Source organism: Clostridium beijerinckii, from assembly GCF_008705175.1.
GTDB lineage: Bacteria > Bacillota > Clostridia > Clostridiales > Clostridiaceae > Clostridium > Clostridium beijerinckii.
Genome location: NZ_CP043998.1, coordinates 3,543,187 through 3,658,529, shown reverse-complemented (window position 1 = coordinate 3,658,529; position 115,343 = coordinate 3,543,187). Strand labels below are relative to the sequence as shown.

The window sequence follows — 115,343 nt, the reverse complement described above, 5'->3', positions numbered from 1 at the left end:
GTGTAAGAGTTTAAAAAGCATAATTATTCCAAATAGTGTGGAGTCTATTGGGCCTCAGTCATTTGCTGGATGTAGTGGTTTAACGACTTTAACCATTCCAAATAGTGTAACAAATATGGGGGATGCTATATTTAGGAATTGTATTAATTTAACAAACATAACAATTCCGGATAGTGTAAAAAGCATAGGCTATAGTGCATTTAGTGGTTGTAGCAGTTTAAGTAGCATAACAATACCAAATGGTATAACAATCATAAACGAGAATGAATTTCAAGGTTGTAGTAGTTTAACAAGCATAGTAATACCAAATGGTGTAACAAGTATACAAAGAAGTGCATTTGAAGGCTGCACAAATTTAACCAGCATAACTATTCCAGATAGTGTAACAAGCATAGCAACTCACCAAAAAATGCCTAATGGTATAGGAATTAATCCATTCTATGATTGTACAAATGCTACATTTTATGTAAAGAGTCAAACATTAAAACAGATTTTAATTAATTCTGGTGTAAGTGCAAGCAAAATCATAGTAAGTGCTTAGCCATAAATAATAAATCAAAAAAATAAATAGTTTTGTAGGGTAGTGCAAAAGCTACTCTATTTTTATAAGTAAAATTTATATCTTACCTTATTTTTTTTATGTTTTTTCACAGTAAAGCTGACGCCACTAGATCTCCTTAGTATTTATTCAACAGTCTAATGATAATACAATTAATCCAGAAAAAATTAAACAAATATATTGCAAAAATAATTCTTCATAATAATTCTAAAAATATTAAAGGAATTTTAGCTGTAATTTTGAATTTAGAAAAATATTTTTACATATGAATACATTAAAAAAACGCCACTATAAATGTGACGTTTTGTAAATTGTTTATCTTTACTATATTTATAATACCATAAAACAATAAAAATGTCAATACTTGTAATTTGGTTGGTGAATTGGTATTAATTATTAGAGGTGATAATTTTATGGAACAAAAAAGTATGACTGCATTGATTAGTGCGTTTTCAAGAGCGTATCATTCTGTTAAAAACAAAGAGAAAGTTTTTGATGATTACTTAGCAAAGGATATTCTAACTCAAAATGAATATGAACAAATTTCAAGTAATATGTCAAAAGGAATTAAATTTTTCAACCCATCATTTGATGGTACACAAGATGAAGCGTTACGCTTTATCGTTGACAATCAGTTATCTCCAACTCCAATTGGTAGAGCAGCATTTACAGAAAAATCACTTGAAAATGCCGTAAAAATTGGTGCAAAACAATATTTGATTTTTGCCGCTGGGTATGACACCTTTGCATATCGTCAGCCTGACTGGGCAAGAAATATTCAGATATTTGAACTTGACCATCCTTTAACTGGTGAAGATAAGCAAAAGCGTATTCAAAAAGTAATGAAAGAAATACCTCCGAATTTACACTATATATCTATTGACTTTACAGAAAAGAATTGGGAAAGAAACATAATTAAATGCTCTCAATTTGAGCAAAGTAAAATAAGTTTTTGTAGTTTACTTGGCTTGAATTACTATTTAACTAAGAAAGATTTTGCATATGCAATTAATACTATTTCAACCATTGTGCCGAAAGGTAGTAGCATTGTTTTTGATTATCAAGATGAAAACACATATACTTCTAAGGCAGGCGAAAGAGTTAAAAAGCAAATTGCACTAGCTAATGCAACAAATGAAAAAATGCTTGCAAGTTATTCTTATTTAGAGTTGGAAAAACTATTGTCTGATAGTGATTTCTTAATTTATGAACATTTAACACCAGATGAAATAACGGAGCAGTATTTTAAAAAATATAATCAAGCGAATCCAGAACATCCTATAAGAGCATTTGATAATGTTAATTATTGCTTAGCAGTAAAAAAATAAAAGTGAAATTCAAGAAATAATTAATACGTTATTTTATTGAATTATGCATCAAATCTAAAACACATTATTCTAAACGGATGATGTGTTTTTTTTCAAAAAATAAAAAAGGAGAGAAGCTCATTAGTTGCACCCAAGATGCTAGCCTCAAAGGCAAGTGCTCATATTTTACAAAAGCATAAGTCTTATTTTTAGTTTGGATATGTTTGATAGTTTTTGTAATCAAAATATTTATGATTTTGATAAGTTACTACATAAATTTAGATTTAAAGTGGGCATCTATATAGGGTTCCATATTGATAATAATACATGTCAACTGTTTCAATTTCCTGAATAACAGCGATATTGAAATTTCATAAGTTTGAATATCATTGAGGAACCATATATATAAACAGCTTAAGGATTAAACTCGTTAGATAAATATACTTGCAAATTTGCTGGAACTTTAAGGTCTTATCTTTACCAGAAATTATAAATATATTTGTGGAGAAAACATTTGAAAATGAGCTGTTAAAGGTTCTTAGCGGTAGGTTGTTCCAGTTTAGCTTGTCAAACTGAAAGTTGGAGCATGCTAAACTGGATGCAACCTGCTGCCTAGAACCTTCAGCGATATTTTCATAGCTTTTCGGAATCAAAATATTTATAATTTCGGCTTGTATATAACTGAGTTTATGGAAGCAAGAAAATTTTTGTGGTAAAAACTATTTACAAGATACTACAAAAGTGCTAGTATTTATTATTAATAAGAGCAAAGTGCACGTAACTCTTAAAAATTAAATATTTTCAGGCAATGAAAGGGAAAAGTATTATAGAGTACAGTTTTCAGAGAGGAAATGTCACCGACTGTAAGCATTTCTAAATATGACTATGAGAAAAACTACCCTGGAGCTATGGTTTATTAGCAGATTTTGTGAAATGCCATCGGTGAAAATCGTTAAAAATTTTAGAGAAGAATTGAGTTTATTTAATTCAATTTGGGTGGAACCACGGATATTATGCATTCGTCCCAAGGCTTGGGACGGGTGCTTTTTTTGTACAAAAATATATGAATTTAAAAAAGTATGAGACGCAATTTGGAATAAGTTGTGTTATCGATTATTAACCTATAGATATATCTAATGTTATAAAATCTTAAAGAAGGAGGTAACAAGTTTATGATAAATATAAAACTTAAAGATGGATCAATAAAAGAAATTGCAGATGAATCTAGTATTTATGATTTAGCAAATTCAATTAGTAAAAACTTAGCTAAAGTCGCAGTAGTGGGGGAAGTAAATGGGACATTAGTAGATTTAACTTACAAATTAAAAAATAATGATGAGGTAAATATTTTAACTTACGATGATGAAAAAGCAGTTGAAGTTATAAGACATTCTACTTCTCACGTTATGGCTCAAGCAGTTAAAAGAATTTATAAGGATTCAAAGCTTGCTATAGGACCTGCAATAAATAATGGTTTTTATTATGATTTTGATATTGAAAACTCATTATCCAATGAAGATTTAGATAAAATTGAAGCAGAAATGAATAAAATAATAGATGAAAATCTTAGCTTTGAAAGAATTGATATTTCTAGAGACGAAGCAATAAAATTAATGGAGGAAAAGGGAGAGACATATAAAGTAGAACTTATTAAGGATCTTCCTGAAGCTGAAAAGATATCTTTATATAAACAGGGCGATTATATAGATCTTTGCAGAGGTCCTCATATTCCATCAACAAAGTATATTAAAGCATTTAAACTATTAAGCGTTGCTGGAGCATATTGGAGAGGAAACGAAAAGAATAAGATGCTTCAAAGAGTTTATGGAGTGGCATTTTCTAGTAAGAAAGAATTAGAAGTGCATTTGCATAATTTAGAAGAAGCAAAGAAAAGAGATCATAGGAAATTAGGAAAAGAATTAAAGCTATTTACTTTTGCAGAAGAAGGTCCAGGATTTCCATTTATGCTTCCTAAAGGAGTAATATTAAAAAATACCCTAATAGATTTTTGGAGAAAATTACATTACGAAGATGGTTATGTTGAAATTGAAACTCCAATAATGCTTAATAAGAAACTATGGGAGACTTCAGGGCATTGGTATCATTATAGAGAAAATATGTATACTTCAACAATTGATGAAGAGGAATTTGCATTAAAGCCAATGAATTGTCCAGGTGGAATGTTAGTTTATAAATCAGAATCACATTCATATAGAGATTTTCCAATGAGAGTTGGAGAATTAGGACGAGTTCATAGACATGAGCTTTCTGGAGCACTCCATGGTCTTATGAGAGTAAGAGCATTCACGCAAGACGATGCACATATATTTATGTTACCAGATCAAATAAAGTCAGAAATAAAAGGCGTTATTAATTTAATTGACAAGGTATATTCAAAATTTGGGTTTAAGTATAATTTAGAACTTTCTACAAGGCCAGAAGATTCAATGGGAAGTGATGAAGAATGGGAATTAGCAGAAAGCTCATTGAAAGGTGCCTTAGATGAATTAAATCTTGAATATAAAATAAATGAGGGTGATGGAGCTTTTTACGGGCCTAAAATAGATTTTCATCTTGAAGATAGCATAGGTAGAACTTGGCAATGCGGAACAATTCAGTTAGATTTTCAATTGCCTCAAAGGTTTGAGTTAGAGTATGTAGGTAGTGATGGAGAAAAGCATAGACCAATAGTAATCCATAGAGTAGTATTTGGAAGTATAGAAAGATTTATAGGAATACTAATAGAACATTTTGCTGGAAAGTTTCCAACATGGCTTTCTCCAGTTCAAGTAAAAATACTTCCTATATCAAATAAATTTAATAGCTATTCAGAGAAGATTAAGGATAAATTAAGCTCAGAATGTATAAGAGTTGAAATTGATCAGAAAGATGAAAAGATAGGCTATAAAATAAGAGAAGCTAGAAATGAAAGAGTTCCCTACATTATTATTATTGGAGAAAAAGAAGAAGCAGAAAATAATATATCATTACGCAGCAGAAGTAATGGAGATGAGGGAACATTAAATTTAGAAGATTTAATAGAAAGAATAAATAATGAAGTTAAAAATAAAGCTCTATAATTAAGTAGAGATAATACTGAAATATTAAGATATTAAATTTAAGGAATAATTAAAGTAAACAGCACTTTAGTTATTCCTTTTAATATTTCTAATATAAAGCAACCTTCCATTTAGAAATTTCTAGAGAAATCTTCTTAACATGTCGGAACAAATATGCATTTAATTTCGGATAATATACACATAAATATAGTCTTAATTGTGTTTAAGAAAACAAGATACTTTTAAATTCGGCTATTTTTTATAATGTTGAAATATACTGAAAAATGATAGGGGAATTATCTACCTACTATTTTTCAAGGCACTTAATCATATACCCACCTCGAGCCATAGTGATTTCAGCAGAAAATAATCTATTCTCCAAATAGAATGTAACTGGCTTTTCGGTACTGACAAACTGACACTTTTCTTTCGAACTTACACAATATTTTTCAATAGTATTGCAAATTGTCTGTGCAGATGGATAAGTTAAAGAATCATCCAAATCAACTAAAAAACTTTTTTTAGAGAGATTAAACATAGTGCTACATCCTTTCTTTTTATTGTTAATTATATGTTAGTTACCCATTCAACTAATTATAACATAATTAGCATAATATTACATTGGGTATGTCCTACATATATTGGTCTTCTTTAAAGAATATTTCATCTGATTCAACCATGCTATCAACGCCTATTTTCCCTAAAAATGTGCTAGTTCAAGGCTTGTTCTTTGAGGAATACGCATATGTTCAGGTTTTAGTCTGGTTATCTATGGATATCCAATTTGAGAATTATACTTATAGCTTGAAAAATCTGCTATATCAGAAAGGAAAGGTACTCTTTTGTGCAGTGTTACATTAGAGAATATGTTGCAGGCATTTCTTCATCATAAGTTGTTCTATTTTTGCTTGTCACGAGATTGTCTCGGGAGCATGCTGAAATGGTGCAACTTATGATGTTAGAAAGCCTCAACTTATTCTCAGTAACCGAAACAACAGAGTGCCTGTCCTTTCGATGAGTTATATGCATAATTTCAGGTCTAAGTTGTTTATCTATAGATACCTACATAAGAATTTAAAATATTATTTTAAATTTCTACAGTTTTTAATTTATTAAACAAGCAGTTATATATTATAATGTTATATATCACTTGATGAAGGAGAAGGAAAATATGTTTTTATTTGGCGGGAATAAATTAAAGGTAAGAAGCGAAGAAGATGAGGATGGAGTTAAAACTTTCGTGGAATACTATGGAATGAAGAAAAGCGATGAATTTAAAGTAAAGGTTTTAAATAAAATGATTGGAGAAAACCTTTGTTTAATAGTTTTGGACTCTAGAATGTTGTATTTTGGAAATCAAGTGGAGCATGAGGTTCCAGTTGAAGAAATAGTAGAGCATTTAGGAATTTCAAGAATAGCATATAAGAAGTTTGAAATAAAGAAGGTACCAGAAGTATCTATGTTTGGTATTAGCATAAAAAAGGGAACTAAAAAAACTGATAAAGATTATGTAATAGGATTTGTTGTAAATAAGTATAATTTTAAAAGAATTGAAGAATATGTAAATAGAATGAATCTATATTATTTCATAGATAACGCTGGACTTGGTGAAGAGGATTTATTACAGAAGTTAAGTGAAAATTATGAAGAAATTGATGAAATGAGTAAGGAATTTTACTGTGAGATATTTAATAATAATTACATAAGTCAGTTAGTTATTTCATCAGAAAATGAGAACGCTATGGCAATAAAGGAAACGGTTGGCAGGTGCCATTCTGAGTTAAAATAAATAGTTTCACTCTAAGAAGAATGTATGCAAATTTTATTATTTATTAATTTACTAGTGAATTCAACGTCTAATAGAATTAGCAAACATTCTTTTGCCTTGACAACATTATTAGATTATGGAATGATAATTAGATGTCGGAAAACTACTAATTGATTAATTATTGTACAAATGAAAAATTAGTTGAGATTGAAAATAATATAAATATTATCTAGATTAAATATGAGGGAGGTATAGGAATACTTTTTTGATAGAATTATTTCTATGCGTTTTTTTGAAGCTTAACAAATTGCAAGTTTAATCTATATAATAGTAGCATACTGAAAATTTTTTAGAAAAGGTTAATGAGTAGTATGAAGAGAATAAATGAAGCTTTTAGTGATTATGAATCCGCTGGCAGCATAAATACTGCTGTTATACAATCCGTAGTCTTGCGTAAGAAAACTAAAGTGCTGGAAATGGAGATTAGTTCAGATAATTATATTGAACTAGGGGAAATTGAAAGTTTCAATAGTTTCATAAAAGATAAATTCGGATTAAATGATTCTAAAATTATTGTAAAGTATAGTGACGAGGTTGAAATAAGACCTATAGAAAAAGAATTGAAAAATATCGTATATTCCTTATCTACAAAGTATCCTGCATTAAAGGCAGCGGTTAATAATAGTGACTATGAAATAGAAGGAAATACTATAAATTTTAATTTTAAAATTCCTGTAGCAGGTTTTCTAAAAACCATGGAATATGATAAGCAAATTAATAAAGCTATAAAGCATATGTACGGGAAACATTATAATATCAACTTTATTGACCAAATAGATAGCGAAGAATTAGTGAAAATTGCAGAAGATAAACGTGCTAATGAGATGAAAGTTATTAAAGAAATAAAAATTAACCAAAGCAATAATCCTCCTGAAGTACCTAAAGCTGAAGAAGGTAAGCCAGAGGTAAAAGCTGAGGGTGATGGCAAAAAGGCAAGTAATCCATTCTTGATTTTAGGAAGAAATGCTAATATTAAGGAAAACATAATCAAAATTAATGATATAACACCTGATGAAGGAAGAGTAGCTTTAGAGGGTGAAATATCTAATTTAGAAGCAAAAGAATTAAGAAGTGGAAAGATGTTAATTTCCTTTGATTTATATGATGGATCAAATTCAATGACTTGCAAGATTTTTGCAAAGCCTACTGAGTATGATGAAGTATTTTCTAGAATAAAAAAGGCCAAGGGGCTTAGACTTGCTGGAAATGCAGGATATAGTAATTTCTCTCATGAAGTTGAACTTATTGCTAACACTGTTATTGAAACAAATGGAATAAAGAAGTATAAGAGACAGGATAATTCTGAGGTCAAGAGAGTAGAGCTTCACATGCATACTCAAATGAGCCAGATGGATGCCATGTCTAGTGCTAGTGATTTAATTAAGAGAGCTATGAGCTGGGGAATGAAGTCTATTGCTATAACTGATCACGGAGTAGTTCAGTCATTTCCAGAAGCGCACAAATTGCTTGGAAGAGATAATCCAGATATGAAAGTCATATATGGAGTTGAAGCTTACCTAGCACCTGATAAAAAGCCATCTGTAACAAATGTTAGGGAAGAAAGTATTGATACAGTATACTGTGTTCTTGATTTAGAAACTACAGGTTTTTCTCCTCAGACAGAAAAGATTACTGAAATAGGAGTAATGAAAATTAAGGATGGCAAGGTTATAGATAAGTTCAGTACTTTTGTAAATCCTCAAAAGTCAATTCCTATGAGAGTTGTAGAGGTTACAAAAATAACTGATGATATGGTAAAAAATGCAGAAACTATTGATAAAGTTTTCCCTAAATTGCTTGAATTTATTGAAGGAAGTGTTTTAGTTGCCCATAATGCTGACTTTGATATTGGATTCTTAAAGCATAATGCGAAAGTTTTAGGTTATGAGTTTGATTTTACCTATATAGATACTTTAGGATTAGCGCAAGATGTATTTCCTGATTATAAATCTTATAAGCTAGGAAGAATTGCTAAGAATCTTGGAATAAAGGTTGAAGTTGCCCATAGAGCTTTAGATGATGTTGATACAACTGTTAAGGTGTTTAACATAATGATTGAAAAGCTAAAAGAAAGAGGCGCACAAACTCTATCAGATATAGATTTATATGCAGCTGATGAAGAAGCTAAGAAAGTAGCATATAAAAAGGTTAAAACTCACCATGCAATAATACTAGCAAAAAATTACGTGGGGTTAAAGAACTTATATAAATTGGTATCATATTCTCATTTAGATTATTTTTATAAAAAACCACGTATATTAAAGAGCATGTTTAAGAAATATTCTGAAGGTTTAATTATTGGAAGTGCTTGTAGTGAAGGGGAATTATATCAAGCGATACTTCTTGGAAAACCAGAAGAACAAATTGAGGAAATTGCTAATTTCTATGATTACTTAGAAATTCAGCCTTTAGGTAATAATGATTACTTAGTAAGACAGGAGCAAGTTCCAAATAAAGAATATTTAAAAGAAATTAATAAAAAAATCGTGGAACTTGCAGAGAGATTAGGTAAGCCTGTAGTAGCAACTGGAGATGTTCACTTCCTAGATCCTGAAGATGAAATATACAGACGTATATTAGAAGCAGGACAGGGATTCAAGGATGCAGATAATCAAGCACCATTATATTTAAGAACTACTGAAGAAATGCTTGATGAATTCTCTTATTTAGGAAGAACAAAAGCTTATGAAGTTGTAGTTACAAATACTAATATAGTAGCAGATATGTGTGAGCAAATAAGCCCTATTTCTCCTGAAAAATGTCCACCACATATAGAAGGCTGTGAGCAGACAATAAAAGATATCGCTTATGAAAAAGCTCATGAACTTTATGGAGATCCACTTCCAGAAATAGTTCAGGCGAGACTTGATAAAGAGCTGGATTCTATTATAAAAAATGGATTCTCAGTAATGTATATTATTGCTCAGAAGCTGGTATGGAAATCAAATGAAGATGGATACTTAGTAGGTTCCAGAGGATCTGTTGGTTCATCCTTCGTTGCAAATATGACTGGTATAACAGAAGTTAATGCGCTTCCGCCTCATTATAGATGTCCTAAGTGTAAGTATTCTGATTTTGAGGATTATGGCGTTTTAAACGGCTTTGACTTACCAGATAAAGTATGTCCTGTTTGTGGAGAAAAGCTTCATAAAGACGGAATAGATATACCATTTGAAACATTCCTAGGCTTTAATGGAGATAAAGAACCAGATATAGATTTAAACTTCTCAGGGGAATATCAAGCAAAAGCCCATAGATATACAGAAGTTATCTTTGGAAAGGGAACAACATTTAAAGCAGGAACTATTGGTACTATAGCAGAAAAAACAGCATTTGGTTATGTTAAAAAATATTATGAAGAAAAGAATCTTCCAATAAACAAGGCTGAAACAATGAGAATTTCAGTAGGGTGTACTGGTATAAAGAGAACTACAGGTCAGCATCCAGGTGGAATTATAGTTGTACCAAAGGGAAGAGAAATATTTGAATTTTGCCCTGTGCAGCATCCAGCTGATGACGCTAATTCTGATATTATAACAACACATTTTGATTATCACTCTATTGACCAAAATCTATTGAAGCTTGATATACTAGGGCACGATGACCCGACAGTTATAAGAATGCTTCAAGATATAACAGGGGTCGATCCACATGAGATTCCTATGGATGACAAGGATACTATGTCCTTATTCTTCTCAACAAAGGCTCTTGGGGTAACTCCAAATCAGATAAATTCAGAGGTAGGAACATTTGGAATTCCTGAGTTTGGTACTAAGTTCGTAAGAGGAATGCTTGTGGATACAAAACCAAAGACTTTCTCAGACTTATTATGTATATCAGGACTTTCACATGGTACAGATGTATGGCTTGGAAATGCTAAGGACTTAATTGATAATGGAGTAATTACCAGCATAAGTGATGCGGTATGTACAAGAGATGATATCATGGTTTACTTAATTAGAAAAGGACTTCCACCTAATACCGCATTTAAAATAATGGAAACTGTTCGTAAAGGTAAAGCCTTAAAAGAACCTAAATTTCCAGAATATGAAGCTATGATGAGAGAACATGATGTGCCAGAATGGTATATAGAGTCTTGTAAAAAGATAAAATACATGTTCCCTAAAGCCCATGCAGCAGCTTATGTAATGATGGCATTTAGAATAGCATGGTTTAAAGTTCATATACCTCAGGCTTATTATGCAACATACTTTACTATAAGAGCAAAAGCCTTTGATGCAGAATTTATGATCTTTGGAAAAGAAAAGGTTAAAGCAAAGATGCAGGAAATTCAGGCTCTTGGAAATGAGGCTGGTCCTAAGGATAAGGATATGTATGATGACCTTGAAATAGTTTTGGAAATGTATGAAAGAGGATTTAAATTCCTTCCAATTGATTTATATAAATCTAGTGCTACAAAATTCCAGCTAGAAGAAGAAGGAATAAGACCACCAATAAACAGTATAGCAGGTATGGGAAATGTAGCGGCAGAAGGTATAGCAAGTGCAGCAAAGGAAAAGGAATTTAATTCAGTAGATGATGTAAAGAAACGTTCAAAGATTGGTAATGCTGCCATAGAGCTTCTTAGAAAATTTGATTGTTTAAATGGCCTTCCAGAAAGTGATCAAATGAGCTTCTTTGATGCAGTATAGATTATAATTCATACTCAACCGAAAGAGAGAATACTCTGTTTTTCGATTGCTAGAGAATAAAAGCTGATGATTTCTAACATTAGAAGTTGTACCAATTACTGTTTGTTCCCAATATAAAATTGTGACAAACAATAATTGAACAACTTCTAATGAAGAAATCTTACATCTTTATTCTCAATGCAATGCTACAAAAAAGAGTAATCTCTCTTTCTAGTATGGTCTAAATTATAAGTAGAATTTAGGTTTTCTAGTGAATTTGTACTTTTATTTTATTAATATTTTAAAATTTGAACTTAAAAATTTATATAAAAAATAATATGAAAAAACACAGCCTACTGAGCATTGATGTAGGCTGTGTTTTTTTATTATATATTTGCTGTTAACTTAGTTATTATATATTTAAGTAACATAGATTATTTTCCATTATCTGTTGAGCCAACTTGATTGTTGCCTTTATCACGATTATTCTTGCCTTTCATCTTATCAACATTGCTCTTGTCATTCTTATTTCTGTTGTATTGAGAAGATCCCATTTTATATCACCACCTTACTTTTTATTTATTATTCGCGGAAAGAGTTTGTGATATTCATATTGAGATCAGTTTTTGTAATTATATTCACTTCCAGAGCTGGTAAACTCAATAAAGTCATCTGATAGTATGTCGCTTATCAGCCATGTGCTCCCAAGAAATATTTTACTTGAAGACGATACTATTAAACTCACTTCTTTTATAAATTGAGTTTGCAAAACAATTTGACACTAGAAATGGCGGTTTTTATTATTTCTAAAGTGCTTATAAATTTAAATTGATATTTAAGTGAATTGGATTTTTATTACAAGCTATATAGTGCCTAAATATTTTAGGATTGGGAGTTGAGTATATGGATTAAAAAGGTTTTACTATAAATTAAAATAAATAGCAGAATGAAAAGGACACAATAAAAATAGATGTGTGGGAAGTATTTGAAATCTAAGCAAGAATAAATTGGAAAGGGAAACATGATATGGTAGATTTTATTCAAAAAAGTATAGAAAATTGGATATGATGAATAAAAGCATGCAATTAATGTTTGCAGTTCCATTATGTGGGGTGCTATAATTACTTAGTATCGATATTATAAATATAGTAAATGGCATAGTTTGTTTTTAGTGCATAACTAATTATGTATTAGCAGATATGCAAACGGAGGGGTAATAATGTTTTGTAAAAATTGTGGAAGTGAAATTTTAGATGGAGATAGGTTTTGTGGATCTTGTGGATGCCAACAATTTGAAAATGATATGCGAAAAGAAACATTCACAACAGTAAAACCAATTGATAGTGGAATAATAAAAGTATTTAAAAATTACTTTATTAAACCAGTATCTTTTTTTAGTGAGTTAAAAGATGAAGAGTTATTAAAATCATCAATTGCTTTACTTTTAGGACTACCTATTATTCAGGGATTATTAAATATTTTATATGTTTCAGCTATTATTAATTCAATATTCAGTATGGTAAAAAAGTTACCTACGATTTTAGCAAGTGCAAAAATAATATCAGAGCAAGAAGCTTTGAAAGCATCACAACAACTTATGATGTCTAATGAAATATTGGATGCCAAAAATAAAATTAATGCATTTATTGACAATAAGGATATATTTATAAATGGCTTTATTCAAGTATTTGTAATAATTATTTTGACAGCTATAATATTAGCAATATTAAATGCAATAGTATTGAAGAGTAAGATAAAACCAACAGATATACTATTTATATCAACTTCATCATATATACCATTAGTAATTTCAATGGCATTAGCAAGTATAGTTACGTTAGTTAGCATTATTTTTGGATTACTTATAATTGGATCAGGGTATATATTATCATTTATTACTTTGTATAGCGGAATAAAACAAATTAGCGAAGAAAAAAATGATAAGGTATTTATAATAATGATAATATTATTCATTTCATGTTCTGCTATATTAGCATTATTTATTACAAGTCAAATAGAATCATCGTTGATATCAACAATTAATATATTTAATTCTTTTAAAAATATCATTTAAGAATTAAGTATATAAATAATTCAAGGAGTTAGTTTATGAAATATTGTAAAAAATGTGGAAATGAAGTAAGCGATAATATAAAATTTTGTCCAAAGTGTGGAGAGCTCATTAATTCAAATAATACACCTAATAATATAGTCAATAAAAAAAGGAAGATTGGCTTAAAAATTGCATTAATTAGCGTAATATTGATATTAATATTTTCAGTATCAGCAGGGGTAGCATATATTAAACAAAATGCATCTCATAAAGATGATGCAACTAAAAATATGGAAATATTAAACGTAGATATTGATAAGTACCCTGAAGTAACAGTCTCAATAAAAATTAATAATTATGCAAATAAGATTAATGTTAAAAATATTACAATAAAAGAAAATGATGCGTTTCAGAAAGATTTAAAATTATCTGATGGAGTAAATGATAATGAATATGCAATATCATACAAGACTTCAGACGAATCTACTAGCAGTGAAAAAAATATTAAAATAGCTTGTACATTAGATAATGATGAAGTTACAGCAGAGTATAGTTATACACCACCAGAAAAAAAGCAAACAGTGGATAAAAAATCTAACTCTTCTAATTCAGTTAACACATACGATAATAATGAGATAAAGGTCAAAAACTCAATAGAAGATTATGAAAGTGCATATATAAGAATGATTAACTCAAAGAATATTGACTATATTAAAGGATCAATAGATTTAAGTGGAGGTTTAATAAGTGAGTTTACTTCACTTATTAAAAATTATTCAGAACAGCAAATAGAAGAGGAACTAGTAAGTCATAAGATAGAAGATATAAAAAAAATAAGCAATTCTGAATATCAAGTAACTGTATATGAAAAATATTATATATCATATGGGAAAAATAAAACCTCATCATATACTGATTTTAGAGATACTTATGTGGTTAGATCAACTGCTTCAGATTTTAAAGTATATTCTATAAAAGATGTAGTGCAAATTAGTAGCAAAACAAATCCTTAATATACTTTAAACAATAATTAACACGTAACAATAGAGAGGTGAGAAAATGAAATTTTGTACTAAATGTGGAAATCCAATTGAACCAAACGTTAAGTTTTGCAAAAAATGTGGAAACCCAATTAAAAACTTAGATATAGATAATGAAGATATAAATAAAAGTAAACTTGATTTATCAAAAAAAATAAATAATAATGTAAATAATACTATAGATTTTTCTAAGGAAAATATAAATGAATCTATAACTGAACCTATTATTATACCTGCTAATGAATCATTGCAGAAAAATGAAAATGTTGAGAAAGAAAGAACTATGCATATTAATACTAGAGCAACTGAATACGAAAAATTTGAGCATAACAATGATACAGGTAACAATTCATCAAAAAATGGACATAAGAGAAGTAGAAAACCATTTTTTTCTGGAATGGCACCTAAAATCGCAGCAGCGGTTATATTAATAGTAGCAATTTGCATAGCTGTATTCTTCAATAGAATAGAAGGGGAATACTACATAATTAAAGCTAATGATACATCAATAAGTGCTAATGAAAAATTTCAATATGCTGTTAAGGCTGCAAAGGTATTAAAATCTAATACTACTAAAGACTTATTAAAAGCTAGTATTGTAGAAATTGCTAAGAATGATGTTGAATTAGCAGAAGAAGATTTAAATCAAGTATCAAGCATGATATCACAAGGAGACTATCAAAGTATTGCAATAGGTATAAAGGATAAAAAAATAGACAAGCTTTACAAAGATGGAAAATACCAAGATGCAGTAGCCGAGTTTAGTGAAATAGATAAACTTGGGGGAAACTTTAAAGATAATAAAAATTATGAAGATATTATGTTAAATGTAATTTCAAAAATAACTAATACTCCTCTTGCAAATACAAAAGCCTTACTTATGGAAGATAGGCAAATATGTTTTGATAACTTTGATGATGATCCTTTTGATGAAATAATAGAATTAAAAGGAAATGGAAAATACTCATATAATTCAGGATATAAATTAAATTTATATAAAATGAAAAATGGGCAATATAAATTAGTTGACAGCTTTACAATGGATCATGCATGGAATCAAACAATGCAGGGAGCATATAATTATGCTGATAATAAAAAAGGAGTATTTATCGGCTATTCAAATAATTCAAGCAATTCAGGTACAAGTGTTTTTGGAGTTGATAATGAAAAACTGCAATTAAAGGGAACTGTATTGGGGAACAAAGATACAAAGCCTGATGATGTAGATAATGACGGAATATATGAAATTGTATCAAATAGTACAAGCTTGGTGACATCAAATAACAAGGATAATACGAAATGGTATAAAGTATATGAAGATGGAAGAACTCCGACAGAAGTAAATGCAGGTGGGGGAGAAAAAGCTACCCAGAGTTCAAAATCTTCAAATGACTATATTTTAAAAGATAGCGATAAGACATATTTAATGGAAGATGATCTGAAGAATTTAACGAAGGATCAACTTGGGCTTGCAAGAAATGAAATATTTGCACGTCATGGATATGTATTTACTAATGATGAATATAAAAAATATTTTTCATCAAAAAGCTGGTATGTTCCAAATCCAAATTACGATGGAAGTGATTCTACTTTAAATGAATATGAAATAGCTAATTATAAAGTATTACAAGCATGGGAGCAAAAGAAATAGATGAATAAAATTTTATCAGGAGTTTTATCAATTTTAATATTTATAACTTTGTCTGGATGTAATTCAAATATAGAGAAAAAGGAAGTTAATAATACCCAAGAAGTTGAAAAAAGTGATGCTATAGAAACTGAAAATAAAACAGTGGATAATAGTGATGCACCAAAAGAAGATAATGATTCCTCAAATAATGTGGAAGAGCAAACGGTTGTAAATAAAAAAATAGTAGTCATTGATCCAGGACATTCTTCTAATGGAAATAAGGGAATGGAGAAACAGTCTCCAGATTCTGATGTAATGAAAATAAAAGATCCAGGTGGAGCGGAAGGAATTTCTACAAAAACGCCAGAATATATTGTTGCTATGAGTGTATCTAAAAAATTAAAAACTTTGTTAGAACAACACAATGTTACAGTTATAATGACAAAAACACAAGATTCTGAAAGCCCAGGCAATATTGAAAGGGCAGAGGTTGGAAATAATAACAATGCTGATTTAGCTATAAGAATACACTGTGATTCTGCGGATTCTCAAAGTGCTAGGGGAACATCTATGTTAATTCCAGCTCCAATAGGATATGCAAAAGATATTAGTGCAATAAGTAAAGTATATGGTAAAACAATACTGCAAGATTTAGTTTCTACCGTAGGAATGCCTGATAGAGGTGTAGTTGAGAGATCAGATTTAACTGGATTTAATTGGTCAAAAGTTCCTGTGGTACTAGTTGAAATGGGGTTTATGTCTAATGAAAAAGAGGATCAGCTTTTGAATGAAGACAGTTACCAAGAAAAACTGGCAGAAGGACTTAGCAAGGGTATATTAGAATCATTGCATTCAAATTAAATTTAGAAACTTAATTGAAAATATATAAATGTTTTTGAGGATTAAGAAAATTCCACGAAACATTTATATATTTTCTTTTTATATAAAATAAATTTATACATGCAATATACTGAGAAGGTAATCCACATTTATTTGTTTAATTTTATCATTATAAACATTTAGATCATTATTTAGTTGTTCCAATTCGATTTTAAGTTCTTTTATTTTAGTAATAATGATATCTCCGAGATCTGGATCTAAAGGGGCTTTATTAAGGAGATTATCTATTTGATCTACCGTTCCATTTGAATTTTCACATCTGCTTCCATTGGAATTCTTAAATAGCTACTTTCATTTTATTACCTCATTTTTATCGTAGATGTCTTGAAGTTATACTGGTTAGGGAAAAGCTTAAATTAGTATTTATAGTGACCTATTTCCATGGCTGTATAATATATTTTGCCATAATAGTCACTAGGCAATTCATTATTCATGTATAAAGAATATGCTTCTCTACACAGAGTACTAACGCCATCTTTGTTTCCAGTATCTTCATAAGATTTAATCATTTCTTGAATAATTCGGTTGCAATATTCTTCTGCATTTTCCATGTCAATCTCCTTGTAAATAATATTATTAATGATGAGTATTTAAATAATCTGCTATTTCTTCGATAAGTTCATTTCCACCTAAATCTAAAGCCATGATTGAGCAGCCAGCCATGTGATCCCAAGAAATATTTATTCTTGTATTGTTTATAATAATATCTTGAAATTCTTCAAAGATGGGATTTCCATAAAAATCTGATAATTTAATTTCATACTTTTCTTTAAGGAGTTGTATGATTTTATTTATATATAACTCATCATCAAATAAGTCAAAAATATTGAGTTCAGAAGAAGATTTACGAATTCTTCCTATCATTAACTAAACACCTACCTTATATAATATGAGCATAATAAAGAAAATTACATGCATTTAAATTACTAATCAAAATTACAGATGCCTATTCTAAGATCTAATAAATACCTTGAAACGTTTAACTCACGAGCAACTTCGTCTAATGTTTTTCCTATTAATATATCTTTAGATATAAATGGAATTTCAAATAAAGATGAAAATATATCAGCTTCTTTTTCAAATTTATTAACATTGAAGAAGGTCTTTGTTTTTAGATAAGTGCAGTTATATTTTTTATGAAGGATAGCATGTCCTAATTCGTGCTCACATGTTATTCTCTTACACTCAGGACTAAGATTTTGGTTTATTGTTATAATTCTATTTCTCATAACATATTGATAAATTCCATTGATTTCAGGATGGAGATCTAGTTCCCTATATGTTATTTTTTCTAATTTACATAATTCATAAACATCTGTAGTGTTATATTTTTTAACTAATTTTGAAAATAATCCCTCGATAAAATGCAAAAAAGCCACCCCCGTAATAGTTACCATAGTAAAGTAGTACAAATACAGAAGGCCTAAAATGCATTCTGTACCTGCTTTGTAATAATTATAAAGTTATATATGCATAGGAATATCTATAATTTAACCAATATCTTAGATGAAAAGTTCTCATTCTTATCTATGTTTTATGAAAGTTCCTATTTCTTATATTTATTAGGTGAAATGAATTTATTTGCAGCATAGCTGCGTTTTTTTAAAGGTGTATATTTTTTATTTGCAATCTTTGCTTGACGTATTCCAGAAGATAAGGCTTCTATTAAACTTTCAATAGCTTCAGGTGACATAGGATTTCCTGAAAGCATAAGCCCTTCACCATTTAGTAAATCTTCTTTTAATGCTTCAATTCTTTTTGCAATGTCTCTTTCATCTTTTTTAGATAAAACAGTATTAGTTGCATCTGGAATTTCTACAGGTGTTTCGCCATCATTTATATAACCAGCAGCGGCCATAAGGTCAGCATAAGTGACACCATTGTGTGCAACAGAAGCAATTTTTTGTAATGTGCTAGGCGCTGGTGGGCAAGAATTTTTATTGTTTATAATTCTTGATAACGTGCTAGAGCTTATTTTGCATTGACTAGCAAAGTTGTTTAAAGAAATATCACCTTGTGCTTCTTTTATTAAACTACTAAGTAATTCGGCATTAAACATATAATCAACTCCTTTAAGTGATAAGTGAGAGTCTAAATTTATTATTAATATCCAACGAACGGATGTGCGTACATATATTATATTAATTTTAAATAATTTATTGCGTAAATGCAATGATAAGTAAAAAAATAGTAAAAAAAGTGTTGCGTTTAAGAAACAGTGGGATTATAATATTGCGTGTAAGGAATGTTGCATAAGGAGAATAGGAGGTTAATATATGAATACAACAAAAGAATCAGTTAAAAAATTTGTTGATGAGCAGTTTGATGGTAACTTTAATAAATGTGCTCGGAATCTTGATTTAGCACCAAGTACCATATGGAGAATAGCAAATGGCAACGGTAAAGCAGGAATAAAGGTTATCACAAATATAATTAAATATTGCGATGACAAAAAAATTAATTACAGAAAGTATATATTTTTAAGTTAACAGCTTATAACTATTAATTATTAAAGATAAAATGACATTAATTTTGATGAAAAGTTTATAATTATGTTTCATGCTCGTTTTATATAGGAGTACCTTTTGTAAGATGAAAAGTTGTTATTATGCTATGCATCTTTTCATAGGTGAATTGATCTTAGTTACAGTATAGCTGCTTCTTCACAAGGTGTTTAATTTTTTAAGCTAAGTGTTGCGTGGAACGAACAGTCAACTAATTATAGTTATGTACAGTTTTTAAATTTTTAAACATGTAGATGAAAATAAAATCATTAGACTTGATGATTTTAGTGGAAATTAATTTTAATTTAGAATGTTTCATTGAGAGGTGAAGGGAATGGATAAATTACAATGGCTTAAGGAAAGGCAAAAGGGAATTGGAGGTTCTGATGTTGGAGCTATTATGGGAGTTAACAGGTGGAAAAGTCCTTTTGAAGTTTATGTGGACAAGACAGAAGAAATTAGAGAAGTGAAGGAGTCTGGTGAATCATCTTACTTTGGGAATACCTTAGAGGAAGTTGTAGCTAGAGAATTTTCAATAAGGAGTGGCAAGAAGGTAAGGAAGGATAAAAGGCAGTTAGTTCATAAGACTCATGAATTCATGATGGGTAATATTGATAGAAGAATTGTTGGTGAAAACTCACTCCTGGAATGCACAACGGTGAATGCCTTTAGAGCAAAGGAATGGGCTGGTGAAGAAATTCCACCTAGTCACATACTTCAATGTCAGCATTATATGGAGGTCTTGGGTGCTGATACTTGTTATATAGCGGCATTAATAGGTGGACAAAGGTTTGTGTATAAAGAGATTAAACGTGATGAAGAATTAATTTCTATGATAGTTGAAGCTGAAAAAGATTTTTGGTTTAATCATGTTCAAAAAAGAATTCCACCAAAGCTTGATGGAAGTGAAGCCGCTAGTAAATATTTAAGTAAGACTTTTAAAAGTATAGATAAGACGTTGGAAGTTAACTTGAAGGAAGAGTATAAGGACAAGATAAATGAATATTTAAACATAAAAAATCAAATGAAGATTCTAGATGAATCTCTTAAAGTTATAGAAAACAATCTAAAAAATCAGCTTGGAAATGCTGAAAAAGGAATTGTGGAAAAGTTCCAAGTAATTTGGAAGGGAGTAACTTCAAATAGGATAGATAGTAAGGTTTTAAAAGAAAAATATCCTGAGATTTATAAAGAAGTTTGCAGACAGTCTATGAGCAGAAGATTTGAAATTAAGGAGATTTCAAGTTAGTTAATGATAAAACATATTAAACTAATTATTCATCTAAATAAAGAGAGGGTGTTGTGTTTATGGCAACTAATAGCAGTTTAAAAAATCAATTGATTGAAAAAGAGCAAAGCACAGTAAATGTTCAAGAAACTATATTCAAAAATTTAATAAATAGTGATGAGATAAAGTCAAAGTTTACAGAAGTTTTAAAAGATAAAGCTTTTGAGTATATAAATTCAATAATAAATTTAGTTAAGGAAATTCCTGTACCTAACGCCTTAGGAGCAAGCGATTCACACCAAAGCGCAGATTTGGGTTCTCTGCTTATTGAATGTGAGCCTAGATCAATAATTGATGCATGTATGATTGCAGCTTCCTTAGATTTATCTATCGATAAAAATTTGGAGTATGTCTGGATTATTCCTTATAAAAAGAAATCAAATTTTCAGCTTGGATATAAGGGATATATTCAATTATTACTTAGAACAGGGGAGTATAAAGCTATAAATGTAATTGAAGTTTATGAAGGGCAGCTAAAATCATGGAATCCATTAACTGAAGAATTTGATATAGATGTTTCAGCCAAAAAGTCAGATGCAGTTATAGGATATGCAGGATATTTTGAGATGGTAAATGGCTTTAGAAAATATGTTTATTGGAGCAAAGATAATATGGATGCATTTAGGAATAATTCCTTTAAGGGAGATCCAAGATGGAATAATGATTATAAAGCTATGGCTAAAAGAACAGTAATGAGAAATATGCTTTCAAAATGGGGAAGGTTAAGTGCTGAAATGCAAAGGGCTTATTTAGAAGACATTAATACAGATAAATTTATTAATGGAAATTAAATTATTGAGAGGTTTACAGTTTGGATTTAAAAATACTTAGAGTATATATAAAGTAAAAATTTTCATGTTAAATTTTATATTTAAGATGAATTTAGTTGAACTTATCTGGGGTCGTGCCGTTCGTAGCTCCAATCAGAATATATGGGAGTATTAGAACGGCTAGACATCAGATAGATGTGTGTATTTCCATGGAATCAATACCCTTAAGGATGGAATTAAAAAATTTAGACTATTTCTTTTAGAGGAGAGTGAGAAACATGTCAGATATTAAATGGATTAAGTTATCTACTAACATGCATGATGATGAAAAGATGAAATTAGTGGATGCAATGCCAGAGAGAGATACTATTCATTATTTATGGATAAGATTACTTATACAAGCTGGCAAAACTAATGCTAATGGACTTATATATCTAAATGAGAATATCCCATATACTGATGAAATGTTATCTACAATATTCTCAAGGCCTCTAGCTTCTATAAGACTTGCACTTAAAGTGTTATCAGATTTTCAAATGATTGAGATAGCTGAAAATAACGTAATTAGAATAGTGAATTGGGAAAGACACCAAAATGTTGAGGGAATGGACAGAGTTAGAGATCAAAATAGAAAAAGAGTTCAAAACTATAGAGAAAAGAAAAAACAACTTGAAGCTGTAGTTAATGAAAGTGAAGAAACTAGTGTTGAAATTGAAGAACATAGCTGTGCTGAAAGTAAAGAATATAGCATTGAAGTTACAAATGATATGTGTGACATTACAAAAAAATCTTGTAACGTTACAGATGATAAAAGTAACGTTACTGTAACGGTGCAGAATAAGAGAGAGAATAAGAACAAGATTAAGAATGAGAATAATAAAGATAGAGAGATAAAGAAAGAAGATGATATAAATTCTAAATCTATTGAACTTGCTAAGTATTGTGAACTAATAGCTGGAATACCTAATGTTCTTAATTTAGGCGCACTTAAGTTAGCTATAGGGGTGCATGGTCAAGAATATGTAAAGATGGCTATAGATATAGCATTAAAAGCTAATAAACCTAACATGACTTACATTGATGGCATACTGAAAAATTGGAGAAGAGAAGGGTATCCAGATGACAAGGAGGTAAAGAAAAATGTCAATAGAAGCTATGGAAAGAATAGTAACCCAGATAAAAACAAATTTGCAGGATTCAAACCAAAGGAACCACGAAGCCTTACTGGTGAGCAGCGAAAAAAAGCTGAAGAAAGCCTCATATAAGTGTGATAAATGCTGTGATACTGGGTGGGTACTTATTCCACAAGAAAATAGGCAGCCCCTTGCAGTTAGCTGTGAGTGTAGAGAAATTGAGAAGGTAAAAAATGAATGGAAGCATTCAGGAATTAATGTTGAAATGACAAAGCATACTTTTGCTAATTTTAAGGTGTGGAATAGAGCTTCTCAAAGAGCAAAGGATACATCAGCAGCTTATTGCACTGATTTTGATGAAATTAGAAATAGCAGAAGAAATAGCATTCTACTTTGTGGTCAGGTAGGCAGTGGCAAAACTCATCTCAGTGTTGCAATTGGATTAAATTTGTTAAAGCAGAAGATTAAAGTTGTGTACATGCCTTATAGAGATGTAATTACTAAGATAAAACAAAACATCCTTGACCAAGAATATTATGTTAAGACTATCTCAAAGTATAAGCTATGTGAGGTTTTACTCATTGATGATCTCTTTAAGGGCAAGATCAATGAAAGTGATATAAATATAGTCTTTGAAATCATTAATTATAGATATTTGAATTTTCTGCCAATCATAGTCAGCAGTGAATTTAGCATTGAAAGATTACTAAATTTTGATGAAGCTGTTGGCTCAAGAATTTATGAGATGAGTAAAGATTATGTGGTGGAAATTGAGAAAGATATACACAATAACTATAGATTAAAATAAGTTCAGCACAAAATATAGATATCCCACTTTAAAACTAAACTTAAGTGGAAACTTACCGAAATCATAAATATTTTAATTCCGAAAAGCTATGAAAATATCGCTGAAGGTTCTAAGCAGCAGGTTGTATCCACTTTAGCATGCTCCAACTTTCAGTTTGACAAGCTAAAATAGAACAACCTACAGCTAAGAACCTTTAACAGCTCATTTTCAAATGTTTTCTCCACAAATATATTTATGATTTCTAGTGAAGATACGAACTTAAAGTTTTAGCAACTTTGTAAATATGCTTATCTATAATTATAGATTGAGATAAATTCAATACACAACAATTATTGGGTTAAAAAGGTCAAAATTTTGACTAGAAATTAAGAAAATTTAAGGAGGGTTTAGGATATGGATAAAAAAGCCATTGAGGAAATTATCAATGAAAATATAAAGCTTACTGGAGAGAACATTAAGCTCGGTTATAAGGCACATTCAAAAAAATAATCAGTCCATCTGCCAAGCCTATTTCCCATCATGCTACATCAGTAGATTGCCTGATGAAAAATAATCATGGCATTTTGGATTTATTATTTTCTCTCATGTGCCTGGAAATCTAATTTTAGAAAAGAAAATAAAGATATTAGAAGAAAAGACAAGAGTAATTCAAGGCAAGAAATCATCTCAATATATTGTGGTTGTGATGGCTTAGTAAGTATATAAAATTTGAGATATGCAAGAAATAATTTAATCATATAAAGGAAAATAATTTTGTAGAGGAGAATGTAAAAATGAAATCATCAGGAATAGTGAGAAAGCTTGATCCACTTGGAAGGATTGTAATACCAAAAGAAATAAGAAAGGTACTTGGAATTAATGATGGCGATTCTATGGAAATAATTAAGGTTGATAATGAGGTAGTTGTTAGGAAATACAGTAAAGGCTGCATCTTTTGTGGAAATGATAAAGGTATTTCAAAATTTAGAGATGCACTTGTCTGTAGTGAGTGCAAAAAGGCGTTAGGTCAAGATTAAATCTATAAAAAGGGGATAAACAAAAATGGAGAGTTTACGAATTTTTAAAGATGAAAGATTTGGAGAAATAAGATGGTTAAAAATTAATAATAAGGATTATGCAGTTGGGATTGATATAGCAAAAGCTTTGGGATATAAAAACCCAAGAGATGCAATTTTAAGGCATTGCAAGGGTGTCGTGAAACACGACATAGGGGTAGTTACTGGAAAGAGGAGAGATGGAACAGAGGTTATTCAAAATATAGAAATGAGTGTAATTCCTGAAGGAGATATTTACAGGTTAGCAGCCAAATCAGAATTACCTGGAGCAGAGAAATTTGAAGCATGGATTTTTGATGAGGTATTGCCTAGCATACGGAAAACAGGAATGTATGCTACAGATGAATTATTAGATAATCCTGACTTACTTATTGCTGCAGCGACCAAGTTAAAAGAAGAGAGAAAAGCAAGGCTTGAAGCTGAAAATAAGGTAAAGCTATTAGAGCCTAAAGGACAATTTTATGATGATGTTACAGGGTCTAAAGATAGCATTGAAGTGGGACATGTTGCAAAGGTTCTTGCTATAAGAGGAATGGGAAGAAATAATTTATTCTCACTCTTAAGAGAAAAGAAAGTTTTGGATAAAAACAATATTCCCTACCAACAGTTTGTAGACTTGGGTTATTTTAGAGTATTGGAGCAAAAATACACAGTACCAAGTGGTGAGACAAAGATAAACATTAAGACAATGGTATTTCAAAAGGGAATAGAGTTTATAAGAAGAAAAATTGGGGAGTAATAAAATATTGATTGAAATTAAGTGAATATTAAAAATTAGTAATCTGGTATTGTTAAGATTGGAGTTGAAATGGAACTTCTAATTTCTAATTTTTATTATTGCAAGAAATTTGCTTTATGTACTGTTAATCACTTTGAACTAATAGTATAAAAAATGCTGTTGCATGGTTTGTATTAGACCTACAATAGCATTTTTTATGAGTTTCAGTTTAATTAGCACTTAAGTTATTTTATTCAAATGTCTATATTCTTTTGGAGTAACTCCTGTGAACCTTTTAAAAATGGTTGAAAAGTAGCTTTGAGCTCCAAAATTCAGAAGTGTACATATTTCAGATAAGGAATTATCAGTTAAAATCAATAATTTCTTTGCCTCTTCAATCCGTTCTTTTTGAATATAGTTACTTATTGTCATTCCTACTTCTTTCTTAAACAATCCTGATAGATAATTAGGATTCAAATTAACGGCTTTTGACAATTGTGAAAGTGTAATATCTTCATATATATGGCTGAAAATAAAGTTTTGACATTTAGTTATATATTTTGAATATCGTGGTTTATTTTTAGCAATATAAGACATGTTTGTAAAATCTAAAAACATTTTCAATCTTAAATCTTGAACATCTTGAACGTTTTTTAACTCTTCCATATGTTGTGTATATTGAACACTAAGAGCATAAGCAACTTCAGAATTAACGCCACCATCAATAGCAGCACGATAGGCTATTGTACAAGCATATATAAATTCGTTTTTAAAATGGCGTAAAGGGCTTCGTTTTGATAAAGTTCCCTTTTCTCCACTTGGCGGACTGTACAGGAAATCTAATAGCTTATTTTGGTCACCTTCTTTAATAAGAAGAAACAATAATTGCTCATACTTATAAGGAATATGGAACGTATTATTCTTACGAGTTTCAGACAAAGTTAAGTTCAAAAGATTGTGCATTTGAGGGATGTTATGTTCTAATGTAGAATTTTTTTCCTTTATGGTATCTATATCAAGCTTGGTTTTATATATGGAGTAATATAACACCAAGCTGAAGTTTAATAATGTACTAGTGTTTACCACAGGAAGTTGATTATAGTAATTGAAAAATTTCTTTTTATATGTAATTGGAAGGTTAAAATCAGAAATTAATTCGTCAATAGTTTCTAATGTAAGATTAGATGATAAAGATGGACCTACTATGAAGGTACCTATAAAGCTTTTATAGTCTTTTATTGAGATATAAAAAAAAGTTTCATAGAAGCTATTAATTTTTAAAATAGGAAAATTATAAATCTCATTATTCTCAATTAAACTATTGAATACATCGGTCTTACATGGAAATACAGGATTATGTACAAATCTTTCCGCGGATTCAAATAAAACATCTCCATTTTTGTCTAAGAAATGAATAGGTAACATGAAAGTTTTAGACATTATGTCACATACAAATTGTATATCTTCTTTTTCTAGAATATTTTCTAATTTATTAGTCATAATTAACTCCTTAGCATCATTAACAAACCTAAATAAAGTTGTTTTTCATAATAGATTAAAGATTATTGGCATGTTAAGTGAGAAAAATTTTAAATTAAGCTTGAATACCTTTAATTAACAATAGCTACAAAGGGAAGCTAAATATAATAATTATATAATATAAATAATAAAAAGTATGAAAAAAACTAAAAAAATATGAAAAAAATATAAAAGAAATTTGTTGAAAAATTATAAAATAGAAACGCTGAAATTAGCTTATATCCATATAAGAAATAAATTTAAATGAGAATTATTATAAGCATAGTAGATTATTGAACAAGTAATATTCTTGTATTTACAATTAAATCTTGCAAGGTTTAATTTTTATAGATTCATTTCAAAGCTATTGTGATATTAGAGTCACTCACAGACTTAAGTAATGCAATAAGTTATTAGCTATAGATATGCTATACTATAGTATTACTGGAAAAAAACATTAGATATAAGTTTAAAAGAAAAAGACATCTTGTAAATTTGGAAGGAGACCATATATGGGTTTATTTAGAATATCGAAAGATATAGGAATAGATTTAGGAACGGCAAATACTTTAGTTTATTTAAAAGGAAAAGGTATAGTTTTAAGAGAGCCTTCAGTTGTAGCAATTAACAGTGGTACAAAGAAGGTTATAGCAGTTGGGGAAGAAGCAAAAAAAATGATAGGTAGAACTCCTGGAAATATAGTTGTTATTAGACCTTTAAAAGATGGTGTGATTTCAGATTTTGATGTAACTCAAACCATGATAAAAATGTTTATTCAAAAAATAATAAATAAAAGTGCCTTTGTATCTCCAAGGATAATTGCATGTTACCCATCTGGAGTTACAGAAGTAGAAAAAATGGCAATAGACGATGCTACTAAGCAGGCTGGAGCAAGAGAAGTTGTTTTGATGGAAGAAGCCATGGCTGCTGCAATTGGAGCGGGACTTCCAGTAGATGAGCCAAAGGGAAGTATGATAGTTGATATAGGCGGTGGCACTACTGAGGTTGCGGTAATATCTATAGATGGAATAGTTACAAGTAATTCTCTAAGAATAGCAGGTGATGAAATGGACCAAGCAATTATTAGCTATATCAAAAAAGAATGCGATCTATTTATTGGAGAAAGGACTGCTGAGGCTATTAAGATGACCTTAGGTTCAGCGTTCAAAACTGCTGATCGAGAAAAGAGTATGGAGATAAAGGGTAGAGATTTGATATCAGGTCTTCCTAAAACTATTTCTGTAACAGAGACACAAATTATAGAGGCTTTGGCAGAACCAGTGGCAGCTATTATAAGTACTATCAAAAGAACAGTGGAGAAGACCCCGCCTGAATTATTATCAGATATAATGGAAAACGGAATAATGCTTGCTGGTGGTGGAGCATTATTAGATGGGCTGGACATTCTAATTAGCAATGTTACTCATATGCCAGTACACATAAATGAATCCCCATTAGATTGTGTTGTACTAGGTATTGGTAAGTCGTTGGAATTCTTCGAAAAGATTAGTGAAAGAAGAATGGATAAGTAAAATACTTTAAGAATAAATTGAGTTTAACTATTTTATAAATGGAAATTCGTCATGAGAGGAATTATATTAGGTTTGAAAATTGCGGTGTGTAAAGAGGAAAATCAATAGTGTGTGTAAAATATATATAAGTAAAGGAAAAAGTATCAAGCATTTAGGGGAGACGTACTTATGACGAGAGAAAGTAATTTTGAATATGTAAAGGGGACAGATATAGAAGAATGCTACGAAAATTTAAAGAAGGCGGAATTTGTATATCAAAGTTTTCCTGATGCAACAATTATGTGTTTAAGATCAATAGCGGAAACTGTTTTAATAAAAGTCAGGAATGAATTTTACAAAAGTACAGATAATAGTGGAACTTATTATGGAATAATGGGGGAACTCATAACTGTTTCTGAAGTAAAGTTCTCAAAAGTGTATAGAGAATTTAATATTATAAGACTTAATGGGAATTATGTACTTCATCCTGAGGCTGTAATAGAAGAAGAAACAAAAAGGACGCCCACTGAACTTTTAGAGATTATGCATAACATTCTTATCTGGTATCTTCAAGATATAAAAAATAAAAGTTCTATTGATAGTAGTAAAATCAAGTTTATAAATCCAAATAATTTTAATAATGAAAAAAAAGAATTAACTGAGGTAAAAAAGAAGATTTCAGAAAAGAATAAGAAAATATTTGAATTGAAATTAAAGATAAAGCATCTTAAGGATTCAGAGAAGGATAAGGCTGATCAGTTATTTAAGTTAAACAAAGAAATAGATGATATAAATGTAGAAAGACTTGAATTAAAAGAAAAAGATGAGTTATTAGAAAAGAAGATTAAAGAGCATGATAAAGAAATAGAGAATATAAAAAAGAAATATAAAATTGAGCTCCAAGAAAAAATTGAGAAATTTAAAAAGGAACATAGAGAATCTGAAAAAGCTTCTAATGAGGCTGAATTAGTAGCAGTTAAGAATGAAATTTTAATAAAGAATAATGAAATAGCAGAATTAAAAAGTAAGATAGATGATTTCAAAGAAGAATCTAAGGATAAATTAGAATTACAAAAGGAAATTGAAAAAATAAAAGCTGAAAAAGAAAAACTAGAATCAATGGATTCTATTTTAACTAAAGGGATCAAAGAATATGATATTGAGTTAAAAAGAATTAAGGAGCAGCACCAAAGGGACTTAGATGACAAAATTAATGAGTTAAAAAGTAAAGAAGATACATATTTAAAAGAAAAAGAAGAATTAAATAATATTAGACAAGAAATACATTCAAAAGAAAATGAAATAAATGAACTAAGAGCAAAAGTAGATGAGTTAAGGCAACAGTCTAAAGAAATAAATTTACTTAAAATAAGTATAGATGATTTGCAAAGTGAAAAAGGTTATTTAGAAAATCGTGATAGAATATTAACTAATACGATTCTTGAAAAGGATAAAGAACTAGAAAATATAAAAGAAGCTTATAAAGCTAATGCTGAAAAGATTGAAATATTACGTAAAGAGCGTAATGAATCAAATGCATCACTTAAAAATAAGGAAGAAAAGCTTATTAAGGTTGAAAAAGAGAACTTTGAACTAAAAAGACAACTTAAAGAAATAGAAGAAACAGCTAAAATTGAAGCTATAAAGAGAGATGAAGAGTTAAAGAGAAAAGAAAAAGAACTGCATGAAGGGATAGAAAAATTAAGACAAGCTTATAAAAATTCTTTTGAATTAACCAGGGAGTATCAAGACGTTCTAGAAAAAAGTGAGTATTCCTATGATAAAGAACAAGAAAGATTATTAAATATTCAAAAGACAGATGTTAAGGAAAAATTAGTTGAAGAGGATAAGAGCTTTCATAATAATTTAAATGAATATAGTGAGGGCGTGAGAGAAACTAATGAAAGAATCAGAACCTTCAAGAAGGTATTAAAAGAGAAGAGCATTAAGGAAGGTAAACATGTAGCATTTTATAGAGGCTTTTTAGGATTAGAAGGAGAGCAGCTTAGAATTTTATATACAATGCTTACGAAGACCAATATTTCCTCAATTTTAATTAGTAAGTCTAAGGAATTACTATCACAATCTAATGAAGATAAGTTCATGGAATTTATACATAAAAAAGCGCGGGAATTGAATCATTTATCAGATGAGGAAGTAAGATTAAAAATTTATTATAGATTAATTAAATTAACTGATATTGAATATAAAAACATTTATGAAAGAAGAAGTTTTGTTGAAACTTTAGATGAAATAGTAAATGCAGGATATTCAATATTAGAAGGAAAAAAAGATTTCAAAAGTGGAGGTTCAAAGTTAGAAGCCATAGGTACATATTATTTAGAAAAAGTACTAGAGGATTTTAAAAATAAATATGACAGTGGAGATATAAAAGTACAGCAGGAATTAATTGATAACATTTATAATAATTTTCAAAGGTTAAGTGAAAAAGCTAAAAAAGAAATTTATGACGAGTTACATTTAAAAAGCACTTCTGAAAGTACAGTTAAAGCAGCTATAAGATCAGCTCCCTTTGTATTTTTATCTACTACTATAACTGTTGGGGGATTTTCAGCATTTAGTGCAGTTTCAAGTATAATTTTCGGAATTTCACATTTACTAGGAACAACTTTTTCATATGGGGTATATACTGGGGCTTCATCATTATTAAGCTTTTTCAGCGGGCCTTTTATGGTAATACTTTTTATTGTAAATGGAGGATTTTTGCTTACTCAACATAAAAAACAGCAATTAGAGTTAGTACCTTTATTTATAATGCAAACCATAATTACTAATGTAGCTATAGAAAAAACAAAAATAAACTTTGATAACTATGATACTATGATTGAATTATGGAAAAGAGAAAAAGGGAATTTCGATAAAATTACCATACAAAAAAGATTGCAGGAAAATATCTTAAATAATTATACAAAAGAAAGAGATGAACTTGCTGCTAAATCAGAACAAGTGTCTAGAGCTATTAATACATTATGGGAAGAACATGCAAAATATAATTATAAATTTAAAGATATTGTGTTAAGCTCTGATAAAAAAGTATATCTAAATTCATATGCGGAGTATAGCAGCACTATAAATAAATTGGAAATGGTTCAAAAAGAAATAGATGAAACTAAAAACAAGGTAGGAACCTTAAAAAGCATATTTAGTTTAGATATGTGGAAGGGACAATCTTCAAAGCTTGTAAATGAAATGAACATGATAAATATGGAAAAATTATTAGTTGAAGAAGCAAAACAAAGCCAATACTTTAAGGAGGAAAGTGCTTTATTTTCAGAATTGCAGCAAAAGATAGATGTATTAAATGAAATTCAAAACAAAACTAAAGAAAAAATAAAAGATAAAAATAACCTAATCAGCGTTTTGAAAAATAAAGTTAACTTACTCGAAAATGATTTGGTTAAAATAAATTCAGAATATCCGGATATAAATAACGCTGAATTTAGGGCAATTGGATAGTCAGAATAAGGATAGCGAATTCATTTATTTGGCTTATAATAAATATAGATTTGGAGTCATACAGTTTGAATCTAATTACTTTTGTATTTTTCTAAGACAAGTTCGTGGTATGTAGAAATAGAACAACCTTGTAAAATACACCTTAACTCTTAAGAGGTTTCATAAATTTAAGGACTGCAATAAGATAAAAAATATCAATCTTATTGCAGTCCTTATTTTTAAGCTACTTCATATTTAGTAACTTGTCTTTGAGTAACCTGAGCACCGGATTTCTTAACTAGATCGCCAGCCTTAGTTTTAAAAACATTTTTTGAAATTATAGTGTCCATAAGTGCGTTAACTTCATCTTTTGTAAGAGTAGTTTTAACACCAGAAACACTTAAAGTGCTTTTTTCACCAGCAGAAGTTAAAAAAGTCATAGCTAAAGTATATTCCATTTAATTTCCCTCCAATCTTTAAGTAGAGAACCCGAATCTATGATTCGGTGTGAATCAGTTAAGCAGGCATCCAAATCTGTGATTTGATGATGATCGCTTACTCTGTGAGTATCCAGCGAACGAACGTGAGTCGAGTTTCCTACAATATTTTTAAGAATAAGATTCTAAGCATTTGCTAAACTAGAAGATTCATTAATAAAGTAATCTCTAGTGTTAGCTTCTAATACACCTTTAATTGCATCTGCAATAGCATAGACATTTTCAGGTGTAGCATCTGTTTTTATACCTGAGAAAGTCTTCTTGGTATAAATTGGGTCCCCAGCTTTATCTAGAGCCTTTTGAACTTCAATACTAAGAGAAACAGAGTCAATAGTTTTAGTTACAGCCATGTTTCATTACCTCCTTTACTTTGTTTTCATAAAGGATATATGGATAAATTTTAGTTATTACATAAGTAGAAGAAAATTATTTATCAATTTAGCACTATGGATGTTAGAGGAATGTGTAATTCTATTAGTAACAACAATCATTTATGTATTAAGAGTTGTAAAGTCTTACAAAAAAATACATGATTCTTAGTGAAGAATTAGGTAAGATAAAGGTTAATAATGTTTGTGATAAAGAAAATATTTAAGAGATCTATAATGTGGTAGCATAAACGAATGTTATCATATTTATTTTTTCATAATTAGATAATTATTTCATGTATGAAAAAATTAGATTATAATGGGTTATATAGTCTTATAGATAATAATAAGATTGTATTCTTATAATATCTATAATGAGAAGTGTACGATTTGTTTTTGAACAATATATGTATAATAAAATCAGATTACTAGATGAAAGTTATAAAAAAGAAACAAGTGGAACTCATCATTTGAATGGATAGTGGGAAGTACCTGAATGATCCGATGTCAATAGTGACAAAACGTTTAATACTCCAGCGTGCCCAAATAGTATCATGTTTGATGTGCGAAACTCGGTGAATGTGAGGAGAATATTATCTAGGACGATAGCAAGTATGCTGGAAGCTAAAAAACTCGCCCCCACATGATGTACTGTGATTGAGTTACATATGCTTGGTGTAATTCAAGTGAAAACAGAAAAGGTTGAAGAAATTTAGTGTTAGAATAACACCAGTTAAAAGTGATAGTCGGATTAAAGAATGACGATAAAAATGTTATGTAAAGCTAAAATGATGGGAAACTATCACGTACGATATGAACCGAGGGAAAGGCTACTCTGACTGCATCTTTGGTAATAAAAGCGGTGGTTCACCAATTGGTATGCATAAAGTTAATTTGTAAATGCATTAAGCAGTAAATATACTATTTTATGAATCATTCAATATATTTAAAAAATAGCCTAAGTTTTTACAAAAGATTATATTAATACTATATTAAATTGCAAAGCTAAAAATACACAAATATAACTAGAGATTTTAGTAGAAATAATACTTTCACATTGTAAAATAAATTAATTTTTTAATTAGAAGTGAGGAACAAAGATGATTAACATTATTTTTAGTGATATTAAATTAACAATAAAAAAAATTAAAAGCAGCTATCTTCTCGGTCTTTTTATCTTATTATTAAATTTTCTTTACAATATTTCGTCTTTTCTTAATTTACCTAAAATTATAAGTCCATTTTCTTTTTTATTGATTCCTATTGTAATATTTTTAATTATAGTATGCTCTTATGAAAAAATTTTATTACATCAAATTAAAATTTTAACTGGCAGTAATATGGAATATAATGTGGATTGCAACAATAAGCTGTTTGTATGTAGGCGACTGGCTTGTATTATAACAATATTCTTATTACCTAATCATATTATTAGCGATATTATTACTTCAAAAATCAAGCATATAATTTTATATAATGATGGTATTATAAATTTAACCAGTGAAAGATTATTATACTTTAGTATTGAACAATTAATTTCATTAATTACGTATATATTAATTGCTTATTTGACTTATGCTGCGTTTGAATATAATTATAACATTAAAAAAATTATTCGGGGTTTATGTAAGTTCTTTACATCGAGATCGTTTTTACAAATGCTTATTGTAGCGATTATGCTTAGCCTAGTGTTAAGTCCAATAAATTTCATGTTTGACAACTATTATTTTTTTAAAATGAGTGAGCGCTTGTATGACACACAATTAAATCATGATCTAATTGAAAAAATAATAAGTATTATTGAATGGGTAGGTATAATCCTTAAGTTTGTCATAAGTACAAGCTTAATAACGTTATTTTTTATATATACTGGATTACTATTCTATATCAAGAATAAGATGATGGTTGTATTTGATTTAACAAGACCAATAAATATAATTATAAAAAAACATAAAAAAATTATTTTAAGTAGTACTTTATTAGTAATCTATTTATTTATTTGGTTCACGTGGGGTGTGATTTACAGGGATATAGCAAATGTATCTCATGGTGAGGAATTTATTTTTCAAAGTGATTTGTTATTAAAATCTCAAATAAGTACATTCAAAGAAAATACAAAAAGTGAGGTTGATAATCAGTTTATTAGTGATATTATAACTAGCAAAGATTATAAAAATGTAGAAATAGTTTCTATACTTAATGCCTCTAATGATTCTCCGATTTTTAACACTCCATTTTGCAAAACTGTTATTGGTGATAAATGGGCTAACTATTATGAAAACATGTACGTGAAAAAGGGTGTAATTGGTTATTCAGTAAGTAACATAAAAAAAGTAGTGAAAGATAATACGACATCTTATGTTATGAATTTGATACTATATACAGATGTTCCTGAAACTAGTGAATTCGATTATGGCAACGAAACTTTTAAAGTTTCTGGTACAGCTCATGTAATATCAATAAATGGTGAAAGTCCTCACATTGGATATCTAGATAAAAAGAAAACATTAAAGTCAGTTGAAGAAGAGGTTATTAATATAAGGATTAATACTACTGATAGTAGCTTAATTGAAGCGTTTGGAAATATTGAGCAATCAAATAATTATATATTAAACATTGATTTAAAAGACATATTGAAATATTCAGAAATTTATTTAAATAAAGATATTATAGAATTACAAAATATATTAAAAGGGGAACATCAATATTCTTTAGCGGATTTCTTATACTTTAGTGCGATTTCAATTACTACTACAGGATATGGAGATATTCTACCAAATTCTAGCAGGGTAAGGGTTTACGTTATGTTTGAAATATTATTTGGAGTAACTGTAGTTGGAATATTTGTTTCTTCATTGTTCATAAAGGAAGAAACAAACTAAATAATACGTTTTATGATTTTATTCACATTGAGCATAAAAGTGGATAAACAATACCTACAAAAGATAATTAAACCAAACTTATTTGAGGTTTAGAGAAGATCTGAGTGCAAAATGTTATATTTATAGAACTTTATTTATTGAACTTCTAATTATCCATATAATTTAAGAATTAGCGGCTAGGTAAAATGATTTAAATACTAATAAATTCTGGAGAATAAGTGATGAAACATATCATAGATAAAGGACTGATAAATAATAAGGAGGCTAAAATGGATTGGATTGAAGAATATATAGAGTTATTATATACAACAGATGGTGATGAATTGGATTTGAATTCCATTGATAAAGCTAAAGAATTAAAATATAAACATATGCCAGAAAGATTTTATAAATATAGGGAAATAAACGAATTTTCTTTAAAAAATTTTGAAGATGATACCGTTTGGGTAACTACTGCCAATAATTATAATGATCCATATGATTGCGCGTTAAATATGACTTTTAGTATAGAGGCTATAAATAGAATAAAAGAAAATACAATAGAGTTATGCAAGAAAAATAGTGGATTAATATTAAGTAGTGATGATGAAAAAGTATTGAAAGAATGTAGAGAGTTAACTGAATTTCATTATTTTTTAGCAAAAAAATATATAGAACAGACACAAAACGATTATAATCCAAAGGAAATGGCAGACGCTATCAAACATGCAGTTGATAAAGAGTTTGATTTAATTAATGAGAGATATAGAGATAATTTTCAAAAATCTATTTTAAATTGTTCGTTTAGTGAAATAAATGATTCAATATTAATGTGGAGTCATTATGGAGGCTATCATAGTGGTTTTTGTGTAGAATATAATTTTAAACAATTGGGAGAAAAAAATGAATTAACAAGGATGTTACAACCTGTAATTTATCAAGATAAATTATTTGATATAACTCCTTACATAAAAAATTCAGTTAATTTAAATTGTTTAATATCTTCATATGTGGCTATGACAAAATCTACTGAATGGAAATATGAGAAAGAGTGGAGATATTCAATCTCATGGGGATCAAGTGCAGTACCATTTGCAAAGGGGGTAACTACTCCAACAAAAGTTTTCTTAGGTGCTAGGATTAGTGAAGAAAATGAATTATTAATAAAAGATATTGCAAAGAAAAAATCAATACCAGTATATAAAATGCAAATGAAATCTAATGAATTTAAACTAATTTCTACGAGGATACAGTAAAGTTATATAAAGTAATACTCAAAAATGAAAATAGATTATTTACTAATGATAAGATTAACAGTATCAAAAAATAAGGATTCTAATTATCCATATACAAATTAGGCTAATAATTTGTATGTAAATTACTATGGCTATATAATTAATGATTTTACGTTATTTTTAATTTCATGATTGCTTATTAATGAAGATTAGTTATAAAAATAGTAAAGAGTATGCAATATTTTTGAAAACTGAATAACATGATATAAAAAAGTTATATGTAATATTTTTACATATTGTGTTATAATTTCTATGTAAAATAATCAAATATTGTGGGAATAATTAGGGCGAATGTAAAAGAAAAAAAGTGGTGTAAGCTAGGGGGATAAACATGTCGGTAATTATAGGTGAAAAAATTTCTTTAAAAAAACTTTTTAGTGATGAATTCTTCTTTATGATTCCAGAATATCAGAGGCCATATTCATGGGAAGAGGAGAATTGTGAACAATTATTTGATGATATTTATGAGTCAAATAGGAATAATGAGTATTTTCTGGGAACAATAATATTACAAGAACTTGAGGGCATAGGAACAGGAAAGAAGTATGCGATAATTGATGGTCAACAAAGAATTACAACTTTACAAATTTTATTAGCCTGTTTACGTGATGCTGTCATAGATACACAATTTAAAAACTCAAATCAAGACAAGATATTCCAAAAAGAAAATTTGGCAGATGGGATTCCTGAAAAAGTAAGGATAGAAGTTAAGGAAAGCTTATTTTTTAGAAAATATATACAGCAAGATAATGGAACGGTAGAAATTAAAGAGGCTGCTCCAAAAAACTCAGCTCAAGAAAACATGGTAAATGCAGTGAATATTTTCAAGTACAAGCTTGCGAATTTGACACAACTGCAAATTCAATCATTGATACAACATATATCTCAAAGATGCATTGTTATCTACATTGCAACAAAAAACTTTGAAGATGCATTTAAGTTATTTACTATAGTAAACGATAGAGGATTACAATTAAGGAGAGTTGATATATTAAAAGCGACAAATTTATCACCTAGTGTTATGAATGAAAGTGATCTCAAAAAATATGCAGCATTATGGGAGCAGATAGAAGAAGATTTAGGATCTGAACTATTTGAAAAGCTTATTTCTTATATCAGAACAATTGAAGTAAAGGAAAAAGCAAAAGATGATATACTAAAGGAATACGAAAATCTTATTTTTTCAAAAAACAAGATTTTGAAGGGAAAAGACTTTATAGAGTATTTAAATAATTATAAAGCAATATATGAAAAGTTATTATTAGATAAAGATGTACTGAAGGGAGATTCAAGAGAGATAGAATATATTAATTTATTAAATATCATGACAGATTTCTTACCGTCAACAGACTGGATACCACCTATTTTATATTATTACAAACGGTTTAAAGAAGAGAAGATTCTTGAATTTATAAAAGCATTAGAAAGAAAATTTGTAGCAGATTGGGTTTTAGGAGTTACTTCGACTAAAAGAGTTGTCAATATGAACTCAATTCTAAGAAAAATAGAAATGTCAAATAAATCAGATGAGGTTATTAAAAGCGAAGTAATGGGATTCGATATCAGGATTTTAAGAGATAAGATTAATGGGGACATATATAGTGAATCCTATTGCAAGTATTTACTGTTAAAATTAGAGTATTTGGAATCTGAACACAACATAGAAAGAAGATATAATACAATAAGTGTAGAACATGTTTTGCCCCAGAGCGTTAATGATAAAAGCCCTTGGAGAAATTGTTTTAGTGAAGAAGAGCATTCTAATTGGAAACATAAAATCGCAAATTTGATATTATTAAGCAAGAGAAAAAATTCTTCAGCAAGTAATTATGAGTTTAAAAATAAGAAAGAGAGATATTTTAAAGGAAGAATCAGTGATTTTTCAAGAAGTCAAAAAATATTAACATACACAGAGTGGACATGCAAAGTATTAGAAAAGCGACAAGAAGACATTATAAAACTATTAGTGCAATAATATATATTATTGCATTGTTTAGTGAATTGTACTATGCTTTTTAATTGGAAATTGTGAAAAGTTTTGTATCAATCAATCTAAAGAAATTACCTATATTATATAAATGTATCAAGTACTATATTTACTTAACTTCCCATCATTCATATACCAAGACATTAATCAATATAATTGACACTTAATATCATAAGGTATATAATTGTACAAAAATAAAAGCTATGAAGAGAAGAGTAGTTATGAGGGAATACTCAGAGAGTTTCCATTTGGTGTGAGGAAATTATGAAATCATAATGAAACAAGTCTCGGAGCTGCATACGGATCTTATAAAGTAAAACTTTTTAGGTGAAATTTTATTTTCGCTGAATTTAGTTTGAATTATCTTAGAGAGTGCAACCTATAACTCACATTTGAAGAAGAAGTGATGTTACATGATGCCTAGCTATAAGATAAAAATTTATTATAAGTGATGCTATGACGTAAGTTCACGTTACAGAACCAGAGTATGATTTGCCCTATAATTCTATAATTTTAGGGAGATGGTGTACTTGAAGAGCCTAAAATGGTGACATTTTAGGGAAAAGGGTGGCATCGCGAAATAGAAGTTTCGCCCCTGTAGAAGTATTTTCTACAGGGGCTTTTTTGACATTAAAATTGAGCAGATGAAAAATTATAGGTTTAAAACATCATAGATATTTTATTTTTTGATTATCCAAAGTATGAAAGTTAGAAATTTAAGGAGTGAGAAGTTTATGATAAGTAAAAGAATAGAAAAAAACGAAAGACCAACATTTCCAAAGAAGGCTATAGTAACAGCTGGAATGCCTTATGGAAATAAGAATCTTCATTTTGGCCATGTTGGAGGAATGTTCATCCATGCAGATATATTTGCAAGATTTTTAAGAGATAGAATAGGGAAAGAAAATGTTATTTTTGTATCTGGTACAGATTGTTATGGTTCACCTATCCTTGAAAGCTACAGAAAGCTAAAGGAAAATGGATACGAAAATACTATGGAGGATTATGTTAAGGCAAATCATTTGAGTCAAAAGAAAACCTTAGAAGATTACAATATCAGCCTAAATATTTTTGGAGCTTCAGCCCTTGGAAGGACAGGAGAATTTCATAATGAAGTTTCAGAAGAAATATTTAATACTTTATTTAAAAATGGTTATATAAAGAAGATGTCAGCACTGCAATTTTATGATGAAGATAAGAAAATCTTTCTTAATGGAAGACAAGTAATAGGAAAATGTCCAATAGCAGGATGTAACTCTGATAAAGCCTATGCAGAGGAATGTTCATTAGGGCATCAATATATGGCATCAGAATTAATTAATCCTATTAGCACTTTATCAGGAAATAAACCAATATTAAAAAGTGTAGATAATTGGTATTTTACCTTAGATGAATCTATGGATATAATGAAGGAACTTAATGAGTTTTTAAAGAAGAATACCAATAGACGAAAGTATGAAATTAACACTATAGATGAATTTTTAAAGAAGCCATTAATATATGTCCCAAGAAAATATATAAAAGATGTAAATGATCTAGAAGCTAAATTTCCAAGCCATGAAACTGTAGATGAAGAGAAAAAATCTTCATTAGCGTTTATTTTCCAAACATTAGAGGATAGGGATAAGGCAAAAGAAATATTGGATAATTTAAATATTAACTATACTAGTGGTAAGACTTTGGTTCCTTTTAGATTATCAGGAAATATAGAGTGGGGAGTAAAAGTACCAGATAAAGAAGATTTAAAAAATTTAACCTTCTGGGTGTGGCCAGAATCTTTATGGGCTCCAATTTCTTTTACAAAAGCACATTTGGAGTCAAGAGGTAAGAATCCTGAAGAATGGCGTAATTGGTGGGATAATGATGATTCAATGGTATATCAATTTATAGGGGAAGATAATATATATTTTTATTCAATTGCTGAAATGGCTATGTTCATTGGGTTAAAGGTAGCTAAAGGTGAAAATGTAGATGTTACTAAGCTAAATTTACCACACATTGTTTCTAATAAGCACATTTTATTTATGGATAAAAAAGCAAGCAGCAGTTCAGATATTAAGCCACCAATGGCAGATGAATTATTAAAATTTTATACGAAGGATCAATTACGCATGCACTTTATGAGTCTTGGGTTATCTTCAAAAAGTGTTGGTTTTAAGCCACAAGTTTACATGAAGGAAGAAGAAAAGGTAGGAGCAGACCCAGTATTAAAAGAAGGAAACCTTTTAACAAATGTATTTAATAGACTTATTCGCTCATGTTTTTATACCATGCAAAGTCTTAATGAAGATATTCCTAAAGAAGAGGTAAGTGAAAAAATTAAAGAATTAACAGAAAAAGCAGTATTAGAATATGAAAGACATATGTATAATCAAGATTTTCATAGAATAGCATATGTTCTGGACGATTATATAAGGGAAGTAAATAAACATTGGGCTAGTAATATTAAAAATGAGGAATTAAAAAGAAACGTAATAGCAGATTGTTTTTACGCTTGTAAAGTTATAGCAGTACTAATACACCCTATAGCACCAGAAGGATGTGAAATGTTTAAAGATTATCTAAATATAGATGATGAACTATGGAATTGGGATAAAATATTTGAACCTATTACTTCTTATTTTGAAGATGCTGATAACCATAAGTTTAAATTTCTTGAACCAAAAGTGGATTTCTTTAAGAAAATGGAATATCAATATTGATCGAAGATGAATGCATTTAAATTATTGTTGTTAATGAATCATATGAAGATTATATTTTAAAGCAAAGAGATAATAGTTTTGATGTAGTATATTTTTATTCCTTAGAATATCCATTCTTATAAAGTTCCAAGAGCCCATGAAAAATGGTATTCAGAAAAAAGAAACTAATAGAAATGCATTGCTATAACTTGGCATAGGTTCGATATTTGTTCGTTGGATTAATACAAAAAGTATAATTATAAAATTAAGTATATTAAATATTTAAAAATTGGAGGGGCATATGATTGAAAAAATATGTGAAATTATTGATGGAGAGTATCACTGCGATATTGATATAACTACTGATGAATGGAAGCAATTGTTAACAAATTCTAGAGTTTTTGATGATAAAAGTAAAGAAGCTATAAGAAAATGGTACATAGAACCTGGACACTCTGCCACTTGTGGTTATATTGGTAAAAAATATAATGAGCATAGTATGAGTGCTAATGGAATTATAAATGGTTTGGCTGGAAGAGTGCAGAAAGAAATTGGGCGGTTCGTTGTTAAGGGAAAAGGTGATATAGCTAAAGGTACAAGATTTATTGTGGTGATGAAAAGCAAACAAATTGATACAAAACCAAAGACTTGGGAATGGACATTAAGAGAAGAGCTTGTTCAAGCTATTGAAGAATTAAACATATTTTCAGATAATAGTTATTCGGATGATGACCTTATTTTAGATATCGGCAAAAGTGACCTTTCTTCGGATACCACACATTTTGAATATAGTGGTAAATCTAAAAATAAGAAAGATCCTGTTTATGTTCAAAATAAATATGTGTATCCTAGAAGCCGAAGAGTGTCAATAAATGCGCTGCGACACGCAAAGTATAAATGTGAATTTGATAATACTCATTTAACGTTCATTAGAAGAAATTCGGACATAAATTATACTGAACCCCATCATCTAGTACCAATTACTTACCACAATAATTTTGAAATATCTCTTGATGTCGAAGAAAACATTGTTTCTTTATGCTGTAATTGTCACAAACAAATACATTTAGGAGAAGGTTTTGAAGTAATGCTTGAAAAACTATATAATGAACGAAAGGATTTGTTAAAAATGGTCGGTATAGATATTTCTTTAGATGAGTTGATTAAACTATATAAAAATGATAAATCCTAAAATTAAATAATGGAATTTAAAGAGTATCATATTAAGTTGGAATATGTTGTGTTCATAATAGCAAGTTGATGCAACTAGATAATAATACTTAAATACAAAGCAAAGTTTAGGATAATTAATGGTGAACCGTATCATAAATAAAGGATAATAAGTAAAAGTAAGTAAAGTGAATTCGGAGAGTTACCTTCAAGGAGCAACAAAAAAGGCTGTTGCATATGTTGATTTCAAAAATAACAATAAACAAAGCTAGAGATATAGAGTCAATAGAGCTTAATATTAATGATAAATTAACAATGTATCTAAGTAATGAAGGAGAACCAAGTCCAAATGATTATGGAGGAGGTTCTCCTTTTTCTGTTGTTTCAAAAAGAATGTTGATGATAAATCCTGTGAATATAAAAATATGTATATAATTAATGAACAAAAATATGAAGATACTGATTAAAAACATGTTAGAATTAATTCGCAATGGTAAAGTTAAACTACGAACTAACCATTAATTATATTTTGTGCTATCTACTGTTTTTACAAAAATAGAGATATTGCACAATAGACTAGTAAAAGTGCCATGATTGTATTGGTTATCTTTGCATATTTTGAAAATAGCTGCTTGAATATTGACCCAAATATCGACCAGCACAGCGTAAATGAAAAACCAATAAAAGCTAGCAGTAGGGCAAAACCAAATAAATAAAGTTTTTGATTGGAATAATACGGCAATATATATGCCTCCATTGAAATTATACAGTAGATATAGATTTTGGGATTAATAAATTGCAAAGTCAAACCTGATATAAATCCACTTCCTTGATGATTATCCTCAATTTCAGGAGAACTTTTGTATGTTTTCCAAGATAAATAGAGCATATATCCGGCACCAATAATAAGCATTGGCATTTTAATCGTTGGTAACACAGAAGAAAGCATACTGCTAAATAGCGTGCAAATTAGCATTACAATGGAAAAGCCTGCCCATATTCCTAGATTAAAAGGTAGTGATTTTTTGAGCCCCAGACGACCTGCGGTAGACATGGACATAATATTATTTGGTCCAGGTGTTATTGCTGTAATTATTGCATAGGTGAGAAAATTGATCCAACTAAACATTTAATTTGCCTCCTTTAAACTGTGATGATATAATGTATTTAAAGTACAATATATAAGATTTCTGATTTATTGTACTATTAGTTCGATATAGTGTCAATAGGTGAAAGGAGAAGATTTTTTGGATATTAATACCACGGTTTCTCAAAATATAAAGCATATTCGGGAACAAAAGAAATTGACGCTGGATGCAGCTGCCAAGACGACTGGAGTATCTCGTAGTATGTTAGCACAAATTGAAAAAGGGGATGTGAATCCCACATTATCTGTATTATGGAAAATTGCTAATGGGTATAAGGTTTCGTTTACTTCTCTAATTGAAGAATCCGAAAAACAAGCAACTATTCTGCCATTCAAGGATATCACTCCAATTGTTGAGGATAGCGGGAAGTATATAAATTATCCGTTGTTCACCTTTGACGAACAACGTTTATTTGAAACTTATCGTATTGTGATTGCTCCAGATGGAGGTTTGCAAGCAGAAGCTCATCTTGCCGGAACGGAAGAATATATAACAGTATTCAGTGGTAATATCGAAGTCACAGTTGGCGATACAGTGTATTCTTTAAACGAAGGTGATTCCATTAGATTTAAGGCTGATATAACTCATTCATACAGAAATATAGGAAGTGAAGAGGTTATCCTTTCTATGCTTATCTACTACTCCAAACGAGCATAGGGTGTAGCAGTTAAAAGTAGAATGATAAGAAGTATCTAAGAGGTGCTTCTTATCCTCAATAAAAGAGCCTGTTATATAAGTGAGAAAGAGAATGAGTTATCACTTACTACTGATACGGTGAACCATACCATAAATAACGGGATTTTCTTTGAAATGATAGAAAATGTATATATTATTCTATTGAAAACTCTTACCTTAGAAATATGGTAAGAATATTTTTATTTTCAAGGAGGTACAAGAAACTATTCAAGATATATTACAGAAACTAGACAATGAATATGGGGAATACAGAAATAAATATGAAGATGGGTGGGTGTATGTCATAGTCGTAGAGGAAGAGAAAGAACTTGAAGAAAAAAAGTATAAGTATTACATTGATTCGCTGATGTTATTGCTGAATATGCTGATAAGATGGTATGTAGTAATGGTGGAACTTATACAAATCCCTTGATAATTTGTAATAATGATTTTGCTATCTCGCTAATAATTCAAGTAGAACTAACACCACAAAATTTAAAAGATTATGTGATTGGACAACAAGCCTTAATTACCATTGAAACAGTGATTAAGGCTTTTTCTATTGTGAAAAATATGGAAGATTACTATGCTAAGAAAAAATGCTTTAAGACACTAAAATATCGGAACTATCAGCAATACATTAGAAGGCAGTATTGTTTAAAATTAATGATTAGTTTGCATTTCTTTTATTATAATTCAAAGTGGTACCCCGTCTAGACATCAGATAAATAAATGAATTAGAAGTTTAAAATCGGGAACTGATAATGCACAATATATTAGGAGAGATGCCATAACAATATTAAATAACTTTCTATGACGGCTAAGAATTTTTTGAAATAATGCACCAAAAAGAGTCCAGCAGGACATCGATATAAATCCTACTAATGAGAGGAATATAGCAAATAAGCATAATATTATGCTCGATTTATAGTAGGGGATTATAAAAATTGAAGTCACCGTTATACCATAAAGTATTGTTTTAGGATTCATGAATTGCATAAGCATTCCAGATTTAAATGTGTTGATGCTGTAATCATTAATTGCATTTGGGTTAGAATTACTTTTGAGTATCTTGATAGCTAAATATATTATATATGCCGAACTAAATACTTCCATAGACAACTTTATGTTGGGAAGAAGTTCAAATAAAAATAAGTTAAGATAACCACACAATAACATAATCAAAGCCATACCCGTTGTAGCACCTAGAACAAATTTCAATGTTTTTTTATATCCAAAGTTAGTACCATTTGTCATAGACATAATATTATTTGGACCAGGCGTAAAAGTTGAAACAAGAACATAAGATAAAAGTGCAGATAAATTGAACATAGCTTACCTCCTTAATGATTAAATTTGAAAAGATAGTAACAATATGATATCATGCTACTAATAATTAGTGAAATCAATAGTTTAAATTGTAACAATCAAAATAAATGATTGATTTTTGGGGGATATAGAAATGGAATTTCGTCAATTAAATGCATTTATTACCGTAGCTAAGCTGAGTAATTTTACAAAAGCAGCATTTGAGCTAGGATATTCACAATCTGCTATCACTGCTCAGATACAACAGTTGGAAAAAGAATTAGGTGTTAATTTGTTTGAAAGATTAGGGAAAAGTATATCTTTGACTTCAGAAGGGGAAAAGTTTCATGTTTATGCTAAGCAAATAATTAAACTTTGTGATGAAGCAAAAAGTAATTTAAGTACATCAGATGTAGTAAAGGGAACTTTGACAATAGGGGCTAATGAATCGCTTTGTGCTGTAAGGCTGCCTCCTATATTAAAGGAATTTCATGAGCATTATCCGGAGGTTGAAATTATTCTAAAAATGGAAAGTAATAATAAATGTAAAACATTGATAAGAGAAAATCAGATTGATGTTGCTTTTATTATTGGTCAGAAAATCAATGATTCTGAGTTAATTACAGAATTGGAATTTCCTGAACCTTTAGTTTTATTAGCGACCCCAGGACATCCACTTACTTCCAAGAAACATGTTCATCCTGAAGATATTGCTGAATATAACATAATTGTTTCAGAAAAAGGCTGTGGTTACCGAAATCTTTTTGAACAAAGTCTCAATGATGCTGGGGTAACTCCGAAATCAATAATGGAAATGGGAAGTATCCAATCAATCAAACAATTGACAATGAGCGGGCTTGGAATAACCCTGCTTCCCAAGATTGCTGCTCAGGAGGAGTTGAAACGAAAGCAATTAATAGAACTTCAGTGGTGGGAAGATTCCTTTTATTTGACTACGCAAATGGTATATCATAGAGATAAGTGGGGTTCAAGGGCATTAAGAGCTTTTATAAATTTGAGTAAAGAAATGATGAATAGTTAATATAATATTTTGAATTCAAATAACAAAGGTATTTGTTTTGTGTTCTTAGTGCTTTCTTATTTAATTAAACATTAACATTTTTATATGACGTAACAGTTAAAAATGGAATGATAAGAATCATCTAAATAAGAATTCTTTATTTTTCAACGAAAGAACTTTTTATATAGATGAGAAAGGAAAAAGAGTTATCATTTGCTACTGATACGGTGAACCATGTCATAAGGGATGTAGACTTTTTTAAAGTATTGTATTATGAACCGTATTGAAGTAGAAGTATTGTTCAATGGTTTGAGAGAATTTTGATTTATGTTAGTCTAACTTTTACGCAGAAATAGGAATATTTGCGTTAAGGGATTAGAATTAATATTTAATCAATTTATGAAATAATCTGCTATCAACTAAACGAATTGATAGCAGATTATTTGTTTCTACTAAGCTTTCAAAAATATATGCTTAATTTTGTATCTAACAAATTAAACACTTCAAATGCCTGTTCTATCTTCTACTTTTTATTTATTAGTAGGGAAATCAGTAGAAAAGGCAAGTTCTTTTTGTGATTCAAGTTCTTCAAGACGATTTGAAAGTGATTGATGTATCGTATTATAAGCTCCGCTGCCAAGAGCAATTCTTATTGGTGCTGGCTTTTGGTCGGCACTGTCAATCATGATTTTCACCATTCTAGCAGGATCACCAATAGGAACTATCGAGGTATCTTCAAAACCGCGTCTGGCATTATGTGCTTGAGAAATCGAGTAAGCCTCTAACTTTTGACCCAATACTACACTATGATGTGTAAAATTCGTACGTGCTCCACTTGGCTCCACTATTGTAAGACTGATGTTAAAAGGAGCTATTTCCTGTCTTACGGCTTCGCAGAATCCTTCAATTCCCCATTTAGTTGCATGGTAGAGTGATCCTCCGGAGAATGCAGTTTGGCCTGCTGATGATGAGAGCTGAATGATATGCCCTTCTCCTTGAGCACGTAGATGTGGTAATGAAGCTCTAATCAAATGGATAGATCCAAGGAGATTTGTATTAATCTGATGAGTAATTTGGTCAATAGTTAATTCTTCTGCTGCACCAATAAGGCCATAACCAGCGTTGCTTACAATAACATCAATTTTTCCAAGTTCCTTGAAAGCTTTGTTGACAACTTCATAAATTGCTGTGGCATCTGTAACATCAAGATAAGCCACTCGAAGAAGATTGCCGTATTTCTCCTTAAGATCATCTACTGAATTCATATTGCGGACAGTACCAGCAACTTTATCGCCCCTCTTAAGGAGTTGTTCAGTCATATGTCGTCCGAATCCACTGTTAATACCAGTTATAAACCAGGTTCTTTGTTCCATTTCTTTATACCTCTCTTTTATTAAAATTTAATAGTTTAGACATCAAGTTTGACTAACCATATTATCACATTAAAAATAAAAACATAATATAACGATAATGTTTAAAACTTGCCTAATTCTGCAAAGTATTAATTCAATGAATTGATGAAAAAACAAATTGATTTTTGATATAATATTTACTATAGTTTTAAGGAATATTATCATTGAGTTAGATAAATGAAATAAGATGTGGAAATTATCAGCAAATGGTTTAAGTATAAAGGCTGGGTGAGAAATAAATGTTAGAACAAAAAGAAAATTTAAATAAAGAAGTATTATTTGAAGAAAGTAACTTTATTAAGCAAAAGACATTGAATACTATAATTGGAATGACAGAGAGGATAGCTAAAATTGATGGAAATACCAAAACAATAGTCCCATTTTTTTCGGTTACCAGGCACAGTCATGAAATTCCTATAACTCCTGGAGTTATGAATCCTGCATTTAGTATTATTCTTCAAGGAAGAAAGGAGTTTCATTTCGGAGATGAGACTATACATTTTAATGCAGGTGATTTTGCAGCGTCTATTATTGATATGCCTGTATCCGTACAAGTGATAGGAGCATCAAAAGAGTTGCCCTGTATTAGTCTGCGTATTGATTTTACTACAAGTGAAATTGCTTCTGTAATACTGGATGCTAAAATTGAATTTAACATAAAAAATAAGAATCTTTATTTAGGAGCATTTGTAGGAAAATCAGATGAGGAACTATTAGATTTATTTATCAGACTTTTGAAGCTAATAAATAAATCTAAGGATACTTACTTTTTATCGCAGCTTATTAAGCGAGAAATGATTTATCACTTATTGAGTGGAGAGTACGGATACTTGTTTTTTCAACAGGTTCTAGCTGAACAGCAGGCAGATGGAATAGGTAAAGCAATAGAATGGATCAAGGAAAATTATAAACGTTCTTTTACCGTGGAAGAGCTAGCAAAATCAAATAATATGAGTGTATCAGGACTGCACCATAAGTTTAAAGCTGTAACTGCCATTGGTCCGCTACAATATCAGAAAGAGCTGCGACTTCATGAAGCAAGACGACTCATGTTTAGTGATTCTATTGATGTTACTACTGCTGCCATGGAAGTTGGTTATGAAAGCTCATCTCAATTTACCAGGGAATATAAGCGGTTATTTGGACAGCCGCCACTAAAACATATAAGAGCTTTGCGAAAAAGTTTTGAAAATGGTGAATTTCAAAGTGGTATATAAGGCGTATCATTTGGTGATAATAGATGGTTACAATACTTAGACAGAATAGAAAATTCATTGCAAAGAGCCTATAAAAAATGAAAAGAACACTATTTGATATAATGTTCTTTTCATCTTTTTAAAGTACCCATACCTGTAGAAATAAACCCAATAATCTCAGAAATTAGAAGTTCTTGAGGGATTGGTCTATTCTGAACTTCCCATTTGTAAATTACATTATAAATAGAAGTGCTCATCATTGTTGCAACTAATTGGGCACGTATTTGTTCATTTTCAGCTAATTCATGGTCTTTTATTAGCATCTCATAGATTATGGAATATAGCTCACAAGATATTTTATCTCCTATTAAAGGTAAAATAGAGGCAAAACCGCACTTGCAGATGCTTTTTACCATTTCAAAGTACTCACAAACGCAAAGAATGAGGATTCGTATAGTATTCTCATTTAGGCGCATCTCGCCTAGTAGTTTATGGGAAAAGATCTCAGAGAATTTCTCTACTATGACGGTGTCCAGTAGTGCATATTTATCTGTAAAATGTGCATAGAAGGTTGCACGGTTTATGGTGGCCACGGTAGTAATATCCTTGACTGTAATGGAGTCAAAGCCTTTTTTAGTAACTAGTGAAATAAAAGCGTTGATAATAAGATCACGGGTTCTTTTTACTCTAGGATTATTTATATTTACTGACATATTATTACCTCATTTAAAAGAATTTTAGTTAAACTCATATTGCAGATTTAGTTTTATGCAAGCAACACTTTATCAATTTTGTTGGTTGAAAAATATATAAGCTAAATTTATAATCATTATAAGCAACACGAGTTGTTTTTGCAATATAGGTTGCTAGAATAATTGTTTGAAATAAATATTTATTACTTGGAGGTAAATATGTCAACTATAAATCCAAACTGTAAATGCATAAATAAAAGCTGTAAAAATCACGGTAATTGTAAAGCCTGTCGAGAGTATCACAAAGGGCAATCATATCTTAATCAAACATATTGTCAGGCTGGTGCAGTTAAATTCATAACTAAAGGATTAATATCTAAGTTAAAGTTACATTCTTAGCATATAACTTAGCAATTCAAATGCGGACTTACTATAAAATAAAAAAGGGTGGGAGTGTTGAAATATGAATTTAGATAATCCGATTTTCAAGAAGTCAATTATAGAAGTTATAAAAGCAAGAACATCTATGAGGTCATATAATGGAGTGCCTTTGGACAAAACAATAGGCGATAGCATAATAGATGCTATAATAGCAAGTTATTTTCGCGTTTTTCCTCATGAACTTTTTTTCTTTCTTCGTTAATAATTTGCGCCGCGTTAGGAGATGTATACTTCACTATTTTGGTATGAATAAGGTCTAAATTTTCATTGAGATCATTTATTTGGTTTAAAATTGCTTCTTGATGTTTTAAAAGTAATTCTTTTCGTGAATCTATGGTTCTAGAACCTTCCATGCAGAAATCAATATATTTTTTTATATCCTTAAGTTGCATGCCAGTATTCTTTAGACAACAAATTGTTCTAAACAGGCTTACGTCTGATTCAGTAAAAACTCTGTTTCCTGATTTATTTCTCAAAACAAATGGCAGAAGACCCTCTTTGTCATAGAAACGAATTGTATAGATAGAAACGCCAAACATTTTTGATATATCTTTTATTGTATAAGTCAATTTTAAAATCCCCTTTAAAATTTATTAAAAAAAGCTTGACCTAGATATATCTCTAGGTATTAACATGAGTATAAATCATAGGAAATTAAATTTCAAGTAACTTATACCTTCTTGGATTAATATTAAAACTGATGACTAAGGAAATACTGTCTTTGAAATATAAGTAGCGGTATAAATAATGAGATATTAATTTCTAAATGGTTAATAAATACTTAAAGGAGAGGTTTTTATGAACCCCAATAGTAAAATTGCATTAGTTACAGGTGGAAGTCGTGGAATTGGTAGAAATTCTGCAATAGCCCTATCTAAAAAGGGTATAGATGCAATTATCACTTACAATAATCAAAAAGAAAAAGCAGATGAAGTTGTAAAAGAAATTGAAGCAAATGGTGGTAAAGCTGCTGCTATTCAGCTTGATGTAAGTAATATATCTTCATTTGATTCCTTTGCATCTAAGTTATCAGATGTTTTAAAGGATAAATGGAATAGAGAGCACTTTGATTTTTTAATTAATAATGCTGGAATTTCAAGCCATACTCCTATTTTAGAAGTTACAGAAGAAGAGTTTGATAAAATAGTTAATGTACACTTTAAAGGAGTTTTCTTTTTAACACAGAAACTAATTCCGCTTATTGCTGACAAAGGTGGAATTGTAAACACTTCAACAGGATTGACCCGTTTTACAGCCCCAGGTTCGGGACTTTATGCTGCTGCGAAAGGTTCAGTAGAAGTTTTTACTAGATATTTAGCGATAGAATTAGGAGCTAGAGGCATAAGAGCGAATACGATAGCTCCTGGACCTGTTAACACTGAGTTTAGTGGAGACACTTATATTAAAAATCCAAGTTTGAAAGATACGATTGGTTCTTATGCTGCACTCGGAAGAATTGGAGAAGCTTCTGATATTGGAGGTGTTGTGGCTAGTCTATGCGCAGATGAAATGGGATGGGTTACCGGTCAACGTATTGAAGCATCTGGCGGTATGTTAGTATAATTAAAAGATATTACTCTTAATCAACAAGATCTTATAAGCTTTCGTTGATTAAGAGTGCATATATGGAGCTTTTTTAAGATAAGAAATTTATATTTACTTTTATAAAATAATAAAATATTAATATATTTTATTTAGTGCTATATTCGTTCAATATCAAGTTCACTCATTCTTCCTTCACAAAACTCCCGGGGGCTTTTATGAGCGAAGCGAATTTGCTAATGAACTAATCAGTGTTACGGCTGAAAAAGGGTTTAATAACGTTATTGATGCATTTCACGTTGAAGCCATAACATTGACCATTAAAGCTGACGAGGAGAAGTACCATAATACTGTTTAAAGGCCTTATAGAAATTGCTGCTATTGCTGTATCCGAGCATATCAGCAATTTTTTCAATGGAAAGATCTGTATGATTCAATAATAGCTTCGCTCTTCGCATACGTGATTCAGCTAGCAGAGCAGAAAAGGTCTTCCCTGTCTTTTCCGGCAAAAGACGGGAAATATAGACGGGGTGATATCCGAAATGGGATGCAATGTCATTCAATGTTACAGAATCAGAGTGTGATTCGATATATTCCATAATCCGGTCAATTAATGTCGTGCCAGTAGGTAGACGCTGACGCTTGTACTCATAGGAAAGATACATTGCAAGGGACATGACCATAGGTTTTAAAATTTTCTGTGAGTCCTCTGTTTTATGAGCATATTCAAGAATCATGACATTCAGCAGCTGCCAGATTGGCGAAGAAGCTGGAATTTCCAGATGAACGAACTCTTCTGCATATTTGTTTTTCTGTGGTTCCAGAAAAAAATTAAGCATGGAGCTATCTGCTGAGAGCGCACTCAGGTATTCCCGGAAAAAGGTTTCTTTACGAATCAGTACTCCTAGAATAATACATTCGTGATCAGAATCACGCTTAACAGCATAGCCGCTATAGGGCTGACCGATATAGCAGTCTCCTTCTTTTACCGTGATCCGATTGTTATAGTTGGCGCTTAATGCATCATAATCTCCGTGGTAAGCAAAATGAATGAAAAAAAAGTCCTGGCGGTGAAAACGCTCCTCAATTTTTTCCCCTTTAAATGCACACACCATAACTTCCTCGGATTTCTCTCCCAACCAATGCGAAATCAGTTCGTTATTTCCTGAGGACGGATCCGGGCTAAAGTCCCAATTGAGGTGCGGAAAGTCCTGACCGAGTTTTTCTAATGCGTGATCGATTTCGGTATCGCAATTCCAAGACATAACAACGTTCCTTTCTTCAGATTTCTGAGCAATTCTTTCAAGCATTGCAACGTTTTTAGTAAATCAGATATTTTTATATCTAATTGTAGGTTAAAATACGCCATAATTCAAGTTAATATTTAGCGCTGATTTGGAAGGTGAAAATCTATATGATTGAGTAGTAGCAAGAAAGTTCAAATTGAAAGGAATAGAACTTATGTATAATTTTGACTTTTATATGCCAACAAAAGTATTATTTGGAGCAGGAAAATTTCAGGAGCCGCATACAGAAGTGCTTCCAGGAAAGAAAGCACTAATCGTGACATCCGGAAAAGATTTTATCAGAGCATTGGATGAACTGATCGAAGCAGTCGTATGTAAACATCTCCGAATGAGTGATGCAGGAATCAAGGAAGAAGAGCTCGCAAAGTATCCGAAGAGAATACACGAGGTGCTCGGCGGTGACATTACCGCAGACCCGTTACCGCTTACGGATGAAGATTATCTTGAAATCTATAAGAAATCATATCGTTAAGAGCATAATGCATCGAATAACTGTGATTTATTACATAATTTAAGGAGGATAAATATGTCTAGAAAAAATATCGGAGCAAAGCCATACATCACACCGATGCCGGTTTTGATGATTTCATCTTATGATGAGGCTGAAAAGCCGACCGCAATGTTAGCAGTATGGGGCGGAATCACGAATGAGACAGAAATTACTATTACCGTAGCATCCCAGAGAAACACGTTAAAGGGAATTCTTGCCAGAGGTTCCTTTGTTGTAAGTATGGCGGATGTGGAAAATGAAGTTGCCTGTGATTACCTTGGTATAACAACAGGAAATAAAGTGGAAGATAAGTTTGAGAAGTCCGGATTCAATACAACAAAGTCTGAATTCGTAGATGCACCGATTATCGATGAGCTTCCTTTTGCCGTTGAGTGCAGAGTGAAGAGCTATGATGAGGAAACTTGGAGACTGGTAGGCGAAATCGTCAATGTAAGTCTGGATGAACGGATTCTTGGAGAAGATGGCAAGATATCTTTTGAAAAATTCCATCCGATCACTTTCGATTGGATGAATAAGTCATATCTGTCCGTTGGTGAAAAGGTCGGTGATGCTTACCGCGATGGACTTCAGTTGAGAGAGAAGAACTAAGAGGAGGCTGTTTATTATGATGAAAAATTTAGGTTCAAACGCTTTTTCGTATGGGTATCCAGCGCCGGTTTTAATGGTTGGCACTTATAATGATGATGGAACAGTCAATGTGATGAATTTGCATGAGTGTACAAGGACGAATGCAGGTGATCTTGCATTATGTATTGGTCCACGTAGTAAGACGCATGAAAACATTAAAAAGAGACGCGCATTTACTGTTGCACTGGTTAATAAGAATTTGATAAAGGAAGTGGATTATTTTGGAATTGTAAGCGGCCAGAGAGTTCCTGATAAATTTGAAAAAACAGGATTGAAGGCTGTAAAGAGTGAACGCGTCAATGCCCCTATCATCGAAGGCAGTCCACTAGTCATCGAATGCGAACTCATAGAGGTTGTAAGAGCAAATAATTTCACTACTGTACTTGCCAGGATTGTCAATGTAGCGGTAGATGAGTCAGTGTTAGATAAAACCGGCATAATTGATGCCAAGAAAACAGGAATGTTATTTTTTGATTCGTTCAGCAACAGCTATTTTTCATTAGGTGAGAAAGCCGGAGATGCATGGGTCGAAGGAAAAAAATATCTGTAAATTCTTGTTTTGCATGAGATTTGCATTTATATGAGATTAATACGAGATGTTAAAGATGAACGATAAAATTATGTCGGTCGTTTTTGCCGGACATGGGAGCCCTATGGTGGCATTAGATAACAATGAAATTACAGAAGGTATGCAATCTAGGCTTCATGGCTATGACAGGGTTCGTTTTCGGATTATAATACACGGAACATGAGTCGATGTTAGATATAACAAAAAATCGATGCCAGGAAAATCAGTTTGTAGGGATATAATAGATATTGTTTTGATATGTTTCCTAAACGAGGGAATCTAGAAACATCAACGCTGTCATGTCGAGCCACGTGGAGACGGTAATTTTGATGACGAATAGTGGCTCTAAGGTCAAGTGAGACGGGTCAATCACAATATGTAGTGGTTTTAAAGTGAAAAATGAGAAAAAATCGGGACTGAAAAATGCGTTTTTCAGCCCGATTTTTTTGCCCTGCTTATAGATGACATTCGAGATTTTCATTGGTTGATAATTAATGGCTCAATAGAATAAGACAATATAAAACTCTATTGTGCGAATATTTATCTAACTTGTTGGGGCACTTTATTTCTTGAGAATAACTTTTTTACTAAAAATATGAATTCCAATCCAGCATAGCAATAATAACACCTGTGCCAGAACAACAAGCCATAGTACCTGCATGTATCCACCTATAATGCAAAATATGGTATTAACCAGTGGAAAACCCAGGAATGTAAACATGATAGGAAAATCTTTTTTGTAATCCATAGAACTAATGACCTTACGATCCCAGAACTTGGTTAAGGTTAACACTAAAACTCCCGCTGAAATTACAGTAAGTGCAATCAACATTACCCATTGCATATTAGAAGTTCTTGGGAAAAATGGTGCCATATAATTAAAGAAATTGGATAAAGGTGAAACCAAACAAACTACAGAAAGAATGGAAGCCAAAAACGGATATATGTATCCAATTAGTTTACTATAGCCTTTCTTTTTATGCCACCATTCACCGATTAAAATAAATGCAGTCCAGTATCCGGCTATATAGATCCATCCTGTAAAATTCATGACAGGTTCCCCATATATGACAGGTTCACCAGGGATCGGGAAATAACTCCACCGGCCAATGATTCCTTCCGAAGTTTGAAAAATCTGTTTTACTGCGACTGGATCCAGTGAAAAGTCAAAAATCATAGCACTAAGTCCAGTAATGAAGGGTTTAGTCCATGCCGGTATATTGATCGTCTTCAAAACACGTAAAGTTGAGTAAACGATAAGAAACTCGATAATAGGAACAGTTAATGGTATATTGAATATCATTAGGATACTGTGCCCATAGGCGTAAAAACCTTTATTTCCCATAAGTCCCATAGATACCGCAACATTTTCAAAGACTGCGGCGTAGAAAAAGACAAAACATAGGAATTGCATTAATACAATCTTTGGACGTTCTTCGTTTTCAATTATATAGAAAACCATTAATGCGGCGATGATTAGAACTAAAATATCTTGAATAATCCATACAGGTACTATAGTTATATTTCCCATTGTATTACCTCCATTTAAAATTATAATTTATTTGAACGTTCAAATATGTTGTATGTTAAATATATTATAATTATACAGTGCTACTTAATCAACAGGCAGTTCGATAACATTACGTTCGATATCTTACAAATCAGATAAGTGTTGTTCGTTCACTGAATTATTTAAGGAAGGTAAATAAGAGCAACTCAATCATCATTTAAGGTTAAGGCAAGAAAATATTTTTGGGATTTAAAATTATAGAAAATCTATGTAGTAAATGTGGAATTATTACTGAGATTATAGCTAATACTTAGAATGAAGAAGATTAAGAAGTATAGGGATTCTATACGAAAACTTAACTTATACATGAATAAGTTAATAGTTGAAGTAGAAACCCTATGGATGGTTGTGAAGATTTCAAAAGATTTTTTAAAGGACTAACAGATAGACCAAAGAAGGGAGGAAGTTTGTCAAAACTAGCAACATTATAAAACTTGAAAAGCAGATTAGATTACTTCAATGAAAGTAGTATATTCTTTTAGAATCACAAAATAAAACACATTAAACAGGGAATTAAACAAGTTTTATAAAGTTTTATAAGTTTTGGCAACGGTATTATGGCATACGAAAAAGCAGATCGCCGGGTGAGATATACAAAGAGTGTTATAAAAAACAGTTTACTGGAACTTATGAAAGAGCGTCCTATCAGCAAAGTTACAGTGACAGATATATGCAAAAAAGCAGATATAAATCGAAATACTTTTTATTCACATTATGCGAATCAGTTTGAACTTCTTTCAAATATTGAAGGTGAGTTATATGAAGAAATCAGACAGGTTGCGGAACGTACTTTGAACCTTGAAACTTATGAAAAACTATCATATGAAATTTGCAAGTATATAAAGGCAAATAGCAATATATGTGGAGTATTATTTTCAGAGAACGGGGATAAAGAATTATTGAAACGTATTATTTATATCAGCCACGAATTAAATATTGAGAAATGGAAGAAGGAAGAAAAATATATTGATCAAAAACTATTTGATAATTGGTACACATTTACCGCATATGGCACTATAGCCGTAATAGAAAAGTGGGTCAATAGTGGTATGAAGGAAAGTCCAAGTAAAATTGCTGCTTTTATTAATAAAGCGACAGAAGCAGTATCGAAAGATTTTTATTGATACTCCCTAGAACCATCTGTATCAATAGATACTCCAAGTTTAGATGATATATATGTTGCAATTCACAATGCACATTTCACAATTCACAATTACAGATAAAATTCTTGTGATATTTCTAGAATTATGATGAAGGATTATTTTTGCAATATATATATTAATACGATGTATAGAAATAGATGTAGGTCAATAATTTTAGAAAAATAAAGTTAGAGCACAATTAGAATAACGAGTGCAATCTAGAAATATGTATTGAGATAAAGAATTAGCATTAACATAATTTAGTCCTCATTAAAATACCGCATTATTCGTATGAATTTGCAGTATTTTTTTGTACAAGTAATGCGTAACTCTAATACAATATCAAATGTTAAGAAAATAATTATTAAAAGATTAAAAAATAAAAGAGTATAATATATCCATAAATTAATTTATGAATGGAGGAATATTAATGGAAAAGCTTACTATTGAGGGATTGCAAGAACAAGTTAACTTATATAAAGAGAAAATAGAGTCAGTAATTAAAGAAAATGCTAGGCTTTGTAGAGAAATAGAAGAAATAAAAGCTGATAAAAGCGCTGTTAGTGTCAAGGAATATGATATTCTATTAAGCAATTTAGAATCATTAAAATTAGAACTTGAAGAGTATAAGAATTTATATTTTCGTGAGAAACAGAGAGTTAGAGTCCGTCAAGTAAAGAATTCAAGAAATGTTGGAAGAAAACCTGTATCAGATGAATTAAGAAATAGAGCATTAAATTTAAAAGAGCAAGGACTGAATATACGGAGCATTGCTAAAGAATTAAATATCGCGCTTGGTACTGTACTCAAAATAGTTAATGAACAAAAATAATGGTTAAGATTATATACAATAGCAATTATTAAGCAGAATCATTTGGTTGCATAAATCAAGTTTATACATATTTATCCAATAAATTTCCGTTTATTCCAATATTTTGACGTTTTATTCCATTTCTATTTACATTGTTATAAGAATGTGCATATTATAGGTTATAGAAACAAAATATGTAAATTAATTTGATAAGGCTTAAAGCTGTGAAAAGGCAGAATGGTAATTAATATAGAAATTCAATTTGATTTTTCTGATCTATTATTATCTATATTAATTTTCTAAGTAATATGCCTATATACTATGGGGTTCATAAAGAAATTTATAGAATTTTAATCATTGTTATTATGTTTGTTTTATTATGCATAATAATCATGAAATCATTATTAAAAATAAAGGGATGATCGAAAATGTCTCTAACTGAAAAAATAGCAACTAAAATCGGTAGTAATGCAAAAATATTTTTGAATATCAATGAAGAACAAGAGCAGATAATCGTATATGGAGCAATAAATTTGTTTCAAATGCTATTTGCTATCTTATGGGTCATAATTGCTGGGTTGCTTTTTGGAGTGTTTTATGAAGCTTTAATATTTTCTATTAGTGCCAGCATTCTTAGAAAATATTCAGGCGGTGTACATGCATCCTCACCAAGCCGATGTGTTATAATAGGAACATTTTCAGCAGCATTAGCTGGAATTTTAATTAATAATATATTTTACAGCATAAATAGTATTACTGTAGCAGTAATAAGCGGTGTTATTATAATATTTGCATTTATAACAGTTTTTAGAAATGCACCTGTAGATAGTATTAAGAAGCCTATTAAAAATATTGAAACTAGAAAGCAATTTAAGAGGAAATCTATTTTTGTTATATTTATTTTTTCATTTATAATGATAATTTTATTCATGCTCAACGAAAAATTTTCAGAATTGTATTACATAAAATTAATAGAAAGTATTGGAGTTGGAGTCTTATGGCAGACTATTACTCTTACTAAGAATGGAATAAACTTTTTAAACAAAGTTGACTACGCCGTAAAATACATAATTGAGGGAATGGGAACATCAGTGACACCAAAGACGAAATAACTTTAAAAATGGGACAAATAAAACAATCATTTTCATAGTAGAAATATGATTGTTAAAATATACATGAAAATAAGCGTGTGGAAGCGGACACAGCAAAAAAGGAGAAAATGTAAAAACAATTTGAAATAGCGATTAATATAGAAAATACTTTAACTTTTAAATATAGAAAATATTAAATGAAAGAGAGGAATGTAATGTTTAGACTTACTTGCGTAGATTTCTTTTTTAGACTTATTCCAGAATCATTTATTTTAATATGGGGGATACACATATTTTCTAGAAAAACTATTGATATGTTTAAATACATACTTTCAAGTTTAATATTAGCTATATTGTGCTTTATTATAAGATGTTTACCTATATACTATGGAGTAAATACAGATATTTGTATAATGCTAACTATAATTATTGTTATGTTTATTATTGATATACCGTTAATAAAAAATCTGCTAGGGACTTTTTTATTATATTTTATGCTTTCTTTAAGTGAAACCATGAATATGTTATTACTTAATAGTTTAAATGTAAGTACAGATATTTCTGTTTTACAGCCAATAACAAGATTCATATATGGGATTCCAAGCTTAATTATATTTATAATATCAATAATAATTTTGAAATGTGTACTAAAAAATAAGAAAGTCATTCCAAATTATCTTTAATATAAATATGGAATGAAGAGGAGCTGAAATTAATGAACAATATTTTTAAAATTTTATTACTTAAACTTACATCAAATATTTGTACAAGAATGGCGCTTAGTGTTTCTGCGTCAGCATGTCATTGGGGATTATATCAACCTGAAGAACCAAAATGTCTAAGAGATATTAATAATCATTAATATCAATGTTAAAAGGAAAAACTGTCATAAATTTAATTGACAATTTTTCCTTTTAATAATTATCTATTGAAAGGAATATATCTGTATGGGGAATTATGTAAGAAGTCATAATAACAAACTAAAAGAAATGGTGTGTTTTATTAAAATTGCAATTATAGTATTTGTTAGTATAATAATACATATGAATTTACCAAAGTATTGGTCAAGTTTATATATACACGAAAATACTAAATTTAACATATATATAGTAAGTTTTTCTTCGCTCATTATTGGAATAAATTTCATTATGTGTTTAATAATTACTGGTATAGTCTTACAAAAAAGAATTTTGTTAAAAAATTCATGGTTAATAGATAATATCATTTTTACATTTATTATATCCATACCTATATATTTATCCAAAGCACATCAAAGTGAATGCAAATATTTATTTCTATTATTAATAATATATTCAATTATTCAATATGGTTCTAAATGTGGGATAGTAACATCAATTTTTTCTTCTGGTGTTATTCTTGGAGCAGATTTATTGTATGCTCCCTTAGAAAATGGCGTTAATATATACTTTCAAAAAGATTTAATAATGTGTGGTGTATTTATTCTTGTTGCGTGGATCTTGGGATACTATGTTAATATAGAAGCTGAAAATAATAAAAAGAAAGATGAAACTCTTAATACATTAAGCAATGAAAAAAAAGAGATGGAATCTCTATTATTAAATAATAAAATTTGTTATGATATGCTATTTGAAAATTCATTAAACTCAATTATTGTACATACAAATGGAGAAGTTATATATGCTAATGCAAGTGCAACTAAATTATTAGGTTTAAAGGGCGAGAACTTTTATAATCATTATTTATCGGAAGTTAACAAAGATATTAAAAAGAAATATTCAAGTATTAGCCATAATAAGCTTGTAAAGATTACAAGTGAGGAGAGCATATTAAATTCTGATGGTGAATTCATTCCGGTGATTAATACATCATCTTTTTTTACTTATAAAGGGAAACCATCAGTTTTGACATTTTTAAGAGATATAACATCTGAAAAGAAAGTTGAATCTCTACAAGAAGATATAGAAAAAAATCTAAAGTTACTTAATGAGTCAAGAGAATTTAACAATCTTATAATGGACTTTTTTACTAATATGTCTCACGAGCTTAAGACACCTGTTAATGTAATTTATTCAGCAGTTCAAACTGTAGATGTTTATTTTGGGAACTATAATTTGGAAAATATGAAGAAATGTAAATTATACTTTAAAACAATGAAACAAAATTGTTTAAGACTGATTAGAATAATAAATAATTTTTTAGATGTAACTAAGTTAAATTCTGATTCTGGATTTATTAGAATAAAAAAAAGAAATGGCAATATTGTAAATATTATCGAAGAGATTACCCAATCTGTGGCATCTTATGTCAATGATAAAGATATAACACTTATATTTGATACAAACGTTGAGGAGAAGATCATGGGATTTGACCATGATATGATGGAACGTATAATGCTTAATTTAATATCGAATGCTCTTAAATATAGCCATTCTAAGGGAAATATATATGTTGAGTTTATAGACAAACAAACAAGTGTTAACGTTAAAGTAAGGGATGAAGGGGATGGCATTCCAAAGGACAAACTTAATTTTATATTTGAACGTTTTGGCAAAGTGGATAACACTCTTTCAAGAAAATGTGAGGGAACTGGAATAGGATTATATCTTGTTAAATCTTTTGTTGAAATGCATGGTGGGAAAATAAGTGTTTCAAGTGTTGAAGGACAAGGTAGTGAATTTATAATAGAATTACCAGTAGAATTGATTAAAAATGAAGAAGAAGAAGATAAAATTCTATTTAAAACTAATATAGAAAAAATACAAATAGAATTTTCAGATATATACTCTCTACAGAGTTAAAAATATAGATAGTACTTTAAATTGGATATGAGCTGTGGGGATAAAGGTAAATTGTAATTTGGAGGCTAATAAACTAAAGGATACTTATAAATATTGAAATAGAATAAATTTAAAATTAACAAGAGGGGAAATTAAATGAAAAATGTAATAACTATTCAACATACACAATCTATTCATCATACTAATGGGATGGTTGGTTCTTGGACTGATTGGGATTTATCAGAGGTGGGAATACAACAAGCGAATAATATTGGAAAAAACTTATCAAATCAGTTATCAGATAAAAAGTATGTATTGTATTCTTCAGATTTATTAAGAGCTAAGCACACAGCAGAAATTGTAGGAAGGCATTTGGGAGTTGCACCAATTTTTGTTGCTGAATTGAGAGAAAGAAACCTTGGAAAATGTGTTGGAAAGTCTGTACAATGGCTGCGAGATAATATAGAAGTACAAGAAAAATCTATTGATGATAAGATGTTTTCTGATGCAGAAAGCAGAAGAGATGAATGGAATAGATTATTACCATTTTTTAATGAGCTAATGACCAATAAATATGAGAATGTAATTATAGTTTCTCATGGAGATTTACTTAGTGTATTTAATACAATGTGGTTAGGTATGGATATTGAAATGCTTAACAAAAGTGAAATATTTGGATTAGCTGGTGGAGTTAGTTTTATGCAAGAAACCGCTGACGGGAAACGATTAATTAAGCGAATTAGCGATATGTCTTATATAAAGTAATATGGAAGTTTTTCTTTAATTATAAGAATTTTACGAAGCTTGAAAGTTCGACAAATTCAAATTTATCGAGATGCCTATAAAGAGTTTTCAGAAAGAAAGTTTACGTATTTTATAAATTAAGAATAGTATCGAATGAATGAAGAACGGATGAGTATAAATATGAATTAGAAATGTGCGAGCATTATTATATAGATGAGGATGAAGGTCAGGAAGTTAGAAGCTTATGTTTTAAAACTGGTAAGGGATATAACGCTTCAAATGGAGTTATAGCTGATTTAAAAAATACTATATTAAAATATAATTTAGAATAGGGAATGTTAATTATTAAAAATAATTGACAAATAAATACGCTGTAACTATAATGGTTACAAGGAGGGAATATTTATGATGCAGATTAGCAGTAGATTTACTGTAGCAATTCATATTCTTGCTGCCTTAGAAATTAGCAATGATGTTTGTACATCTGAAGTGATTGCAGGTAGCATACAGAATAACCCAGTTGTTGTAAGGCGGATTATTGGTATGCTAAAAAAGGCTGAACTGGTTGATGTCAATAGTGGAGGTGGCGGTGCCTATCTTCTAAAGCCAGTTGAAGATATTACTCTTTTTGATGTATATAAAGCAGTTGATGTAGTTGAAGACGAAAAGCTCTTTCAGATACATGAAAATACTAATCAGGAATGTATTATAGGTGCAAATATTCAAGATGTATTAATGTTAATGTTACCCAAAGCTCAATCGGCGATGGAAGAGGTATTAAAAAGTTATACAATGGCAGATATTGTTGCAGGTATATTGGAAAAAAAGTTGAATTGAAAGATTCAATTTTTTTTAGAACTGTTGTAACTGGAATTGTTACAGTTACAATGGCGATTGTGTTAATGTAAGATATTCAAGCATAAATAAATGAAATTCATGTGTATGCAAGCAAGTAGAAATTTATCGGATTGCTATATCTAAAATTATTTAGATAGTAAATCAGCATAGTGCAATAAAAGAAAAAATAAATGTAAGAGGAAGGAAAACTAACATGAGAACATTATTTGATAAAACAGTTATTAATAGGATGGAAATTAAAAATCGCTTTATTCGTTCAGCGACACAGGAACTTATGGCCCATGAGGATGGTCACTTAAATGATAGGCTGTATGAACTGTATGAAAATCTTGCTAAGGGAGGTGTTGGTTTAATTATTACAAGTGGTGCTTATATTACAGCAGATTCTAAATCCATGCCTGGACAAATTGGTTTCTACAACGATAATTTTATAGAGGAATACCAAAAGCTTACAGATATAATTCATGGCCATGAAAGTAAAGTATTGCTTCAGGTGAACTATGCTACTAAAAACGGTCAAAATCTAAAAACAGATGATGTTTCTTTGGAAGATATAGGAGCAATCATTTCTGCCTTTGGAGATGCAGCAGCTAGAGCTGAAAAAGCTGGCTTCGACGGAGTAGAGATTCACGCTGCACATGGATTCCTTCTGAGCCAATTTTTAAGTAGTAGAACAAATATGAGAACCGATCAATATGGAGGAACTCTTGAAAATAATGCAAGGATAATTATTGAAATATATAATGCCATAAGAAGTAGAACAAGTAAAGATTTCGTTGTGTTTTTAAAAGTTAATAGTTTCGATGAAATTGATAGCGAAAAAGCTTTTGAGGATTGCCAATATATCTGTAGTCAACTTTCTGATTCTGGAATCGATGGGATAGAAATAAGTGGTGAGGGTGAAGCTTCAGATTATAAGGAATCTATATACAGGGATTATGCAGCTAAAATTTCTGCATCAAATAATAATATCCCGATAATTTTGGTGTGCAAAAACAGAACACCAGACACCATGGTGCAGATACTAAATTCAACAGGGGTAGAATATTTTGCTTTATCAAGACCATTAATTCGCCAACCGGATTTAGTAAATCTTTGGATGAAGGATTTAAATGAAGTACCAAAATGTATATCATGTTCAAAATGTATGCAACCAAATGGAACATCATGCATTTTTAACAAAGATTGATTTATCATAAACATTTGTTAAAGATAAATATGTTGCAAAAATGATTCTTCATCATAATTCTAAAAATACTGCAAGAATTTTAACCGTAATTCTAGCTTGTGAAATGTGCACTGTGAATTGCAACATATATAAATAAATGTTTATGATTCAATTGTTACATTATCTGTATTGGTAAATACATTAGAGTAAATAATTAAGTAAAACTAAAATTTAAGGGGAGATGAAAAATGGATTTTTTAGAATTAGCAAAAAAAAGATACTCAGCTCGTAAGTATGACGGGAAAAAAGTTGAAGATGATAAGTTGGGAAAAATATTGGAAGCTGCAAGAGTTGCACCTTCTGGAAGTAACAAACAACCTGTTAAATTACTTATATTAAAAGATGAAGAGGGATTAGAAAAAGTTTCAAAGGCGGCACGAATCTACGGGGCACCACTTATTATAGTTGCATGCGGTGATCACAATATTGCTGGAGTTATACCTTTTAACAACAAAAGTGTAGTTGATATTGACACAAGCATTGCAACTGATCATATGATGATGGAAGCAACCTCTCTTGGATTAGACAGTGTTTGGATTTGTAGTTTCGACCCAGAAGTTATCAGACGTGAATTTAATTTGCCTCATAATATTGAACCAATTAATGTTCTGGCAATAGGTTATGCAGTTGGAGAGCCAGCTTCTCCAAATCGTCATGATAAAACCCGCAAATCTTTAGATGATCTGCTTTTGTAGGAGTAGGATATTCTATAGATAATATTAATAAGTATAAACAATCAATAGTATAAATAAAGTTTAAAGGCAATAAACATTCAAAATCAATGAAGTGCCCCCCAAATGTTAGAAATATGATATACTCATATTTAATATTTGGAGGGCACTTCATAATGTTTATTGCCTTTTTCTTAAGCTACGTTATGAGAATCATCATTAGGACTGTCAGTATCAATAGCTACTCCAAGTTTAGCTGATATTATAGTATTTAACCTATTAATTGATGAGGATAAGTTATCAATTTGTCTTTCTAAGCGTATTAGCAAATATGCTGCTACAGCTATAGCAAAGCCATTGTTAACCATAAGATTAATTAAATCAGTTACCTGCATATATATCCACCTCCTTTTAATGGATATATGAATGTACATAAACAATTTTAAAATAATTAATGAAATTATTATATATACGTTGCAAAAATAATTCTTCATCATAATTCTAAAAATATTACAAGCTCAAAACATTTAGTCAATATTCTTATATGGTAAAGAATATATATTCTCCACCATATTTATTCTTCAGAATACTAGAATATATATTCTGATATTCTAGTATTCTAATATTCTTAAGAATATGCTGGAATAATGCGGGTTTGAAGGCTGTTGGGTTAAAAAAGTTCGATTTTTATGTGGTTTAAGATAGGAAAATACGTCTTAAATATTAGTGGAGAAAAATTTTAATCACGTAATAAAATTATAGAGTGTGTTTGTTAAATGATTAGGGGGGAAATAAGAATTGAATTAAAAAAGAGAGAAGACTTTTGTAAAAAATAGATGGATCTGTAATATTTATTATAGCCTTTGGATTGATAGCAATGGTTATTTTTTCAATAAACGTAGGTTACGTATTGTGATTACATTACATTTGATGGGGGAGGGCTTGGGATAATGAAAACAGTTTTGAAATTTGATTAACATGTATATTATTAAAACAGTAAATTATAATTGAGGAAAATATAGGAAAAATAATAAAAAATTGTAGTATAATAATGATATGATATTCTAGTACTATTCTGCGAAAAACACAGGTACTTTTTTTCTCTAAGATAGGGTAATTATATCCATCAAATCTAGAAAAGGCAACATTGGTAGCTTTAAGTTTTATGTCATATAAGCTTAGATCAAGTAATTAAGAAAAATCTATGAGGTGATGTTATGAATACAAAGAATTATGTTTTGGATGCAATTGAATATTTAGAAAAACACTTGCTTGAGGGAGTTTCATTAGAACAACTTGCGAAGCAGTTTAATTTTTCTAAATTTCACTATGCTAGATTATTCAAAGCAGTGTTGGGAGAGAATATTGGGGATTATCAAATGAAGCGTAGGCTTACAATTGCAGCGATGAGCTTATTAGAGACAAGAGATAGTATATTGAATATAGCTATAATGTGTGGATATAGTTCTCAGGAAAGTTTTACCCGTATGTTTAAGGCATATTTTGGTATTACACCAAAGGATTATCGTGACAATAAGATTGAATATTTAAATTTATATAAATATTCAATTACACAGGAAGACATCGAGAGGGTGATGTCATATGGAACAGCAACAGAATATGAAATAATACATAAAAATTCTTTTGAGATAACAGGATTATTGTATCATGGGGATAATAAAAAACATGATGTTGCACGTATTTTTAATCAAACTGCTCAAAAAGTGCAATTGGATAAAATATATAATCAAATTGATGGGGTTTACGGAGTGGATTTTTGTAAAAATGAAGAAGTGAGGAGTTATGAGTTCGATTTTATCGCTGGAATTGATAGTCGATATTTTAGTCAGATTGACAGGAAAGATGCTGAATTAGTACATAAATATATACCGGAGAATGATTATGCAGTATATTCCTTAACAAATATAATCGAAAAGATACAGATTCAGATACAGAGAAACTGGTTTAGCTTACTTAATGATGAATTGTATGTCCCATGCGATAATTACGCATATGAGTTTTATCCCAATGGTTTTGTACCTAATCAAAAAAATATTGATGCATATCTTTTTATTCCGATAACAGCAAGATAGGTCAAAAAATCTTTTACGCGGATTGTTATAATAAAGAAAAGTAAGAGGAGGTAATAATATGACTGAACTTGAAAATTTTATTCTGGAAGGTAGTATCAAAAAATTACTCTTTAAGTTTTCTATTCCTGCTATAAGTGTATTTTTAGCGAATGTATTATATAACATTATTGATGCAATTTTTATAGGTAATCAGCCTAATGGTAGCTTGGGAATTGCAGCTTTAACTATAGTCTTTCCTATTCAACAAATAATACTGGCGCTTTCTCAAATGATAGGAGTTGGAATTGCTTCTATAACTTCTAGAAGTCTTGGAGCAGGAGATAAACTAAGAGCAGAAAAGGCTGTGGGGACCGCATTAACATCCTCTGTTTTATTAGGAATTTTAATTATGGTTATAGGACTCGTTTTCATAAGACCTATGTTATATATCTTTGGTTCCTTAGAAAATATACTGCCTTATGCTGTAACATTCTTTAGAATTACTTTATATTGCAGTGTTTTTTTCGTTTTTAGTATTGTTGCTAATAGCATCATACAATCAGAAGGACATGCTAATATTGCTATGATAAGCATGATAATAGGACCTGTAATTAATATTCCATTAGATTATATATTAGTTACAAGACTTCAATATGGGATAAAAGGAGCTGCAATTGCTACAGACATTTCGCAAATAATATGTTTCGTATTTTTACTAGTATACATCTGTCTTAATAGCAAAATTTTAGGGGTGAAAGTTAAAAATTTAACAATTGATATAAAGTTACTAAAGGAAGCGATTTCCTTAGGATTATCTACGTTTATGACTCAACTGGCTTATGGAATTCTAGCCATAGTATTAAATAATTCATTAAAAATTTATGGAGGATCTGACTTATATGTTTCTGCAATTGGTATATATAATCGTGTATTTGGGTTTATTACCATTACTATGTATGGAATTAGACAAGCTCTTCAGCCTATTATAGGATTTAATTATGGTGCTAAGAAATTCGATAGAGTAAAACAAAGCTTAAAGCTTGCAATTTTAGCATCAGTTATAATTTCATTGGCATTTTTAATTATAATTATTGGTTTTACAAATAAAATAGCGGGTGCTTTTACATCTGATAATGGATTAATAGCATTGACGGTTCCTATTTTAAGAGTAATGATATTTATGAGTCCTTTAGTAGGTGTTCAAGTAATTGCTTCAAGTTTTTTTCAGTATATTGGCAAACCTAAGCCTGCATTATTTTTATCAATAATGAAACCATTTATATTTTTAATACCATTAATGTTAATCATCCCAATATTTCTTAAAATCACTGGTATTTTTGTATCTGTTCCATTAGCTGATTTTCTTGCTGCAATGATATCTTTAATTTTTATATATCGTGAGATAAAAAAGATGAATAAATTAAACTTAATTGAAGGAGAAAATAAAAATTCACATTTCAAGCTTTGTTGATATTATGGTATTAAGTGTATTGTTGAAGGTGGTAAGCCATTAATTTGTTTTCTATTGAGTACCGCCTTCATTTACAATGTGATTATGGTAACAATCTATAGCAATATCAACTATGGTGCTGACACATATGTTAATGTCTGGATGAATACTTTTTAATTCATTTACAGCTTTAGCAATTAGAAATTCTACTTTTCAGGATGAGTTAAAATGTTCTTTGTTAGAGAATGGGATACTAGATAAATGTCAGGGCTGTAGCCTTAGATATATTTGTGATGGAATTGATGAGGTAGTTGATGGCTATGTGGAGGAAACTACTGAGGTTATAAATAATTTTAGTTTTGAATAAAGTGTATATTTAATATTTAAAATTATGGGAATATAATATAAATCACATTGTAATAATAACAGCTCCAAGGATAAAAAAATTAACCTTGGAGCTGTTAGACGTTTAGCTTTAATAATAAAATGAAATATTATTGTGGATTTTTCTTAGAATATTTTTCTTTCTTACAATAGCAGTAGAATAACACATATTTTTTATATGGGCATAATCCAGAACTGTATAATTCTTAAAGAATACAAAATCTATAAGTTCTTTCTCATCTTTAGTTAAATTTTTTAGAGCTAGTCTTAAGTCCTCATAATCACACATTTCACATAATGAAGTTTCAGGAGAGATTTCTTGTGATGGGATGTCCTTTTCAAAATTATCATGTAAACTTAGAGCATTATTACCTTCAGTAGAGCTTCTAGTTTTAATTCTCTTAATCAAATCATTCATATTATTTTTAATCGCATTGGTAGCATAAGCAACGAATCTATGCTTGTCTAAGTTATACATAGAGATGGATTTAAAAAGTGATTGATAACATTCCTGAATAATATCATATGAGTTATATCCATCAATGAAAGTTCTCTTTGAGATATTATAAATTAATTGTCCAAATTCTTCAGCTAATTTTTCTTTTGCTCTTTCGTCATTATCCTTGCACCTAGTAACTAAAGTTTCGATATAATTAAAATCCATATAAACCTCCTTCATACATAAGATCTATAAATTCAATGAATTATTTTACATATATTGTGTTTAATGTTAGATTAACCTCTACATATAGTATATATGGTCAAAAGCTATATAACGTATATATGAGAGCAATTTGGAGAAGAAAAATTATTATAAAGGAAGAGCTAAGAATTGATAATGGTAATGGGTATAGCTGTGATGAGTTCTATTAAAGAACAAATCAAGCTAATGAAATGACAAAACAAAAGATATAAAGCTTTATGTGAAAATACATATTAACCGTGATGAGTGGCGAGTTGACGGAAGTAGAACTTGGGATAGTAAATGTTGGATTAATATCATAAGTGGGAGTTATAAAATTATGATTTTTACCAACCTGAGAATTTATGAAATACTTAAAAGTTAGATAAATAGATTAGTGAAGACACCTATTAATTAGTTCAGAAATTATGCTTGGAGGTTGGTAAATTTTCCGAGATGTGTTATTATTACTATAAGGACAAAGAGCATTAAATTATATGAATGGCTTATTTACTTTGGTTTAAGATTAACATGAGATGTATTTAAATTATAAAAAAATACGTGGTAACTCTTACGGTATGTGGTTTAAGATTAACATGAGATGTATTTAAATAAATGAAATTGACTCAAAAAGAACTATAGTTGGAACGTTTAAGATTAACATGAGATGTATTTAAATTCAATAACTTCTCGAACTTTGTTATAGCTCCTAAAGAAGTTTAAGATTAACATGAGATGTATTTAAATTTGTAATTATATGCGACTGATGTTGTATAATCTATTGTTTAAGATTAACATGAGATGTATTTAAATATAGGACCACTTACGGAATAAATAAAGATAAAGAGTTTAAGATTAACATGAGATGTATTTAAATTAATCTGAATCGTCTTTTCTTATCTCAAAATCTTTGTTTAAGATTAACATGAGATGTATTTAAATAAATCCATACCAACTTTGGCTGCTGCAACCCCTAACGTTTAAGATTAACATGAGATGTATTTAAATTTTTTATCTACTAATTGAACACTCACATTCAAGCTGTTTAATATTAACATGAGATGTATTTAAATAACTTAGTATAGTCTGGGAATGCGTCCATCTTGAAGTTTAATATTAACATGAGATGTAATAATACTTGTAACTCAAAGATATTAATAAATAATAGATTATTTCAGAAGCAAAAATACAATATGCAAATTTATGGATACCATTGATATAAAATTTATATTAATGGTATTTTTGTTTTTTAAGGAGGAAAAGTGGTAAAATAAGAGAATGCTTAGATTATATGGAAAGATAGAGATGAAGTTAAAATGAAGAGGTGATAATATGTCTAAAAAATTGTTTACGTTTTTGGGCACAACTGACTATAAACCAACGGTTTATTATTTTAATGACGATAGTGTTAGTGAAGATAACTATGAGAAGCTAAAAACACCATATGTTCAACTTTCATTGTGCAAAAAACTTGGATATGATACTGAATTAATCGTATTTCTAACTCCAGAAGCAAGAGAAGCTAATTGGATTTCTAAGGATAAAAAAGAGGGATTACAGGAGATATTAAAAAAGGAAGGTATAAATGCTAAAGCAGTTGACATTAAAAGCGGAAAAGATGTTAATGAACTATGGGATAATTTTAATACAATATTTGAGGAGTTTGACAAGGAAACTGATGTATATGTAGACATAACTTATTCATTGAGGTCAATTCCTATAATATTTATGTCATTATTGAGTTATGCACGTGCAGTAAAGAAAATTAATATAAAAGGCATATATTATGGTGCTTTTGAGGTAAGTGAAACTATAAATATTGATAATGAGGAGTTAAAGTTAGCACCTATTTTTGATTTAACTTTTTTCAATAGAATACAAGATTGGGCGAATGGAACCGAAAAATTTCTAACTACTGGTGATTCGAGGTTACTTTCAGATGAAATTCTTAGCGTAAAGAATTCGGTAAAGGAGATATTTAAAACAGGTACTATTGATGAGAGAAATGAAGCAAGGTTAATGGAATCAATAGCAAAGAGCCTTAAGGCTTATTCAGAAGATTTGTTTTCATGCAGAGGGAAAAAGATAGTAACTGATTGTAAAAGGTTAAAAGATGAATTAAATAAAATAAAAAAGATAACTATATCTGATTTCACTCCATTTTCAAAAATTATTGATCAGCTAATAGATAAATTTATGCCTTATACTGGCGAAGTCATTAATGATTCAATTTATGCAATAGAGCAAGGTAGGGAATTTCGATTATTACAGCAATCTTACACAATGTTGCAGGAAACATTAATTACTTACCTAACAATTGGAATAGGACTTGATTATAAAGAAAAAAAACAGAGAAAAATCGCTGAGGACATAATGAAGGAATTTTATTATAGGGATGAGTCAAATTGCAAACTTAGTGAAGAAGAAGAACTGTTTAAAGCAAAATCTGATGAAAAAATAATGGTTAAAATAGGTCAGTTGTATAAGGAAATTAGTGATTATAGGAATGATATTAACCATAATGGTTTCTCTTCAGGTATGCATTATTCAACATTTGAAAATAATTTATATGTTTTTATAGAAAAGTTTAAGGAGATAGTTAATAATTCATATGAAACTAATGCAGAAGAAAATTTGCATAAATCCGCAGTTTCAATATTATCTCATAAACTTTTAAAATCTCAAGAAGAGGAACTAAATAGAGATTGGAAAGTGAAAAGAATAGTGACATTACCAGAAGAGTTAAGAAATGAATGGAGTAATATAAATCCTAATGTTGAAATTGAAGATGATTTTAATTTAGTTTATAAGCTAAAGACTTTCATATTAGAAAATACAAATCAAGAAGATTATGTAATTGTTCAAGGTGAATGGGGAATGACTTTTACTATTGTAAACATGTGTTTTGAATTAAATAGAGTTCCTATATATGCCACAACTGAAAGAAAGACAAAAGAGACGGTCAAAGATGGACAAGTGCATTCTGAAAAGGTATTTGAGCATATAAGATTTAGGAAGTATAGAATATAGCATTTTATAGATATTAAGGTGGGAAATTTTATGAATGATGATAATAGGGGATACAAAAGTCAACTGTATCCTTCAAATGATGTTTATTTATCCAACAAAGATATAGATTCTAAAGAGAAAAGATGGATGTATAAGGTTAATAATGAAGAGTTTGTTCCATCTGAATATGATGCGGAAAAAATGTATTGTTTAATATCTAAGCTTAAAGGCATAGATAAGGAAACTAATGAATTGAAGAAAATGTTTAGTTCTAAGGATAATGATGAGGTAAAGGACTTTTTAAGAGATATTTATTTAAGCTTATCTAAAGGGAATAAGAATTCAGAAAAATTAGGATGGGCAAGTGAACTTAAGGTTGATGTAGTGAAAGGGTCAATTTATAAGATAAAAAAATATTTTTTAGAAAATAATAATTTAAAAGATATTCGTGGAGGTAGTATTTTAATTGATTATTTAAATAATGAGGTTGTTATTGAAACACTATCAAAAAGTGGATTTTCTGAAGAAAATATAGTTTACTGTGGCGGTGGAAATATATTTATTGTTGTTCCTAGTGGTGAGGGAAAGCAAATATGTAAGTATCTTGAACAAGCCTTTGGGAATATTGCTTTAACAGCTATGAATGCTTTTGAAAGCATTACAATTTCACTATATGAATTTGCTTTTGATTTTAAACATATATCAGGAGTATTAAGTGAGAAATTAGAAGAAAGAAAAAAACTTAGATTATATAAAGTTAATCCAGATAATGATTTAAAAAGCATTAATATTAAGGGGAAAAGCATTAATTTTAGCGAATATGAAGAAGCTGTTGAGTTAAAAGGCAGTGGAGTAGTCTGCAAGTTATGTGATATTCGTGATGCTAAATATTTGATTGAGGAAAGTGATGGATTAGCTTCAGTATGTCCATCATGCTTAAGAAAACACTTGTCGGGAAAAGCTAAGAGTATTTTTTATGATGAATTTAAAGAACAGACGCAAGTAGAACTTAAATATAATAATATTAAATCCATTGATGATATTTCAGATGATATTGCTGTTATTTATGGTGATGGAAATAATATGGGGAAAATAGTTATGGAAATACAGAATGTTTTTGAAATGATGTATTTTAGTAGAAAAACTGATACGATAACAAAACGTTCAGTATATGAAGCAATAAATGAGACTATGGGTGAAGATGCAAAATTTGAAGTTATAGCTCTAGGTGGAGATGATATATTTATAATTGTTCCAGCAAAAGATTCTTTTAATATAACAACTAAAATAATTGATAAGTTTGATAAAGGATTTAATAATGAAATAACTATGTCTATAGGTATTGTGATATCTAAAAGCAATACTCCGATTGCAAGTTTATTTAGTATTGCACAGCAAAAATTAAAGAGTGCTAAAGCTATTATAAAAAAATCTAAAGATATAAAAGAAGGCAGCGTTGATATAATTGAGCTTTTAGGCAATATGCATATCAATCTTAATCATAAAGGTGTATTTCCAGTAACTAATTCAAGATTAAAATTGATGCTGAAAGAAATGGAAGAGTTTAAAATTAAAAATAGAGCAAGCGCTCAATTACATAAAATAAGTTACGCTCAAAAGAACATGATAGAAGAGGAATTTGAGTTATTTTACTATTATCATGAAAGTAAGAAAAAAAATAAAGATGAAAGTATAGATCAACTTATAAAACGCATTTATGGCAAGTCAAAAGAAAGAGCACAACCATATAAAATACGTTGGGATGACTTAATACTTATATGGAAAATGGTATAAGGGAGGCTAAACGATATGAGTATTGAAATCTATAAAGTGACAATAAAAACTGAAACACCATTTAACATTAGTTCTGGAACGCAAGATAGTGGGTTTATTAAAGACGTTTCAATTAAGGATGCTAATGGAAAACCATATATATCAGGAAGTACTATAAAGGGTAAAATAAGAGAAAATTATAGGATGATTCAAGGAGAGGAAAAAACTAAAGAATTATTTGGTGATGGAGGATATAGGCCTTCTAAGATTATAGTAGATAATTTTTATCTTACTGAAAATGAATATTCATCTAATATAAGGTATGGTAATGCTATAGATAGATATAGAAAAGTAACATTAGATAAAGCACTTTATTCAAAAGAAGTTATAAGTGGAACTTTTCATGGAGAAATAGAAGTTAACTACAATGGTGATGATTCAATGAAAGAAAATTTATATTTAGCAATTAAGATGATTACTTCAATTGGTGGAAGTAAAAGCACTGGACTTGGAAAAGTAAATATAGATATTGAAGAGGTGGTATGATGAAGGTTTTATTGGATTTTAAATCACCTTTATTAATAGGCAGTAAAAAGCACTCTAGTAACTTTATTGAAAGTGATGATGTTCTTAAAGGAAGTGTAGTAAGAGCAGCTTTTGCAAAAGTTATTTTAGATAATTGCTGTGAAAGAAATGAAGCTGATGTTAAAGAAGTAAATGGAGAAAAGAAAATGAATTGGGTTTATTTTAGAGATAAAGCAGGTTGTCTTCAGTGTTGTTTTAATAATATATGCAAGGAATTTTCCAATGTAAGATTTTCATATTTTTATCCTAAAGGAACAGAAATAATTCCGCAAACATCAATGGTTTGTAAAACTGATAAAAATCATGGATTTATAGATTTACTTGTTGATGATACTAGCAAAGGATGTACTAAATGTGAAGGTGGATCTAGAGTTGAATTTACTAGTGGTTTAAGAACTACAGATGAAAATAAGAAACCATATTCCGTTATAAAAAGTTTTACAACTAAAAATAAAATTAATCCTTATTCTAAGACTTCAGCAGATGGAATGCTTTATAGTATTGAAACTGTATCTTGCACTCCTATTAAAGAGGATAGTGATAACGAAGATGAAAGCAAACTTTTATTTGAAGGAAGTATAGAAGGAATATCCGAGAATGATTTGATTTTATTTAAGAGGGTAAGGGTTGGTGGAGATATTACAACTGGATTAGGAAAGTGTGTTGTTAGTAAATTAGATAGTTTAAAAAATGAAATTGAATTTAAACAAATAGAGAAATTTTCAATAGATTATAAAGCTAGAAATAAAAATAAGGGTTTCATTGATAAAGAGAGTAATTATATTTCTATTAAATTCATAGGAGATTGTATATTAAATTTTGATTTTGATGGAGATGTTTATTTAGATACAGATGAATTAAAAAAGCTTTGGAGAAAACCATTAGAGCTAGAGGAAGATATTAAGATAGAAAAGATTTATACAGAAGTTATTAATTATAGAGGATATGATAATTCCAGTATATCAGAGGACAAAAGAGAAGAAGCGATGACATTAATATCTAAAGGAACAGTTATGGTATTTTCAAGTAAAAAATCTTTACGAGACTTATACTCATATTTTCAAGTAAAACAAAAATGTGGATTTGGATTAGAAAATGAAAATGGCTTTGGAGATTTTGAAATCTATTTGGGGAGGTAATAAATATGGAGAAAGTTAATTATAAAAAAGAAATTATAGGTATGGTTGAAGAACTGGGGAAAGATAAGGAGTTTTGGAACAGAATTAATCAAAGTAGAGACTATAGAAATAAAGAAGGTAAATTAGGTTCAAGCAATATACGAAGTGTTGCTACTGTATGCCAAAATGCAGATTGCTATGAAGAAATAAGACTTTACATTGAATATAAAATAGGAAAAGGTAATGGTTGGGATGATACTTTATCGAATAAAAAGAAATTCGGACAAGCAGTTATAGATAATATGGATAAGATTTATGAAATGGCTGGTAGGGATGATAAAGAAACACTTAAAATAGTTTCTCTATACTTTGGATATCTTTTTTGGAAAAAAACTGCGATAGAAAAGGGTAATTTATAGAAAAGGAGATAGTTAAATGTATTTATTAGATAGATTTGAAAACAAATATATCATTAAAGGAATATTAAAAGCAGAATCACCAATACATATTGGAACAGGTACTGTTGATTTTTCGCCAACAGCAGTAGATACCCCTGTAATAAGAGATGAAAATAATAATCCATTTATACCAGGAAGTTCATTAAAAGGTGTACTAAGGTCTTTTATGGAGAGGCTTCTTTGTTCTGGTATTTTTAATGAATATAAGAGTTGTAATATATTAGATAAAGATTCAGGAAAGAAAATGGAATTATGTATCTCTGATAAAGAGGTAAAGGAAATAAAAGAAAAATACAAAAATGATAGCAATAAGGAAGAAAAAATTGCAAGTGATATTTATAAGAAGGAATGTGATGTGTGTAAATTATTTGGAGGAGATTACTTTGCGTCAAAATTAAATATTTTAGATGCAAGATTAATAAGTGATAAGGCATATGTTCAAATAAGAGATGGAATAGCTATTGATAGGGATACATTAACTGTAAATGATGGAGCAAAATTTGGTTTTGAATGTGTAGCAGCAGGGACAGAATTTAATTTTGAAATGACAGTAGATAATTTAGATGATAATCATAAGGATTTATTAAAGATAATATTAAATTTCCTTCAAGAAGGAGAAATGAAAGTTGGTGGGAAGACATCAGCTGGATTAGGTAATGTAAAGTTAATATCTAAATCTGCTTATTGTATAACTAAAGAGAATATGAGAGAGTATTTTATTAATGGAATTAATGATGATAATAAAAGCCTTTTGGAGGTGAGTTTATAATGTTTGGCAAATTAAAAAATGAAGCTATTTTAACCTTTGATATAGTTACACAAAGTCCATTATATATTAGAGAAGGCACTGATAATTCGTTAGATCCTTCAGCAGTTGATGGAAAATATATGACCACATATAAAGATGGAAAACTTGAACCATTTATTCCGGGAACAAGCTTAAAGGGTGCATTTAGAAGTAGAGCAGAAAGAGTATTAAGGAATAATGGAGCTTGCGACATTATAAATAGGCATGAATGTATACCAAATAATAAATTAAAGCCTAGAACAGGGCAAGAACGTTATAAAAAGAGTTGCCCAATATGCAGATTATTTGGTTCAAATGTTATTAAAAGCAGAGTTTCTTTTAGTGATGCATATGTATTTAATGAATACAAAGTTGGTCAAAGAACTTGTGTAGCTATAGATAGAATTACTGGATCAGCTAAAGGTTCAGCACTTTATAGCTTTGAATATATAGAGGATGCTGTATTTAAAGAGAAAATAGCACTTCAAAATTTTGAGCCCTATCAAATAAAGTTACTTTTATATTTAATAGAAGAAATGAATGAAGGTTTTTTAACTTTAGGTGGATTAACTTCAAAAGGATTTGGGTGCGTTAAAGCAGAAAACTTAGAGTTAAAAATAAAACAATATGGTAAAGACGATCTTTCTTCAAAGAACTATGAATTTAAAGACTACTATAATGCAAAAAACGTTAAGGGATTTGATGAAATTTCAAAATTAGTATCTTATGTAGATTTTACAAAGCTAAAAAGAGATGGTGATATAGATGAGCAAACCATATAATTTTATTCCACTTTTAAAAACAAAACATACTGAAAGAGATGATAAAAAATGCATTTTAAAAGGCAGAATTGATTTGGAAATAAAGGTGCTTAATGCAATGCATATTTCTGAAGATTCTTATGATATGAATGAAGAGGAAATTTTGTATAAGAAGTTTTATACAATTGGAGGTAAGTATTCAGTGCCGGGAACAAGCTTAAAAGGAATGATAAGGAATTTGGCAGAAATGGTTTCAAACAGTTGTATATCTCCAACGAAGGATGAACAAAGAATTTTACCAAATGGCAAGGAAAAGTCATGTAGTGTAGCACAAAGGTGCATAATATGTGATGTTTTTGGCGCTATGGGGAAGAAAAGCAAAGTTAAAGTTTCAGATTTCTTATATGAGGAGAACAGTGGAATAGTAAACATACTAGGGCTTCCCGTATTAAGAACTCCTAATGTGAAGGTTTCTAGTATATATTTAAATGAAGGTGTACTTAAAGGATATAAAATTTATAATCATGGAATAGAATCTATATTAAAAAAGGGCAATTATAATTGTGAATGCCTAATGAAAAATGCTACATTTAAAGGATATATATTATATGAAGATTTAGATGAAGAAGAGCTGAAGCTTTTATGTTATTCGATAGGGCTTGCAGGAGATTTTAATCATAAATTGGGCTATGGGAAACCAGCATACTATGGTTCAATAGAAATGACAACAAAAGATGATAAGTATGTACAATATGCAAAAGATTATATAGCAGACTGCCCAGATGATATTAAAAAGAATATAGATTTGCTAAGTAATATATATAGTTTTAAAAATGCTAAAAAGACACCTGATTATGAAGGCATAGAATATTAGCAAGGAGGAGATTTCTTTGGATATAGAAAGAAAAAAAGAGCTGCTATTACTAGTGGATTCAATTGCAAAAGATATTAGAAATGATAACTGTGGAAATTATACTCCTAAAATAATAAATGCTATAGAGATTGCTAAGAAATATAACGATATGAAGAAATTTGGAGTTGTATTAGAAAAGCTAAAAAGCACTACATTTGGAGGAAATTCAGAAAAAGAAGGATATGCAAATTTTGTTGATAATATCGTAAATAAAAGAGAGTACAAAATCAATACTTTGAATTTTGAAGAACTAGAATTTGTTTTCTCATGGGTTGGACGAATTATAAAGACTAAAAAAAGTAATGAAAATTATGATAACAAGAATAACAATTTTCATGATAGGAATAAAAATAATAATTATCATGATAGAAATTCTAATAAATTTAATAAATCTAATATAAATAAATATAGCAAAGAGAAAACTAAATCATATTATTCTACAAAAAGTGATAGCAATGAAGGTTTAAGTAGTATGGCAGAGCAACTTATGAAGTGGAAAAGTAAATAATAAAAATAAAGTAAATGAAAAATTACCATCCTCAAAGTCGCATTATTTTTACGAAGCGATATAAACAGAGAGTTTTCAAGGGTTTTATTATAAAATGTTAAATTAAGATATTTACTTGGTAAAAATTTTTGAATGTGTTATTATAACATAAGTGTAGCTATTAGAAGATTATATGAATGGCTTATTTACTTAGGATTAACTTCAACATGAGATGTATTTGAATTCCATTTTTGCTAATAATGCATCCATATTACTGCCTGGATTAACTTCAACATGAGATGTATTTGAATAACTTGTTAGCCATTTCATATATTATCTTTGCAAATGATTAACTTCAACATGAGATGTATTTGAATGTAAATTCAGAATCATATATTATTTCGAAGTCATCAGATTAACTTCAACATGAGATGTATTTGAATTTCCTTACATTATTATTTTATCAAATATTTAATCATTGATTAACTTTAGCATGAGATGTATTTAAATTTTCCGTCTGCATCAATGATATGGTATCCAACGAATGATTAATATTAACATGGGATGTATTTAAATAAGAAGAAATGTCCATACTTATCAAGCTCTATTTGATTAACTTTAACATGAGATGTATTTGAATACGTAAGGACTAGGTTGAAAGTTAGGATCATTATATGATTAACATTAACATGAGATGTATTTAAACCCTAATACTAATTGACCATAATTATTATACCCACACGATAAACTTTAACATGTTATGTATTTAAACGTGAATATCTTTTGTTCTTTATGTCTAGCCATTGCGATTAACCTTAACATGAGATGTGTTTAATCTTTGCAAATTATATTGCTATTTTATAATAAGATTGTGATTAATATTAACATAGGATGTATTTAGATACATCTACAATTGCGTAAGTAGCTCTCATAGCTTGGAATTATAAACGCAGTTTGATTTGGATTAACTTTAGCATAAGATGTATTTAAATGCGTTATAGTATTTTTCAATATATGCTATTGCTGGGATTAACATTAACATGGGATGTATTTAAATCCACATATAATTTTTACTGGGTGGCCTGAATCTGGTCGATTAACTATAACATGGATGTATTTAAATTAATTTTGTATATCGCATATTGACAGATTATTGGGGATTAACTTTAACATAAGATGTATTTAAATTATTGTTGAGTTACTTTATGTGCTAATGCAGCAATACGATTAACTTTAACATGAGATGTATTAAAATGTTATTTCTACTTTGTACTTATATATTGCTTCGTATGATTAACCTTAACATAGGGTGTATTGAAATTTTCCGTCGGCATCAAAGATTTGATCAGCAACTATGGTCAACTTTAATATATAATGTATTTAAACATGAACTTTCTGAGTTGTCTTTTTTGGAAATGGAATTAACTTTATCATAAGATGTATTTAAACTCTTTTTTGAATCTGAAGTAGTAACTTTCTAATTCAGTTATTAACTTTAACATGGGATGTATTTAAATTATTTAATAACTGTCCCTGTTTCCTTGTGAATTAAAGATTAACTTTAACATTAGATGTATTCAACATAATGAACTTTTTGATTAATTTTATACGTAAATTGATATAGAGAAATTAGGAATAAAATTTATATTTCATAAGGGAGGTGAATAGATATGAAGGTATTTGAAATTTTATTGAAAGTATATTTATTGGAAGATATAGAATTAAATGATTCACAGAATAAAATATTAAAACTAATTGATAAAACGTTAGGTCAAGATGAAAGGACTTTGGAATTACACAATAAGAATGATTTTAAAAATTATTGCTTTAATTCTTTTTATCCTTTAGAGAAAGATGGAATATATAAAGAAGGTAATATTTATACAATAACTATAAGAACTGTTGATAAATATTTAGCAACATATCTTAATAATAAGTTAGCTAATTCATATACATATTCAATTAAAGGATTAAAGGCGGATCTTAGGATAATACCAATAAAGAAATTAAAGAAAATATATTCTATTACTCCACTAGTAATAAAAAATGATGATGGATATTGGAAAAATTTAATAAGCTTTGAGGATTTTGAAAGAAGATTAAAGGAGAATTTAATAAAAAAACATAATAACATTTTTCAAGAAAAAATCAATGAAGATTTTAAATTATACGATTCAATTGAATTAAAAAATAATAAACCTATAGGAACTCCATATAAAGATAAAACTTTACTTGGAGATAAAATATCAATAGACATTTCGGAAGATGATATTTCACAAGATTTAGCATATATGGCATTAGGAGTTGGAATGGGAGAAATGAATGCTAGAGGCTTTGGGTTTATGGGATATAGATGGGTATAAAATTATCTCTATATGACTGGTCAGCAGGTTTTTTACCAGTTGTAAAGTACGATTGAAATCTTATAATGTAGCAAAAATAAGGCTTAAGAAGGGAGCTTGAGTATTCTCTAAAACTAAGCAATCAGCTGGTAAAATTCTGCGTGAAAGTTGAATATTTCTACATTTGATGATATTATTGATTTTAACAAATGACTGTTTTGCATTAGATTAACATTAACATGGGATGTATTTAAATACGTATATATCGTTAGAAGATTCGTTTAACCAAACTGATTAACATTAACATGGGATGTATTTAAATGCATATTGTGCATCAGCTATTACTACGTTTTCATGATTAACTTTAACACATGATGTATTTAAATCCGATTTCTGACTTGCCTGTACTGTTGTCACCTACGATTAACTTCAACATGAGATGTATTTAAATGTCTGAGTGAGTTCAGCTTCGTTTCTAAGATATGGATTAATTTCAACATGAGATGTATTTAATTTCAAACCATTTAGCAAAGTTTTGAAAGTTTAACCACGATTAACATTAACATATGATGTATTTAAACTTAGTTTTTTGCTTTTCTCCATCTTGGACTTGAATTGATTAACTTTAACATAAGATGTATTTAAATGTTCTATCATTATTTAAATATTCAAGTGCAATGTTTATTAACTTTAATACTATGATGTGATACAAAATTCCATTCTCTAGCGATTAACTTTAACATGAGATGTATTTAAACGCAAAGTTCTGAAAATTATGCCACTCTTCATAAACTTATTAACATAATAAAACCATGAATTCATCTATTTTAAAAAAAGGTAATAAACATCTAGTTTTAATGTTTATTACCTTTTTTAGGTGTTATTTAAATTATTGCCTCCTAGCACATTAAGATATAATTATTAATAACTTTGGTATATAATTATAAAGGAATTTAGACATATGAGAAAACAATTAACTATGTTGCAGAATATAGATAAACCAATTATAAGCTATACTTAATCTTTGAAGTATATCCCAACTAGAAAGTGGAACAAAAGTATATTATTCATTTCGGTGGGTATACGCATAAGTATAGATTAGAGTTGGAGTTTTGTTTTTGATTGTAACTTAAGAGAATAGGAGCAATATTTAATGAATATAAGCGATTTAATTATATATAATAAAACAATGCCTAAAAGAGAAGCAGCTTATGTTGATTACCCAAGTAATTTATCAGAGGAATTATGTGGGTATTTGTCTCAAAATGGGATTGATAAGCTTTATAGTCATCAAGCAGAAATGTTTGAAAAAGCAATGGATAGGAACAATATTGTAATAACAACTTCTACAGCAAGTGGTAAAACTCTTAGCTTTTTATTGCCAGTTATTCAAGAAATTCTATCAAATCCTTTGGCTAGAGCAATTTTTATATATCCTACAAAGGCTCTTGCAAGTGACCAGTATCGTGCGATTTTGCCTTACTTAGAATACTTTGGCTCTAACAGGATTTCAGCAGGAGTTTATGATGGGGATACGCCTGTAAATGAACGAAGCAGAATTAGAAAAAATGCTAATATTATTTTAACTAATCCTGAAATGATAAATGCTGCGTTTTTACCGAATCACAGTAAGTTTGGTTTTGATTTTATCTTTTCTAATTTAAAATATATCGTAATTGATGAACTTCATACTTATAGAGGTGCTTTTGGTTCTCACCTTGCAAATGTATTTAGAAGACTTGGCAGGGTGTGCAGATACTATAATTCCTCTCCTCAGTATTTATGTAGTTCAGCAACTATAGCAAATTCAGTTGAACTTGCAGAAGAAATCTGTGGATACAAATTTCTTGAGGTTTGTAGAGATGGTTCACCAGCTCCAAAGAAAAATTACAAGCTTGTGCAACCACCAAAGATTATGGGGCATGACAAAAAATATTATGGGCAGGTGCAGTCAACTTCAGTTGCTGCTGATTTAATACCTGATTTAGTGGAAAATGATAATAGCTTTATTGCTTTTGCAAAATCAAGAAGAAATGTTGAAGTTGTATTAAAAGAAGCAAGAGATAAACTAGAAACGGAAAACTTTTTTGGAGCTTCTTTAAAAGATAAGATTTCTGGATACAGGGGAGGATATACTCCACTTGAGCGTAAAGAGATTGAAAATAAAATGATTACTGGAGTTCTGCGAGGTTTAGTATCAACAAATGCTTTAGAGCTTGGAATAGATATTGGTAAAATTGATACAACAGTAATTGTAGGATACCCAGGAACTAGAGCGTCTTTTTGGCAGCAGAGTGGAAGAGCAGGTAGAAACGGAAAAGAAAGTACTAATTATTTAATCCTTGATAATCTGCCTTTTGATCAGTACATAGCAATTAATCCAGACTGGCTTTTTGAAAGTGGAAGTGAAAATGCAGTTATAGATAAGAATAACCTTTTAATAGAACTTGCACATATACGTGCAGCAGCTGCTGAAATACCATTAACTTTAGATGATATTTCAATTTTCCCAGATTTAGGTGAAACAATTCCTGTTTTAATCAGAGCAAGTGAATTGACCAATCAAAGTGGAAAGTTTGCATGGTGTGGTAATTCATTTCCAGCAGGAGATTTTAGCTTAAGAAATATTGATAAAGCAAGGTACAAACTTATAAATAAGGATAACAATAAAGAAATTACAGAAATGGATGAAATGCAGGCTTTTCGTGAAATTCATAATGGAGCAATTTATATGCATGATGGAGTTCAATATCAGGTTGTAAAGCTTGACTTAGAAAGTAGAACTGCTTTTGCCATTCCTTTTAATGGAAATTATTATACAATGCCAGGTGGCACAACAAATATAAGGATAATTCAAGGCAGCAAGGATATGGAATATGAACGCACTAAAGTGACTTTTGGAGATGTAAATGTTGATGAAATAGTTTATATGTATAAAAAGCTACAATTTCATAATCATCAAAATTTAGGTTTTGAACAGTTAGAAAAACCATTATCAAAGGATTATGATACAGAAAGCACTTGGATAAAGATTCCTGACAATGTTGTTACTGTATATAGAAGGCTCCTTCAGGAAAGTCAAAATGGAAATTTTATAAGAAACAATCATTTTGAAGGTATATGTTATGCCATAAAAAATGCAGCAATGATGGCAACCATGACAGAGCAAGAAGACATCGGTGTTGTAATGTCTAACAATGCAATAGAAATAAGTCAAAATTATGATAGCGAAGTTTATATGTTTATTTATGATAAATACGTAGGTGGACTTGGTTATTCTGAAAAAGTATTTGACTTAACTGCAAATATTATTGAAAATGCAATCAAGATGGTAGGCGGATGTACATGTGATAATGGCTGCGCTGCATGTATTGGAGATTATCAATTAAATAAAGCTATGGTTCTATGGGGACTTAAGAATTTATTAGAGGAAATAGAGGCACCAAAGGATATTAAGTTAGCACAATATGCTCCAGCAACCTTTATTAAGAAAGCATTTAAGTTTAATGAATTACAGAAAAAATGGAAAGAATTTTGTGAGTATATGCAGGAGAATGGAGATGCATTTGCAAAATTTTTAAGTACAATCTCTAAGGTTGAAATAGATAATCGTACTTTAATTTTAGTTTTAAATAATGCATTTTATAGAGAATGGGTAATGGAAGAAAGTAATAAAAAGAGCATAATAAATATTATTTCTTTCCATACAGATGCTCCAATGGGAATTGAATTAAGTGTCAGACTTGAAGACATAGATGAAGATAGAAATAATGTAAAAAGTAAATTACAAAGAAGATATGAAGATCTTACAGAATAGGAGAATAACATGCATTATGAAAAAGAGCTAAAAAGACTAAATGAATATCAAAGAGAAGCAGTACTTGATGAAAGTAATGCATGTGTTGTAAATGCAAATGTTGGAAGTGGAAAAACAACAGTTTTGATTTCAAAAATCGTGTATCTTCATTATGCAAAAAATATCAGTTATAAAGATATGATTGTATTAACTTTTACTAATAAAGCTGCAAATGAAATTAAAGAAAGATTAATGGTTTCTGATGAGAGTATAAAAGCAGAGGAATTAGAGGGCTTTGGAACCTTTCATAGTGTTGCACTTCATTTACTTAAGGAAGTATTGCCAATTGAAAAAATAAGATATGAAAAAGATTTTCTAGTAATAGAGCCAGATGAGGAATTAGACATTGCTTTGCAGATAATTCAAGAAGAAAAGCTCAAAATTAAATATAAGAACCGTCTAAAAAAGAGACTTGAGCAAGCTATGATTATTGAGAAAGAAGAAGAGAAGATTTCACCTTATGATGATGATATTTTTAAGCTTGTAGAGCTGCTAAAGGAAGAGAAGATAAAACAAAATAAGATGTCTTTTTCAGATATATTACAAAATGCAAATTTATTATTAGGTGAGCATAAAATAGAACCCAAATGGATTATTATTGATGAGGTTCAAGACAGCGATAAAATACAGCTTGATTTTATTGATAAGTTAGAAGGTGAAAATACTAAATTATTTGCAGTTGGTGATCCAAATCAGGTTATTTACAGCTGGCGTGGAAGTTCCTTAAATGTGGTTTATACCTTAAAGCATAAATATAATGCAAAGGAGCTTTCCCTTCCAATAAATTATCGTTCAAGTAATGCTATTTTAGAAGCTGCAAGATGCTTTCAGCAAAATGGAAGCCGCTTAATGGGAGATAGAGAAACTGAAAATAAAATCATAGTTAAAAATCATTATAATCCTTTTAATGAAGCATGTTATTTGGCAGATAAGATCAAGGAAATACATAAATCAGGTGTGCCTTATAAGGAAATTGCAATTTTTTATAGACTGCAAAACCAGTCTCAAGTATTTGAAGACGTATTTTTAAAAAATGATATTCCTTTTGAAGTATCTATGAAGAAAACCATAAGTGACAGTCCAGTGTTAAATTGGATGATTAAACTATTTCGTTTTTGCGTAAATCCTAATGATTTTTCCTCTGCAATTTATGTTCTTAGCAATAAAGAATATGGAGAGAAAATGACAGAAAAGACTGCAAGAAAAATAGTTAAAGAGCAGAACATAATTAAGTCAGAACTATTAGAAAAAATGCATGAATTTTTAAATAAATGTTCTGAAATTAAGCTGGCAGAAGAGATTTATAATTATTTTGAATTTGATAAATATATAAAGCCAACTTCAGCTACATATATAGATGATAAAGAAGCTATAAATGCATTGCTTAATATAATTATAGAGTATGTTAAAGAAAAACAAATGACATTTTTAGATGGACTTAGAGAGTTTATAAATTCATCAGCTTTATATGGCGTAAATATTTTAAAGAAGGATATAAGCAGCGATATAGATTCTGTTAAGCTTATGACATTACATGCCTCTAAAGGTTTAGAGTTTTCTTATGTGTTTATTACAGGAGTTAATTATGGGCTAATTCCACTTCATACAAGAGATATGGAGGAAGAAGAGGAACAAAGATTATTTTTTGTTGGAATTACAAGGGCAAAAGATTATCTAGAGCTGTCCTATTACACGAATCCAGATTATCAAAAGGCAGCCCCTGGAGAAAGTAGATATATTCATATGATTCCAGAGAAATTAATCCAAAATGATAAAGTTAAAAGTAATAATGTAAATCTTCAAGAACTTAAAAAACAAATTCAAGAGGCAAAGGCACAAGGAAAGAAAGAAGAAGTTTCAGTTACTGAAAAAGTGGAATTACCAGTAGTTGAAGAAATAAATGAAACATTAATTAAACAAGTAAACCACAAGAAATACGGAACAGGAAAAGTCCTAAAAGAAGATGATATGATGATTGAAGTGGAATTTGAGAATTACGGAGTGAAAGAATTTATAAAAGCGTTTAGTGAACTAGAATCTTTGTAGATATTTTTCTTATATAGGTAATGTGCAAAATATAATTAGTAAATAAAAACAACATTTTAAAGATAATAAGCTAATTAATGAAGTAATTTGAACAAATGAAATTATAGGAGGAACAAAAATGATTATATATATATTTAGTTTTATAATTTTATTATGCGTTGGTATTACAGCGTTTATAAAATTGAACCCAGCTTTCGGCGGAAAGCCTACAAAAGAACAACAAGAATTTTATAAGAATTTAGATAATTATGTTAATGGAAAATTTGTTAATGAAACTCCAACGGGTTTGGGCATGAGTGCTTCAGATATTTTATCAATGCTTAAAGATTCGATTGCAGGCGCTGAAAATCGAAAGCCTCATGGTGAAATTCCTGTGGAATCAATTGATTGGGAAAAGATCAAAAGTGAAAAAGATAGTTTGACTTGGCTTGGTCACTCATCCTTTTTACTTAGCATCGATAATAAAAAACTGCTGATAGACCCAATTTTAAGTACCATTGCATCACCAGTTTCATTTGCGGGAAGTAAAAAATATAAATATAGTGAAAATATTTTGGATATTATTGATAAAATTCCACCTATTGATGCAATCTTTATATCACATGACCATTATGATCATTTAGATTATAAATCTATTGTAAAACTAAGCAGTAAAGTATCACATTTCTTTGTTCCTCTAGGAGTAAGTTCTCATTTAATGCGATGGGGTATTTCTAAGGAAAAAATTACAGAGCTTAATTGGTGGGATGAAATGAATTATCAAGGTTTAACAATTGCATTAACACCATCAAGACATTTTTCAAAAAGAGGAATATTTGGCTCAGATGCAACTCTATGGGGAGGATATGCAATTATCGGAAAAAACATAAATTTATATTATAGTGGTGATGGAGGATATGATTCACATTTTAAGAAAATAGGAGAAAAATATGGTCCTTTTGATATTACTTTGATTGAGGGAGCTCAATATGACAGACGTTGGTTTTGGGCGCATATGAAACCAGAAGAAGCCGTTCATGCTCACTTAGATGTAAAGGGTAGGAATATGATGTTAATGCATTGGAGTGCATTTACCTTGGCCTATCATGGTTGGAAAGAACCAATAGAACGAGCCTTAAAGGAGGCCAAAAAGTCAGAGATTAGTTTAATAGCCCCTAAAATCGGCAAAACAGTGCTATTAGATTCAAATATAAATGTTCCGTTTTCTTCATGGTGGGATTTTTAACTAAGAAGATGATATGATGATTGAAGTTGAATTGGAAAGTTTTATTTATCGGAAATGATAGTAAGTCAGTTCAAAAATGGTGAGTGTTATTCAGTATTAAGTAGAACGATTACTAATAAAATTCAATAAATGTTTAAAAATTTTCTTAAGTTAATAACAAATTATGTGAATTAGCATACTATAATATTATAAATCAGTTGGTTAAGAATTTATAATAAATAACAAAGGAGAAAAGAAAATGGGATACAAAGATTATGAAATGTATTTAGAATCCGAAGAAGTGGAATTTGATTCTACTAAAAAATGTGGTTGTGAAGATGAAGAAAAAGATAAAAAAGGTTGCTATAAAAGAAATTACCCTACAGGAGCTGCATTAGAAGAAGCTTATCGTGCAGGTCGTAAAGATGGATATAAAGAAGGATACTGTGAAGGCTATGACAAAGGATCAAAGGATGGATGCAAGCAAATAAAAGAAAAAATTGCTGGATGTATAGATAAAATTGAATGTTGTTAATTAATAAATTAGTGATTTATAGATAATTCAAATAAATGAAGATTATATAAAAATAGAATATCTCTTGGAAAATAATATTAAAAGCAGTGGTAGGAGCAATCCAGCTACTGCTTTTTGTTGTTTTAGTTTATCTAATATTAGATAAATTAATTATAAAAGTAATAATAGACATAGGACTTATTTCGATTATTAAATTTAATGAGACACGGAAAAAATAGTTAATATACTAACTAGTATATTATAATAATTAGTATATTATGATTTTAAAGAAAATGTTCATATTAAAGAAGAATGATTATATATGAATAAATAAAGCACTTTTAAATAAATAAGTTAAATGGTTGAATAACACTAAGCAGCATAAGCACTCTTTTATCGATAACTTAAATTAACCTATAGATAAAAATAGGTCAAAAAATACTAATAGAGAAGGTAGAATAGAAATCATGAGGAATTCTTAAGCATTAAAAATTATGTTGGGAGATAGATTAGTAGTATAATAATATAATCCGTCTTTATACAAATTCTGTGCCCTTTATTTTTTTATGTACTCCTCATAAGGGAAAGGAACTATGATTTCTCCATCAACAACATTATAGTTAGTATTTTCTATAGGGCTTAAATTGTTAACTAAATTCATTCCAACATTATAGAATACTTCTGCTAAAACTTTAGGGTCTTGAATAACAGTACCAGCCATAAAGCCTTTATCAATTAAAGATTTTGCTTCTGGAAGTCCATCAATTCCAACGATAGCTATATTTTTTGATTTTTCGCCCTTATTATAGCCATATTTTTGAAGTGCCTCAACTGCCCCTATTGCCATAGCATCATTATTTGAAATTATTGCCTCAATCCTACCATCATATCTAAGAAATAAGGATTCGATAGAATCTTTAGATAAGCTCTTAAGCCAATTAGCATTTACCAATGCTAATTGTTCTGTGTTTATCCCTGAATTACTAATTGTTGAAATAGCATATTTTGTTCTGTCGATTGTGACTGGATCTTTAGCTTGACCATGCAATAGAACATATTGTAAAGTGTTATCATTATTTTTATCTAGTGAACTTTTATTAGAATTCCATAGATTAACGAGAATTTTGCCTTGAACAGTCCCAGCTAAATCAGAATTTGCCAGTATAAAAGCAGCTTTATCATAATATTTAGAAACTTTATACACTACTTTCGGATCTATATCTAAAAAAACTATTGGAAGATTTTTTGATCTAACATTAAAAATAATATCTTCAACGAAGTTTTCACTTGTATCAGCTAAGTTTGCCAAAATTAAATCGAAATCATTTTTAGAAATGGAATCTATTGTCTCATTTTGGAGCGCTATATTGTTTTTTCCATCAAAAAAAGTAAATTTGATTTTATCAGAATTATCCTTTTGAATGGCTTCTAAGCTTTGTTTAAGTGATGACATAAATGGATCAAACTTATATAATAATACAGCAATATTGGTTGTATTTTTATTATTTAAATTTAGACTATAAAACGTGCTAATTTCAGTGAACTTTACTGTAATATTCATTAACAATAGCATAGCTAATACTTTCTTTAATATCCACATTATAATCCTCCATCTAGGGCACTCGGTTTAATGGTATATATCACCATCACCAACGCTTGCAATTCTGAAATCAGCCTTAAATGGAATTAAATTATATCTTTCATTTCAAAGGCATCTTTCATATTTAGTATGGCATTAAAAATAAATAACATTCCTTAAGAAAACTAATAAAAAAGATAATTAAATTTATAAATTAGGAGTTATTATGGCTGTTGATTTTTTTATACTAATTGCTATCATTTTATTTCGACAATTTGCATTATGCAATGATATATTTTATTGCTAAAAATATAGGAATTTAAAGAAAATAGATAGTTATATAGGAAAAGTAAAGGAAAAATTTTCTTTACAAAAGAACGCAGTTTCAATATAATATATTAAAGAGAACGTATGTTTGCATAACTAGTAGATTTTATTTAAGAAATGGAAAAAATATTTGAGCTTAAGTATCATATAGAAGGGTGTAAGTGGGTACTATTTAAAATATAATGAAACTCATTTTTTGCTAATAAATATTGTGATAAAAGGAATGATAATTATGGTAATAAAGGATAAAGAATTAGATATAAATTTAATAAATTCAGTAGAGAAATACTTAAAATTAAATTATAGTGAGCTATATGATAAGAATGATTTAGGCGCAGTATTTGATGAAGCTAAGAAAGATGATGAACTTAAGTTAAAAATATTTAATTCAATAAGAAGATTTATAATGAATTAACTTTTTGATAGTTCCTAGATATCAGATAAAATGAATGTGGAGGAATAGAAAATGAAGAATACAGTATATCTTTATGTATTTGATACAATGGCAGACTGGGAAATAGGTTATTTAATCGCTGAAATCAATTCGGGAAGGTACTACAAAAAGGGATTAATGCCGCTAAAAGTAGTGACTGTAGGAATTACCAAGGCCCCTATTACTACAATGGGAGGCCTTACAATATTGCCAGAAATTGAACTTGAGGAGTGTAGTACTCATGATACTGCTGCTTTGATTCTACCTGGTGGGAATACGTGGACAGAAGCAATTCATGCTCCAATTATAAGAATGGCTGAAAAATATTTAGAGAAGGGTATTGTTGTAGGGGCAATTTGTGGTGCTACAATAGGACTTGCTATGGGTGGAGTACTAGATAAACGAGATCATACAAGCAATGACCTAGGGTATCTTAAAATGGTCTGTCCAAACTATGATGGAGAAGTGTATTATAAACAGGAATGTGTAGTAAATGATGGAAGTTTGATTACTGCTTCTGGAATAGCTCCTCTTGAATTTGCTTTGCATACATTGAAAATTCTAGATGTATTCTCTCCGCAAACCCTAGATTCTTGGTACAATCTGTATAAAACCCAAGAGTCAAAATATTTCTTTGAGCTTATGAACTCAATTCAATAAAAGGTTGCTTAAAGTGGGTAAGATAGCTACTTTTCACTGCAACAATTGGGAATATAGAGTTAAGAAAAAGTACTTATTGTCATAAAATAAGTACTTTTTTTAAGTGAAAATTGTCCATTAATTTATTAATTCATTTGATATTTCAGGACTGTCTTTTACTTTTTATTCATTAGAATTAATCCGACTATACTTAAACATATTCCTAGAGCATTCATAGGGGATAGTTTGGTTTTATAAACGAAAATACCAACTACAATTAATATTATTGTTGAAATTATACTTACAAAAAGAGGAGCAACGGCTATATTCCATCCACTTCTATAGATATATAAATATCCTATTTCCAGGCCTAATGCAGATATCCCTAGTACATAACTTGCCCAATTTAATTGTTTTAAAGAGCTTATAATATTGCGGTCTATGGGTAAGATAATTAATGCTAATATAGAGAATATTATTGCGGTAATATATGTGACTATCATTGATATAAACGGATTTGTTGATTGATTGATAGATTTTTGACTGATATTATATATTACAGTTGCTAAAACTGTGATTATCATAGATATATAGTACATATAATAGTACATCCTTTCTTATATGTTTTGAAATAGTAATCATTAGAATAAAAGCTTCTAAATCCTTTATTCTAATGATTATAGATATTGCAATTACTTCATAATGGTGTTTTTTATTTGTAAGATTACTAATTTTTCATCTCCATTATTTGTGAATCCATGGCTTTCTTCATGTGGAGATAACATTACATCATTCTCTTTAATTGAAAAATCCTTGCCATTTATAGTTATTATTCCTTTGCCGCTAATTACATAGAATATTTCATCTAAATCTGAATGTTTGTGAGGAGTCATTGTTTCACCAGGTTCGTAGAATAAAATACCTGAGTCCATTGTGCCCTCTGTAAACAGTGCTTTCCTTTTGATTTTTTCTGTAGTATCGTTAATGTTCAAAATTTTCATAGTTATACGTCTCCTTAATTTATAATATTTATTTAAGCTAATTATTAAAATTCTATTTTATGGTAAAGACACATTTGATTTTTTCATAATAGATTTCCTCCCATGCTTTGTTGACTTATGGTATTATAATATAATCACTATTAACTTTTTACAAGAAGGCACTATTTTGTATGGTACGAACTAAATAGTAAGTATCAATTTATATATGATAGGAGTGAATGCTGATGACATGTGGTAAGTTATGTCCAATTGAAGAGACTGTTAAACTTATTGGACACAAGTGGAAAGTTCTTATTTTAAGAAATTTACATGATGATGGAACACAAAGATTTAACCAACTTGAGAATGGAATTAATGGGATAAGTCAAAAAATGTTAACACAGCAGCTTCGACAAATGGAAGCTGATGGATTAATTATTAGAAAGGTATATCCTGAAGTGCCACCTAGGGTTGAATACTCACTTTCAGAGCTAGGGAAGAGCTTAAAGCCAGTTTTGGATTCTATGAACATCTGGGGAGAAAATTATATAAATGCTAATAAACACCTTTATGAAGATTAAATTAGAGTATATACATTTTGTAAGATAAGATGGAAGTACAATTCTACAAACTTACCATATAACAATGATATGGTAAGTTTTGCTTTATATATATAATATGGGTATATTAGCAGGTGATCCTTTTATTCAGAAATTGAATTTGCGATTTTTTTAATGAGCTATGACAAGATATTACACAGTATGCAGATTTGACATGGTATATTGAAAAGTGCTTTTTAAAAATAGAATAAATATGATAGAAACTACTTATTATCCTATTTGCATAATTATATAATTATTCCAATTTTTTATTTTTAATGGTAAAATATATACATTAATAAGAAAAAAAGGGGATTTTTAATGAAAAATAAAATGCTTATAAAGACTTTATCATTGTTTTTAACAACAACAATATTACAACTATCGGGTATTTCAGCTAAATTATTTAATGGTAGTGGTATTGTGGAAGTAAATGCAGCTACAAAAAGCTATGCTGAAAAAGAAAAACACATTATGTCATCAGTAGAGATTCAAGGGAATCTGATTGAAGGACAGACGTTAACAGCTATAGTTAGGGATGCAAGTGGACGAGACATAACTAAATATTGTGTTATTGGTTGGGAGTGTCTTGAATATCCAACAAGTGCTTCACAATCAATTTATGGTGGTCCTAGTTCTAAAGATAAAAACAAGCAAAATCAGTATACTCTAGAAAAAGAGGATGTAGGAAAATATATTAAAGTAATAGCGGAAGGAGACTATGTAAATCCAAATGCTCCTGCTGGTGATTTCCGGGTTGCAACTAAAGAATCTTCAATTACTACAAAAGTTGAAACTAATCCTTCAATACATTGGCAAAAAGAAATTGACGCTTCCGAGGATTTTACAGCTACGGATTGGTATTATTTAAATGATGATGGTTCAAAAATTTCAGGTTGGAAACAAATAGGCGGAGATTGGTATTATTTTTCACCTAAAAATATGAAAATGCAAAAAGGCTGGAAATATATAAATGGGAAATGGTATTATTTAAATAAACTTGATCATGGTGAAGGTAAAATGTTAACCGATTGTTGGATTGAAGATGTAACAACCCATAAGGGACAAAAAAACACATTTAAATTTTATTACATTTCTAGTGATGGCACAATGGCTACTAATACAACAATTAATGGACATTATTTAGATGCTAGTGGTGCTACCACAGATAAGATTGATAAATTATTGGTTCAAAATTATTAAATATAGTATTATTTTAAATTAGTTCTATTTTTAAAAATCGTATTATTCAAGAAATTGAATTTGCGATTTTTTTACTGCATAATTCTAGTATAGAACGTATGAAGAGGAGTATATTAAGATGATTAGAAGGGAATGTATACCAATATAATGGAGTTGCAAAAACAATCACATCTGCTTTTTCTATTTCAGGAGCGAGAGCGTTAAAGTCATCATCAAATGAGCAAGGAGTTCCTTTACTGAAGCAAGTGTCACAGGCAATACATCCTTTTATATTTTTCTTTCCAACTTCATATTTGACTACTTCATGATCTGATTGTATTGCTCCTTTAATAAATGCTTCAGATAATAGATAACTATTACCACCAACTCTTCCACTACAAATTAACATTAAATAGCATAAACTTTTTTTTATAAAGACATAATAAAATTATACAACAGATGGGAAGAAGGATTTAAATGGAAGCATTTAAGAGAATATTAAGTATAGCCTTACTTGCAATTATATTGGTTATAATGCTTGGAAATAATTCATATATGACTACGAATGCCAGCACAAACTATCGTCAAGGCTCTACTGTTAGAGTGGGCTTATTTACAAGAGACCTTAATGATGATTACATGATACTCCTTCGCAAAAATTTTGAAGATATTCAAAAGAATAATCCTGGAGAAGTTGAATTCTCTTTTTATAATGCTAATTATAATCAATCAACACAAAATACAGATATTGAAAATGCACTTCATAACGGCATTGATCTTATATTACTAGATATGGTTAATCTACTTGAAATACGAGATATGATTAACAAAATCTCTAAATATAACATCCCAATAGTATTCTTTAATAGAGTACCATTTTCAATGGAAGCAATTAAATCGTATAAAAAGGCTTTTTATGTAGGAACAGATTCAGTACAAGGCGGTACTGTACAAGGGAAAATGATTGTTGATGCTTGGAACAAGCATAAAGAATTGATTGATAAAAATAAAGATGATGTATTACAATATGTATTGCTCGTTGGCGAAAAACTTAATAAAACCTCCATCGATAGATCAAAATACTCCGTTTCAACTATTAATCAAGCTTTTATAAAAACCGAACAACTTGCATCTCCTATTTTGAATTGGAACACAACATTTGCTAAAGATTCTGTTGATGCATTATTCTTAAGATATGGTAACAAAATAGAAGCAATAATTTCAAATGATGACTCTATGGCAATCGGTGCTGTTCAAGCGTTGCAAAAATATGGTTACAATACCGGAAATAAATCTAAGTCAATCATAGTTGTCGGTCTAGATGGAGTATCTGAAGCTAAAGAACTGGTTTCAAAAGGCTTCATGTTGGGTACTGCTTCACAAGAAACAACTGATATGACTAATACAATATATACCGTAGGAATGAATTTAGTTAAAGATAGAAATCCTCTTGAAGGGGTATCCTATAAATCAGATGAAACAGGAGTGGCAGTTTTACTTCCATATGAATCATATACCGGGCCAATGTTTCAATAATAATTAATTTACTAAAGGTGAAATTGAAATAGGCATACATTATTTTAACTCAGATATTTACTTAGGTTTTATTCTTGACTTGAAGTTAACTCTAGGTGATATAATATCAAGTAAATAGGTTAATATAACCAATATATTTATGGAATTGCGAGAAAGGCGATGATAATATGGTAAATGTTACGCTAGGAAGAACTGGGATAGTAGTAAATAGAAATGGATTTGGTGCTCTCCCTGTTCAGCGTGTCTCTAACGAAGAAGCAGTAAAATTGTTGAGGAAAGCTTACGACAATGGTATTAATTTTTTTGACTCAGCAAGAAGTTACACTGACAGTGAGTATAAAATTGGTCTTGCTTTAAGTGATGTTAGAGATAAAATAATTATTGCAACGAAAACACCATCAACTACTGTTGAAGGTTTCTGGAGTGATTTAGAAAAGAGTCTTGCTATGCTTAAGACAGATTATATAGATATTTATCAGTTCCATAATCCAAGTTTCTGTCCTAAACCTAATGATGGGACAGGTCTATATGAGGCTATGCTAGAAGCAAAAAAACAAGGAAAGATTCGTTTCATAGGAATTACAAATCATAGATTACCAGTAGCTATAGAAGCTGTTGAATCAGGTCTTTATGATACATTACAGTTCCCATTTAGCTATCTTGCTGATAAAAAGGATGAGGATCTAGTAGATTTATGTAAAGAGAAGAATGTTGGATATATCTGCATGAAGGCATTATCAGGTGGGCTTATAACAAGAAGCGATGCAGCTTACGCATACCTTTCTCAATTTGATAATACTTTACCTATCTGGGGAGTTCAAAGAGAAAATGAATTAGATGAATTTATCTCATATATAGACAATCCCCCTGCAATGACAGAGGAAATTAAAGAATTTATTGAAAATGAGAGAAAAGAGCTTGTAGGTGAGTTTTGTCGTGGATGCGGATATTGCATGCCATGTCCAGCAGGCATAGAGATTAATAATTGTGCAAGAATGTCCTTACTTCTTCGTAGATCTCCAACTGAGGGGCTTCTTTCAGGGGAAGGCCAAGCTAAAATGAAAAAGATTGAAGATTGTATAGAGTGTGGTAACTGTAAGGCTCATTGTCCTTATGGTCTTGATACTCCAAATCTTTTAAAAAGAAACTATGAGGATTATAAAACATTTCTAAAGAATATAGGTTAAGTAATTATAGATACCCAACTTTAAAACTAAATTTATGTGATATCTTACCGAAATCATAAATATTTTGATTCCGAAAAGCTATGAAAATATCGCTGAAGGTTCTAAGCAGCAGGTTGTATCATTTTAGCATGCTCCAACTTTAAGTTTGACAAGCTAAAATGGAACAAACTACAGCTAAGAACCTTTGACATCTCATTTTCAAATGTTTTCTACACAAATATATTTATGATTTCTAGTGAAGATATGAACTCAAAGTTTTAGCAACTTTGTAAATATGTTCGTCTAATATGTCAAATTCTTGTTTTGGAAATCTATAAAGACATAGATAAACAAATTATAAGTTAGATTTATACTATGAAATATATCATAACTGGAAAATAGAAATATTTTTATAACCTCAATGGTCATAATATTCAGCAGAAATTTGGAAATAAGCTGTTAAAAGTCCTTGATTGTAGGTTGTACTACTAATACTTGTGAAGTGAGAGTCCAAAATTTTCTTTTGGGTTCTCGAACTTCCCTAGGAAATTGGGAGCAAGCATTAGTGATGCAACCTTTTATTTAGCACTTTCAGCGAAATTTTCATAGTCATGTGAAGTAACAATGTTTCTACTTTGGGTAGATTATCGCATAAATCTAAAGTTAATGTTTTTCATTTTTCTATTTTTATAGATTTTCTACATAGCTTTTTAGCATATCTATAAAGACCAATGTTCCTTTTGAGGGGATTATACCTTTTTGCATTACATATGAGAATGGGCGAGTGTAAGTTTGTTTTGTTTTTAAGGTGGAAATTTCATTATTTTTTAAGGAATTCTCAATTACAAGTGAAGAAATAAAAGTTATTCCTAAATTGTTTTTAACAGCTTCTTTTACAGAATAATTACTTCCAAAAACAATGATATTTTTAGCGTTAATATTATTATTTGATAAGAAGAGATTCAAATATTGCCTAGTACCAGATCCTATCTCTCTACTAATCCAAGTCTGATTTTGAAGATCCTCAGCTGAAAAATAGTTATTAACTAAGTAGTGATTGTATGGAACAGCAACTTCCATTTTGTCAGTATAAAATTTTTCGATCGTAAAGTGGGAAGGAGGAACAGTACCTTCAACTAGAGCAATATCAACTTGAAAATTCTTAACTTTTTCACATATGTTATGTGTGTTTTCAATTGTCACTTCTAATTCTAACTCAGGATAGGCCTTTGCAAATTTTCCTAAAAAGGCTGGTAGTAAGTATTCTCCTATAGTAAAACTGGCCCCTATATGCAGCTGACCTTTTACAACATCCCCATAACCTAACAGATCATTTTTAGTATCATTTAGTAGCTTAATCATTTGTTTTGAACGCTCATAGAGTAAATACCCAGATTGAGTTATGTTTATATTTTTCTGTTTTATGGAACGTTGAATTAAAGTTGTATTAAAATACTCCTCAAGATGCTTAATATGTAAACTTACACTAGGTTGGGATAGATTAATAGATTCAGCAGCTTTAGTGAAGTTTTTATATTCAACAACTGCTATAAAAGTTTTTAATTCATCAAGCATGGAATCATCCTTTCTTAATCATTAATATTATTAATCATTATTATAGAATATATATATTTTACTTATGATTATACACCTAATATACTAAAAATAGAAAAAGAAGTACTTCATATTCAGATAAATATTTTAGAAGGTGATATGAATGAGTTTAAATATAATTAGAGATAAGAAATTATCAAGAGGAATGGATAAGGTTTTAGAAGTTTTACCAGGAGTTATAATATGTACAATAATCGCATTTATCGCAAAGTATTTAAGTAATTATGTACCTAGCATAGGGGCAGCATCTCTAGCAATATTCATTGGGATGGCAGCAGGAAATACATTTTGCAATAGAAAAATATATCAAAAGGGATCAAAATTCGCAGAAAGTGAACTATTGTCATATTCTATAGTTCTGTTAGGCGGAACATTGGGAATTCAAACTATATTAAAATTAGGTTTTTCAGGAATATCATTTATAGTATTTCAAATGAGTATTACTATAGCACTTGTAATTTTAATTGGGAAAAAGCTTAAATTTTCAGAGAACTTTAGTTTTTTAATGGCAAGTGGAAATGCAGTTTGTGGATCTTCAGCTATAGCAGCTACTGCACCAGTAATAGGAGCAGGGGATAGTGAAAAAGGCATAGCAATAACTATAGTAAATGTTACAGGAACAGTATTGATGCTTGTTCTTCCATTTATAGCTAAAGTGATATTTTCATTAGAGACAATAAAAACCTCCGCTTTAATAGGAGGAATACTTCAATCTGTAGGACAAGTTGTTGGTAGTGCAAGTCTAGTAAATGAACAAGTTAAGGATTTATCTACAATATTTAAAATAGTAAGAATAATATTTTTAGTTGTTGTTGTATTAATATTAGGAAAAATGAAAAATAAATCTGGTAGAGTAGAAAGCGGAAAATTAAATTCAAAAATAAAAATACCTTGGTATGTATTGGCCTTTTTCCTTATGTGCTTAGCATTTACTGCTGGAGTTTTTCCAATGAATATTTCTAATATATTTAAATTAATAAGTAGCAACTTTGAAGTAATTGCTCTTGCTGGAATAGGGATGAGAGTGAATTTTAGACAACTTATAAGAATAGGAAAGAAAGCTGCACTTTATGCCTTAGCAATTGCCTTAATCCAAATAGTTTCAGCAATTTCACTTATCACAGTATTTTTATAAAATGCTATTCTTTAATATAGAGTTGAAATATAGCATTATAAAAATTATAGGTGGGATTGCCCACCTGTGATACTCAATATAAGAACATTGTTCATCAGTTTTTTTGCTAATTCATAAATTAATATTTCATATTAATGCCTATCTATCTCAACTATTCTAGTCATATCTTCAAATAATATCTTTTCATCTATTGGACCTATTAACGTCTTCACCCTTGCAGAAGCTACAGCACCTTTAAAACTTCCTATTGAATAAGATTTTATTCTACTATAATATTGATTTCCTGCTTCTATAGCTCTTTCCTTCAATTCAGGATCATTAGGAGATTTACTCAATTCTAAAAGAAGTTTATAATAAACCTTTTTATAAGGATTAGATTCCCACATCGTAAAAACTACTTGAAATATAACAACTCCAATAGTTGCAATACATGCTATTAATACCTGTATTCCCATATATACTCTCCATTCTATAAACACGAAATAATTAACTATTGTTCATTAGATTACAGTTTTTAATAACGCTTATTATAACATAACTTGCAAAATATAACACATACTATGTATACAAGGGCTCTATATTTTTTAAATCGTGACTCCAGCTAATTTTTAGATATTATAATAAGAGGATAACTATACGTGTTTACGGAGTTATCCTCTTATACCTATAGATTAACGAAAACGAGGGAAAAGTTCTTTTGCTGCTTCACACATTATCTTATGTTTTTCACCTTCGTTAAATCCTGAGTAATTGTTGAATTGTTCGATGCTTTCAGTTACACCTTTCTCATAGCGTAGTGGAAAATCAGTACCGAACAGAATATGTGATGCTCCTACCAATTCTTTAAGTGTAGAAAATACACTTGGTGAAGTTGAAAGCGCTAAATCGTAATACAAACTTTTCAATGATGCAAGAACTTCATCGCTAGACAAGCTGCTTGCTTTGTTTTCTTGTGCAACAGTACTCAAACGATACGCTATATATGGAATGGTTCCTCCTGCATGAGAAACAATCCATTTTATATTAGGATATTTTTGGATCTTGCCTCTGTAAATAAGGTCCATCATGGCCCTGGTTGTATCAAAAGGGAATTCATAAATAGACATATCTTTTACGAACAATGACTCATTAGCGCCTGCAGGCTTGGTTGGATGAAGTAGTACAACAGCAGATCTTCTGTTTAGTTCTGATAGTATTTCATCCATACGGTCATCGCCTATATAAATCCCTTTAGTGTTGCTTGGAATAGAGAATCCATCTACCTTCAGCGTTCCATATGCATAATCTATCTCTTTTAATGCGTCGTCTACAAATTCTGTAGGAAGACAAGCAAGCATTCCATATTTCTTTGGATTATAAGATACAAACTGAGCCATAAAGTTGTTCATCTGCCTTGTGATTTCAGGACTTGCTGACACAGGCAGCGAAAGTAATGCTCCTGTTATTCCCATCCTATTCATTGCCTCTTAATCTATTTTCATATCCCATGGTGACAATAAAGCAGCATTAGGATTATTTTTTCCAATAACATGATGATGTATATCAATAAAAATCATATATATTTCCTCCTTATATGTTAGATAACTGTGCGCCTTGTCTCCAAACCGCTTCAATTGATAATGTGTCTGAAATATTGGTTGTTGGATCACCTTTTACCAATAGCAGATCAGCACGAGCATCATTTACAATACGACCGCGGTCATTCATGCCAAATCGGCGTGCTGGAACTGAAGTGGCAGCTCTAAGCGTCTCAATCGGAGTTAATCCAGCCTTAACCAGTAATTGCAGTTCATGATGTAAACTAGCACCATGCACCATACCACCAACTGATGCCACTGAAGGATCGCTGCCAGCCAAAATATCAACGCCTGCATCAAAGAGTGCCTTCACTGATGCTAATAGATATTCTGTCTTCCCATGTGGCCAAGATGCGATGTGCTTATTCAGAGCATTTATCCATTCTTCACTCAATTTAGAGCGTACACGCTCATCCTTAGCAAACTCTGGAGCGTCGCTGTCGCCTATTGTGGAAGCGCCGGCAACAATGGTTGGGCATACAAATGCACCAGAACTTACAATAGTATCAATAATTTCTTTAGTATGTGGTTTGTCAATGAAGATATGCATTAATCCATCTATTCCTCCATTAATGGCACGTTCAGTAGCTTTTAACGACATTGCATGTGCCACAGCTATTTTGCCAAAACGGTGCGCTTCACTGCAGGCAGCTGCAATCACTTCATCTGTCAAATTAGGTGTATCAGGATGACCGAATACCGTTCCGTCCTCTACCATAATTTTAATATAGTCTGCTCCCTGTGCTACGCGTTCTGCAACAATACCTGCTGCTTCTTCGGGTGTTGATGCAGTCTTTTTAGGAGGTAAGCCTACCTCTTCCATCATTGCTTTCTGCTGAGCTAGCACTGCTGGTGGCAATAGTTCATTTGGATGTCCGTTTGGTGCTGTAACCGCAAAGAACGTAACAAGAGTATCCGCCAAATCTTTTCGGCTCTTGATGGCCTTAATCTGCTCTTCACTAAAATATCCCTGCATCTGACATGTAGTAGTAACTCCGAAGGTTAAGTCCATCTTTAAGGCATCCATATTTGGATGTGAGTGTGCATCTATTAAACCTGGCAACAAAGTACAACCTTTGGCATCGATAATCTCAGCACCATCAGGTGCATGTCCACCAATATTGATAATCTTTTCTCCTTTGATTGTAACGGATTGCTTGTCAATTACTCGCTCACCATCAAAGATTTTTGCATTGGTAATGAATGTGATTTTTTCTTTACTCATGTTAGTTACCTCTTTTCAATAATATTTTTTAAACCATGTTTAGTTTCTAAGAGTATTCATATTAAGATTTGCTGTGATTCTAAATATAGCTGTATCATCTAGATAGTTTGATTACTGAAAGCTATTTTAAAATTTTAATCATAATAACATTTCCTTAACAGTGTTAAATTCATATTCACACTTTAACACTGTTAAGGATGCTTGTCAATGATTTTGAAAAAGTAATTTAACACTGTTAATGTGAATGATTTTGTGCTATTATAAAAGAAAACTTTTATGAGGCGAGAATATGAAAAATAATTTGGAAATAAACGATAAGCAAAATAAAATTATTGAAGCCGCACTTGAACTTCTAAACGAAAAAGGATATAACGAGTTATCGTTGCGTGATATTGCAAAAAAATTAGATGTTAAAGCTCCTGCTATTTATTGGCACTTTAAAAATAAAGCTATGCTCTTGGATTATATGGCAGAATACATATTGCAAAAGGAACTTGGAGATTTTGAACCACGGAAAGATGAGCAGACGTGGCAAGATTGGCTGACATATAATATTAACTTGTTTCGTAAAGCAATGCTTTCATATCGTGACGGTGGGCGAGTGGTTGCTGGTGCACATCTTTTTCCTGCCGTTACCTTAGCAAAGTTTATGGAATATTCACTAGTATCACTTTGCAGTAGTGGAATGGATATAAAAACAGCAACAAGTGTTATGATCACTTCTATTCGCTACACATTTGGTTACGTTATTGAGGAACAGTCAGACAAGTATAGTGATAAAGCTCCCGAGGATAATATATTGAATACCGGGAATTTCCCAAACCTTATGGAAGTTATGAGAATAGGGGACACAGAAGATACTGCTTTTAAACTAGGGCTTGAGCTTATCATTGTTGGTGGAAGTGAAGTTATGTCAAAAAAAGCTAGTATTGAAACAAAGTAATTTAAAATTTCTAAAAATTAAGAGCTGATAAATTATGATTTAATTCATAATTTATCAGCTCTTTGTCAAGAGGGACTAGCGCTTCAATAACTAATACTACTTAAAGCAAATATACTTGAATTACATACTAGCATTTTCAGCGAAACTTTTATAGACCCACGAAGACAATGTTTCTGCTTTCGGCAGATTCTTATATATAGAACTTATACAAATAAATTTCTTGATTTTCAACACGATTTAAGCGCTTATTCTATAATATATAATATAGTGTAGTTGAAATATTATTTCTCCTTATTAAATAAATTTCACGACAAACTTAGAATGATTTATTAATTTTAGTAAATCATTCTTATTTTAATTCCTAAAGCATATGGTTTGAGAGATTAAAATACAATAATTACAAAACAAATGCTATTTTATAATTATTCATAATATAGATAACTCAACTAAGACTTGAACTTATGCATATAACTCGCCGAAATGAATCACATACATCAAAATTACCAATGAAACATTCCACAAAAGTATATTACCCATTTCTAGTTAGGATATATTTCACAGTATAAATCTAACTTGTAATTGGCTTATCTATATAGATAAACAACTTAGGGATTTGACCTATCATTATAAATACGTTTACAAAGTTTATAAAAATTTAAGTTTATATCTTCACTAGAAATCATAAATATATTTGTGGAGAAAACATTTGAAAATGAGCTGTTAAAGGCTCTTAGCTGTAGGTTGTTCCATTTTAGCTTGTCACACTAAAAGTGGGAGCATGCTAAAGTGGATACAACCTGCCGCTTAGAACTTTCAGCGATATTTTCATAGTTTTTCGGAATCAAAATATTTATGATTTCGGTAAGTTACTACATAAATTTTGGGGATCTATAATTAACCTATTGCTTTTTAGGATGAAACTTAATCGAACTTGTTTTTATCGGTAAATAATGCTTATTTGAAGCAATAGGAAATTCTGAATCTTTATAAAGAGTTTCCTGTATAAGATGAAATTGATTTTCTGGCGAAATTGGATACGTTTTAGCAGCAAAGTTTCCAGAAGTTGAATACTTTATTTCAACTAATATATCACTAGATATTTCGTAAATATCTCTTTCTAGAAATTCTAAAATCATATCCTCATTGTTTAAATCAAGATTAAATTTTGAAATAGTTTCAATTGGCAATAAAGTAAACGTATAAGCTATAGCTTGACCTTCAGATTTATACCATCTATCTATTAATACTACAGCAGCAGTTTTCTTTACAAGAATTTGATTAAAATAGTCAGTAGATGGCTCTATTCTTAATTGAATTTTAACTTCATCAATGACATCATTTATGCACTTGTATACGGGGTGTCCCATTGTTTCTAAACCAAGATCTTTTTTAGGCTTAGATTTTACTATAAAATTTCCCTTACCTCTTATATTATTTACTAATCCATCATCTTGTAGTAGTGCAAGTGCCTGTCTTAGCGTAGTTCTACTAACACCAATTAATTTAGATAGTTCAGGTTCAGAGGGTAATCTACTTCCTTCTGGAAAAGTACCTTCATTTATCATTTTAAAAAGTTGATTATATACACTTACATATCTTAATTCTTTTGGCTTTTCAACTATATCAAATTCATCATTCATAAAAATATCACCTTTCTACAGATATAACCCTGTCTAGACAAGTATACATATTGAATTACAAATTTTCAACTGAAATATTTGTTTTATACTTAATTATAACGTTAATTAAACAATATTGGCAATCAAATTATTATGGTTATTTTGTGCACAGCCTGTCCTTCTGAAAGCTTGTACCAACAGGCTTTTGGTATAGTTTTTAAATTGAATGAATTTTCGGAATTTATCATGAATAAAATGCTTGACATGAAATAACAGACATGCTATTCTTTGAGTACAAACAATAATACAACTTAATAGACAAGTATTAAGGATGTCCAACATTTTTTAACGTAATGTTGAAACCGTATTCTGAAAGCGAATCGTGAAATAAATGGAGGTATTATAATGAATTATTCACAAGGTTCTGGGAAACAATATCATATAGATGTGAGAGAAGGAGATGTAGGTAAATACGTAATATTACCAGGGGATCCAAAGAGATGTAAAAAGATTGCTGCATACTTTGATGATCCGAAATTAATTGCTGATAATAGAGAGTATGTTACTTACACTGGATTTTTAGATGGTGTAAAAGTAAGTGTTACTTCAACAGGAATTGGTGGACCATCAGCTGCTATAGCATTAGAAGAATTAGTAAATTGCGGAGCAGATACTTTCGTAAGAGTTGGTACATGTGGCGGAATGGATATAAATGTTAAAGGTGGAGATGTAGTTATTGCTACTGGTGCAATTAGAGCAGAAGGTACTAGTAAAGAATATGCGCCAATTGAATTTCCAGCTATTGCAAACTTTGATGTTGCAAGCCTACTTGTGCAAGCATCTAAAGATTTAAATAAAAATTATCATGTTGGAGTAGTTCAATGTAAAGATTCATTTTATGGTCAACATTCTCCAGAAACTAAACCAGTAAGTTATGACCTTTTAAATAAGTGGGATGCATGGATGAAATGCGGATGTCTTGCTTCTGAAATGGAATCAGCAGCTTTATTTGTAGTAGGAAGCTATTTAAAAGTAAGAGTAGGTTCAGTATTTTTAGTTGTTGCAAATCAAGAACGTGAAAAGGCAGGACTTGAAAATTTGCAAGTGCATGATACAGAAACAGCTATAGAAGTTGCAATTGAAGGAATTAGAAAATTAATAAAAGCTGACAAAGAGAGAGAAACTAAATAAGAAAGTGTTTGATCTTTCGGAAAGGAATATGAAATGAAAGAGTATGAAGATATTTTAGAAAGAGCTTTTAAAGCTATGGAAAATGCATATTCTCCTTATTCAAAGTATAAGGTTGGTTCTTGTGTTGTTACTAAAGATAATAAATACTTTATAGGAGCAAACATTGAAAATGCATCTTATGGTTTAACAAATTGTGCAGAGAGAAATGCAATCTTTCAAGCATATTCAAATGGGTATCGTAAAGAGGATGTAAAAGCAATTGCCATTGTAAGTGATGGAAATACGCTAGCAACTCCTTGTGGTGCATGCAGGCAAGTTTTAGTTGAATTATTAGAAAAACATACTCCAATAGTTTTATCTAATAAAAAGACTGAAAAAATTACTGATATCGAAGAATTATTACCAATGTCCTTTACAGAGGAAGATCTAAAATAATAAAATTTTAATTTGGGAATAAGTATTAAATATAAAATGAAATATAAACTTAATTAGTTTTGAAAGGATGGAGTTATGAAGAAATATAATAGAATTTTCACAATAGTAATAGATTCACTTGGAATTGGAGAAATGAGTGATTCAAAAGAGTATGGTGATGTTAATGTAGACACACTTAAGCATATATCAGAGTCGGTAAATGAATTTAAGATTCCAAACTTACAAAAGTTAGGGTTAGCTAATTTACATCCAATCAAACATGTTGAAGCAGTTGAAAAGCCTTTAGCTCATTTTATGAAGATGAGGGAAGCAAGTGTTGGAAAAGATACAATGACTGGTCACTGGGAAATGATGGGGTTAAAAATAGAAACACCATTCCAAACATTTACTGATACAGGTTTTCCACAAGAGTTATTAGATGAACTTGAAAAAAGAACAGGTCATAAAATAGTTGGAAATAAAAGTGCAAGTGGAACAGAAATATTAGATGAACTTGGCGAACATCAAATAAAAACAGGAGATATGATCGTTTATACTTCAGCTGATTCTGTTTTACAAATATGTGGTCATGAAGAAACTTTTGGTTTAGATGAACTTTATCGTTGCTGTGAAATTGCAAGAGAATTAACTCTTAAAGATGAATGGAAAGTTGGAAGAGTTATTGCAAGACCATATTTAGGAATGAAAAAAGGTGAATTCAAACGTACAAGTAATAGACATGATTATGCTTTAAAACCATATGGAGCAACTGCATTGAATGCATTAAAAGATAGTGGATTTTCTTCAATATCAGTTGGAAAAATAAACGATATATTTGATGGTGAAGGTATAACAGAATCAAATAAATCAAAAAGTTCTGTTCATGGAATGGAACAAACTTTAGAAATAATGGATAAAGAATTTAAAGGATCGTGCTTTGTTAACTTAGTAGACTTTGATGCTTTATGGGGACACAGAAGAAATCCAGTTGGTTATGCTGAAGAATTAGAAAAGTTTGATGTTAATTTAGGAAAAGTATTAGATAAATTAAAAGAAGATGATTTATTAATCATTACAGCAGACCATGGTAATGATCCAACTTATAAAGGATCAGATCATACACGTGAACATGTTCCTTTCTTAGCTTATTCTCCATCTATGACTGAAAGTGGTTTAATGGAAACAAGCGATAGTTTTGCAGCAATTGGTGCTACAATAGCAGAAAACTTTGGAGTAAAGATGCCTGAGAATACAATTGGTGAATCAGTACTAAGCAAGTTAGTATAGTATTACAGGAAGGATATTTAACTAATGATGAGTACAGTTAATACGCTAAAGGAAAAATCACTTAAAGTTCTTCTTATAAATATTTTAATAGCGTTAGTTGGAGTTGCTCTTGTAGGATTTGGAATTGCATTTAATTCAGCTGCAATGCTTGGAAATGATGCAGTTGCACTTCTATATGATGGAGTTCGCAGTGCAAGTGGTCTTCCACAAAGCGAACTTGGAATGACAACAAATGTGGTAAATTACGCAATAATAATATTATCGTTATTAATTAACAGAAAGTATATAAATATAGGAACATTTATATATACTATTCCAATGGGAACCTTTGTTGGGATAGGTTCAAAGTTTTATGAATATATGAATTTGCCTAATGTTTTAGAGTGGAGAATATTAAGTTCTGTATGTGGATCCTTAATGCTGTTTACAGGATTAGGAATCTTTATAGCAATAAATATTGGATTAGATCCTTTTACAAGTTTAGCTATGATATTAAAAGACAAAATGAAATCTCAATATAGAACTGCAAAAGTAATTTGTGATGTTACATCGCTTATAATTGGTTTTATACTAGGAGGAAAAGCAGGGGCTGTAACAGTTATTGCAGCCCTAATAGGAGGGCCTTGTATACAATTTGCATCAGAGCTATTTAAAAAGTCAGTTCTAATGAAGATTAAAATAGGTAAAAAGAACATTTTACAATATTAAAAACAAGATTTTGGAGGACAGAAATATGACAAATGTACCAACTCCTCATAATGGGGCAAAACTAGGAGAAATAGCAAAAACAGTATTAATGCCAGGAGACCCTTTAAGAGCTAAATTTATTGCAGAAAATTTTCTTGAAGATGTTACTCAATTTAATACAGTAAGAAATATGCTTGGATATACTGGAACTTACAAAGGAAAACGTGTCTCAGTTATGGGAGGCGGCATGGGAATGCCATCTATAGGTATTTATAGCTATGAATTATTTAATTTCTATGGTGTAGATAATATTATTAGAATTGGAACAGCAGGAAGTATATCTGAGAAATTGCACCTACGTGATGTTGTAATCGGTTTAGGTGCATCTACTAATTCTAACTACGCACATCAATATGGTCTGCCAGGAACTTTTGCTCCTATTGCAAGTTTTGATTTAGTTAGCAGTGCAGTTGAAGCAGCAAAAGAAAACAATATAAATGTTGTTGTAGGAAATATACTATCTTCTGATACTTTTTATAGTGCTGATAAAACAGCAACAGAAAAGTGGAAGAGTATGGGAGTCCTAGCAATAGAAATGGAAGCAGCTGCACTTTATATGAATGCTGCAGAAGCAGGAAAGAATGCGTTATGTTTACTTACAATTTCAGATTCAGTATTAACAGGAGAATCACTTTCAGCAGAAGATAGACAATTAAGTTTTACAGAAATGATGAAAATTGCTCTTGAAATAGCAAAATAATAAAGTTTATAGGAGGAAATATCATGAAAAAAGTAATTGCATTATTAATGACAACAATGATTATGGGAACTATGGCTGGTTGCGGATCAAGTGGAAACAAGACAACTGATAAAGGAACTACAGGTGATAATAAGGAATTTAAAGTTGCAATGGTAACTGATACAGGTGGTGTAAATGACCAATCTTTCAATCAATCTTCATGGGAAGGATTGCAAAATTTTGAAAAGAATAATGCTGGAGGTAAAGTAAGCTATCTTGAATCCAAGCAAGAATCAGATTATGCTACAAATCTAGATAAAGCTGTTGATGCTGGTAATAAAGTAGTTTGGGGTATTGGTTTTGCAATGTCAGATGCAATAACAAAGGCAGCAAAAGCAAATCCAGATGTTAGTTATGCTATAGTTGATAATTCATATGGAGATGATACTCCAGCTAATGTTACAGGAGTTATGTTTAATGCACAAGAACCTTCATTTATGGTAGGCTATGCAGCTGCTAAAACAACAAAAACAGGTAAAGTTGGATTTGTTGGAGGAATAAAAAGTGGAATTATAGATCAATTCCAATATGGATACCAAGCTGGTGTTCAATATGCATCAAAAGAATTAGGTAAAGATATTACTGTAGATGTTCAATATGCTGAAAGTTTCTCTGATGCATCAAAAGGTAAAGCAATTGCAAACAAGATGTTCTCATCAGGATGCGATATCGTATTCCATGCAGCAGGTGGAGTTGGTGTAGGTGTAATTGAAGCAGCTAAAGAAGCAAATAAATTTGCAATAGGTGTTGACCGTGATCAAGCATATTTAGCTCCTGATAATGTATTAACATCAGCATTAAAACTTGCAAGTGTTGCAGTTGAAAATGTTTCTAAAGAAGCTATGACTGGAAATAAAATTGGTGGTAAAACTTATACTTATGGATTAAAAGAAAATGCTGTAGGAATTCCGACTGAAAACAAAAATATGGATCCAGCAGTATATAAAGCAACTATGGAAGTTCAAGACAAGATTAAAAATGGCACAATAGCTCCACCTTACAATGAACAAACTTACAATGACTTTTTAAAAAAATAATAATTTAAACTTAAAGTAGATAATAACTATTAAGACAGTAGTGGAGGTAGGCTTTGCTGGTAACTTAACGGTTTGCCGGCAAAGCCTTATATAATAGAGGAGGATTAGGTATGGAAATTAGCAAACAATATGCAGTACAAATGCGTGGGATTACAAAAACGTTTGGCTCGTTCTGTGCTTTAGATAATATCAACCTTGATATTAAAAAAGGTACAATTCATGCACTACTAGGAGAAAATGGTGCAGGCAAAAGTACCCTTATGAATATCCTTTATGGATTGTATCAAGCTGATCAAGGTGAAATATATCTTAATGGTGAAAAGATAAATATTAAAAACCCTAATATAGCGATTGAAAATGGAATAGGAATGGTTCATCAACACTTTATGTTAGTTGAAAATTTTACAGTAACACAAAATATAGTGTTAGGTAGTGAAATTACAAAAAAATGTGGAATACTAGATATGAAAAAAGCCCGAGAAGAAATATTAAACATTGTTAAAAAGTATGGATTAGATGTAGATCCAGACGCAAAAATTGAAGATATTTCAGTAGGTATGCAACAGCGTATTGAAATATTAAAAGCTTTATATCGTGGAGCTGATTTATTAATATTGGACGAGCCGACAGCGGTTCTTACTCCACAAGAAATTCAAGATTTAATAGGCATCATGCATAACCTTATTGCTGATGGAAAAACAATAATTATAATTACACACAAATTAAAAGAAATAAAGGAGTCTTCTGATGTTTGTACAATAATACGTAGAGGAAAATATATAGATACAGTAAATGTTAAGGAAGTAACAAGAGAAGATCTTGCAACAATGATGGTTGGTCATGCAGTCAAGTTAATCGTTGACAAAGAAACTGCAAAACCAGATGAGGTTGTTTTTGAAATAGATAATTTAACTGTAAAAGATGAAAGAAAGTTAGATGCAGTTAAAGATTTATCACTTAAAGTACGTAAAGGTGAAATCGTTGGTATTGCAGGAATTGACGGCAATGGACAAAAAGAATTAATTGAAGCTATAACTTGTCTTGCTAAATCCGAAAAAGGTACCATTAAAATAAATGGAGTAGAGATACAAAATACTACAGTGGAAAACGTTATCAAAAATAAAGTTTCAACAATACATGAAGACAGGCAAAAACGTGGGCTTGTACTAGATTTTAGTGTTGCTGAAAATATGGTAATAGAAAAATATAAAAGTGAACCATATTGTAAGAATGGATTATTGGTTAAAGATAAAATTATGGCTCATACTAAGGAGCTTATAAATCAGTATGATATAAGGCCTGATAACTGTGAATCATCACCTATCAGAGGGCTATCAGGAGGAAATCAGCAAAAAGTTATAATTGCAAGAGAAGTATATAATGATCCGGACTTATTAATTGCAGTGCAGCCAACTCGTGGACTTGATGTAGGAGCAATTGAATATGTTCATAAAACATTAATAAGAGAAAGAGATAAAGGAAAAGCTGTTCTTTTAATTTCATTAGAACTTGATGAAGTTATGAATGTTTCAGATACTATAGCTGTAATTTCTGAAGGAACTATTGTAGGTACTTTTAAACAAGGTGAAGTTGATGAAAATACAATAGGCTTGCTAATGGCGGGAGGTAAACATAGTGAAGATAGTAGTAAAAATTCTTAAAAAACCAGTTACTTCAACATTCATTGCAATATTCTGTGGATTTATTGTTGCATCAATAGTACTAGGTGTTGCTGGTTATAATCCTATAGATGCTTTTAGTGCACTTTTTGGAGGGATTTTTTCAAAACCTAAATATATATCTAATACAATTATTAAGGCTACGCCTATTATTTTAACTGGTTTAAGTGTTGCATTTGCCTTTAAAACAGGATTATTTAATATTGGAGCAGAGGGCCAATATATAGTAGGTACAATTGCATCAACTATAGTTGGAATCAAATTAAATTTGCCAGCAGTATTAGAAATTCCTTTAGTAATTTTAGCTGGTGTAGCTGCTGGAGCAGTATTTGGTGGTATTGTGGGAATTCTTAAGGCGAAATTCGGAATACACGAAGTTATAACCAGTATAATGCTAAATTGGATTGCATTATATTTATCCAATTTCGTTGTATCAACAGATGTATTTCACCAACCAGATTCAACAAGTACTTATATGATTAATGAATCTGGATTTACTACTATACTTGGCAATTGGAAGACTTCTGATGCTGGAATGGAATTTCTTTCTCACAACAAATGGTTATCAGAAGTTTTGCTAAAAACAGATGTTAATATTGGAATTATCGTTGCTATTATAATGGCTGTGGTTATATCAATCTTATTATATAAATCAGCAAAAGGATACGAATTACGTGCAGTTGGATTAAATAAAGATGCAGCAGAATTTGCTGGAATAAACGTTAATCGTAATATAGTTCAATCAATGGTAATTGCAGGTGCATTATCAGGTCTTGCTGGAGCATTAGCTATCACAGGAACAGCACCTCATAAGTTATCTACTATGGCTGCTTTTGAAAATAACGGATTTAATGGATTATCAGTTGCATTAATTGCAGGAAGTTCACCTATTGGTTGTATCTTTGGAGGATTATTATATGGTGGATTACTATATGGAGGTCAATCTGTACAATCTGCTATAGGTGCACCATCGGAAATAATAAATATAATGATAGGTACTATTGTATTTTTCGTAGCATTAACTAAGATTGTACCTGCTTTAGCTGACAGACTTTTAAAGAGAGGTGAGAAGAATGTTAAATAGTATTGCACTATTAATAGGTATTACACTAATGTATTCAGCACCGCTAATATTTGGAGCATTAGGTGGAGTTGTTTCTGAACGTTCTGGAGTTGTAAATATCGGAATTGAAGGTATGATGACTATAGGTGCCTTTACTGGTGCGGCAGTAGGATATTATTCTGGAAATGCATGGCTTGGATTTTTAGCTGCAGGAATTGCAGGGGGAATAATGGCTTTATTAC

At 30.0% G+C, this 115,343-nt stretch carries 101 protein-coding genes, 2 pseudogenes, 1 CRISPR repeat array and 1 other annotated feature (2 of these 105 only partly in view); of the genes and pseudogenes, 77 read left to right on the top strand and 26 right to left on the bottom strand.

Annotated elements, in window-relative coordinates:
• The 3 genes from F3K33_RS16345 to thrS all read left to right on the top strand — a co-directional run.
• Nucleotides 1-541, top strand: partial view of a leucine-rich repeat domain-containing protein gene (locus F3K33_RS16345; RefSeq protein ID WP_039773539.1) — the end only. It extends 602 nt beyond the left edge of the window; the window shows 541 of its 1,143 coding nt (coding positions 603-1,143); the start codon falls outside the window, past its left edge; the stop codon is at nt 539-541.
• 431 nt (nt 542-972) lie between these two features.
• Nucleotides 973-1,887, top strand: a complete 915-nt coding sequence (locus F3K33_RS16340; protein WP_039773541.1) for a class I SAM-dependent methyltransferase — start codon at nt 973-975, stop codon at nt 1,885-1,887.
• Nucleotides 1,888-2,665: 778 nt separating this feature from the next.
• Nucleotides 2,666-2,896 (top strand) — a binding site (T-box leader).
• Nucleotides 2,897-3,038: 142 nt separating this feature from the next.
• The gene (gene thrS, locus F3K33_RS16335; protein ID WP_039773542.1) at nt 3,039-4,946 is read left to right on the top strand and encodes a threonine--tRNA ligase; all 1,908 of its coding nucleotides are present in this window, start codon (nt 3,039-3,041) and stop codon (nt 4,944-4,946) included.
• A 286-nt stretch (nt 4,947-5,232) separates the two neighbouring features.
• Here thrS and F3K33_RS16330 read toward each other — a convergent pair whose 3' ends face one another.
• Nucleotides 5,233-5,463 carry a DUF4318 domain-containing protein gene (locus tag F3K33_RS16330; RefSeq protein WP_039773543.1) on the bottom strand — a complete coding sequence of 77 codons (231 nt, stop codon included), beginning with the start codon at nt 5,461-5,463 and terminating at the stop codon, nt 5,233-5,235.
• 633 nt (nt 5,464-6,096) lie between these two features.
• Here F3K33_RS16330 and F3K33_RS16325 point away from each other — a divergent pair.
• The 6 genes from F3K33_RS16325 to F3K33_RS16300 all read left to right on the top strand — a co-directional run bounded on the left by F3K33_RS16325 (nt 6,097) and on the right by F3K33_RS16300 (nt 16,968).
• Nucleotides 6,097-6,714, top strand: a complete 618-nt coding sequence (locus F3K33_RS16325; protein WP_039773545.1) for a hypothetical protein — start codon at nt 6,097-6,099, stop codon at nt 6,712-6,714.
• A 350-nt stretch (nt 6,715-7,064) separates the two neighbouring features.
• Nucleotides 7,065-11,405, top strand: coding sequence for a DNA polymerase III subunit alpha (gene polC, locus F3K33_RS16320; protein WP_039773546.1), 4,341 nt, complete (start codon nt 7,065-7,067; stop codon nt 11,403-11,405).
• Nucleotides 11,406-12,603: 1,198 nt separating this feature from the next.
• Nucleotides 12,604-13,458, top strand: coding sequence for a zinc ribbon domain-containing protein (locus F3K33_RS16315; protein WP_039773548.1), 855 nt, complete (start codon nt 12,604-12,606; stop codon nt 13,456-13,458).
• A 35-nt stretch (nt 13,459-13,493) separates the two neighbouring features.
• Nucleotides 13,494-14,450 carry a zinc ribbon domain-containing protein gene (locus tag F3K33_RS16310; protein WP_039773549.1) on the top strand — a complete coding sequence of 319 codons (957 nt, stop codon included), beginning with the start codon at nt 13,494-13,496 and terminating at the stop codon, nt 14,448-14,450.
• Between the two features lie 46 nt (nt 14,451-14,496).
• Nucleotides 14,497-16,128 (top strand): YARHG domain-containing protein, encoded by a 1,632-nt coding sequence (locus tag F3K33_RS16305; RefSeq protein WP_051144912.1) that lies wholly within the window; start codon nt 14,497-14,499, stop codon nt 16,126-16,128.
• Entirely contained in the window at nt 16,129-16,968 is an 840-nt protein-coding gene (locus F3K33_RS16300; RefSeq protein ID WP_039773550.1) for an N-acetylmuramoyl-L-alanine amidase family protein, read from the top strand.
• Nucleotides 16,969-17,363: 395 nt separating this feature from the next.
• Here F3K33_RS16300 and F3K33_RS16295 read toward each other — a convergent pair whose 3' ends face one another.
• The 4 genes from F3K33_RS16295 to F3K33_RS16280 form a co-directional block, all read right to left on the bottom strand.
• Nucleotides 17,364-17,558: a hypothetical protein gene (locus F3K33_RS16295; protein ID WP_039773551.1), complete on the bottom strand. Its 195-nt coding sequence runs from the start codon at nt 17,556-17,558 to the stop codon at nt 17,364-17,366.
• A gap of 25 nt (nt 17,559-17,583) precedes the next feature.
• Nucleotides 17,584-17,871: a hypothetical protein gene (locus F3K33_RS16290; protein ID WP_039773552.1), complete on the bottom strand. Its 288-nt coding sequence runs from the start codon at nt 17,869-17,871 to the stop codon at nt 17,584-17,586.
• Between the two features lie 62 nt (nt 17,872-17,933).
• The gene (locus F3K33_RS16285; protein ID WP_031275648.1) at nt 17,934-18,377 is read right to left on the bottom strand and encodes an ImmA/IrrE family metallo-endopeptidase; all 444 of its coding nucleotides are present in this window, start codon (nt 18,375-18,377) and stop codon (nt 17,934-17,936) included.
• Nucleotides 18,378-18,553: 176 nt separating this feature from the next.
• Nucleotides 18,554-19,066 (bottom strand): helix-turn-helix domain-containing protein, encoded by a 513-nt coding sequence (locus tag F3K33_RS16280; protein ID WP_051144914.1) that lies wholly within the window; start codon nt 19,064-19,066, stop codon nt 18,554-18,556.
• Nucleotides 19,067-19,283: 217 nt separating this feature from the next.
• Between F3K33_RS16280 and F3K33_RS16275 the strand changes: the two genes are divergently transcribed.
• From F3K33_RS16275 to F3K33_RS16245, 7 genes are all read left to right on the top strand, one after another.
• A complete protein-coding gene (locus F3K33_RS16275) occupies nt 19,284-19,496 on the top strand; it encodes a hypothetical protein (RefSeq protein WP_023973792.1) in 213 nt (70 codons plus the stop codon).
• 349 nt (nt 19,497-19,845) lie between these two features.
• Nucleotides 19,846-20,760: a YqaJ viral recombinase family nuclease gene (locus tag F3K33_RS16270; RefSeq protein WP_039773554.1), complete on the top strand. Its 915-nt coding sequence runs from the start codon at nt 19,846-19,848 to the stop codon at nt 20,758-20,760.
• Between the two features lie 59 nt (nt 20,761-20,819).
• The gene (locus F3K33_RS16265) at nt 20,820-21,590 is read left to right on the top strand and encodes a phage-derived integrase/recombinase RecT (RefSeq protein ID WP_039773556.1); all 771 of its coding nucleotides are present in this window, start codon (nt 20,820-20,822) and stop codon (nt 21,588-21,590) included.
• Between the two features lie 257 nt (nt 21,591-21,847).
• Nucleotides 21,848-22,834: a putative phage replisome organizer gene (locus F3K33_RS26815; protein WP_039773557.1), complete on the top strand. Its 987-nt coding sequence runs from the start codon at nt 21,848-21,850 to the stop codon at nt 22,832-22,834.
• Nucleotides 22,797-23,510, top strand: coding sequence for an ATP-binding protein (locus F3K33_RS16255; RefSeq protein ID WP_243141294.1), 714 nt, complete (start codon nt 22,797-22,799; stop codon nt 23,508-23,510). The genes F3K33_RS26815 and F3K33_RS16255 overlap by 38 nt, the downstream gene beginning before the upstream one ends.
• 773 nt (nt 23,511-24,283) lie before the next feature.
• Complete coding sequence (locus tag F3K33_RS16250; RefSeq protein ID WP_039773558.1) at nt 24,284-24,526, top strand: AbrB/MazE/SpoVT family DNA-binding domain-containing protein; 243 nt, start codon at nt 24,284-24,286, stop codon at nt 24,524-24,526.
• 25 nt (nt 24,527-24,551) lie between these two features.
• Nucleotides 24,552-25,304, top strand: coding sequence for a phage antirepressor KilAC domain-containing protein (locus F3K33_RS16245; protein WP_039773560.1), 753 nt, complete (start codon nt 24,552-24,554; stop codon nt 25,302-25,304).
• Between the two features lie 219 nt (nt 25,305-25,523).
• Here F3K33_RS16245 and F3K33_RS16240 read toward each other — a convergent pair whose 3' ends face one another.
• Nucleotides 25,524-26,783 (bottom strand): helix-turn-helix domain-containing protein, encoded by a 1,260-nt coding sequence (locus F3K33_RS16240; RefSeq protein WP_039773561.1) that lies wholly within the window; start codon nt 26,781-26,783, stop codon nt 25,524-25,526.
• A gap of 530 nt (nt 26,784-27,313) precedes the next feature.
• Here F3K33_RS16240 and F3K33_RS16235 point away from each other — a divergent pair.
• Complete coding sequence (locus F3K33_RS16235; RefSeq protein WP_039773562.1) at nt 27,314-28,333, top strand: rod shape-determining protein; 1,020 nt, start codon at nt 27,314-27,316, stop codon at nt 28,331-28,333.
• Between the two features lie 168 nt (nt 28,334-28,501).
• Nucleotides 28,502-31,789 (top strand): coiled-coil domain-containing protein, encoded by a 3,288-nt coding sequence (locus tag F3K33_RS16230; RefSeq protein ID WP_039773563.1) that lies wholly within the window; start codon nt 28,502-28,504, stop codon nt 31,787-31,789.
• Nucleotides 31,790-32,007: 218 nt separating this feature from the next.
• On the opposite strand, the gene F3K33_RS16225 is transcribed toward F3K33_RS16230, so the two are convergent.
• A complete protein-coding gene (locus F3K33_RS16225; protein ID WP_012059376.1) occupies nt 32,008-32,226 on the bottom strand; it encodes a DUF2922 domain-containing protein in 219 nt (72 codons plus the stop codon).
• 164 nt (nt 32,227-32,390) lie between these two features.
• Complete coding sequence (locus tag F3K33_RS16220; protein WP_039773565.1) at nt 32,391-32,615, bottom strand: DUF1659 domain-containing protein; 225 nt, start codon at nt 32,613-32,615, stop codon at nt 32,391-32,393.
• Nucleotides 32,616-34,381: 1,766 nt separating this feature from the next.
• Here F3K33_RS16220 and F3K33_RS26435 point away from each other — a divergent pair.
• The 6 genes and pseudogenes from F3K33_RS26435 to F3K33_RS16185 all read left to right on the top strand — a co-directional run.
• On the top strand, nt 34,382-35,515 hold the full coding sequence (locus tag F3K33_RS26435; RefSeq protein WP_167514419.1) for a potassium channel family protein: 1,134 nt from the start codon (nt 34,382-34,384) through the stop codon (nt 35,513-35,515).
• A 269-nt stretch (nt 35,516-35,784) separates the two neighbouring features.
• Complete coding sequence (locus F3K33_RS16210; RefSeq protein WP_167514418.1) at nt 35,785-36,750, top strand: DUF2971 domain-containing protein; 966 nt, start codon at nt 35,785-35,787, stop codon at nt 36,748-36,750.
• A 370-nt stretch (nt 36,751-37,120) separates the two neighbouring features.
• A complete protein-coding gene (locus tag F3K33_RS16205; protein ID WP_039773567.1) occupies nt 37,121-38,764 on the top strand; it encodes a DUF262 domain-containing protein in 1,644 nt (547 codons plus the stop codon).
• A gap of 746 nt (nt 38,765-39,510) precedes the next feature.
• Nucleotides 39,511-41,478: a class I tRNA ligase family protein gene (locus tag F3K33_RS16195; RefSeq protein ID WP_039773569.1), complete on the top strand. Its 1,968-nt coding sequence runs from the start codon at nt 39,511-39,513 to the stop codon at nt 41,476-41,478.
• 280 nt (nt 41,479-41,758) lie between these two features.
• Nucleotides 41,759-42,649 carry an HNH endonuclease gene (locus F3K33_RS16190; protein WP_039773570.1) on the top strand — a complete coding sequence of 297 codons (891 nt, stop codon included), beginning with the start codon at nt 41,759-41,761 and terminating at the stop codon, nt 42,647-42,649.
• A 188-nt stretch (nt 42,650-42,837) separates the two neighbouring features.
• Nucleotides 42,838-43,062: pseudogene (locus F3K33_RS16185) on the top strand (recombinase family protein); the annotation flags it as partial.
• A gap of 112 nt (nt 43,063-43,174) precedes the next feature.
• Here F3K33_RS16185 and F3K33_RS16180 read toward each other — a convergent pair.
• Entirely contained in the window at nt 43,175-43,756 is a 582-nt protein-coding gene (locus F3K33_RS16180) for a LysE family transporter (protein WP_039773572.1), read from the bottom strand.
• 118 nt (nt 43,757-43,874) lie between these two features.
• On the opposite strand from F3K33_RS16180, the gene F3K33_RS16175 reads away from it, so the two are divergent.
• Complete coding sequence (locus F3K33_RS16175) at nt 43,875-44,432, top strand: helix-turn-helix domain-containing protein (RefSeq protein ID WP_039773574.1); 558 nt, start codon at nt 43,875-43,877, stop codon at nt 44,430-44,432.
• Nucleotides 44,433-45,170: 738 nt separating this feature from the next.
• Here the strand turns inward: F3K33_RS16175 and F3K33_RS16165 are convergent.
• Nucleotides 45,171-45,782: a LysE family transporter gene (locus F3K33_RS16165; RefSeq protein ID WP_039773575.1), complete on the bottom strand. Its 612-nt coding sequence runs from the start codon at nt 45,780-45,782 to the stop codon at nt 45,171-45,173.
• Between the two features lie 130 nt (nt 45,783-45,912).
• Between F3K33_RS16165 and F3K33_RS16160 the strand changes: the two genes are divergently transcribed.
• Complete coding sequence (locus F3K33_RS16160; protein WP_039773576.1) at nt 45,913-46,800, top strand: LysR family transcriptional regulator; 888 nt, start codon at nt 45,913-45,915, stop codon at nt 46,798-46,800.
• 509 nt (nt 46,801-47,309) lie between these two features.
• On the opposite strand, the gene F3K33_RS16155 is transcribed toward F3K33_RS16160, so the two are convergent.
• A complete protein-coding gene (locus tag F3K33_RS16155) occupies nt 47,310-48,152 on the bottom strand; it encodes an SDR family oxidoreductase (protein ID WP_039773577.1) in 843 nt (280 codons plus the stop codon).
• Nucleotides 48,153-48,430: 278 nt separating this feature from the next.
• On the opposite strand from F3K33_RS16155, the gene F3K33_RS16150 reads away from it, so the two are divergent.
• On the top strand, nt 48,431-49,408 hold the full coding sequence (locus F3K33_RS16150) for an AraC family transcriptional regulator (protein WP_039773578.1): 978 nt from the start codon (nt 48,431-48,433) through the stop codon (nt 49,406-49,408).
• 110 nt (nt 49,409-49,518) lie between these two features.
• Here the strand turns inward: F3K33_RS16150 and F3K33_RS16145 are convergent, their stop codons facing one another.
• Nucleotides 49,519-50,100, bottom strand: coding sequence for a TetR/AcrR family transcriptional regulator (locus F3K33_RS16145; protein WP_051144919.1), 582 nt, complete (start codon nt 50,098-50,100; stop codon nt 49,519-49,521).
• Between the two features lie 198 nt (nt 50,101-50,298).
• Between F3K33_RS16145 and F3K33_RS16140 the strand changes: the two genes are divergently transcribed.
• A complete protein-coding gene (locus tag F3K33_RS16140; protein WP_039773579.1) occupies nt 50,299-50,478 on the top strand; it encodes a hypothetical protein in 180 nt (59 codons plus the stop codon).
• Between the two features lie 185 nt (nt 50,479-50,663).
• On the opposite strand, the gene F3K33_RS16130 is transcribed toward F3K33_RS16140, so the two are convergent.
• On the bottom strand, nt 50,664-51,089 hold the full coding sequence (locus F3K33_RS16130; RefSeq protein ID WP_039773580.1) for a MerR family transcriptional regulator: 426 nt from the start codon (nt 51,087-51,089) through the stop codon (nt 50,664-50,666).
• Nucleotides 51,090-51,318: 229 nt separating this feature from the next.
• Between F3K33_RS16130 and F3K33_RS16125 the strand changes: the two genes are divergently transcribed.
• Complete coding sequence (locus tag F3K33_RS16125) at nt 51,319-52,083, top strand: SDR family oxidoreductase (protein WP_039773581.1); 765 nt, start codon at nt 51,319-51,321, stop codon at nt 52,081-52,083.
• 299 nt (nt 52,084-52,382) lie between these two features.
• On the opposite strand, the gene F3K33_RS16120 is transcribed toward F3K33_RS16125, so the two are convergent.
• A complete protein-coding gene (locus F3K33_RS16120; RefSeq protein WP_039773582.1) occupies nt 52,383-53,327 on the bottom strand; it encodes a helix-turn-helix transcriptional regulator in 945 nt (314 codons plus the stop codon).
• 178 nt (nt 53,328-53,505) lie between these two features.
• Here F3K33_RS16120 and F3K33_RS16115 point away from each other — a divergent pair, with 178 nt between their 5' ends.
• Genes F3K33_RS16115 through F3K33_RS16105 form a run of 3 tightly spaced genes read left to right on the top strand, consistent with a single transcriptional unit; the run spans nt 53,506 to nt 55,057 of the window.
• A complete protein-coding gene (locus tag F3K33_RS16115; protein WP_238892680.1) occupies nt 53,506-53,841 on the top strand; it encodes a hypothetical protein in 336 nt (111 codons plus the stop codon).
• Between the two features lie 54 nt (nt 53,842-53,895).
• Nucleotides 53,896-54,468, top strand: a complete 573-nt coding sequence (locus F3K33_RS16110) for a flavin reductase family protein (protein WP_039773583.1) — start codon at nt 53,896-53,898, stop codon at nt 54,466-54,468.
• Nucleotides 54,469-54,484: 16 nt separating this feature from the next.
• Nucleotides 54,485-55,057, top strand: a complete 573-nt coding sequence (locus F3K33_RS16105) for a flavin reductase family protein (protein ID WP_039773584.1) — start codon at nt 54,485-54,487, stop codon at nt 55,055-55,057.
• 580 nt (nt 55,058-55,637) lie between these two features.
• Here the strand turns inward: F3K33_RS16105 and F3K33_RS16100 are convergent.
• Nucleotides 55,638-56,606 carry a carotenoid biosynthesis protein gene (locus F3K33_RS16100; protein ID WP_039773585.1) on the bottom strand — a complete coding sequence of 323 codons (969 nt, stop codon included), beginning with the start codon at nt 56,604-56,606 and terminating at the stop codon, nt 55,638-55,640.
• Between the two features lie 596 nt (nt 56,607-57,202).
• Here F3K33_RS16100 and F3K33_RS16095 point away from each other — a divergent pair.
• The 11 genes from F3K33_RS16095 (at nt 57,203) to F3K33_RS16050 (ending at nt 65,973) form a co-directional block, all read left to right on the top strand.
• A complete protein-coding gene (locus tag F3K33_RS16095) occupies nt 57,203-57,769 on the top strand; it encodes a TetR/AcrR family transcriptional regulator (protein WP_051144922.1) in 567 nt (188 codons plus the stop codon).
• Between the two features lie 448 nt (nt 57,770-58,217).
• A complete protein-coding gene (locus F3K33_RS16090) occupies nt 58,218-58,619 on the top strand; it encodes a helix-turn-helix domain-containing protein (protein ID WP_039773586.1) in 402 nt (133 codons plus the stop codon).
• Nucleotides 58,620-59,026: 407 nt separating this feature from the next.
• On the top strand, nt 59,027-59,710 hold the full coding sequence (locus F3K33_RS16085; RefSeq protein WP_039773587.1) for an accessory gene regulator ArgB-like protein: 684 nt from the start codon (nt 59,027-59,029) through the stop codon (nt 59,708-59,710).
• A 194-nt stretch (nt 59,711-59,904) separates the two neighbouring features.
• On the top strand, nt 59,905-60,372 hold the full coding sequence (locus F3K33_RS16080) for a hypothetical protein (protein WP_039773588.1): 468 nt from the start codon (nt 59,905-59,907) through the stop codon (nt 60,370-60,372).
• 32 nt (nt 60,373-60,404) lie between these two features.
• Nucleotides 60,405-60,551 carry a cyclic lactone autoinducer peptide gene (locus F3K33_RS16075; protein ID WP_081300627.1) on the top strand — a complete coding sequence of 49 codons (147 nt, stop codon included), beginning with the start codon at nt 60,405-60,407 and terminating at the stop codon, nt 60,549-60,551.
• An 85-nt stretch (nt 60,552-60,636) separates the two neighbouring features.
• Nucleotides 60,637-62,469, top strand: coding sequence for a PAS domain-containing sensor histidine kinase (locus F3K33_RS16070; protein WP_039773589.1), 1,833 nt, complete (start codon nt 60,637-60,639; stop codon nt 62,467-62,469).
• Between the two features lie 135 nt (nt 62,470-62,604).
• Nucleotides 62,605-63,213, top strand: coding sequence for a histidine phosphatase family protein (locus tag F3K33_RS16065; protein ID WP_012059351.1), 609 nt, complete (start codon nt 62,605-62,607; stop codon nt 63,211-63,213).
• 170 nt (nt 63,214-63,383) lie between these two features.
• Nucleotides 63,384-63,524, top strand: coding sequence for a hypothetical protein (locus F3K33_RS26430; RefSeq protein ID WP_167514417.1), 141 nt, complete (start codon nt 63,384-63,386; stop codon nt 63,522-63,524).
• 76 nt (nt 63,525-63,600) lie between these two features.
• Nucleotides 63,601-64,029, top strand: a complete 429-nt coding sequence (locus F3K33_RS16060; protein ID WP_039773646.1) for an Rrf2 family transcriptional regulator — start codon at nt 63,601-63,603, stop codon at nt 64,027-64,029.
• 214 nt (nt 64,030-64,243) lie between these two features.
• Nucleotides 64,244-65,239, top strand: coding sequence for an NADH:flavin oxidoreductase (locus tag F3K33_RS16055; RefSeq protein WP_039773590.1), 996 nt, complete (start codon nt 64,244-64,246; stop codon nt 65,237-65,239).
• A 227-nt stretch (nt 65,240-65,466) separates the two neighbouring features.
• On the top strand, nt 65,467-65,973 hold the full coding sequence (locus F3K33_RS16050) for a nitroreductase family protein (protein WP_039773592.1): 507 nt from the start codon (nt 65,467-65,469) through the stop codon (nt 65,971-65,973).
• Between the two features lie 170 nt (nt 65,974-66,143).
• On the opposite strand, the gene F3K33_RS16045 is transcribed toward F3K33_RS16050, so the two are convergent.
• Nucleotides 66,144-66,344, bottom strand: a complete 201-nt coding sequence (locus F3K33_RS16045; protein ID WP_012059349.1) for a YvrJ family protein — start codon at nt 66,342-66,344, stop codon at nt 66,144-66,146.
• 822 nt (nt 66,345-67,166) lie between these two features.
• On the opposite strand from F3K33_RS16045, the gene F3K33_RS16040 reads away from it, so the two are divergent.
• From F3K33_RS16040 to F3K33_RS16030, 3 genes and pseudogenes are all read left to right on the top strand, one after another.
• On the top strand, nt 67,167-68,042 hold the full coding sequence (locus F3K33_RS16040; RefSeq protein WP_039773593.1) for a helix-turn-helix domain-containing protein: 876 nt from the start codon (nt 67,167-67,169) through the stop codon (nt 68,040-68,042).
• A gap of 58 nt (nt 68,043-68,100) precedes the next feature.
• Nucleotides 68,101-69,492, top strand: a complete 1,392-nt coding sequence (locus F3K33_RS16035) for an MATE family efflux transporter (RefSeq protein ID WP_039773594.1) — start codon at nt 68,101-68,103, stop codon at nt 69,490-69,492.
• A gap of 166 nt (nt 69,493-69,658) precedes the next feature.
• Nucleotides 69,659-69,838, top strand: a pseudogene (locus F3K33_RS16030) (hypothetical protein); the annotation flags it as partial.
• Nucleotides 69,839-69,946: 108 nt separating this feature from the next.
• On the opposite strand, the gene F3K33_RS16025 reads toward F3K33_RS16030, so the two are convergent.
• On the bottom strand, nt 69,947-70,519 hold the full coding sequence (locus F3K33_RS16025) for a sigma-70 family RNA polymerase sigma factor (protein ID WP_039773595.1): 573 nt from the start codon (nt 70,517-70,519) through the stop codon (nt 69,947-69,949).
• 536 nt (nt 70,520-71,055) lie between these two features.
• A CRISPR array of direct repeats spans nt 71,056-71,675; the repeat unit is 30 nt; unit sequence GTTTAAGATTAACATGAGATGTATTTAAAT.
• A gap of 194 nt (nt 71,676-71,869) precedes the next feature.
• Between F3K33_RS16025 and csx20 the strand changes: the two genes are divergently transcribed.
• The 14 genes from csx20 (at nt 71,870) to F3K33_RS15955 (ending at nt 90,411) form a co-directional block, all read left to right on the top strand.
• Nucleotides 71,870-73,567 carry a CRISPR-associated protein Csx20 gene (csx20, locus tag F3K33_RS16020; RefSeq protein WP_039773596.1) on the top strand — a complete coding sequence of 566 codons (1,698 nt, stop codon included), beginning with the start codon at nt 71,870-71,872 and terminating at the stop codon, nt 73,565-73,567.
• Between the two features lie 30 nt (nt 73,568-73,597).
• On the top strand, nt 73,598-75,340 hold the full coding sequence (locus F3K33_RS16015) for a Cas10/Cmr2 second palm domain-containing protein (protein WP_051144939.1): 1,743 nt from the start codon (nt 73,598-73,600) through the stop codon (nt 75,338-75,340).
• A 15-nt stretch (nt 75,341-75,355) separates the two neighbouring features.
• Nucleotides 75,356-75,865 carry an RAMP superfamily CRISPR-associated protein gene (locus tag F3K33_RS16010; RefSeq protein ID WP_039773600.1) on the top strand — a complete coding sequence of 170 codons (510 nt, stop codon included), beginning with the start codon at nt 75,356-75,358 and terminating at the stop codon, nt 75,863-75,865.
• Nucleotides 75,865-77,043, top strand: a complete 1,179-nt coding sequence (locus tag F3K33_RS16005) for a hypothetical protein (RefSeq protein ID WP_039773602.1) — start codon at nt 75,865-75,867, stop codon at nt 77,041-77,043. Before F3K33_RS16010 ends, F3K33_RS16005 begins: the two co-directional genes overlap by 1 nt.
• A gap of 5 nt (nt 77,044-77,048) precedes the next feature.
• Entirely contained in the window at nt 77,049-77,441 is a 393-nt protein-coding gene (locus F3K33_RS16000) for a hypothetical protein (protein ID WP_039773603.1), read from the top strand.
• Nucleotides 77,442-77,457: 16 nt separating this feature from the next.
• Entirely contained in the window at nt 77,458-78,249 is a 792-nt protein-coding gene (gene csx7, locus F3K33_RS15995) for a type III CRISPR-associated RAMP protein Csx7 (protein ID WP_039773605.1), read from the top strand.
• A complete protein-coding gene (csx7, locus tag F3K33_RS15990) occupies nt 78,249-79,049 on the top strand; it encodes a type III CRISPR-associated RAMP protein Csx7 (RefSeq protein ID WP_051144940.1) in 801 nt (266 codons plus the stop codon). Before csx7 (F3K33_RS15995) ends, csx7 (F3K33_RS15990) begins: the two co-directional genes overlap by 1 nt.
• On the top strand, nt 79,033-79,902 hold the full coding sequence (locus F3K33_RS15985; protein WP_051144941.1) for an RAMP superfamily CRISPR-associated protein: 870 nt from the start codon (nt 79,033-79,035) through the stop codon (nt 79,900-79,902). The genes csx7 (F3K33_RS15990) and F3K33_RS15985 overlap by 17 nt, the downstream gene beginning before the upstream one ends.
• A gap of 16 nt (nt 79,903-79,918) precedes the next feature.
• Nucleotides 79,919-80,449, top strand: a complete 531-nt coding sequence (locus tag F3K33_RS15980) for a hypothetical protein (protein WP_039773607.1) — start codon at nt 79,919-79,921, stop codon at nt 80,447-80,449.
• A gap of 1,649 nt (nt 80,450-82,098) precedes the next feature.
• Entirely contained in the window at nt 82,099-82,791 is a 693-nt protein-coding gene (gene cas6 / locus F3K33_RS15975; RefSeq protein WP_039773608.1) for a CRISPR-associated endoribonuclease Cas6, read from the top strand.
• A 1,132-nt stretch (nt 82,792-83,923) separates the two neighbouring features.
• Nucleotides 83,924-86,587, top strand: coding sequence for a DEAD/DEAH box helicase (locus tag F3K33_RS15970; RefSeq protein ID WP_039773609.1), 2,664 nt, complete (start codon nt 83,924-83,926; stop codon nt 86,585-86,587).
• A 9-nt stretch (nt 86,588-86,596) separates the two neighbouring features.
• On the top strand, nt 86,597-88,672 hold the full coding sequence (locus F3K33_RS15965; RefSeq protein WP_039773611.1) for an ATP-dependent helicase: 2,076 nt from the start codon (nt 86,597-86,599) through the stop codon (nt 88,670-88,672).
• Between the two features lie 118 nt (nt 88,673-88,790).
• Nucleotides 88,791-89,897, top strand: a complete 1,107-nt coding sequence (locus tag F3K33_RS15960; RefSeq protein WP_039773612.1) for an MBL fold metallo-hydrolase — start codon at nt 88,791-88,793, stop codon at nt 89,895-89,897.
• A gap of 238 nt (nt 89,898-90,135) precedes the next feature.
• Nucleotides 90,136-90,411, top strand: a complete 276-nt coding sequence (locus F3K33_RS15955; RefSeq protein WP_017212361.1) for a FliH/SctL family protein — start codon at nt 90,136-90,138, stop codon at nt 90,409-90,411.
• Between the two features lie 535 nt (nt 90,412-90,946).
• On the opposite strand, the gene F3K33_RS15950 is transcribed toward F3K33_RS15955, so the two are convergent.
• Nucleotides 90,947-91,990 (bottom strand): galactose ABC transporter substrate-binding protein, encoded by a 1,044-nt coding sequence (locus tag F3K33_RS15950; RefSeq protein ID WP_017212360.1) that lies wholly within the window; start codon nt 91,988-91,990, stop codon nt 90,947-90,949.
• Between the two features lie 538 nt (nt 91,991-92,528).
• Here F3K33_RS15950 and F3K33_RS15945 point away from each other — a divergent pair.
• Both F3K33_RS15945 and F3K33_RS15940 read left to right on the top strand, forming a co-directional pair.
• Entirely contained in the window at nt 92,529-92,711 is a 183-nt protein-coding gene (locus tag F3K33_RS15945; protein WP_012059328.1) for a hypothetical protein, read from the top strand.
• A gap of 51 nt (nt 92,712-92,762) precedes the next feature.
• Nucleotides 92,763-93,389 (top strand): type 1 glutamine amidotransferase family protein, encoded by a 627-nt coding sequence (locus tag F3K33_RS15940; protein WP_039773614.1) that lies wholly within the window; start codon nt 92,763-92,765, stop codon nt 93,387-93,389.
• A 155-nt stretch (nt 93,390-93,544) separates the two neighbouring features.
• On the opposite strand, the gene F3K33_RS15935 is transcribed toward F3K33_RS15940, so the two are convergent.
• Together F3K33_RS15935 and F3K33_RS15930 are read right to left on the bottom strand one after the other, a co-directional pair.
• Nucleotides 93,545-93,967 carry a membrane protein gene (locus F3K33_RS15935; protein WP_039773615.1) on the bottom strand — a complete coding sequence of 141 codons (423 nt, stop codon included), beginning with the start codon at nt 93,965-93,967 and terminating at the stop codon, nt 93,545-93,547.
• A 93-nt stretch (nt 93,968-94,060) separates the two neighbouring features.
• On the bottom strand, nt 94,061-94,369 hold the full coding sequence (locus F3K33_RS15930; RefSeq protein WP_039773617.1) for a cupin domain-containing protein: 309 nt from the start codon (nt 94,367-94,369) through the stop codon (nt 94,061-94,063).
• A gap of 224 nt (nt 94,370-94,593) precedes the next feature.
• Here F3K33_RS15930 and F3K33_RS15925 point away from each other — a divergent pair, with 224 nt between their 5' ends.
• Both F3K33_RS15925 and F3K33_RS15920 read left to right on the top strand, forming a co-directional pair.
• Nucleotides 94,594-94,929: a winged helix-turn-helix transcriptional regulator gene (locus tag F3K33_RS15925; RefSeq protein ID WP_023974991.1), complete on the top strand. Its 336-nt coding sequence runs from the start codon at nt 94,594-94,596 to the stop codon at nt 94,927-94,929.
• Between the two features lie 339 nt (nt 94,930-95,268).
• A complete protein-coding gene (locus F3K33_RS15920) occupies nt 95,269-96,150 on the top strand; it encodes a hypothetical protein (protein WP_039773619.1) in 882 nt (293 codons plus the stop codon).
• Between the two features lie 46 nt (nt 96,151-96,196).
• Here F3K33_RS15920 and F3K33_RS15915 read toward each other — a convergent pair whose 3' ends face one another.
• Complete coding sequence (locus tag F3K33_RS15915) at nt 96,197-96,538, bottom strand: flavodoxin family protein (RefSeq protein ID WP_017212355.1); 342 nt, start codon at nt 96,536-96,538, stop codon at nt 96,197-96,199.
• A 68-nt stretch (nt 96,539-96,606) separates the two neighbouring features.
• Between F3K33_RS15915 and F3K33_RS15910 the strand changes: the two genes are divergently transcribed.
• Both F3K33_RS15910 and F3K33_RS15905 read left to right on the top strand, forming a co-directional pair.
• The gene (locus tag F3K33_RS15910) at nt 96,607-97,665 is read left to right on the top strand and encodes a galactose ABC transporter substrate-binding protein (protein ID WP_017212354.1); all 1,059 of its coding nucleotides are present in this window, start codon (nt 96,607-96,609) and stop codon (nt 97,663-97,665) included.
• Nucleotides 97,666-97,832: 167 nt separating this feature from the next.
• A complete protein-coding gene (locus F3K33_RS15905; RefSeq protein ID WP_039773620.1) occupies nt 97,833-98,852 on the top strand; it encodes an aldo/keto reductase in 1,020 nt (339 codons plus the stop codon).
• 666 nt (nt 98,853-99,518) lie between these two features.
• On the opposite strand, the gene F3K33_RS15900 is transcribed toward F3K33_RS15905, so the two are convergent.
• Nucleotides 99,519-100,406: a LysR substrate-binding domain-containing protein gene (locus F3K33_RS15900; protein ID WP_039773621.1), complete on the bottom strand. Its 888-nt coding sequence runs from the start codon at nt 100,404-100,406 to the stop codon at nt 99,519-99,521.
• A gap of 142 nt (nt 100,407-100,548) precedes the next feature.
• Here F3K33_RS15900 and F3K33_RS15895 point away from each other — a divergent pair, with 142 nt between their 5' ends.
• The gene (locus tag F3K33_RS15895) at nt 100,549-101,580 is read left to right on the top strand and encodes a YeiH family protein (protein ID WP_039773623.1); all 1,032 of its coding nucleotides are present in this window, start codon (nt 100,549-100,551) and stop codon (nt 101,578-101,580) included.
• 131 nt (nt 101,581-101,711) lie between these two features.
• On the opposite strand, the gene F3K33_RS15890 is transcribed toward F3K33_RS15895, so the two are convergent.
• From F3K33_RS15890 to F3K33_RS15880, 3 genes are all read right to left on the bottom strand, one after another.
• The gene (locus F3K33_RS15890) at nt 101,712-102,035 is read right to left on the bottom strand and encodes a hypothetical protein (protein ID WP_039773624.1); all 324 of its coding nucleotides are present in this window, start codon (nt 102,033-102,035) and stop codon (nt 101,712-101,714) included.
• 216 nt (nt 102,036-102,251) lie between these two features.
• Nucleotides 102,252-103,031 (bottom strand): amidohydrolase family protein, encoded by a 780-nt coding sequence (locus tag F3K33_RS15885; RefSeq protein WP_243141293.1) that lies wholly within the window; start codon nt 103,029-103,031, stop codon nt 102,252-102,254.
• Nucleotides 103,032-103,149: 118 nt separating this feature from the next.
• Entirely contained in the window at nt 103,150-104,382 is a 1,233-nt protein-coding gene (locus F3K33_RS15880; RefSeq protein WP_023974983.1) for an amidohydrolase family protein, read from the bottom strand.
• 289 nt (nt 104,383-104,671) lie between these two features.
• Here F3K33_RS15880 and F3K33_RS15875 point away from each other — a divergent pair, with 289 nt between their 5' ends.
• Nucleotides 104,672-105,325, top strand: a complete 654-nt coding sequence (locus tag F3K33_RS15875) for a TetR/AcrR family transcriptional regulator C-terminal domain-containing protein (RefSeq protein WP_023974982.1) — start codon at nt 104,672-104,674, stop codon at nt 105,323-105,325.
• An 899-nt stretch (nt 105,326-106,224) separates the two neighbouring features.
• Here F3K33_RS15875 and F3K33_RS15870 read toward each other — a convergent pair.
• On the bottom strand, nt 106,225-106,965 hold the full coding sequence (locus F3K33_RS15870) for a GntR family transcriptional regulator (RefSeq protein ID WP_012059317.1): 741 nt from the start codon (nt 106,963-106,965) through the stop codon (nt 106,225-106,227).
• A gap of 384 nt (nt 106,966-107,349) precedes the next feature.
• Here F3K33_RS15870 and udp point away from each other — a divergent pair, with 384 nt between their 5' ends.
• From udp to F3K33_RS15825, 9 genes are all read left to right on the top strand, one after another.
• The gene (gene udp / locus F3K33_RS15865; RefSeq protein ID WP_012059316.1) at nt 107,350-108,135 is read left to right on the top strand and encodes a uridine phosphorylase; all 786 of its coding nucleotides are present in this window, start codon (nt 107,350-107,352) and stop codon (nt 108,133-108,135) included.
• Between the two features lie 33 nt (nt 108,136-108,168).
• Nucleotides 108,169-108,570 carry a cytidine deaminase gene (cdd, locus tag F3K33_RS15860; RefSeq protein WP_023974981.1) on the top strand — a complete coding sequence of 134 codons (402 nt, stop codon included), beginning with the start codon at nt 108,169-108,171 and terminating at the stop codon, nt 108,568-108,570.
• 75 nt (nt 108,571-108,645) lie between these two features.
• The gene (locus F3K33_RS15855) at nt 108,646-109,836 is read left to right on the top strand and encodes a phosphopentomutase (RefSeq protein ID WP_039773626.1); all 1,191 of its coding nucleotides are present in this window, start codon (nt 108,646-108,648) and stop codon (nt 109,834-109,836) included.
• Between the two features lie 24 nt (nt 109,837-109,860).
• The gene (locus tag F3K33_RS15850; RefSeq protein WP_039773628.1) at nt 109,861-110,544 is read left to right on the top strand and encodes a YczE/YyaS/YitT family protein; all 684 of its coding nucleotides are present in this window, start codon (nt 109,861-109,863) and stop codon (nt 110,542-110,544) included.
• Between the two features lie 25 nt (nt 110,545-110,569).
• Entirely contained in the window at nt 110,570-111,283 is a 714-nt protein-coding gene (gene deoD, locus F3K33_RS15845; protein ID WP_017212346.1) for a purine-nucleoside phosphorylase, read from the top strand.
• Nucleotides 111,284-111,306: 23 nt separating this feature from the next.
• The gene (locus tag F3K33_RS15840) at nt 111,307-112,359 is read left to right on the top strand and encodes a BMP family ABC transporter substrate-binding protein (RefSeq protein ID WP_039773630.1); all 1,053 of its coding nucleotides are present in this window, start codon (nt 111,307-111,309) and stop codon (nt 112,357-112,359) included.
• A gap of 110 nt (nt 112,360-112,469) precedes the next feature.
• Entirely contained in the window at nt 112,470-114,020 is a 1,551-nt protein-coding gene (locus tag F3K33_RS15835) for an ABC transporter ATP-binding protein (RefSeq protein ID WP_039773632.1), read from the top strand.
• Complete coding sequence (locus F3K33_RS15830; protein ID WP_039773633.1) at nt 113,995-115,122, top strand: ABC transporter permease; 1,128 nt, start codon at nt 113,995-113,997, stop codon at nt 115,120-115,122. The genes F3K33_RS15835 and F3K33_RS15830 overlap by 26 nt, the downstream gene beginning before the upstream one ends.
• On the top strand, nt 115,112-115,343 hold the start of the coding sequence (locus F3K33_RS15825; RefSeq protein WP_023973130.1) for an ABC transporter permease. Its footprint extends 653 nt past the window's final position; only the first 232 of its 885 coding nucleotides appear in the window; it begins with the start codon at nt 115,112-115,114; the stop codon falls past the right edge of the window. The genes F3K33_RS15830 and F3K33_RS15825 overlap by 11 nt, the downstream gene beginning before the upstream one ends.

Bases quoted from the DNA above. Each gene is read 5' to 3' on its own strand.
- F3K33_RS15955 (WP_017212361.1), top strand. From the start codon at position 90,136: ATGGGATACAAAGATTATGAAATGTATTTAGAATCCGAAGAAGTGGAA.
- F3K33_RS16250 (WP_039773558.1), top strand. From the start codon at position 24,284: ATGAAATCATCAGGAATAGTGAGAAAGCTTGATCCACTTGGAAGGATT.
- F3K33_RS16240 (WP_039773561.1), bottom strand. From the start codon at position 26,783: ATGACTAATAAATTAGAAAATATTCTAGAAAAAGAAGATATACAATTT.
- F3K33_RS15905 (WP_039773620.1), top strand. From the start codon at position 97,833: ATGGTAAATGTTACGCTAGGAAGAACTGGGATAGTAGTAAATAGAAAT.
- F3K33_RS16090 (WP_039773586.1), top strand. From the start codon at position 58,218: ATGGAAAAGCTTACTATTGAGGGATTGCAAGAACAAGTTAACTTATAT.
- F3K33_RS15960 (WP_039773612.1), top strand. From the start codon at position 88,791: ATGATTATATATATATTTAGTTTTATAATTTTATTATGCGTTGGTATT.
- F3K33_RS16205 (WP_039773567.1), top strand. From the start codon at position 37,121: ATGTCGGTAATTATAGGTGAAAAAATTTCTTTAAAAAAACTTTTTAGT.
- F3K33_RS15850 (WP_039773628.1), top strand. From the start codon at position 109,861: ATGATGAGTACAGTTAATACGCTAAAGGAAAAATCACTTAAAGTTCTT.
- F3K33_RS16275 (WP_023973792.1), top strand. From the start codon at position 19,284: ATGAATACAACAAAAGAATCAGTTAAAAAATTTGTTGATGAGCAGTTT.
- F3K33_RS16270 (WP_039773554.1), top strand. From the start codon at position 19,846: ATGGATAAATTACAATGGCTTAAGGAAAGGCAAAAGGGAATTGGAGGT.
- F3K33_RS16010 (WP_039773600.1), top strand. From the start codon at position 75,356: ATGAGTATTGAAATCTATAAAGTGACAATAAAAACTGAAACACCATTT.
- F3K33_RS16210 (WP_167514418.1), top strand. From the start codon at position 35,785: ATGGATTGGATTGAAGAATATATAGAGTTATTATATACAACAGATGGT.
- deoD (WP_017212346.1), top strand. From the start codon at position 110,570: ATGACAAATGTACCAACTCCTCATAATGGGGCAAAACTAGGAGAAATA.
- F3K33_RS16005 (WP_039773602.1), top strand. From the start codon at position 75,865: ATGAAGGTTTTATTGGATTTTAAATCACCTTTATTAATAGGCAGTAAA.
- polC (WP_039773546.1), top strand. From the start codon at position 7,065: ATGAAGAGAATAAATGAAGCTTTTAGTGATTATGAATCCGCTGGCAGC.
- F3K33_RS16100 (WP_039773585.1), bottom strand. From the start codon at position 56,606: ATGGGAAATATAACTATAGTACCTGTATGGATTATTCAAGATATTTTA.
- F3K33_RS15950 (WP_017212360.1), bottom strand. From the start codon at position 91,990: ATGTGGATATTAAAGAAAGTATTAGCTATGCTATTGTTAATGAATATT.
- F3K33_RS16000 (WP_039773603.1), top strand. From the start codon at position 77,049: ATGGAGAAAGTTAATTATAAAAAAGAAATTATAGGTATGGTTGAAGAA.
- cdd (WP_023974981.1), top strand. From the start codon at position 108,169: ATGAAAGAGTATGAAGATATTTTAGAAAGAGCTTTTAAAGCTATGGAA.
- F3K33_RS16280 (WP_051144914.1), bottom strand. From the start codon at position 19,066: ATGTTTAATGCCGAATTACTTAGTAGTTTAATAAAAGAAGCACAAGGT.
- F3K33_RS15970 (WP_039773609.1), top strand. From the start codon at position 83,924: ATGAATATAAGCGATTTAATTATATATAATAAAACAATGCCTAAAAGA.
- F3K33_RS26430 (WP_167514417.1), top strand. From the start codon at position 63,384: ATGTGCGAGCATTATTATATAGATGAGGATGAAGGTCAGGAAGTTAGA.
- udp (WP_012059316.1), top strand. From the start codon at position 107,350: ATGAATTATTCACAAGGTTCTGGGAAACAATATCATATAGATGTGAGA.
- F3K33_RS16140 (WP_039773579.1), top strand. From the start codon at position 50,299: ATGTCAACTATAAATCCAAACTGTAAATGCATAAATAAAAGCTGTAAA.
- F3K33_RS16110 (WP_039773583.1), top strand. From the start codon at position 53,896: ATGTCTAGAAAAAATATCGGAGCAAAGCCATACATCACACCGATGCCG.
- F3K33_RS16040 (WP_039773593.1), top strand. From the start codon at position 67,167: ATGAATACAAAGAATTATGTTTTGGATGCAATTGAATATTTAGAAAAA.
- F3K33_RS16160 (WP_039773576.1), top strand. From the start codon at position 45,913: ATGGAATTTCGTCAATTAAATGCATTTATTACCGTAGCTAAGCTGAGT.
- F3K33_RS16095 (WP_051144922.1), top strand. From the start codon at position 57,203: ATGGCATACGAAAAAGCAGATCGCCGGGTGAGATATACAAAGAGTGTT.
- F3K33_RS15880 (WP_023974983.1), bottom strand. From the start codon at position 104,382: ATGAGTAAAGAAAAAATCACATTCATTACCAATGCAAAAATCTTTGAT.
- F3K33_RS15890 (WP_039773624.1), bottom strand. From the start codon at position 102,035: ATGGGAATACAGGTATTAATAGCATGTATTGCAACTATTGGAGTTGTT.
- cas6 (WP_039773608.1), top strand. From the start codon at position 82,099: ATGAAGGTATTTGAAATTTTATTGAAAGTATATTTATTGGAAGATATA.
- F3K33_RS16300 (WP_039773550.1), top strand. From the start codon at position 16,129: ATGAATAAAATTTTATCAGGAGTTTTATCAATTTTAATATTTATAACT.
- F3K33_RS16310 (WP_039773549.1), top strand. From the start codon at position 13,494: ATGAAATATTGTAAAAAATGTGGAAATGAAGTAAGCGATAATATAAAA.
- F3K33_RS16195 (WP_039773569.1), top strand. From the start codon at position 39,511: ATGATAAGTAAAAGAATAGAAAAAAACGAAAGACCAACATTTCCAAAG.
- F3K33_RS15935 (WP_039773615.1), bottom strand. From the start codon at position 93,967: ATGTACTATATATCTATGATAATCACAGTTTTAGCAACTGTAATATAT.
- F3K33_RS16155 (WP_039773577.1), bottom strand. From the start codon at position 48,152: ATGGAACAAAGAACCTGGTTTATAACTGGTATTAACAGTGGATTCGGA.
- F3K33_RS16190 (WP_039773570.1), top strand. From the start codon at position 41,759: ATGATTGAAAAAATATGTGAAATTATTGATGGAGAGTATCACTGCGAT.
- F3K33_RS16220 (WP_039773565.1), bottom strand. From the start codon at position 32,615: ATGGCTGTAACTAAAACTATTGACTCTGTTTCTCTTAGTATTGAAGTT.
- F3K33_RS16230 (WP_039773563.1), top strand. From the start codon at position 28,502: ATGACGAGAGAAAGTAATTTTGAATATGTAAAGGGGACAGATATAGAA.
- F3K33_RS16290 (WP_039773552.1), bottom strand. From the start codon at position 17,871: ATGATAGGAAGAATTCGTAAATCTTCTTCTGAACTCAATATTTTTGAC.
- F3K33_RS16025 (WP_039773595.1), bottom strand. From the start codon at position 70,519: ATGGATTTTAATTATATCGAAACTTTAGTTACTAGGTGCAAGGATAAT.
- F3K33_RS16070 (WP_039773589.1), top strand. From the start codon at position 60,637: ATGGGGAATTATGTAAGAAGTCATAATAACAAACTAAAAGAAATGGTG.
- F3K33_RS16235 (WP_039773562.1), top strand. From the start codon at position 27,314: ATGGGTTTATTTAGAATATCGAAAGATATAGGAATAGATTTAGGAACG.
- F3K33_RS15885 (WP_243141293.1), bottom strand. From the start codon at position 103,031: ATGGGAATAACAGGAGCATTACTTTCGCTGCCTGTGTCAGCAAGTCCT.
- F3K33_RS15945 (WP_012059328.1), top strand. From the start codon at position 92,529: ATGGTAATAAAGGATAAAGAATTAGATATAAATTTAATAAATTCAGTA.
- F3K33_RS15855 (WP_039773626.1), top strand. From the start codon at position 108,646: ATGAAGAAATATAATAGAATTTTCACAATAGTAATAGATTCACTTGGA.
- F3K33_RS15925 (WP_023974991.1), top strand. From the start codon at position 94,594: ATGACATGTGGTAAGTTATGTCCAATTGAAGAGACTGTTAAACTTATT.
- csx7 (WP_039773605.1), top strand. From the start codon at position 77,458: ATGTATTTATTAGATAGATTTGAAAACAAATATATCATTAAAGGAATA.
- F3K33_RS16035 (WP_039773594.1), top strand. From the start codon at position 68,101: ATGACTGAACTTGAAAATTTTATTCTGGAAGGTAGTATCAAAAAATTA.
- F3K33_RS15900 (WP_039773621.1), bottom strand. From the start codon at position 100,406: ATGCTTGATGAATTAAAAACTTTTATAGCAGTTGTTGAATATAAAAAC.
- F3K33_RS15875 (WP_023974982.1), top strand. From the start codon at position 104,672: ATGAAAAATAATTTGGAAATAAACGATAAGCAAAATAAAATTATTGAA.
- F3K33_RS16105 (WP_039773584.1), top strand. From the start codon at position 54,485: ATGATGAAAAATTTAGGTTCAAACGCTTTTTCGTATGGGTATCCAGCG.
- F3K33_RS16295 (WP_039773551.1), bottom strand. From the start codon at position 17,558: ATGGAAAATGCAGAAGAATATTGCAACCGAATTATTCAAGAAATGATT.
- F3K33_RS16340 (WP_039773541.1), top strand. From the start codon at position 973: ATGGAACAAAAAAGTATGACTGCATTGATTAGTGCGTTTTCAAGAGCG.
- F3K33_RS16080 (WP_039773588.1), top strand. From the start codon at position 59,905: ATGTTTAGACTTACTTGCGTAGATTTCTTTTTTAGACTTATTCCAGAA.
- F3K33_RS15835 (WP_039773632.1), top strand. From the start codon at position 112,470: ATGGAAATTAGCAAACAATATGCAGTACAAATGCGTGGGATTACAAAA.
- F3K33_RS15985 (WP_051144941.1), top strand. From the start codon at position 79,033: ATGAGCAAACCATATAATTTTATTCCACTTTTAAAAACAAAACATACT.
- thrS (WP_039773542.1), top strand. From the start codon at position 3,039: ATGATAAATATAAAACTTAAAGATGGATCAATAAAAGAAATTGCAGAT.
- F3K33_RS15915 (WP_017212355.1), bottom strand. From the start codon at position 96,538: ATGTTAATTTGTAGTGGAAGAGTTGGTGGTAATAGTTATCTATTATCT.
- csx20 (WP_039773596.1), top strand. From the start codon at position 71,870: ATGTCTAAAAAATTGTTTACGTTTTTGGGCACAACTGACTATAAACCA.
- F3K33_RS16085 (WP_039773587.1), top strand. From the start codon at position 59,027: ATGTCTCTAACTGAAAAAATAGCAACTAAAATCGGTAGTAATGCAAAA.
- F3K33_RS16050 (WP_039773592.1), top strand. From the start codon at position 65,467: ATGGATTTTTTAGAATTAGCAAAAAAAAGATACTCAGCTCGTAAGTAT.
- F3K33_RS16045 (WP_012059349.1), bottom strand. From the start codon at position 66,344: ATGCAGGTAACTGATTTAATTAATCTTATGGTTAACAATGGCTTTGCT.
- F3K33_RS16165 (WP_039773575.1), bottom strand. From the start codon at position 45,782: ATGTTCAATTTATCTGCACTTTTATCTTATGTTCTTGTTTCAACTTTT.
- F3K33_RS16265 (WP_039773556.1), top strand. From the start codon at position 20,820: ATGGCAACTAATAGCAGTTTAAAAAATCAATTGATTGAAAAAGAGCAA.
- F3K33_RS15910 (WP_017212354.1), top strand. From the start codon at position 96,607: ATGGAAGCATTTAAGAGAATATTAAGTATAGCCTTACTTGCAATTATA.
- F3K33_RS15920 (WP_039773619.1), top strand. From the start codon at position 95,269: ATGAAAAATAAAATGCTTATAAAGACTTTATCATTGTTTTTAACAACA.
- F3K33_RS15940 (WP_039773614.1), top strand. From the start codon at position 92,763: ATGAAGAATACAGTATATCTTTATGTATTTGATACAATGGCAGACTGG.
- F3K33_RS16125 (WP_039773581.1), top strand. From the start codon at position 51,319: ATGAACCCCAATAGTAAAATTGCATTAGTTACAGGTGGAAGTCGTGGA.
- F3K33_RS16060 (WP_039773646.1), top strand. From the start codon at position 63,601: ATGCAGATTAGCAGTAGATTTACTGTAGCAATTCATATTCTTGCTGCC.
- F3K33_RS16225 (WP_012059376.1), bottom strand. From the start codon at position 32,226: ATGGAATATACTTTAGCTATGACTTTTTTAACTTCTGCTGGTGAAAAA.
- F3K33_RS16180 (WP_039773572.1), bottom strand. From the start codon at position 43,756: ATGTTTAGTTGGATCAATTTTCTCACCTATGCAATAATTACAGCAATA.
- F3K33_RS15895 (WP_039773623.1), top strand. From the start codon at position 100,549: ATGAGTTTAAATATAATTAGAGATAAGAAATTATCAAGAGGAATGGAT.
- F3K33_RS16145 (WP_051144919.1), bottom strand. From the start codon at position 50,100: ATGTCAGTAAATATAAATAATCCTAGAGTAAAAAGAACCCGTGATCTT.
- F3K33_RS15870 (WP_012059317.1), bottom strand. From the start codon at position 106,965: ATGAATGATGAATTTGATATAGTTGAAAAGCCAAAAGAATTAAGATAT.
- F3K33_RS16245 (WP_039773560.1), top strand. From the start codon at position 24,552: ATGGAGAGTTTACGAATTTTTAAAGATGAAAGATTTGGAGAAATAAGA.
- F3K33_RS16315 (WP_039773548.1), top strand. From the start codon at position 12,604: ATGTTTTGTAAAAATTGTGGAAGTGAAATTTTAGATGGAGATAGGTTT.
- csx7 (WP_051144940.1), top strand. From the start codon at position 78,249: ATGTTTGGCAAATTAAAAAATGAAGCTATTTTAACCTTTGATATAGTT.
- F3K33_RS16150 (WP_039773578.1), top strand. From the start codon at position 48,431: ATGTTAGAACAAAAAGAAAATTTAAATAAAGAAGTATTATTTGAAGAA.
- F3K33_RS16120 (WP_039773582.1), bottom strand. From the start codon at position 53,327: ATGTCTTGGAATTGCGATACCGAAATCGATCACGCATTAGAAAAACTC.
- F3K33_RS16305 (WP_051144912.1), top strand. From the start codon at position 14,497: ATGAAATTTTGTACTAAATGTGGAAATCCAATTGAACCAAACGTTAAG.
- F3K33_RS16325 (WP_039773545.1), top strand. From the start codon at position 6,097: ATGTTTTTATTTGGCGGGAATAAATTAAAGGTAAGAAGCGAAGAAGAT.
- F3K33_RS15965 (WP_039773611.1), top strand. From the start codon at position 86,597: ATGCATTATGAAAAAGAGCTAAAAAGACTAAATGAATATCAAAGAGAA.
- F3K33_RS26815 (WP_039773557.1), top strand. From the start codon at position 21,848: ATGTCAGATATTAAATGGATTAAGTTATCTACTAACATGCATGATGAT.
- F3K33_RS16015 (WP_051144939.1), top strand. From the start codon at position 73,598: ATGAATGATGATAATAGGGGATACAAAAGTCAACTGTATCCTTCAAAT.
- F3K33_RS15840 (WP_039773630.1), top strand. From the start codon at position 111,307: ATGAAAAAAGTAATTGCATTATTAATGACAACAATGATTATGGGAACT.
- F3K33_RS16330 (WP_039773543.1), bottom strand. From the start codon at position 5,463: ATGTTTAATCTCTCTAAAAAAAGTTTTTTAGTTGATTTGGATGATTCT.
- F3K33_RS15930 (WP_039773617.1), bottom strand. From the start codon at position 94,369: ATGAAAATTTTGAACATTAACGATACTACAGAAAAAATCAAAAGGAAA.
- F3K33_RS16075 (WP_081300627.1), top strand. From the start codon at position 60,405: ATGAACAATATTTTTAAAATTTTATTACTTAAACTTACATCAAATATT.
- F3K33_RS16065 (WP_012059351.1), top strand. From the start codon at position 62,605: ATGAAAAATGTAATAACTATTCAACATACACAATCTATTCATCATACT.
- F3K33_RS16055 (WP_039773590.1), top strand. From the start codon at position 64,244: ATGAGAACATTATTTGATAAAACAGTTATTAATAGGATGGAAATTAAA.